The organism is Erythrobacter sp. (assembly GCF_036351135.1).
GTDB lineage: Bacteria > Pseudomonadota > Alphaproteobacteria > Sphingomonadales > Sphingomonadaceae > Erythrobacter.
On sequence record NZ_JAZBON010000025.1, the window covers coordinates 1 to 115343 of the forward strand.

At 64.9% G+C, this 115343-nt stretch carries 106 protein-coding genes and 1 tRNA gene (1 of these 107 running past the window's edge); 71 read left to right on the forward strand and 36 right to left on the reverse strand.

Translation table 11 applies throughout. From position 1 onward, the window contains the following. A partial coding sequence (locus tag V2I30_RS07000; RefSeq protein WP_330661398.1) for an outer membrane protein occupies positions 1-802 on the reverse strand: 802 nt, incomplete at its 3' end. Positions 803-995: 193 nt separating this feature from the next. On the opposite strand from V2I30_RS07000, the gene V2I30_RS07005 reads away from it, so the two are divergent. From V2I30_RS07005 to V2I30_RS07020, 4 genes are all read left to right on the forward strand, one after another. Beyond that, entirely contained in the window at positions 996-2606 is a 1611-nt protein-coding gene (locus tag V2I30_RS07005; protein ID WP_330661399.1) for a long-chain fatty acid--CoA ligase, read from the forward strand. 4 nt (positions 2607-2610) lie between these two features. Further along, positions 2611-3045 carry a DUF1330 domain-containing protein gene (locus V2I30_RS07010; protein WP_330661400.1) on the forward strand — a complete coding sequence of 145 codons (435 nt, stop codon included), beginning with the start codon at positions 2611-2613 and terminating at the stop codon, positions 3043-3045. A gap of 17 nt (positions 3046-3062) precedes the next feature. Next, positions 3063-3434 (forward strand): STAS/SEC14 domain-containing protein, encoded by a 372-nt coding sequence (locus V2I30_RS07015; protein ID WP_330661401.1) that lies wholly within the window; start codon positions 3063-3065, stop codon positions 3432-3434. A 111-nt stretch (positions 3435-3545) separates the two neighbouring features. Next, positions 3546-4379 (forward strand): universal stress protein, encoded by an 834-nt coding sequence (locus V2I30_RS07020; protein WP_330661403.1) that lies wholly within the window; start codon positions 3546-3548, stop codon positions 4377-4379. 7 nt (positions 4380-4386) lie between these two features. On the opposite strand, the gene V2I30_RS07025 is transcribed toward V2I30_RS07020, so the two are convergent. The 4 genes from V2I30_RS07025 to V2I30_RS07040 all read right to left on the reverse strand — a co-directional run bounded on the left by V2I30_RS07025 (position 4387) and on the right by V2I30_RS07040 (position 8648). After that, positions 4387-5475, reverse strand: coding sequence for a PA0069 family radical SAM protein (locus V2I30_RS07025; protein WP_330661404.1), 1089 nt, complete (start codon positions 5473-5475; stop codon positions 4387-4389). A gap of 296 nt (positions 5476-5771) precedes the next feature. Next, entirely contained in the window at positions 5772-6302 is a 531-nt protein-coding gene (gene moaB / locus V2I30_RS07030; RefSeq protein ID WP_330661405.1) for a molybdenum cofactor biosynthesis protein B, read from the reverse strand. Positions 6303-6312: 10 nt separating this feature from the next. Continuing rightward, complete coding sequence (locus V2I30_RS07035; RefSeq protein ID WP_330661406.1) at positions 6313-8043, reverse strand: lytic transglycosylase domain-containing protein; 1731 nt, start codon at positions 8041-8043, stop codon at positions 6313-6315. Between the two features lie 35 nt (positions 8044-8078). After that, positions 8079-8648, reverse strand: coding sequence for a hypothetical protein (locus tag V2I30_RS07040; RefSeq protein WP_330661407.1), 570 nt, complete (start codon positions 8646-8648; stop codon positions 8079-8081). Positions 8649-9026: 378 nt separating this feature from the next. Here V2I30_RS07040 and V2I30_RS07045 point away from each other — a divergent pair, with 378 nt between their 5' ends. The 7 genes from V2I30_RS07045 (at position 9027) to V2I30_RS07075 (ending at position 17025) form a co-directional block, all read left to right on the forward strand. After that, entirely contained in the window at positions 9027-10673 is a 1647-nt protein-coding gene (locus V2I30_RS07045) for an electron transfer flavoprotein-ubiquinone oxidoreductase (protein ID WP_330661408.1), read from the forward strand. Between the two features lie 123 nt (positions 10674-10796). Then, complete coding sequence (locus V2I30_RS07050) at positions 10797-11603, forward strand: 4-(cytidine 5'-diphospho)-2-C-methyl-D-erythritol kinase (protein ID WP_330661409.1); 807 nt, start codon at positions 10797-10799, stop codon at positions 11601-11603. Beyond that, the gene (locus tag V2I30_RS07055) at positions 11600-12322 is read left to right on the forward strand and encodes an N-formylglutamate amidohydrolase (RefSeq protein ID WP_330661410.1); all 723 of its coding nucleotides are present in this window, start codon (positions 11600-11602) and stop codon (positions 12320-12322) included. Before V2I30_RS07050 ends, V2I30_RS07055 begins: the two co-directional genes overlap by 4 nt. 45 nt (positions 12323-12367) lie before the next feature. Further along, positions 12368-14083, forward strand: a complete 1716-nt coding sequence (ilvD, locus tag V2I30_RS07060) for a dihydroxy-acid dehydratase (RefSeq protein WP_330661411.1) — start codon at positions 12368-12370, stop codon at positions 14081-14083. Further along, positions 14070-14417 carry a hypothetical protein gene (locus tag V2I30_RS07065; RefSeq protein WP_330661412.1) on the forward strand — a complete coding sequence of 116 codons (348 nt, stop codon included), beginning with the start codon at positions 14070-14072 and terminating at the stop codon, positions 14415-14417. Before ilvD ends, V2I30_RS07065 begins: the two co-directional genes overlap by 14 nt. Next, positions 14414-15805: an NAD(P)H-hydrate dehydratase gene (locus V2I30_RS07070; RefSeq protein WP_330661413.1), complete on the forward strand. Its 1392-nt coding sequence runs from the start codon at positions 14414-14416 to the stop codon at positions 15803-15805. The genes V2I30_RS07065 and V2I30_RS07070 overlap by 4 nt, the downstream gene beginning before the upstream one ends. Continuing rightward, positions 15802-17025 carry a class I SAM-dependent RNA methyltransferase gene (locus tag V2I30_RS07075; protein ID WP_330661637.1) on the forward strand — a complete coding sequence of 408 codons (1224 nt, stop codon included), beginning with the start codon at positions 15802-15804 and terminating at the stop codon, positions 17023-17025. The genes V2I30_RS07070 and V2I30_RS07075 overlap by 4 nt, the downstream gene beginning before the upstream one ends. A gap of 3 nt (positions 17026-17028) precedes the next feature. Here the strand turns inward: V2I30_RS07075 and V2I30_RS07080 are convergent, their stop codons facing one another. The 3 genes from V2I30_RS07080 to V2I30_RS07090 are packed head-to-tail and all read right to left on the reverse strand — an operon-like array spanning position 17029 to position 18873. Further along, entirely contained in the window at positions 17029-17826 is a 798-nt protein-coding gene (locus V2I30_RS07080; protein WP_330661414.1) for a hydrolase 1, exosortase A system-associated, read from the reverse strand. Beyond that, the gene (locus V2I30_RS07085; protein WP_330661415.1) at positions 17823-18503 is read right to left on the reverse strand and encodes a hypothetical protein; all 681 of its coding nucleotides are present in this window, start codon (positions 18501-18503) and stop codon (positions 17823-17825) included. Before V2I30_RS07085 ends, V2I30_RS07080 begins: the two co-directional genes overlap by 4 nt. 31 nt (positions 18504-18534) lie before the next feature. Continuing rightward, positions 18535-18873, reverse strand: a complete 339-nt coding sequence (locus tag V2I30_RS07090; RefSeq protein ID WP_330661416.1) for an acyl carrier protein — start codon at positions 18871-18873, stop codon at positions 18535-18537. A gap of 265 nt (positions 18874-19138) precedes the next feature. Here V2I30_RS07090 and V2I30_RS07095 point away from each other — a divergent pair, with 265 nt between their 5' ends. The 13 genes from V2I30_RS07095 to V2I30_RS07155 all read left to right on the forward strand — a co-directional run bounded on the left by V2I30_RS07095 (position 19139) and on the right by V2I30_RS07155 (position 35356). Beyond that, positions 19139-20683 (forward strand): acyl-CoA ligase (AMP-forming), exosortase A system-associated, encoded by a 1545-nt coding sequence (locus V2I30_RS07095; RefSeq protein WP_330661417.1) that lies wholly within the window; start codon positions 19139-19141, stop codon positions 20681-20683. After that, entirely contained in the window at positions 20683-21915 is a 1233-nt protein-coding gene (locus tag V2I30_RS07100) for a pyridoxal-dependent decarboxylase, exosortase A system-associated (RefSeq protein ID WP_330661638.1), read from the forward strand. Before V2I30_RS07095 ends, V2I30_RS07100 begins: the two co-directional genes overlap by 1 nt. A gap of 181 nt (positions 21916-22096) precedes the next feature. Further along, positions 22097-22738: an XrtA/PEP-CTERM system exopolysaccharide export protein gene (locus tag V2I30_RS07105; RefSeq protein ID WP_330661418.1), complete on the forward strand. Its 642-nt coding sequence runs from the start codon at positions 22097-22099 to the stop codon at positions 22736-22738. A 4-nt stretch (positions 22739-22742) separates the two neighbouring features. Then, positions 22743-24266 carry an XrtA system polysaccharide chain length determinant gene (locus V2I30_RS07110; protein WP_330661419.1) on the forward strand — a complete coding sequence of 508 codons (1524 nt, stop codon included), beginning with the start codon at positions 22743-22745 and terminating at the stop codon, positions 24264-24266. A gap of 10 nt (positions 24267-24276) precedes the next feature. Further along, the gene (locus V2I30_RS07115) at positions 24277-25215 is read left to right on the forward strand and encodes a P-loop NTPase (RefSeq protein ID WP_330661420.1); all 939 of its coding nucleotides are present in this window, start codon (positions 24277-24279) and stop codon (positions 25213-25215) included. After that, positions 25212-26849 carry a preprotein translocase subunit YajC gene (locus V2I30_RS07120; RefSeq protein WP_330661421.1) on the forward strand — a complete coding sequence of 546 codons (1638 nt, stop codon included), beginning with the start codon at positions 25212-25214 and terminating at the stop codon, positions 26847-26849. The genes V2I30_RS07115 and V2I30_RS07120 overlap by 4 nt, the downstream gene beginning before the upstream one ends. 24 nt (positions 26850-26873) lie before the next feature. Continuing rightward, the gene (locus V2I30_RS07125; RefSeq protein ID WP_330661422.1) at positions 26874-28040 is read left to right on the forward strand and encodes an XrtA/PEP-CTERM system-associated ATPase; all 1167 of its coding nucleotides are present in this window, start codon (positions 26874-26876) and stop codon (positions 28038-28040) included. Between the two features lie 2 nt (positions 28041-28042). Beyond that, entirely contained in the window at positions 28043-28981 is a 939-nt protein-coding gene (locus V2I30_RS07130; protein WP_330661423.1) for an XrtA system polysaccharide deacetylase, read from the forward strand. Then, positions 28978-30042: a FemAB family XrtA/PEP-CTERM system-associated protein gene (locus V2I30_RS07135; protein ID WP_330661424.1), complete on the forward strand. Its 1065-nt coding sequence runs from the start codon at positions 28978-28980 to the stop codon at positions 30040-30042. Before V2I30_RS07130 ends, V2I30_RS07135 begins: the two co-directional genes overlap by 4 nt. 18 nt (positions 30043-30060) lie before the next feature. Further along, on the forward strand, positions 30061-31305 hold the full coding sequence (locus tag V2I30_RS07140; protein WP_330661425.1) for a TIGR03087 family PEP-CTERM/XrtA system glycosyltransferase: 1245 nt from the start codon (positions 30061-30063) through the stop codon (positions 31303-31305). Further along, positions 31295-32317, forward strand: coding sequence for an exosortase A (gene xrtA / locus V2I30_RS07145; protein WP_330661426.1), 1023 nt, complete (start codon positions 31295-31297; stop codon positions 32315-32317). The genes V2I30_RS07140 and xrtA overlap by 11 nt, the downstream gene beginning before the upstream one ends. An 18-nt stretch (positions 32318-32335) precedes the next feature. Further along, positions 32336-34234, forward strand: coding sequence for an XrtA/PEP-CTERM system amidotransferase (locus V2I30_RS07150; RefSeq protein ID WP_330661427.1), 1899 nt, complete (start codon positions 32336-32338; stop codon positions 34232-34234). Between the two features lie 198 nt (positions 34235-34432). After that, the gene (locus tag V2I30_RS07155) at positions 34433-35356 is read left to right on the forward strand and encodes a crotonase/enoyl-CoA hydratase family protein (protein WP_330661428.1); all 924 of its coding nucleotides are present in this window, start codon (positions 34433-34435) and stop codon (positions 35354-35356) included. A 27-nt stretch (positions 35357-35383) separates the two neighbouring features. Here V2I30_RS07155 and zapE read toward each other — a convergent pair whose 3' ends face one another. The 3 genes from zapE to V2I30_RS07170 are packed head-to-tail and all read right to left on the reverse strand — an operon-like array spanning position 35384 to position 37831. Next, entirely contained in the window at positions 35384-36499 is a 1116-nt protein-coding gene (zapE, locus tag V2I30_RS07160) for a cell division protein ZapE (protein ID WP_330661429.1), read from the reverse strand. Continuing rightward, the gene (locus tag V2I30_RS07165) at positions 36496-37002 is read right to left on the reverse strand and encodes a PaaI family thioesterase (protein ID WP_330661430.1); all 507 of its coding nucleotides are present in this window, start codon (positions 37000-37002) and stop codon (positions 36496-36498) included. Before V2I30_RS07165 ends, zapE begins: the two co-directional genes overlap by 4 nt. A 46-nt stretch (positions 37003-37048) precedes the next feature. Further along, positions 37049-37831 carry a succinate dehydrogenase iron-sulfur subunit gene (locus V2I30_RS07170; protein ID WP_330661431.1) on the reverse strand — a complete coding sequence of 261 codons (783 nt, stop codon included), beginning with the start codon at positions 37829-37831 and terminating at the stop codon, positions 37049-37051. 235 nt (positions 37832-38066) lie between these two features. On the opposite strand from V2I30_RS07170, the gene V2I30_RS07175 reads away from it, so the two are divergent. Continuing rightward, positions 38067-38801 carry an SDR family NAD(P)-dependent oxidoreductase gene (locus V2I30_RS07175; protein WP_330661639.1) on the forward strand — a complete coding sequence of 245 codons (735 nt, stop codon included), beginning with the start codon at positions 38067-38069 and terminating at the stop codon, positions 38799-38801. Positions 38802-38968: 167 nt separating this feature from the next. Then, positions 38969-40573 (forward strand): hypothetical protein, encoded by a 1605-nt coding sequence (locus tag V2I30_RS07180; protein ID WP_330661432.1) that lies wholly within the window; start codon positions 38969-38971, stop codon positions 40571-40573. Positions 40574-40739: 166 nt separating this feature from the next. Here V2I30_RS07180 and V2I30_RS07185 read toward each other — a convergent pair whose 3' ends face one another. The 3 genes from V2I30_RS07185 to V2I30_RS07195 form a co-directional block, all read right to left on the reverse strand. Beyond that, positions 40740-41771 carry a phosphoribosylglycinamide synthetase gene (locus V2I30_RS07185; protein WP_330661433.1) on the reverse strand — a complete coding sequence of 344 codons (1032 nt, stop codon included), beginning with the start codon at positions 41769-41771 and terminating at the stop codon, positions 40740-40742. A 61-nt stretch (positions 41772-41832) separates the two neighbouring features. After that, entirely contained in the window at positions 41833-42663 is an 831-nt protein-coding gene (locus V2I30_RS07190; RefSeq protein WP_330661435.1) for an NTP transferase domain-containing protein, read from the reverse strand. Between the two features lie 174 nt (positions 42664-42837). Continuing rightward, the gene (locus V2I30_RS07195) at positions 42838-45582 is read right to left on the reverse strand and encodes an Rne/Rng family ribonuclease (protein WP_330661436.1); all 2745 of its coding nucleotides are present in this window, start codon (positions 45580-45582) and stop codon (positions 42838-42840) included. A gap of 452 nt (positions 45583-46034) precedes the next feature. Here V2I30_RS07195 and V2I30_RS07200 point away from each other — a divergent pair, with 452 nt between their 5' ends. The 9 genes from V2I30_RS07200 to V2I30_RS07240 all read left to right on the forward strand — a co-directional run bounded on the left by V2I30_RS07200 (position 46035) and on the right by V2I30_RS07240 (position 55157). Beyond that, positions 46035-46919 carry an N-acetylmuramoyl-L-alanine amidase family protein gene (locus V2I30_RS07200; RefSeq protein WP_330661437.1) on the forward strand — a complete coding sequence of 295 codons (885 nt, stop codon included), beginning with the start codon at positions 46035-46037 and terminating at the stop codon, positions 46917-46919. 48 nt (positions 46920-46967) lie between these two features. Beyond that, entirely contained in the window at positions 46968-49478 is a 2511-nt protein-coding gene (locus V2I30_RS07205) for a penicillin-binding protein 1A (protein ID WP_330661438.1), read from the forward strand. Next, the gene (locus V2I30_RS07210) at positions 49478-50014 is read left to right on the forward strand and encodes a peroxiredoxin (RefSeq protein WP_330661439.1); all 537 of its coding nucleotides are present in this window, start codon (positions 49478-49480) and stop codon (positions 50012-50014) included. The genes V2I30_RS07205 and V2I30_RS07210 overlap by 1 nt, the downstream gene beginning before the upstream one ends. A 118-nt stretch (positions 50015-50132) precedes the next feature. Continuing rightward, positions 50133-51260 (forward strand): peptide chain release factor 2, encoded by a 1128-nt coding sequence (gene prfB, locus V2I30_RS07215; protein ID WP_330661440.1) that lies wholly within the window; start codon positions 50133-50135, stop codon positions 51258-51260. A 59-nt stretch (positions 51261-51319) separates the two neighbouring features. Next, positions 51320-51976, forward strand: a complete 657-nt coding sequence (locus tag V2I30_RS07220) for a class I SAM-dependent methyltransferase (RefSeq protein WP_330661441.1) — start codon at positions 51320-51322, stop codon at positions 51974-51976. A 149-nt stretch (positions 51977-52125) separates the two neighbouring features. Beyond that, the gene (gene fabA, locus V2I30_RS07225; RefSeq protein WP_330661442.1) at positions 52126-52635 is read left to right on the forward strand and encodes a bifunctional 3-hydroxydecanoyl-ACP dehydratase/trans-2-decenoyl-ACP isomerase; all 510 of its coding nucleotides are present in this window, start codon (positions 52126-52128) and stop codon (positions 52633-52635) included. Positions 52636-52663: 28 nt separating this feature from the next. After that, positions 52664-53893, forward strand: a complete 1230-nt coding sequence (locus tag V2I30_RS07230) for a beta-ketoacyl synthase N-terminal-like domain-containing protein (protein ID WP_330661443.1) — start codon at positions 52664-52666, stop codon at positions 53891-53893. A 53-nt stretch (positions 53894-53946) separates the two neighbouring features. Further along, positions 53947-54702, forward strand: a complete 756-nt coding sequence (locus tag V2I30_RS07235; RefSeq protein WP_330661640.1) for an enoyl-ACP reductase FabI — start codon at positions 53947-53949, stop codon at positions 54700-54702. A 2-nt stretch (positions 54703-54704) separates the two neighbouring features. Then, positions 54705-55157 (forward strand): GNAT family N-acetyltransferase, encoded by a 453-nt coding sequence (locus tag V2I30_RS07240; RefSeq protein ID WP_330661444.1) that lies wholly within the window; start codon positions 54705-54707, stop codon positions 55155-55157. 129 nt (positions 55158-55286) lie between these two features. Here the strand turns inward: V2I30_RS07240 and V2I30_RS07245 are convergent, their stop codons facing one another. Beyond that, complete coding sequence (locus V2I30_RS07245; RefSeq protein WP_330661445.1) at positions 55287-56309, reverse strand: 2-hydroxyacid dehydrogenase; 1023 nt, start codon at positions 56307-56309, stop codon at positions 55287-55289. 121 nt (positions 56310-56430) lie between these two features. Here V2I30_RS07245 and V2I30_RS07250 point away from each other — a divergent pair, with 121 nt between their 5' ends. Then, positions 56431-56928, forward strand: coding sequence for an SH3 domain-containing protein (locus V2I30_RS07250; RefSeq protein WP_330661446.1), 498 nt, complete (start codon positions 56431-56433; stop codon positions 56926-56928). A gap of 3 nt (positions 56929-56931) precedes the next feature. On the opposite strand, the gene V2I30_RS07255 is transcribed toward V2I30_RS07250, so the two are convergent. Both V2I30_RS07255 and V2I30_RS07260 read right to left on the reverse strand, forming a co-directional pair. Further along, complete coding sequence (locus V2I30_RS07255) at positions 56932-57336, reverse strand: hypothetical protein (RefSeq protein WP_330661447.1); 405 nt, start codon at positions 57334-57336, stop codon at positions 56932-56934. Further along, a complete protein-coding gene (locus tag V2I30_RS07260; RefSeq protein ID WP_330661448.1) occupies positions 57333-58529 on the reverse strand; it encodes a thiolase family protein in 1197 nt (398 codons plus the stop codon). The genes V2I30_RS07255 and V2I30_RS07260 overlap by 4 nt, the downstream gene beginning before the upstream one ends. Positions 58530-58696: 167 nt before the next feature. Here V2I30_RS07260 and V2I30_RS07265 point away from each other — a divergent pair, with 167 nt between their 5' ends. The 23 genes from V2I30_RS07265 to V2I30_RS07375 all read left to right on the forward strand — a co-directional run bounded on the left by V2I30_RS07265 (position 58697) and on the right by V2I30_RS07375 (position 79500). Further along, a complete protein-coding gene (locus V2I30_RS07265) occupies positions 58697-60124 on the forward strand; it encodes a coniferyl aldehyde dehydrogenase (RefSeq protein WP_330661449.1) in 1428 nt (475 codons plus the stop codon). A 171-nt stretch (positions 60125-60295) separates the two neighbouring features. Continuing rightward, positions 60296-60670, forward strand: coding sequence for an NADH-quinone oxidoreductase subunit A (locus V2I30_RS07270; protein ID WP_330661450.1), 375 nt, complete (start codon positions 60296-60298; stop codon positions 60668-60670). Positions 60671-60729: 59 nt separating this feature from the next. Next, positions 60730-61275, forward strand: a complete 546-nt coding sequence (locus tag V2I30_RS07275; protein ID WP_330661641.1) for a NuoB/complex I 20 kDa subunit family protein — start codon at positions 60730-60732, stop codon at positions 61273-61275. A gap of 12 nt (positions 61276-61287) precedes the next feature. Further along, positions 61288-62142: an NADH-quinone oxidoreductase subunit C gene (locus tag V2I30_RS07280; protein ID WP_330661451.1), complete on the forward strand. Its 855-nt coding sequence runs from the start codon at positions 61288-61290 to the stop codon at positions 62140-62142. After that, positions 62142-63353: an NADH-quinone oxidoreductase subunit D gene (locus V2I30_RS07285; protein WP_330661452.1), complete on the forward strand. Its 1212-nt coding sequence runs from the start codon at positions 62142-62144 to the stop codon at positions 63351-63353. The genes V2I30_RS07280 and V2I30_RS07285 overlap by 1 nt, the downstream gene beginning before the upstream one ends. A gap of 120 nt (positions 63354-63473) precedes the next feature. Beyond that, positions 63474-64142: a complex I 24 kDa subunit family protein gene (locus V2I30_RS07290; protein WP_330661453.1), complete on the forward strand. Its 669-nt coding sequence runs from the start codon at positions 63474-63476 to the stop codon at positions 64140-64142. Further along, positions 64136-64291: a hypothetical protein gene (locus V2I30_RS07295; protein WP_330661454.1), complete on the forward strand. Its 156-nt coding sequence runs from the start codon at positions 64136-64138 to the stop codon at positions 64289-64291. The genes V2I30_RS07290 and V2I30_RS07295 overlap by 7 nt, the downstream gene beginning before the upstream one ends. Next, complete coding sequence (locus tag V2I30_RS07300; RefSeq protein WP_330661455.1) at positions 64288-64467, forward strand: hypothetical protein; 180 nt, start codon at positions 64288-64290, stop codon at positions 64465-64467. Before V2I30_RS07295 ends, V2I30_RS07300 begins: the two co-directional genes overlap by 4 nt. Further along, positions 64464-64652, forward strand: a complete 189-nt coding sequence (locus tag V2I30_RS07305; RefSeq protein ID WP_330661456.1) for a hypothetical protein — start codon at positions 64464-64466, stop codon at positions 64650-64652. The genes V2I30_RS07300 and V2I30_RS07305 overlap by 4 nt, the downstream gene beginning before the upstream one ends. Next, positions 64639-65943, forward strand: coding sequence for an NADH-quinone oxidoreductase subunit NuoF (gene nuoF, locus V2I30_RS07310; protein WP_330661457.1), 1305 nt, complete (start codon positions 64639-64641; stop codon positions 65941-65943). The genes V2I30_RS07305 and nuoF overlap by 14 nt, the downstream gene beginning before the upstream one ends. Then, positions 65940-66173 (forward strand): hypothetical protein, encoded by a 234-nt coding sequence (locus V2I30_RS07315; RefSeq protein WP_330661458.1) that lies wholly within the window; start codon positions 65940-65942, stop codon positions 66171-66173. Before nuoF ends, V2I30_RS07315 begins: the two co-directional genes overlap by 4 nt. Then, positions 66173-68191, forward strand: a complete 2019-nt coding sequence (gene nuoG, locus V2I30_RS07320) for an NADH-quinone oxidoreductase subunit NuoG (RefSeq protein ID WP_330661459.1) — start codon at positions 66173-66175, stop codon at positions 68189-68191. Before V2I30_RS07315 ends, nuoG begins: the two co-directional genes overlap by 1 nt. Next, positions 68188-69327, forward strand: coding sequence for an NADH-quinone oxidoreductase subunit NuoH (nuoH, locus tag V2I30_RS07325; protein WP_330661460.1), 1140 nt, complete (start codon positions 68188-68190; stop codon positions 69325-69327). The genes nuoG and nuoH overlap by 4 nt, the downstream gene beginning before the upstream one ends. Further along, positions 69324-69812, forward strand: coding sequence for an NADH-quinone oxidoreductase subunit NuoI (nuoI, locus tag V2I30_RS07330; RefSeq protein ID WP_330661461.1), 489 nt, complete (start codon positions 69324-69326; stop codon positions 69810-69812). Before nuoH ends, nuoI begins: the two co-directional genes overlap by 4 nt. A gap of 140 nt (positions 69813-69952) precedes the next feature. Next, positions 69953-70576 carry an NADH-quinone oxidoreductase subunit J gene (locus V2I30_RS07335; RefSeq protein ID WP_330661462.1) on the forward strand — a complete coding sequence of 208 codons (624 nt, stop codon included), beginning with the start codon at positions 69953-69955 and terminating at the stop codon, positions 70574-70576. Then, positions 70573-70878 carry an NADH-quinone oxidoreductase subunit NuoK gene (gene nuoK, locus V2I30_RS07340; RefSeq protein ID WP_330661463.1) on the forward strand — a complete coding sequence of 102 codons (306 nt, stop codon included), beginning with the start codon at positions 70573-70575 and terminating at the stop codon, positions 70876-70878. The genes V2I30_RS07335 and nuoK overlap by 4 nt, the downstream gene beginning before the upstream one ends. A gap of 6 nt (positions 70879-70884) precedes the next feature. Then, on the forward strand, positions 70885-72960 hold the full coding sequence (nuoL, locus tag V2I30_RS07345) for an NADH-quinone oxidoreductase subunit L (protein WP_330661464.1): 2076 nt from the start codon (positions 70885-70887) through the stop codon (positions 72958-72960). 16 nt (positions 72961-72976) lie between these two features. Further along, on the forward strand, positions 72977-74512 hold the full coding sequence (locus V2I30_RS07350; protein ID WP_330661465.1) for an NADH-quinone oxidoreductase subunit M: 1536 nt from the start codon (positions 72977-72979) through the stop codon (positions 74510-74512). Beyond that, positions 74512-75990 (forward strand): NADH-quinone oxidoreductase subunit NuoN, encoded by a 1479-nt coding sequence (gene nuoN / locus V2I30_RS07355; protein WP_330661466.1) that lies wholly within the window; start codon positions 74512-74514, stop codon positions 75988-75990. The genes V2I30_RS07350 and nuoN overlap by 1 nt, the downstream gene beginning before the upstream one ends. Beyond that, the gene (locus V2I30_RS07360; RefSeq protein ID WP_330661467.1) at positions 75987-76712 is read left to right on the forward strand and encodes a biotin--[acetyl-CoA-carboxylase] ligase; all 726 of its coding nucleotides are present in this window, start codon (positions 75987-75989) and stop codon (positions 76710-76712) included. The genes nuoN and V2I30_RS07360 overlap by 4 nt, the downstream gene beginning before the upstream one ends. A gap of 10 nt (positions 76713-76722) precedes the next feature. Further along, on the forward strand, positions 76723-77526 hold the full coding sequence (locus V2I30_RS07365; RefSeq protein ID WP_330661468.1) for a type III pantothenate kinase: 804 nt from the start codon (positions 76723-76725) through the stop codon (positions 77524-77526). A gap of 34 nt (positions 77527-77560) precedes the next feature. Beyond that, on the forward strand, positions 77561-79228 hold the full coding sequence (locus V2I30_RS07370) for a ribonuclease J (RefSeq protein ID WP_330661469.1): 1668 nt from the start codon (positions 77561-77563) through the stop codon (positions 79226-79228). Beyond that, entirely contained in the window at positions 79228-79500 is a 273-nt protein-coding gene (locus V2I30_RS07375) for a DUF1467 family protein (RefSeq protein ID WP_330661642.1), read from the forward strand. The genes V2I30_RS07370 and V2I30_RS07375 overlap by 1 nt, the downstream gene beginning before the upstream one ends. 43 nt (positions 79501-79543) lie before the next feature. Here the strand turns inward: V2I30_RS07375 and V2I30_RS07380 are convergent, their stop codons facing one another. Then, complete coding sequence (locus V2I30_RS07380; protein ID WP_330661470.1) at positions 79544-82135, reverse strand: ATPase; 2592 nt, start codon at positions 82133-82135, stop codon at positions 79544-79546. A 69-nt stretch (positions 82136-82204) separates the two neighbouring features. Here V2I30_RS07380 and V2I30_RS07385 point away from each other — a divergent pair, with 69 nt between their 5' ends. From V2I30_RS07385 to V2I30_RS07400, 4 genes are all read left to right on the forward strand, one after another. Continuing rightward, positions 82205-82543, forward strand: a complete 339-nt coding sequence (locus V2I30_RS07385; RefSeq protein ID WP_330661471.1) for an Hpt domain-containing protein — start codon at positions 82205-82207, stop codon at positions 82541-82543. A gap of 145 nt (positions 82544-82688) precedes the next feature. Beyond that, a complete protein-coding gene (locus tag V2I30_RS07390; RefSeq protein ID WP_330661472.1) occupies positions 82689-83879 on the forward strand; it encodes a hypothetical protein in 1191 nt (396 codons plus the stop codon). Between the two features lie 43 nt (positions 83880-83922). Further along, entirely contained in the window at positions 83923-84876 is a 954-nt protein-coding gene (locus tag V2I30_RS07395; RefSeq protein WP_330661473.1) for a hypothetical protein, read from the forward strand. Continuing rightward, positions 84873-86300 (forward strand): sensor histidine kinase, encoded by a 1428-nt coding sequence (locus tag V2I30_RS07400; RefSeq protein WP_330661474.1) that lies wholly within the window; start codon positions 84873-84875, stop codon positions 86298-86300. Before V2I30_RS07395 ends, V2I30_RS07400 begins: the two co-directional genes overlap by 4 nt. A gap of 116 nt (positions 86301-86416) precedes the next feature. On the opposite strand, the gene V2I30_RS07405 is transcribed toward V2I30_RS07400, so the two are convergent. Together V2I30_RS07405 and gltX are read right to left on the reverse strand one after the other, a co-directional pair. Beyond that, positions 86417-87703: a citrate synthase gene (locus V2I30_RS07405; protein WP_330661475.1), complete on the reverse strand. Its 1287-nt coding sequence runs from the start codon at positions 87701-87703 to the stop codon at positions 86417-86419. Between the two features lie 56 nt (positions 87704-87759). Continuing rightward, positions 87760-89214, reverse strand: a complete 1455-nt coding sequence (gene gltX / locus V2I30_RS07410) for a glutamate--tRNA ligase (protein WP_330661476.1) — start codon at positions 89212-89214, stop codon at positions 87760-87762. 96 nt (positions 89215-89310) lie between these two features. On the opposite strand from gltX, the gene V2I30_RS07415 reads away from it, so the two are divergent. Continuing rightward, positions 89311-91572 (forward strand): ComEC/Rec2 family competence protein, encoded by a 2262-nt coding sequence (locus V2I30_RS07415; protein WP_442896915.1) that lies wholly within the window; start codon positions 89311-89313, stop codon positions 91570-91572. An 84-nt stretch (positions 91573-91656) separates the two neighbouring features. On the opposite strand, the gene lexA is transcribed toward V2I30_RS07415, so the two are convergent. From lexA to V2I30_RS07465, 10 genes are all read right to left on the reverse strand, one after another. Then, positions 91657-92346: a transcriptional repressor LexA gene (gene lexA / locus V2I30_RS07420; protein ID WP_330661478.1), complete on the reverse strand. Its 690-nt coding sequence runs from the start codon at positions 92344-92346 to the stop codon at positions 91657-91659. 219 nt (positions 92347-92565) lie between these two features. Then, the gene (locus V2I30_RS07425; RefSeq protein WP_330661479.1) at positions 92566-93756 is read right to left on the reverse strand and encodes a molybdopterin molybdotransferase MoeA; all 1191 of its coding nucleotides are present in this window, start codon (positions 93754-93756) and stop codon (positions 92566-92568) included. Then, a complete protein-coding gene (moaC, locus tag V2I30_RS07430; RefSeq protein ID WP_330661480.1) occupies positions 93753-94232 on the reverse strand; it encodes a cyclic pyranopterin monophosphate synthase MoaC in 480 nt (159 codons plus the stop codon). Before moaC ends, V2I30_RS07425 begins: the two co-directional genes overlap by 4 nt. Positions 94233-94495: 263 nt before the next feature. After that, on the reverse strand, positions 94496-95284 hold the full coding sequence (trpC, locus tag V2I30_RS07435) for an indole-3-glycerol phosphate synthase TrpC (RefSeq protein WP_330661481.1): 789 nt from the start codon (positions 95282-95284) through the stop codon (positions 94496-94498). 104 nt (positions 95285-95388) lie between these two features. After that, on the reverse strand, positions 95389-96381 hold the full coding sequence (gene trpD / locus V2I30_RS07440) for an anthranilate phosphoribosyltransferase (protein ID WP_330661482.1): 993 nt from the start codon (positions 96379-96381) through the stop codon (positions 95389-95391). Further along, the gene (locus V2I30_RS07445) at positions 96378-96995 is read right to left on the reverse strand and encodes an anthranilate synthase component II (RefSeq protein ID WP_330661483.1); all 618 of its coding nucleotides are present in this window, start codon (positions 96993-96995) and stop codon (positions 96378-96380) included. Before V2I30_RS07445 ends, trpD begins: the two co-directional genes overlap by 4 nt. Beyond that, entirely contained in the window at positions 96992-97972 is a 981-nt protein-coding gene (gene pip / locus V2I30_RS07450) for a prolyl aminopeptidase (protein ID WP_330661484.1), read from the reverse strand. Before pip ends, V2I30_RS07445 begins: the two co-directional genes overlap by 4 nt. Next, a complete protein-coding gene (locus V2I30_RS07455) occupies positions 97969-98760 on the reverse strand; it encodes a phosphodiester glycosidase family protein (RefSeq protein WP_330661485.1) in 792 nt (263 codons plus the stop codon). Before V2I30_RS07455 ends, pip begins: the two co-directional genes overlap by 4 nt. Positions 98761-98780: 20 nt before the next feature. Beyond that, positions 98781-100313, reverse strand: a complete 1533-nt coding sequence (gene trpE / locus V2I30_RS07460) for an anthranilate synthase component I (RefSeq protein WP_330661486.1) — start codon at positions 100311-100313, stop codon at positions 98781-98783. Between the two features lie 52 nt (positions 100314-100365). Beyond that, the gene (locus V2I30_RS07465; protein WP_330661487.1) at positions 100366-102300 is read right to left on the reverse strand and encodes a peptidylprolyl isomerase; all 1935 of its coding nucleotides are present in this window, start codon (positions 102298-102300) and stop codon (positions 100366-100368) included. 223 nt (positions 102301-102523) lie between these two features. Here V2I30_RS07465 and tpiA point away from each other — a divergent pair, with 223 nt between their 5' ends. The 3 genes from tpiA (at position 102524) to V2I30_RS07480 (ending at position 105558) form a co-directional block, all read left to right on the forward strand. After that, positions 102524-103288, forward strand: coding sequence for a triose-phosphate isomerase (tpiA, locus tag V2I30_RS07470; RefSeq protein ID WP_330661488.1), 765 nt, complete (start codon positions 102524-102526; stop codon positions 103286-103288). A 118-nt stretch (positions 103289-103406) separates the two neighbouring features. Next, positions 103407-103817, forward strand: coding sequence for a preprotein translocase subunit SecG (gene secG, locus V2I30_RS07475; RefSeq protein ID WP_330661489.1), 411 nt, complete (start codon positions 103407-103409; stop codon positions 103815-103817). 103 nt (positions 103818-103920) lie between these two features. Continuing rightward, positions 103921-105558: a CTP synthase gene (locus V2I30_RS07480; RefSeq protein WP_330661490.1), complete on the forward strand. Its 1638-nt coding sequence runs from the start codon at positions 103921-103923 to the stop codon at positions 105556-105558. Positions 105559-106061: 503 nt separating this feature from the next. Here V2I30_RS07480 and V2I30_RS07485 read toward each other — a convergent pair. Continuing rightward, positions 106062-106565, reverse strand: a complete 504-nt coding sequence (locus tag V2I30_RS07485; RefSeq protein ID WP_330661491.1) for an Hsp20 family protein — start codon at positions 106563-106565, stop codon at positions 106062-106064. A gap of 211 nt (positions 106566-106776) precedes the next feature. On the opposite strand from V2I30_RS07485, the gene grxC reads away from it, so the two are divergent. The 3 genes from grxC to V2I30_RS07500 are packed head-to-tail and all read left to right on the forward strand — an operon-like array spanning position 106777 to position 108338. Next, positions 106777-107040, forward strand: coding sequence for a glutaredoxin 3 (gene grxC / locus V2I30_RS07490; RefSeq protein WP_330661492.1), 264 nt, complete (start codon positions 106777-106779; stop codon positions 107038-107040). Further along, positions 107041-107859 carry a carbon-nitrogen hydrolase family protein gene (locus V2I30_RS07495; protein WP_330661493.1) on the forward strand — a complete coding sequence of 273 codons (819 nt, stop codon included), beginning with the start codon at positions 107041-107043 and terminating at the stop codon, positions 107857-107859. 5 nt (positions 107860-107864) lie between these two features. Further along, positions 107865-108338, forward strand: a complete 474-nt coding sequence (locus V2I30_RS07500) for a DUF1178 family protein (protein WP_330661494.1) — start codon at positions 107865-107867, stop codon at positions 108336-108338. Here V2I30_RS07500 and V2I30_RS07505 read toward each other — a convergent pair. After that, positions 108335-108886: a DUF421 domain-containing protein gene (locus tag V2I30_RS07505; RefSeq protein ID WP_330661495.1), complete on the reverse strand. Its 552-nt coding sequence runs from the start codon at positions 108884-108886 to the stop codon at positions 108335-108337. The genes V2I30_RS07500 and V2I30_RS07505 overlap by 4 nt on opposite strands. A gap of 88 nt (positions 108887-108974) precedes the next feature. Between V2I30_RS07505 and V2I30_RS07510 the strand changes: the two genes are divergently transcribed. Beyond that, positions 108975-109051 (forward strand) — tRNA-Arg (locus V2I30_RS07510). Positions 109052-109176: 125 nt separating this feature from the next. Here the strand turns inward: V2I30_RS07510 and ggt are convergent. The 4 genes from ggt to V2I30_RS07530 form a co-directional block, all read right to left on the reverse strand. Then, the gene (gene ggt / locus V2I30_RS07515) at positions 109177-110958 is read right to left on the reverse strand and encodes a gamma-glutamyltransferase (RefSeq protein WP_330661496.1); all 1782 of its coding nucleotides are present in this window, start codon (positions 110956-110958) and stop codon (positions 109177-109179) included. A 14-nt stretch (positions 110959-110972) separates the two neighbouring features. Next, positions 110973-111500 carry a PepSY-associated TM helix domain-containing protein gene (locus V2I30_RS07520; protein ID WP_330661497.1) on the reverse strand — a complete coding sequence of 176 codons (528 nt, stop codon included), beginning with the start codon at positions 111498-111500 and terminating at the stop codon, positions 110973-110975. A gap of 52 nt (positions 111501-111552) precedes the next feature. Further along, a complete protein-coding gene (locus V2I30_RS07525; protein WP_330661498.1) occupies positions 111553-114828 on the reverse strand; it encodes a VPS10 domain-containing protein in 3276 nt (1091 codons plus the stop codon). Positions 114829-114920: 92 nt separating this feature from the next. Next, positions 114921-115343, reverse strand: the 3' end of a protein-coding gene (locus V2I30_RS07530; RefSeq protein ID WP_330661499.1) for an MFS transporter. The gene runs 786 nt beyond the window's last position; 423 of the gene's 1209 nt are visible here — the last part of the coding sequence; the start codon falls outside the window, past its right edge; the stop codon is at positions 114921-114923.

Here is a 115343-nt window from a genome sequence, read left to right on the forward strand (position 1 = left end):
AGACGATATACGGACCCGTGTTACACGCAGGCGCCGGCGGCGGAGGCGGCGGCGGTGCCGGAGGAGGAGGCGGCGGCGGCGGGGGAGCCGGCGGCGGGGGAGGCGGCGGCGGAGGCGGCGGCGCGGCGGCCGCGCCGAAATTGTAGAGCACGCTCGCCAGGATCGAATGGGTCTGAGCGTCGACTTCGAGCGGATCGCCGTTCGAGCCTTCGAATTCGAATTCGTCCACCACGAAATACCGGTATTTCAGCCCCAGATCGAGATTGTCGGTCACCGCGAAGCGCAGGCCGGCCAGGCCCTGATAGGCGAAGTCGGTCGCGCTGTCGTCGGCGAGCGAGCCGAGGCCAGGCACGTTCACGTCGAGATCGACCCGCGCAATGCCGACACCGCCGCCGACGAAGAACTGCACCCCGTCGTCGCTGCCGAATTCGAGCAGGCCGTTGACCATGCCGCTGATGCTGGAAAAATCGCTGTCGGGTTCGACCACGGTGCCGACCGGCACGCCTGCGCCGTTGTTCGGACTGACGATGGTGAGCGTGTCGTAGCCCTGCTGCTTGTAACCCGCTTCCGCTTCGAGCCGGAATGCGCCGAAATCGTAGCCGAAGACCGCATCGATATCGAAGCCGGTATCGGTGTCGCCGAAGGCGCCGTTTTCGGCGGGCGGGCCGACGCGGTCGATATCGACCTGGTCTTCGAGCACCACACCGCCATCGACGCCGGCGTAGAAGCGCCCCTTGCGCGCTTCGGCAGGAACGGCGACCAGCGCCGTGGTGGCGGCCAGTAGCAAAGCATATTTTGTCATGAACGGCTCTCTTCCCTCGGATGAACTTCGCGAAACGGGCTTTAAGACGGCTGAATGGCAATGGCGTGACAGACCGAAGCGCCGCGGGCAGCGGCGCCGATGCCGGTGCGAACCGGGGCTGGGAAAGCGCGATTGCCAAGGTCGGCCGCCCGCGCCATTATCGAGGGCAAACGACAACAGGAGAGAGATGAGCATGGTGACCCAGACCCTTGGAGCGATGCAGGACTGGAACATGCGGATCACGCGTGTCATCGATCACGCGGCGCGCGAGGCGGGCGGACGCGAGATCGTGACTCGCTGGGCCGATGGCAGCCAGACGCGCACCGACTGGGCCGGCATCCGGAGCGATGCGCTGAAAATGGCGCAGGCGCTGCAAGCGCTGGGCATCGAGCCGGGCGAGCGCGTGGCGAGCCTTGCGATGAACCATTCGCGCCACCTCGTCAGCTGGTATGGCGTCGCCGGCATGGGCGGGGTGCTCCACACGGTGAACCCGCGGCTGTTCGAGGACCAGCTGGAATATATCGTCAACCACGCCGAAGACCGCGTGCTCCTGTACGACGCCGCATTTCAGCCGATCGTCGACAAGATGAAGGATCGCTGGACGAGCGTTGAGCACTATATCTGCTACGATTCCGGTGAGCATGCGACCGCGTTCGAGGACTGGATCGGCGAGCAGGACGGCGATGCGCAGTGGTATGAGGGCGACGAGCGCGACCCCTGCATGATCTGCTACACCAGCGGCACCACCGGCAACCCCAAGGGTGTGCAATACGAGCACCGTTCGACGCTGATGCATGCGATCGCGGGGCTACAACCGGCGGCGTTCAACTTCTCCAGCGCCTCGGTCATGCTCCCGGTCGTCCCGATGTTCCATGCGGCAAGCTGGGGCCTCCCCTATGCGGGCGCGATGGCGGGGATCAAGTTCGTCTTTTCCGCGGTGAACGACCCCGCGGTGCTGCACGAATTGATGCTGAAGGAAGGCGTGACCGACAGCGCGGGCGTGCCGACCGTATGGCTCGCGCATTTCCAGTATTGCGACGCCGAAGGCATCGACCTGCCGCCGCTAAAGGCCGCGACCATCGGCGGATCGGCGGCGCCCAAATTCATGATCAAGCGGCTGCTCGAAAACGGCACCCGCGTCCAGCACGCCTGGGGCATGACCGAGACCAGCCCCATCGGCACGGTCGGGGGGCCGACCTGGGACTGGGATCTGCTTACCCTCGATGAGAAAGTCGAGAAATGCGCGATGCAGGGCCGCCCGATCTTCGGCGTCGAACTTCGCACCGTCGATCTCGACGACATGACCACCGAATTGCCGCGCGACGGCAAGACGAGCGGCGCGCTCCAGATCCGCGGGGCCTGGATCATCCAGCGCTATTTCAAGGCGGAAGAGGACGCGGTAAATGAGGACGGCTGGTTCGACACCGGCGATGTCGGCATCCTCCACCCCGACGGCACGTTGCAGCTTACCGACCGGACGAAGGACGTCATCAAGTCGGGCGGCGAATGGATCAGCTCGGTCGAGCTGGAGAACGCCGCTTGCGGGCACCCGGCGGTTGCCGAGGCGGCCTGCGTCGGGATGTATCATCCCAAATGGGACGAGCGCCCCGTCCTGTTCGTCATCAAGAAGGACGGCGCGGACTGTTCGAGCGAAGAGATCGTCGAATATCTGCGGCCCCAGGTCGCCAAATGGTGGCTGCCCGACGCGGTCGAATTCGTCGACGACATCCCGCACACCGCGACCGGCAAGATCAGCAAGAAGGACCTGCGCGACCGCTTCTCCGACTACAAGCTGGAGGCGTGAGGCCGTGAGCGAAACCTATATCGATCCCTCGCCCGCCAATTTCCAGGCGTTCAAGGATCTGCCGCGCGATCAGCCGATCCATATGCTCAACCTGCTGCGCTACCGCGACGATGCGCAATACCCGGATGGCCATGAGCATCACGGCAAGGGCTGGTCTGGCAGGCGGGCCTACGAGGAATACGGCAAGACCAGCGGACCGATCTTCCGGCGCGTGGGCGGCGCAATCGTGTGGCGCGGCGCGTTCCAGACGATGGTGACCGGACCGGAGGCGGAGAACTGGGACGACGGCTTCGTCGCGCAATATCCCAATGCGGGCGCGTTCTTCGAGATGATCAAGGAGCCCGACTATCAAAAGGCGGTCGTCAACCGAACCGCCGCGCTGATCGACAGCCGCCTGATGCGCTTCAAGCCAGGCGAGGGTGGTGCAGGCTTCGGATAGGCTCGAAGGAGCGACAGGTGCAATCGGACATCACTACGCGCGGCGACACCGCGCTTATCGACATTACTTTCGGCTCCAAGATCGATCGCGCCGAGGTCGGGGCGATGGCGGAGCTGGTCGAGGACGCGACGGAAACGCATGATGAACTGCGCCTGTTGCTCGATCTGACCGCGACGGATGAGATCGCGGTGGGCGCGATGGTTTCGCCCGAGGGCGCGCTGGTCAGCTTTAAATCGATCGATCCGGTCCAGCGATACGCTGTGGTCGGCGCCCCGGCAATTGCGGCGGGAGCCGTGGAGCTGTTCGGCAAGCTCCTGCCGCTGGAGTCGCGTGCTTTCGATCCGAACGCAAAAGAGGAAGCGCGCCGCTGGGCTTTCGCGCCCGATTGACCCAACCCGCGACGAATGCCGCGTCCGGCAGATGAGTTGCGCTATTGCAAATCAATTGCGTCCTCCGTGCCTTAGCTGTAACTATTGCCGCACAGATCGAAGGGACCCCCGATGAGTATCAAATCCATCGCCGTAGCAACCGATTTCAGCGCCCGCGCTGATCGCGCGATCGACCGGGCCAAGATACTGCGCGACCAGTTCGGCGCGCAATTGCACCTGATCCACGCGACCAATCTTGCCGACGACGATCCGCCCGACATGGCGGATATGGACCGGCGGATGTGCGCCGCGTCGGGATTGTCGTCGGACGAGAAGGGTGTAGAATTCGCCTTCCCATCCGGTTCGCCGCCAAAAGCGATCGCAAAGGCCTGCGCGAACTGCGATGCGGATGTCCTCGCGCTCGGCCCAGCACGGTACAACACGATCGGCGATTTCTTCCTCGGAACCGCGGTCGACCACATTCTGCGCAACGCCGACCTGCCCGTGCTCGTCGTAAAGTCCCGCGCCCATGCCCCCTATGACAGGATCATCGCGGGCACCGACTATTCGGATGCGTCGGCGCACGCGATCATTCGCGCCGCGCGCATGTTTCCCGACGCGAAGGTCCATATCGTCCACGCCTGGGAAGTGGCGTTCCAGGCGTTCAACAAGGACGCGCATGTCGCCGGACAGACGCAGGACGACGAGCAGCGCCAGATGAAGGACTTCCTCGCCAAGCTGCGGGAAAAGGAGCCGCGGCTCGCCGAAGCGACCTTTCAGCTCGTCCGCGGCAACACGATCAGCGCGCTGCGCGAAGCCCTGCAGAAAGACCCGAACGCGCTGGTCGTTCTCGGCAGCCACGGCGAGAGCGGGTTCAAACAGGCGACGATCGGCAGCGTGACCAGCGAACTGCTGCGCTATCTCGAAGGCGACACGCTGGTGATCAACACGAAGGATGCGGAATAGGCGCTCGTCACAGCAGCCGCATCTGACCGCCGATCTCGGGTGGGCGGAAGTGCGAGCAGTCCAGCTCGAACTGTCCTTTGCCGATGCCCGCCTTCTTGCAGGCGACGCGGAAACGGGCGCGCAGGAGGTCGGCCCAGACGCCTTGCGGGTTGAGGCGCGAGAAGAATTGCGGATCGTTGTCCTTGCCGTCGCGGATCGAGCGCACGATGCTCATCACCTTGCCCGCGCGCTCGGGGAAATGGACGTCGAGCCATTCGCGGAAGAGCGGCGCCACTTCGTGCGGAAGGCGCAGCGGGATCCAGCCGACGCTGCGTACGCTGAGTTCGCCCGCGCGCGCGACAATCTCCTCTAGAAATTGGTCGGTGATCGAGGGGATGATCGGCGAGATCGAGCAATGGACCGGCACGCCCGCCTCGACCAAGCGGCCGAGCGCGGCGAGCCGTTTGGCGGGGGCGGGGCAGCGAGGCTCGAGCTTGCTGGACAGCCTTGCGTCGAGGCTCGTTACCGAAATTGCCACCGCGATCAGCCGCTTGGCCGCCATCTCTGCGATCAGGTCGAGATCACGCAGCACGCGGTCCGACTTGGTCGTGATGGTCACCGGATGGCAGGCGTCGAGGCACACTTCGAGCACCTCGCGCGTGATGCGATAGCGCCCCTCGATCGGCTGATAGGGATCTGTGTTCGTGCCCATTGCGATCGGGCGGGCCGCATATTTGCGCTTCGCCAGCGTCTCGCGCAGCAGCCGCGCCGCGTCGGGTTTGGCGAAGAGCTGCGTTTCGAAATCGAGCCCGGGCGATAGGTCGTGATAGGCGTGGGTGGGCCGCGCGAAGCAATAGATGCAGCCATGTTCGCACCCGCGATAGGGGTTGATCGAACGGTCGAAGGCGATGTCGGGCGACTGGTTGAAGGAGAGGATCGTCTTGGGGCGCTCCTCGGTGACGGTGGTGCGCAGTTTCACCGGCGGCCCGTCCAGCGCCTCGACATGATCGCGCCAGTCGCCGTCGGTCTCACGCGTGGCGAGGCCGAAACGCGTCGAGACATGCCCGGAAGCAGCGCCGCGCCCGCGCTCGGCATCTGGGTGATCGGGACTCCGCATGAGCGGAACATATATAGAACAAAGAGGCCGGCGCCACCAAATTCGTCATTACGAGCGACCGAAGCGAGCGCGGCAATCCATGGACCCATGGGGATGTTCAGACGGATGGCCCATGGGTTGGTTCGTCGTTTCACTCCTGGCAATGACGAACAGGTGAAAACGCTTTCCTACGCACGGGTCGAAAGCGCATTACTCACTCCATGATCCGGCACCAGAGAGCCCCACAAACCGCAGCGCGGAAATCGAACGCCAGGACAGTGTTCCATGTGTTCCATCCTGTAGGAATGGCGCTTTGGTCAGCGCTCCCGAAGGCGGGGCATCAGGTCGACGAAGTTGCACGGGGCGTTGCGGCTGTCGAGCTGCTCGGCGAGGATGCCGTCCCAGCCATCCTTGACCGCGCCGTTGGAGCCGGGGAGCACGAAGATGTAGGTGCCGCGCGCGACGATTGCGCAGGCGCGCGACTGGACGGTGCTGGTGCCGATGCTCTTGTAGCTGAGCCAGCGGAACAGCTCGCCGAAGCCGGGGATGGGTCGCGCGCCCTCGATGCGTTCCAGCGCCTCGGGCGTGACGTCGCGGCCGGTGAGGCCGGTACCGCCGGTGCTGACGATAGCGTCTATCGCCGGGTCGTCGATCCAGCGGTCGAATTGCCGGACCAGCGATCCAGCATCGTCGGCGACAATCTCGCGCGCGACGAGGTTGTGTCCGGCGCGCTCGATCCGCTCGCACAGGATGTCGCCCGAACTGTCGGTTTCGGGCGTGCGGGTGTCGGAGACGGTGAGGACCGCGATACCGACGGGGATGAAGGTCTTGCTTTCGTCGATCGCCACGCTTGGAGCCCTATCGCGCCGCGGCCGAACGGCGCGCGTGGGCCTGCGGAAAGCGCGGCCATTCGCCGCGCACGAGCGCATGGCGGCTGGGCGAGGGCACGCCGGCGGCGCGCTCGTACATCCAGTAATTGCGCATCACGATCGCGACATAGCCGCGCGTCTCCCAATAGGGTATCGATTCCATCCAGAGCAGCGGGTCGCCCTGATCGTTGATCTCGTAGTTCCAGCGCTCGACCGGGGTGAGCCCGGCATTGTAGGCGGCCATGATCTTGGGCAGCAGGCCCTGAGTCGCGCTCGAATCGCGCAGCATTTCAAGATGTTGCTGGCCATAGGCTAGGTTCACTTCGGGATCGTTCAGATCGGCATAGCTCGCGCCCAGATTGAGCTGGCGGTTATGGTCGCGCGCCGTGCCCGGCATGATCTGCATGAGCCCGCGGGCATTGGCCGGGCTGACCGCGGCGGCGCGGAAATTGCTCTCCTGCAGGGCGTGGGCGAAGGCGAGCGAGGGGTCGACCCGCCAGCCAGTGCTCGGTTGCCAGCGGGCGACCGGGAAGCGCAGCGCCGGATCCGCGCTCTGGCCGTAGGGCGCGTTGCTCGCCATGAAGAGCTGCGTCGAAGGCAGGCCGAGCTCGCGCGCAAGCCGGGCGAGCGCCGGGTAGTTGCCCGACGGCCCGATGCGCACCTCGTGCCGCAGCACTTGGTCGGCGAGGCCCTGCCGCCCGATCTCCGCCAGCGCCGCCGCGGTGCGGATGTTGGAGCGATGCTGGAGCGCCGCCCAATCCTCGCCGTCGAAAGGCTCGGCGGGCGCGGCGGCGGGAGTTTCGATACCCTGCTGGTCGATGGCGAGCATGCCGTAAAGCGTCTCGTCGAACCGCGCGGCGCCAGCGAGATGCGGCTGCGCGGCGTCGGGCCGGCGGCAGCGAATGAGCGCGCGGTGCGCCCAGTAATGCGCGGCGGCGGTGAGCTCGATATTGGTCGATCCCTGCGCGGCTCGCGCGAAAGCGTCGCTTGCGAGGTCGCAATCGCCCAGGCGCCAAGCGGCCAGTCCCGCGACCCATTCGCCCTCAGCGACCCAGGGGCCGGTGCCTTCCCCAACCGTGCGCGCCATCGCGAGTGCGGCGCGGTCGTCATTCTCGATATAGAAGCTCCAGGCGACGCGCTGGCGCCATTCCGCGCGGGCGGCGGAGCTGAGGCCGTTTTCGGCTTCGGCGAGCAAGGCGCGCGCGGTATAGGGATCGTCGCCCCGGATCGCTTCAAGAATGGCGGCGCTGGTGGCATCGGAAATCGAACCGTCGCGCACCGGGCGGGGCCGCATCCGTTTGGAAGGACCGGGCTGGCGCGACAGGCGCTGGCTTTGCGGGAGCATCGGAAGCATCTCGAGCCCGCGATTGAGGCCGATGCGCCCGATCTGTTCGGCCTGCGGGAGCTCGACGCCGAGATCGAACCAGTCGGCGACCTGACCTGCGCTCACCTTCGGGCTGTTGGCGTGGGTGTAATATTCGGCAAGCGCCACCTGATAGAGCGGGCTGGCCGGATAGAGACCGAGCCCCTCGCGCACCGCGTCCCAGTTCTCGGCATCGATGGCCGCGAACAAGCGGCGATAATGCGCGCGTTCCTCTTCGTTCAGCACGGCCGGCACTGCGCTGTTGGCGAGCGCGTCTTCGTCCCAGTTGGCCACCATGCTCGAAGGCTGCGCCGCCGCTGGAGCAACGGCGACGACGGACGCTGTGAATACGATCATGGAAGCGCAAATTCGGCGAATGCGTACAGACTTCATCATCGCTGCACCGTGAAATCTTGCGACCATTCGATCCATCTCCGCCATAGACGCGCCTTCAACCGCGGCATCGCGATCAGGCTTTCGAGCCCCTCGCTCACCATCAGCGGAATGCTGCGCCCCTTGTGGTTAATATTGTCCAAACCGGAAATATCCTGCGCCGTGCTGTGCCCGATTAGCGGTGCAAGCCCTGTGCCGAGCGCTAGCACCCGTTGCGGCGCGGCGAGCGCGATATGATGCAGGGTAACCGCATCCATACCGCCCGCCGCCAGCCGGACCGTGTCGGCCATCGGCGTGTGGCGGGGAAGCGACGAGGCGAGATAGACTTCGCTTTCGGCAAGACCTGCGGCAGCGAGGAACGCGGCGAGGAGCCGGCCCTGCGGTCCATCCAGCAGCCGCTCGCGATCGCCCTCCTCGGGATCGGTCACCAGAACCATCAGCGCCGCCCCCAGCGTCCCGCGCGGCGGCACGCGCCCGCGAGGCCCGATCGCGTCGAGCCCCGGCGCCTCCAGCCACCAGCTCCGGAATGCGGCGAGATCGCGGGGCGGATCGTCGCCGAGCAGGTCCACCCGCTCTTGCGGTGCAGGGTTCGGGACCGGTCGCTCGGCGACCTTCGCAGTTTCGCGAGAGGGCGCGTTGCCGGCTTGCCCATCCGTTCGGCCGGATGATTTTGGGGCTTGGTCGTGCTCCGCTTCCGCAAGCCAATTCCTGGCTTGGTCGGCAAAATCGCAGTCCACTCCGGCCGCACGCCACCAACCCATCGTCGCGTCAAATTCGGCGGCAAGATCGGCGGCGGGCGGGGGGTTGGGCGCGTTCATGTTGTTTTCGCGGCAGGTCTTGACTGTCCACCCTGCGCTCCGCAAGTGCAATGCAACAGGATAGTCTCCATATTTTTCGCAGCGTCCCCATGTAGAAGGCGCTGACAGATCATCGGGATACAAAAGCTCATGAGCGAACGCGAATCAATGCCTTGCGACGTCGTGATTGTGGGTGGCGGGGTTGCCGGCCTCTCCGCCGCGATCCGGCTGAAGCAGATCAACGAGGAACTCGAGGTCGTCGTTCTCGAAAAAGGATCGGAGATCGGCGCGCACATCCTTTCGGGCGCTGTGGTCGACCCCAAGGCATTGGACGAGCTCCTGCCCGACTGGCGCGACATGGATTGCCCGATGGCCGAGACGCCGGTGACGGACAATTGGCACTGGGTGCTGAGCAAAAATGGCAAGACCTCGCTGCCCCACGCGATCATGCCCCCGCTGATGAGCAACAAAGGCTGCTACACCGGCTCGCTCGGCAATCTGACGCGCTGGCTTGGCGAACAAGCCGAGGGTTTGGGCGTCATGGTCTTTCCCGGGTTCCCCGCCGCCGCGCCGATTTTTGACGAGGATGGTCGTATCGGCGGGGTCGTTACGCAAGATATGGGCATCGCCGCCGATGGCAGCCAGAAGGCCGACTATCAGCCCGGAATGGAGATTCAGGCGAAATACACCTTCTTTGCCGAAGGCGCGCGCGGGAACCTCACCAAGGTGATGAAGGCGCGCTTCGATCTCGAAGCCGATTGCCAGCCGCAGATATACGGCCTCGGGGTCAAGGAATTGTGGGACATCGACCCTGAAAAGCACGTGCCGGGCCGCGTCATCCATACACAGGGCTGGCCGCTCACCGAAAGTGATAGCTGGGGCGGAGGCTTTCTCTACCATCAGGCGAATGGCCAGGTCGCTTTGGGCTTTGTCACTGCGCTCGATTACCGCAACCCCTGGGTCTCGCCCTATCATGAATTCCAGCGCTGGAAGCACCACCCGGCGATCCGCGAATATCTCGAAGGCGGCAAGCGCGTCTCCTATGGCGCGCGAGCGATCAACGAAGGCGGCTGGCAGTCGGTGCCCAAGCTCACCTTCCCCGGCGGCGCGCTGATCGGCTGTGCGGCGGGCTTCGTCAACGTGCCCCGGATCAAGGGGAGCCACACCGCGATGAAGAGCGGCATGCTTGCAGCCGAAAGCGCCGCCGCCGCTATCGCCGACGGCCACGAGAAGACCGAGCTTGCCGATTACGACGCGGCGGTGCGCTCGAGCTGGATCGCGGACGAATTGAAGAAGGTCCAGAACGCGCAGCCCGCGGTCGCCAAATATGGCGGCGATATCGGCACCGCGCTGGCCGGCGTCGACATGTGGATGCGCACGCTCAAGATCGGCCTGCCGATCAGCATGGGCCATCACCGCGACTACACCATGACCGGCCGCGCCGATCTCTATCCGAAGATCGACTACCCCAAGCCCGATGGCGAGATCAGCTTCGATAAGCTGACGAACGTCGCCTACAGCTACACCAACCATGCCGAAGACCAGCCGGTCCACCTGCAGGTCGGCGATCTCGAATTGCAGCGCGAGAGCGAGCTCGAAGTCTATGGTGGACCTTCGGCCCGCTACTGCCCGGCAGGGGTCTACGAATGGGTGATCGAAGAGGGGCAGGAGCCCAAATTCGTGATCAACTCGCAAAACTGCGTCCACTGCAAGACCTGCGACATCAAGGACCCGAACCAGAACATCAACTGGGTGACGCCCGAAGGCGGCGGCGGTCCGAACTATCCGAATATGTGATGGGTTCCGTCGCTTCGTTCGTCATTGCGAGGAGCGAAGCGACGCGGCAATCCCGAGCTGCCGCGCGCTTTGCACCGAAGTGCTTCGCTTCGCTCGCAATGACGAGAGAGGTTGGAAAACCCCTTGAAAGAAACCGCTTACGCCAAGATCAACCTCGCGCTGCATGTTCGCGCGCGGCGGGAGGATGGCTATCACGAGATCGAAACGCTGTTCGCCTTCGTCAATGCAGGGGATGTGCTCGTCGCAAGGGCGTCGCAGCAGGACCGCGTGACAGCAGTGGGCGCGTTTGCGAGCGGCATCGAAGACTCTTTCGACAATCTGGTCGCGAAAGCATTGTCCGTTCTCCCGCGTCCCCAGGGCCTCGATGTGACGCTCGAAAAGAACCTGCCGGTTGCCGCGGGCCTTGGCGGAGGATCGGCGGATGCAGCGGCGATGTTTCGCATCGTCGAGCAAATGCATGGCCTGCCCGATGACTGGCCCCGGCGAGCCGCCCAGCTTGGTGCCGACGTCCCTTGCTGTGTGCGCAGCGAGCTGGCGATTGGGCGCGGGACGGGCACGCAGCTCGAACCGATCGAAAACGACATGACGGGCATGGCGGTGCTGCTGGTCAATCCACGCACGGCGCTCGCCACCGGCCCGGTCTTTGGAGCATGGGACGGGCAGGATCGCGGCGGTCTTCCCGAAGGCTCCGCTCGCCAGATCGCCCGGGAAGGCCGCAACGACCTGCGTGCGCCCGCTATTGCCCGATGCCCGGCCATCGCCGACATATTGAGCGCGCTTGGGGAAACCGATCCCTGGATATGCGAGATGTCGGGTTCGGGCGCGACCTGCTTTGCACTTTACGAAAGCGACGAAGCGCGCGACCGGGCCGCCGAAGCGATCGCGCAGGCCGAGCAGAATTGGTGGATGATGATGGGGAAGCTGCGATGATCGATGGCCAGGTATACAAGCAGATCGGCGGATCGGTGCGCGGCGGGCTTGTCTGCGTCGCCGACCATGCCTCCAACTTCGTGCCGGACGAAGTGGTGCTCGGCATCGCGCCCGAACTGCTCGAGACGCATATCGCGCTCGACATCGGGGTCGCGGGCATCGCCGAGCGACTGGCGCGGCGACACGCGATCCCAGCCCATCTGGCGCAGATCAGCCGCCTCGTGGTCGATCTCCACCGCGAGGAGGACAACGAAGCCGTGGTGCCGACCAGCAGCGACGGGCACCTCATTCCCGGCAATATCGGCGCGAATGTCGAAGCGCGGTTGCAGCGTTACCATCGGCCCTACCATGAAGCGCTTGCCCGTTGGCTCGAAGCCGCTTCGCCCGACCTCATCCTCTCGCTGCACAGCTTCACCCCGCGTCTGGAAAGCGCCGGCGAGGACCGGCCCTGGGAAGTCGCGCTGCTCTACAACAATGACGACCGCGCGGCGCGCCATGCCATTCGCCTGTTCGGCGAACAGGGATTGAATGTCGGCGACAACGAACCCTATTCCGGCCGCGAGCTGAACGCGACCATGAACCGCCATGCCGAGGCGCATGGCCGCCATTATTGCGCGATCGAGATCCGGCAGGACCTGATCACTACTCGCGCCGACCAGTCGCGCTGGGCCGCGATGATCGCCGATGTCTGCGGCAGGGTTGCGCTGGCGCTGCTGTAACGGCAGGGCAGGCCTGACACACGGCGATCGGATCGGGGAACAGCCATGCCATTCGACAAGTCCAAACTGCCAAGCCGCCACGTTTCGGTCGGCCCGGAACGCGCGCCGCACCGTTCCTATTATTACGCGATGGGGATGAGCGAGGAGGAGATCGCGCGCCCCTTCGTCGCGGTCGCCAGCGCCGGCAACGATTCTGCACCCTGCAACACCATGCTCGACCGGCAGGCCGATATCTGCCGCGAAGGCGTGGTCGAAGGCGGAGGCACCCCGCGCCGGTTCAATACCATCACCGTTACTGATGGCATCGCGATGGGGCATCAGGGCATGAAAAGCTCGCTGGTCAGCCGCGAGGTGATAGCCGACAGCGTCGAGCTTTCTGTGCGAGGGCATTGCTACGATGCGCTGGTTGGCTTCGCCGGATGCGACAAGAGCCTGCCCGGCATGATGATGGCGATGCTGCGGCTGAACGTGCCCTCGATCTTCGTCTATGGCGGCTCGATCTTGCCCGGCACCTACAAGGGCGAGGACGTCACGGTCGTCGATGTGTTCGAGGCGGTCGGTCAGCATGCGGCGGGATCCTGCCCGTTGCAGGAGCTAATCGCGCTGGAGAAGGTCGCGTGCCCGGGCCATGGCGCATGCGGCGGTCAGTTTACCGCCAACACCATGGCCTGCGTCGGCGAAGCGATCGGATTGTCCCTGCCCAACAGCAACATGGCGCCTGCTCCTTATAAATCGCGCGAGGAGGTGGCGAGGGCCGCCGGCAAGCAGGTCATGGCGTTGCTCGAGCAAAATCTGCGCCCGCGCGACATCTGCACGCGCGCCGCTTTCGAGAACGCCGCCCGCGTTGTCGCGGCGACCGGTGGTTCGACCAATGCCGCGCTGCACCTGCCTGCCATGGCGAGTGAGGCGGGCATCGCGTTCGATCTGTTCGACGTTGCCGAGATTTTTAAGTCGACGCCCTATATCGCCGACCTCAAGCCGGGCGGGAGATATGTCGCCAAGGACATGCACGAGGCGGGCGGGGTCTATATGGGCATGAGGACACTGCTCGATGGCGGCTTCCTCGATCCCGAACCCATGACCGTCACCGGCAAGACACTGGGCGAGAATATCGAGGAGATCACCTGGAATCCGGACCAGAAGGTCTTCTACGAAGTCGCCAACCCGATCACCGCGACCGGCGGGGTCGTCGGGCTCAAGGGCTCGCTCGCGCCGGACGGGGCCATCGTGAAGGTCGCGGGGATGGAACGGCTCCAATTCGCCGGGCCGGCGCGGGTTTTCGAATGCGAGGAGGATGCCTTCGCCGCGGTGGAAGCGCGTGACATCGCCGAGGGCAGCGTCATCGTCATCCGCTACGAGGGTCCCAAGGGCGGCCCCGGTATGCGCGAAATGCTCGCCACCACCGCCGCGCTGTATGGTCAGGGCATGGGCGAGAAGGTTGCGCTCATCACCGACGGGCGGTTTTCCGGGGCCACGCGCGGTTTCTGCATCGGCCATGTCGGCCCCGAAGCCGCCGATGGCGGACCGATCGCGCTGGTCGAGGACGGCGACACTATCCGCATCGACGCCGAGGCCGGAACGATCGATCTGGACGTAGACGACAAGGTGCTCGAGGAGCGGCGCGGGCGCTGGCAACCGCGCACAAACGACTACCAGTCGGGCGCCTTGTGGCGCTATGCACAGAATGTGGGGCCTGCCTATCAGGGGGCACTGACCCATCCGGGCGCGGCATCGGAAACCCATGTCTTTGCGGATATCTAGCGCGGTCGGCTTTGCTCTTGCCGTCTCGGCTTGCGGCGATCCCGTCAGCCCTGCGCCCGAGGGCGAAATAGTCGAATGCGCTTTTGCCGGATCGAGCGAGCTCGCGCCGCAATGCGTGTTCGAGCGAACCGGCGCGGAAAGCTTCACAATCCACCACCCGGACGGAAGTTTCAGAAGGATGGGATTCGATGCCGCGGGCCGGATGCCGATGATAGTCGACGGCGCGGAAATGGTCTTCAGCACCGAACGGGTGAGCGAGCGTTCGATCGAATTCGAGATTGGTACAGCGCGCTATCGCATGCCGCGCGACCTGCTAGTGGCGCCGGATCGATGAGCGCAAACCAGATACTTACCGCCGAGCAGATGGGGGCTGCCGAACGGGCGCTGTTCGACGCGGGCACGAGCGAGTTCGAGCTGATGCAGGAGGCCGCGGGCGGCGCCGCTGAATGGATCAGACGCATCGCCTGCGGACGCAGCGTCACGGTGCTGTGCGGGCCGGGCAACAATGGCGGCGACGGCTATGTGATCGCGCAGTTGCTGCGCCGAGTGGGCAATGCGGTGCGCATTATCGCCCCCGTGCCGCCGTCGACCGAGACGGCGCGTCAGGCACGCGATCTGTGGGGCGCGGACGTGCAGACCTCGGATGGCGGTCGGCGCGGCGACGTCTTCGTCGACTGCCTGTTCGGATCGGGCCTTTCGCGACCTCTGAGCGGCGAGCACGCCTTGCTGCTGCGCGACCTTGCGCACCGTCACGATTACCGGGTTGCAATCGACGTACCATCGGGCATCGCCAGCGACACGGGCGAAGTGCTCAATGAAAGGGTGCCGCGCTTCGATTTGACGCTGGCGCTGGGCGCTTGGAAGTTCGCGCATCATTTGCTTCCCGGACGGCGACTTATGGGAGCGACGCGCCTCGTTCCTCTGGGGATTGCGGCACAGGATGATGCGTCTCGCCTCATCGAAAAGCCCGAGATCGCGCCGCCCCGCTTCGATGCGCATAAATACCGGCGCGGTCTCGCGGTCATCGTCGCCGGCGCAATGCCCGGTGCCCCGCAGCTCGCCGCCGCCGCTGCGATGCGGGCAGGCGCCGGCTATGTGAAGCTGTGGGACCGAAGCGAGGAGGCTGGCGCCGATCCCTCGCTGGTGGTCGAAAGCGGTGAACTGACCGAAGCACTGTCCGACGAGCGCATTTCAGCGGTGCTCATTGGGCCGGGCCTCGGCCGCGACGCCCGAGCCGAGGAGAGGCTGCAAACGGCGCTCGCCGCCGAGCGTGCGCTCGTCTGCGATGCCGATGCCTTGCACCTCCTCACGCCTGAAATACGCGGGGAAGCGGGGCCGATCATCGCCACGCCGCACGATGGCGAACTTGATGCGTTGTGTCGCCGCTTCCCCGTGATGGCGGGTACGCGGATGGAGAGAGTGCGCGCGCTCGCCCGCATTTCCGATATGGTGGTCGTCGCGAAGGGCCCAGACACCCTCATAGCCGCGCCCGACGGTCGCCAGGCGATTGCCCCGCCTGCGCCCACCTGGCTTTCCATCGCTGGAACGGGCGATGTCCTTGCCGGGATTATCGTGAGTCGCGCCGCGACCGGACGTCCGCCATTCGAAGCGGCCTGCGAGGCGGTGTGGCTGCATGGAGCGGCGGCGCGCCTGGCAAGTCCAGCGTTCACGCCGGACGAACTTGTGAGAACCATCCCGCAGGCGGTCGCCCGGTGCCTTTGAACGCGCGCGAACCCATCGTGCGGATCGCGGCGCGCGGCGACGGGGTCACTGCGAGCGGACGGCATGCTGCGCGCGGTCTGCCCGGCGATGTGCTGCGCGAAGACGGTTCGCTCGAAGAGGGGCCGCACCATGTCGAGCCCCCCTGTCGCCATTTTTCGGCTCGCGGCGGGGCGGGTTGCGGAGGATGCGAATTGCAGCATGCGGACGAAGCCGCCCTGCGCACCTTTGTCGAGCAGCGCGTGCGCGGCGCCGCCGAGGGACAGGCGATTGACGCGCGCGAGTGGCTCGATGCGCATCTCTCGCCCGCAAACTCCCGTCGCCGCGCAACTCTCCATGCCATGCGCACCGCCGGGGCCGCGGTCATCGGCTTTCGCGAGGCGGGATCGCACCGCATCGTCGACATGCGTGAATGCCACGTGCTCGAGCCCACGCTGACCGCGCTCGTCGCCCCCTTGCGCGACTTCGTTGCCGAACACGGACCGCGCGGGGGCGTCGATCTGACGCTGGCGACCTGCGACCAGGGAGTCGATGTCGGGCTCGTCCGTTTCCCGCTCGAGGGACTGGCAGCGACAGAGGCGGCGCTCGGATTCGCCCGAGAGCACGCGCTGGCCCGGCTGACATTCGATCAGGGTTACGGGCCGGAAACCGTATGGGAGCCCGAGCCTGTCACCATCAACCTATCCGGTCTTCCGGTTGCCCTGCCGCCGGGCGCTTTTCTTCAGGCGACCGCCGATGCCGAGGCGCGGCTTACCGCGGATGCGAGCGAATGGATCGACGATGCCGGTATCGTCGCGGATCTTTTCTCGGGGCTCGGCACCTTCGCCTTCGCACTGGCCCGGGCGGGCGGCACGGGGTGCAAGGTGCTGGCTGTGGAAGCCGACCGTGCGGCGCATCTCGCCTGCACGGCTGCAGCATCGCATAGTGGGGGCAGGGTCATCGCTCTCCACCGCGACCTCTTCCGCAACCCCTTGCAGGTCGATGAGCTCGACAGGTTCGACGCCGTGCTGCTCGATCCGCCGCGCGCCGGCGCCCGTGCACAGGTAGCCGAGATTGCGCAGAGCAAGGTGCCGCGCGTGGTCTATGTCAGCTGCAATCCCTCAAGCTGGGCGCGCGATGCGGCGCAGCTCACCCAGACTGGAATGCGGCTTGTCAAGGTGCGAACGGTCGGACAGTTCCGTTGGTCGACCCATGTCGAGCTGGTCAGCCTGTTCGAGCGCTGAGCCTCAGGCGCGCAAAGCCGCGAGGATCTGTTCTTCCAGCCATTGGCGATGCGCAGATTCGACATAGCTGTGCCCTGCATCGGGGCAGATTTGGAGGCGGGTGTCGTCCCCGTCCCACTGCTCAGCAAAAGCCTGTGCTGTACGGTCTGCTCCGGCGAGAAGGATGCGCGCCGGGCCGTCGAAATCGGCAAGCCCGTCCCGCATTTCCGCAGCGAGCGTCGAGGCAGGTGCCGCAGGGCGCACGGCGCGAAGCACACCCCGCGCTAGCTTGCCGACATCGACGCCGCCGCGCAGCAACCGCGCGATCTCGCGCGGGTCCTTGAGCTTGTTGGCATAGCGCGCGCGGATCGCGCCGGGAGCATGCTGTGGTTCGCCCTGATCCGCGTCGCCATCGGCCTCCTCGTCGAAGGTCCAGGGATTGGACAGCACCAGCCCGTCGAACCCCGCTCCGCCCGCCAGCATCAGCGCCGAGGCCGCGTCGCAATTGCCGAAACCGACGACGCGCTCCATCTGCGGTGCCATCGCGCGAAAGGCTTCGAGCGCGCAAGAAATGTCGCCTTTACTCGAGCGGAAACCGCGATTTTCGCCTTCGCTGTCGCCGATCCCGCGCCGGTCGAAACGCAAGGCCGGAAAGCCCCGCTGCGCGATCGCGGCGGCGAGATGCGACTGGGTGGAAAAGGCGCCCGCGCGGACTTCGTTACCCCCGCTTACGATCAGTAGGCCAGTGGTGCCCGGCGCCGTGTCGAGCGTGCCCGCGAGCTTCAGGCTGCCGCAACCGAAGGCGAAGTGCAGCCTTTTCATCCCCCAAGCCCCGCGGCCACGATGTTCGCCAGCTCTTGCGAGGCCGCTTCGTCCTCATCAGGCTCGGCGCGCAGCCAGAGCGGACGGCCGGGGATTTGCGCCTGCGCGATGCTGACGGTCTGCGGATCGTCCAGTGGTTCGGCCTGTTCTAGTTCGCGGAACATCGCCGCGCCGATCGGCCAGCCCGCAAGGCGCACCCCTTCGACCCGCCCTCGTTCTAACAACTGCTGCGAGCTTACCTCTTCCCCGGCCTCGCGCGCCGCGACCACGCCGGCGCGGACCATACCGCGCACGATCTTCCCACCGCTTACCGGCGCATAGAACCATGAGGGCAGTCCCGGAGGCGCTATCAACGCGCCCCCGCGAATGGCGAGGACATGGGTCGCCTCCGCATCGTGTACGGCTTCCTCGGCGGCCTTACGCCATGTCGCCAGGGTCTCCTCCGCAAGCGGAGCCAGGCTTTCGTTGCAACCCGGCAGGTCGGGCAGATAGCTTGCAATTCCCTGCTCGCTAAGAGCACGCATGGCCTGCACCGTGAAACGGCGCATCCGGTTGGCCTCGTCGAATAAAGCGGGCAGCATAAGCAGGCGCGGCTCGCTCGTCCCTTCGAAAGCCAGCAACATTTCCTCGCCAGTCCCGCCGCCGGCGAGCGGCGCATGCCAGGTGAGGTGCTTCATCACGCGCGCCCGATCCGCAGCCCGGCGCTGCCTAAGCGCCGATCAGCTTCGCCTCGGCAAAGGCGAGTAGGCCGCCATAGGTTTCGAGCATTTCGCCCTCGACATCCTCGTCCTCGATCACAATGCCGAGCCGGTCTTCCATCTCGGTGAGCAGGCTCGCCACGGCCATGGAATCGAGTTCGGGCAGGTGACCGAACAAACCGCTGTCCGCATCCATCGCATTCGCCTGCGCGGCGTCGATTCCCAGGATGTCGGCGATAATCGATTTGAGCGTGGTATCGAGTTCGGCGCGGCTCGTCTCCAGCGCAGTATCCGCGCTCGCCATTCTCGCATTCTCGCTCGTGTCGCCGGTCGCAGGTTGGGTGCTCATCGAACAGGCATCCTCGTAAACGCGGCGGCCTTGCGGCCGCCCGGGGCGGTTCTTCGCGTCAGACCGGCGCTGTTAACGGGGCGGGGGGCGGCGTGCAAGTCGAGGGGCTTCGGTGGCTCTTCGATAGCAAGGCAATTCATCAGTTCGCGCGGCCCGACCGTCGGGGGCCGCTCGCAGCGCGACAGCAGAGAGGCCTTGCATATCCTTAACGCTGCCGTGATACCGCGGCCCGATCATCTGCTCCCACTTCGATCGTATCGCCATAATGTCTGCCCAAACCGACCCCGCGCCGTGCCCGATCGACCATCTGGTCGAACGCTCGGGTGCTCGCGGTCTTGGCGGGTCGGATGCCCTCATCCTGCGCGATGAGGTGCTCAGCCATGATACGTTGAAGCGCCGGATCGAGCGGCTTTCCGGATGGTTGTCGCGCGAGATTCCAGGGAAGGGCGAGCGGATCGCGAGCTGGGCGGCGAAGGGCGAACTCACCTGCCTTCTGCCGCTTGCCGCCGCCCGGGCGGGGCATGTCCATGTGCCGATCAACCCGCTGCTGAAACGCACGCAGGCGGCGCATATTCTCGCCGACAGCGAGGCTGCGATGCTGATCGGCACGCCGTCGCGGCTCGCATCGCTCGAACCGGGCGATGCCCCTGCGAATTGCGCATTATGGGAAGAGGCCGACGCGCTCGAAGCTACGTGCGATGCCGACATCGCGCTCGGGCCGAGCCAAGCGAATACCGGCGAGCTTGCGGCCATCCTTTACACCAGCGGATCGACCGGGCGCCCCAAGGGCGTGATGCTCAGCCATGCCAATCTCTGGCTCGGCGCCGCCAGCGTTGCGCATTATTTGAAGCTGCAAGACGACGAGGTGACCCTGGCGGTCCTGCCGCTTTCCTTCGATTACGGGCAGAACCAGCTGTTATCGACCTGGTATGCAGGCGGCGCAGTGGTGCCGCTCGATTTCCTGTTCCCCCGCGACGTGATCAAGGCCTGCGCGCATCACGGCGTCACGACGCTCGCCGCAGTGCCGCCGCTCTGGGTGCAGCTTGCCGAGGTCGATTGGCCGGCAGAAGCGCGGGCGAGCCTGCGTCGGCTGACCAATAGCGGCGGCGCACTCACTGTCGATCTCGTGCGTCAGCTGCGCACGCTGTTTCCCGCAGGCGATCTTTATCCCATGTACGGCCTGACCGAAGCCTTCCGTTCGACATATCTCGAACCCGCGCTCGTCGATTTGCACCCGACTTCGATGGGGCGGGCCATCCCGTTCGCCGAAATATTGGTGATCGATGAGGAGGGCGCTGTCGCTGCCGATGGGGCGGAGGGCGAACTGGTCCATTGTGGACCGCTGGTGGCACATGGTTATTGGCGCGATGAAGAGCGCAGCGCGGAGCGTTTCCGCCCGGCCCCCGCGGCCTCGCATTATGGCGGCACGGCGGTGTGGTCGGGCGACAGGGTGCGGCGCGAGGCGGATGGCCTACTCTATTTCGTCGGACGGCGCGATGCGATGATCAAGAGCGCAGGGAACCGGATCAGTCCGCAAGAGATCGAGGAAGCGGCGCTGGCGACCGGCTTTGTGACGCAGGCGGTGGCGCTTGGCGTGCCCGACGAAAGGCTGGGGCAGGCGATCCATCTGGTCGTGCGTGGAGCGAACGATAACGACGAGAAGAATAGACTTATCAGTGCTGTAAAGCGAGAACTTCCGAATTTCATGCAGCCGCGAGAAGTTCATTGGCGCAGCGACATGCCGCTGAACCCCAATGGCAAGATCGACCGTGCCGCGCTTCTTCGCGAGCTTTCGGGAGACGCGCCGTGATCAAGGCGAAGCCGCTCGGACCGATCCCCGAAGGCTATGAATCCAAAGCTGGCGAGCTTGCAATCGGGGGGCGTACGTCGAGCGAGCTCGTAGAGATTGCCGGTCGCACGCCGCTCTTCGTCTATTCGAAGGCGCATCTGGACGCGCGCATCGCCGCGTTACGCGCCACTATGCCCCGTCGCATCGGCATCAATTACGCGGTCAAGGCCAATCCCCATCCGGATGTGATCGCACATATGGCACCGCTTGTGGACGGCTTTGACATCGCTTCGGCAGGCGAACTTGGCTTTCTTCAGGCGGCGGATATCGCGCCCGCGCGCATCAGCTTTGCCGGACCCGGCAAGCGCGACGAGGAGCTTGAGGCGGCGATCGCCGCAGGCGTGACTCTCAATTGCGAGTCTCGCGGCGAGGCGATGCGCGCAATCGATATCGGTCAGCGCCTAGGCACAGCGCCGCGCATCGCGATCCGGGTCAATCCTGATTTCGAGCTCAAGGGCTCGGGCATGAAGATGGGCGGCGGTGCCAAGCCGTTCGGTGTCGATGCGAACGAAGTGCCGGACCTTGCGCGCATGGTGATCGCCGGGGGGGCCGTGTGGCGCGGGCTGCATATCTTCACCGGCAGTCAGGCGCTTAGCGCAGAAGCGATCTTAGAAACGCAAGCCAACGTTCTGAATTTGGCCGATGAACTTGCACAGGATATCGGTGAGCCTTTGCCCAAGCTGAACCTTGGTGGGGGATTCGGCATCCCTTATTTCCCGGGCGACGAGCCGCTCAATCTTTCCGCGATAGGCGCCGGGCTCGCGCAGCTTTGCGACGATTTGCCGTCAAACCTTGCGGATACCGAATTGTGCCTCGAACTCGGGCGCTATCTCGTCGGCGAAGCGGGGGTCTATCTCGCCCGCATCGTCGATCGCAAGGTCAGCCACGGCGTCACCTATCTCGTGACCGACGGTGGGCTCCATCACCAACTTGCCGCGTCGGGCAATTTCGGAACCGTGGTGCGGCGCAATTATCCCCTGGCCATCGCCACCCGCTTCGCTGCCGATCCGGAGGAGGTGGTTAACGTCGTCGGGTGCCTGTGCACCCCGCTCGATCGGCTCGCCGATCAAGCCCTCCTGCCGCGCGCCGAAGTGGGCGATCTGGTCGCGGTGTTCTGCGCCGGCGCCTACGGCGCGACCGCCTCGCCGGCGGCTTTCCTCGGTCACGGACCGGCTGGCGAGCTGCTGATTTAGGAACCCGCCCGCCGCTGTCCCGCATCGGGATGGGCCTGCGATTTGCAGGTTATTCCTAACACAATGTTCACCAATATCGTCGAGGACGCCGGGCGTCGCTCGCGGCGAAACCCGGCTTGCAGGTCGCTCCTGCGAGAGAAGACCGGGCGGCGGCGCCAGTCATGACCCGAGGAACGTATCGATGCCCCAAAACTCGTCCTTCGCCCGCCTCGCAGCGGCCCTATGCGCGACCGGCGCGCTCACCGCCTGCGGAGCGGGCGGACCCGAACTACCGTCTGCCAGCTACGCCACGGCAAGCACGGCGCCGAGCGAGGAATATATCATCGGCCCGCTCGACGAGATCACGATCCATGTTTGGCGCAATCCGGAACTCAGCGCGGAGAAGATCCAGGTGCGGCCCGACGGGCGCATTACCATCCCGCTGGTGCGCGACATGCCCGCCGTTGGCAAGACCGCGACCCAGCTGCAGGACGATATTCGCGATGAGCTCGTCCAGTATATCGAACAGCCGATCGTCTCGGTCATCGTCAACGAATTTAACTCGACCTTCGACCAGCAAATCCGCGTCGTCGGCTCGACCGAACAGCCCGCCTCGCTCCCCTACCGTGCCAACATGACCGTGCTCGACGCGATGATCGCGGTCGGGGGCCTCGGCGAATTCGCCTCGGGCAACCGCGCCAAGCTGCTGCGGATCGATCGCGAGAAAGGCAACCAGACCGAATATCGCCTTCGCCTCGCCGATCTCCTCAAGCGCGGCGATGCGAGCGCCAATGTGATGCTGCGTCCGGGCGATACGATCATCATCCCGGAGAGCCGGTTCTAGGCCGATGAGCGAAGTCTTCGAGGAACTGCGCGCAGCGCTCCATTCGATCTGGCATCGGCGCTGGCTGGCGCTGGGCGTGGCGTGGGGTGTGTGTCTCGCGGGATGGCTGATCGTCGCGCTCATCCCCAACACCTACGAATCCAAGGCGCGCATCTATGTCGATGTCGACGATGTGCTTTCCGAACAGCTGGGTATTGCCGGTGATGGGCGGGAGGAAATCACGCGGGTGCGCCAGACGCTGCTCTCCTCGATCAACCTCGAAAAGGTGATCACGGCGACGAAGCTCGGCGAAGGCATTTCCGAGCGCGGCGATCTCGACAATGCGATCGCGCGGTTGGCCGAGGACGTGAAGGTCGAGAGCGAGGAGGACAATCTGTTCTCGATCACCGCCAAGGTCGGCAAGTCCGATCTGAGCGATGCGGAGAATGCGGTGCTCGTGCGCAATGTGGTGCAAAAGCTGCTGGATATCTTTCGCGAGGAACACATCTCGGGCAACCGCGCCGAGATCAGTGGCGCGATCGCCGACCTCAACGATCAGCTCGGCGAGCGCAAGCTGGAGCTTGAAGCGGCCGAGGAACGCCGGTTGTCCTTCGAGGCGCAATATCCTGACCTTATCGGCGGCTCCAACGCCCTGACGACGCGGGTGCAGCAGGCGCGGACCGAATTGCGCGACACCGAGGCCGATCTCGCCGCCGCGCAAAGCGCGCTCGCCGCCATCAGTAGCCAGGTCGCGAGCACGCCGCGGGTGCTGATGGGCGGCGCGGATGCGGTCGGCCCGCGTGCGGCGCTGCTCCAGGCGCAGGCCCAGCTTGCCGAACTGCGCGCGCGCGGTCTCACCGAACAGCATCCCGATGTCATCTCCACCAGTCGCCAGGTCGACATCCTGACGCGGCAGGTCGCCAGCATCGGTCCGGGCCAGGTGAGCGGAACGCCCAACCCGGCCTATTCCTCGCTTCTCGCCCTGCGCGCCGATCGCCAAGCGTCGATCGAGGCGCTGCAGGCCCGTCGTGCGGCGCTGCAATCGCAGCTCGCCTCGCTTGCGGCGAGCCAGGCATCGGAACCCGCCGTCGCCGCCGAAGCCAACCGAATCAGCCGCGACTACGACGTGCTGCGCAGCAATTACGAAAGACTGCTCGAAGACCGCGAGAAGCTGCGCACCCGCGGCGACGTGGTCGATGAGACGAGCCAATACAAGTTCGACCTCGTCGACCCGCCGGTGGTGCCGCAACAGCCGGTCGCGCCCAATCGCATCCTGCTGCTCCTCGCGGTGCTTGTGCTGGGCTGCGGAGCCGGGGCGGGCGTCACCTATGCAAGTGCGCAGCTGCGCTCGACCTTCGCAACGAGCCAGCGGCTCGAGCGCGCGACGGGCCTGCCGGTAATCGGTGCCATTTCGCTCACCTTGTCCGACGCGGCGAGGGCAGCGCGCCGCCGCCGCTCGAACCAGTTCGCCGGAGCCGCCGCTGCGCTGGTCGGCGTGCTCGCCATCCTGCTGGTGATCGAGGTCGTCTCGGTCGGAACGATCGCGTGAGGGCCGTGGCATGACGCAACATTCGAAGATCGACAGCACGCAGGTCAAGCCGGCATCGCTGTTCGAGCGCGCCGATGCGTTGCTCGGCGGCGGGGCGTTGAGCGGGAGACCGGTTCCGGCCGATTTGCCGCCCGCGCGCAAACCTGCCGCACCAGCACCTGCGCCGCAAAGCGAACGCCCATCGCCGATTGCCGTGTCCGAACAGGGCGAGTCGGTCGCCTTCACCGGACCGCATCTCGCGATCGACCGCGAGAAGCTGCGCGAGGAGGGGCTGATCATCCCCGAAGAGGCCGCAACCGCGCTGCTTGAGGAGTTCCGTATCGTGAAGCGCGAACTGCTCGCCGATGCGCGTGCGAGCGTGACTGGAACGGCGAACCGGGTGCTGGTCTCTTCTCCCCATGCCGGCGAGGGCAAGACTTATTGCGCCGTAAATTTGGCTATCGCACTGGCGGCGGAACGAGAGATCGAAGTCGTGCTGGTGGATGCCGACATGCTCGACCCGTCCATCCCGCGCCGCCTCGGCGTCGAAAGCGGACCGGGCCTGATGGACGTGCTGTCGGATGAGAGCATCGCGCCAGAGAGCCTTGTTTCGCCGACCGATATCGGAGGGCTCCACGTTCTTAGCGCCGGAAATGGTTCGGTGCGCGATACCGAATATCTGGCGGGCGGGCGGATCGAGGCGGTGCTGGAGCGGCTGACCCGCGGCGCGCCCAACCGCTTCCTAATCTTCGACACACCGCCCGCATTGGCCGCCTCGCCTGCGGCCGAGCTCGCCGCCCATGTCGGCCAGGCGCTGCTGGTGGTGCGTGCGGACGAGACCGCCCATGCGGCGCTCGACGATGCGCGCCAATTGCTGTCGGCCTGCCCCGATATCAAGCTGCTCCTCAACGCGGCGCGGTTCAGTCCTTCGGGTCGCCGCTTCGGCGATTATGGACATTCGGCCCGGTGATCTGGCTCCTACGCCTCCATGCCTTGGCTATCCTTATGGTCGCAGCCGCCCTGGCAGCCTTGCCTGCGCCCGCTGTGGCGCAAGACGGCGAAGAACGTCCGACCACCACCATTCAGCCCTATATCGAGGTTAGTCAGGTCCTCGCCGCGCAGCTATCGCCGGTCAGCGACACGCTCACTTTCACGCAGATCGCCGCGGGGGTCGATTGGAACACACAGGGGCGCAATAGCGGCGCGTCGGTCTCACTGCGCTACGAGCGCAATATCGGCTATGGCGATGCGGTCGACACCGATACGATCAGCGGTATCGCGCGCGGTTCGCTCGCGCTCGTTCCGCGCAATCTAACGCTCGAGGCCGGCGCGCTCGCCAGCCGCACGCGGGTCGATGCGGGCGGCGCGGTTTCGGCCAATCCGCTGGTCAGCGAGGACGCGGCGAGCCAGATCTATTCGCTCTATGCCGGCCCCACCTTCGCTGCGCGCACCGGCGCGGTCGAGGTGACGGGCAATGCCAGCGTCGGCTACAACCGGTTCGAGGCGCAGGACGCGGCTTTCGACGCAGATGGCGAACCGATCGACGTCTTCGACGACAGCGTCACCTATCGCGGCCAGGTGCGCGCTGCGACGCGCGTCGGCGATCCCTTCCCGGTCGGTCTTGCCGTCACTGCAGGCGGCTTTCAGGAGGACATCTCGAACCTCGATCAGCGCGTGCGCGACGTCTTCGTGCGCGCCGACGTGACGATCCCGATCGCGCCCACGATCGCCATCGTCGGCGGGGTGGGATACGAGAATGTCGAAGTTTCGAGCCGCGACGTGCTGCGCAATGCGAATGGCGATCCGGTGATCGGCCCCGACGGCCGCTTTCAGACCGATAGCAGCGCCCCGCGCGCCATCGCCTTCGACGTCGACGGTTTCCTGTGGGATGTGGGCGTCCTTTGGCGCCCCAGTTCGCGCACCTCGCTCTCCGCCTTTGTAGGCGAGCGCTATGACAGCGCGACCTATTACGGCAATTTCACCTACCAGCCCGATCGACGCAGCGCGCTTGCCATCAACGTCTATGACAGCGTCTCCGGTTTCGGCGGGGTGCTCGGCAATTCGCTCGCGCGCCTGTCGAGCGATTTCGTCGCACAGCGCAATCCGGTCAGCGGTGATTTCGGCGGCCTCGTGTCCGACGAGGACGGTGTTGGCTTGGTCAATGCGCTCGGCTCGGTGCGTTCGGCGGCCTTTCGCGGACGCGGCATGGCGGCGAGTTACCGCCGACAGATCGGCCGCCTCACCGCCGCACTGGGCGCCGGATACGATCGGCGCACCTTCCTCGCCGCCGAGGGCACCGTGCTCGAAGAGCTCGACGGTTTGACAGACGAAAGTTATTATATAACAGGCGCTTTGACCCGGCAGTTGGGACGCAATGCGAACCTCCAAGCTAATGCCTATGTCAACTGGTTCGATGCGGCCGCAGAGGGCGAGGGCGCCGGCGGCGATCTCACCGCGCTGGGCGCATCTGCCTCCTACAACCGTTCTCTGACCGAACGCCTGATCGCCCGCGCGGCGATCGCGATCGACTATTTCGACCCCGAGTTCACCTCCGACGATTTCGCGACGGCAAGCGCGCTGCTGGGCCTTCGCTACAACTTCTAACGCCTCTGAAAGCCGAGGATAGACATGCACGATCAATATTACGGCTTCACCGCCCGCCCGTTTCAATTGACGCCCGATCCTGCGTTCTATTTCGAGAGCGCGAGCCATCGCAAGGCGCTGAGCTATTTGGGCTACGGCATGAACCAGGCGGAAGGCTTTATCGTCATCACCGGCGAAGTAGGCGCGGGCAAGTCGACGCTGGTCGAGCTTCTGCTTAAGCGGCTCGATCCGGAGCATATTACGGCGGCGCAGATCGTTACTTCGGCGCTCGATGCGGGCGAGCTCGTCCACATCGTCGCCGATGCTTTCGGGCTCGAAGTCGCAGGTCATGACAAGGCGGCGGCGCTCGGTGCAATCGAACGCTTCCTGCAAGACGAGGCGCGCGCCGGGCGGCGCTGCCTACTGATCGTCGACGAATGCCAGAACCTCGATCTCGCCGCGCTCGAAGAATTGCGAATGCTCTCCAATTTCCAGCTCGGCGCGCACCCGCTCCTGCAGAGCCTGCTGCTCGGGCAGCCCGAATTCCGGCGGACTCTTGCACGCCATCCCGATCTCGAACAGCTGCGCCAGCGGATCATCGCCTCGCATCACCTGGAAGCGATGGAGGCGGACGAGGTTGCCGCCTATATCCGCCACCGTCTCGAACAGGCGGGCTGGGAGGGGCGCCCCGCGCTCGATGACAGTCTGCTTCCTGCAGTTCACGAAGCGGCTGCCGGCATTCCGCGCCGCGTCAACCAGATCATGAACCGGCTGCTGCTGCTGGGAACGGTCGAGGAACGCGACGCGCTGACCACCGACATGTTGGGGCGCGTTCTGGCCGAGATGGCCGACGACCAGACCCGCGGCGCGAGCCCCGAGCCGAGCCCGCTCAGCATCGAGCCGGCGGAGCATGCACAAACGCTAGCCGACGAAGTCCCCGCAATGGCGGGGCACGTCCCGGCGCGCGAAGTCGCCGCGCTTCTCGCACAGCGCGATAGCCGCACTGCGGAGCTCGAGGCGGCCATCAGCGAATTGCAGCGTGCCAGTGTGGACACATCGGGCGATCTGCCGGCGTCACCGCGAGACCTGTCATCCCATCCATCGCTCGAACGGATCGAGGGGCGGCTCGACGAACAGGAAGCCTCCCTACGCCATGTGCTGACGATGCTGATCGAGTGGCTCGAGGACGGTCTGGAGCGCGAGGCTGCCTAAGCATGAATGCCCCCGGTCCCTTTCCCGCGCTGAATGAAAGCGCAAACCGCGACCGTATCGTCAACGGCCTGTCGGTCGATGTCGAGGACTGGTTCCAGGTCGGCGCTTTCGAGGACGTCATCGAGCGCGACGAATGGGATGGGCTGAAGACCCGCGTGGTCGACAATCTGGAACGCATCCTCGATCTGTTTGCCGAGGCGGATGTCAGGGCGACTTTCTTTACGCTCGGATGGGTCGCGCGGCGTCATCCGGCTATCATCCGCCGGATTGCCGATGCGGGCCATGAGATCGCGAGCCATGGCTACGATCACGCCCGCGTCACCTCCTTCGATCGCGCATCTTTCGCCGAGGACATTCGCAAGGCGCGCGTGATCCTAGAGGATTGCTCGGGCCGGCCGGTCACCGGCTACCGCGCGCCCAGCTTCTCGATCGATGCGCGGGTGCAGTGGGCCTTCGCCGAACTGGCCGAGCAAGGCTACGCCTATTCCTCCAGCGTCGCGCCGATCGCGCACGACCATTACGGCTGGCCCGAAGCGCCGCGCTTCGCGTTCTACCCGTTGCCCGATGCCGACCTTGTCGAGCTGCCCGTTGCCAGCGCGATCCTTGGCGGACGCCGAGTGGCGGCGGGGGGAGGGGGCTTCTTTCGCGTGCTGCCCTATGCTTTTTCGCGCTGGGCGATCCGCCAGGTGAACCGCGACGAACAGCGTCCCGCGGTGTTCTACTTTCACCCATGGGAGATCGATCCCGATCAGCCGCGCGTCCCCGGCGCGCCGATCCGCTCGCGCCTGCGCCATTATACCGGGCTGGAAAAGATGGCGGGCAAGCTGCGCGGACTGGTGCACGAATTTCGGTGGGGGCGCATGGATGCACTGGCCCGGCGCGAGGAGCGCCGCGCGGTCGAGCTCGAACTGCTGCTCGACAGTGAAGAACCCGCGCAATGAACGCGCCGGTCCGTCTGGAAACGAGCGTGCATTTCACCACGCTTCGCGATTCGGCGGAAAGGTCAGCCATCGAAGGCTTCGTGCGCGAATGCGAGGCAAGCCTTTTCCACTTGCCGCAATGGCTTACCGCGGTGGAAGCTGGCACGGGTCAGCGGGCCAGCGGCTTCGTCGCATCGCGGGGCGGAACGATCGCCGGGTGGCTCCCGATAATCGAAGTGCGCTCGCGCCTGTTCGGCAGAGCGCTGGTCTCGTCGGGTTTCGGCGTTGGCGGCGGGATCTGCGCGGTGGATGAGGGCGTGGCCGCCGCGCTCGCGCAAGCGGCGCAGTCGCATGCCGTGCGCGACAATTTCGCCAGCATCGAATGCCGCGGTGGTCCCGTCCCCGAAGGTTGGGAGGCCGTTGCGGACAAGCATTGCGGCTTCGCGAAGGAGCTTGCCGAGGATGACGAGGCGCAGCTGCTTGCCAGCCCGCGAAAAGCCCGCGCTGAAATCCGCAAGGCGCTGAAGGATGAAAGTCTGAGCGTGCGAACGGGTCGCGAGGCGGACGATCTGGCAGCGCATTACGCGGTCTATTCCGAGAGCGTGCGCAATCTCGGCACGCCGGTTTTCCCGCGCCGCCTGTTCGCTGAAATGCTGCGCGCCTTTCCCGAGGCGAGCGATATCTTGACCGTCGAACGGCATGGGAAGCCGATCGCCAGTGTGTTCTCCTTCTACCATCGGGGCGCGGTCATGCCGTTCTGGGGCGGCGGAACGCTTGCCGCTCGCGGCGCGCGCGCGAACGAGCTGATGTATTACCGGCTGATGCTGCATGCGCGCCGCCGCGGTATGACGCGGTTCGATTTCGGGCGGTCGAAAATAAAAAGTGGGCCCTATCGGTTCAAGAAGAACTGGGGGTTCGAGCCGCAGCCGCTAACCTACGCGCATTGGCATGCACCGGGCGAGACGCCGCGCGATGTCGATCCGACCAGCCCCGCATATGCGCGCAGGATCGCGCTGTGGAAGAGGCTGCCGCTGTTCATCGCCAACCGGATCGGCCCGCCGATTGCACGCGGCCTGGCCTGATCGCGCGAAGGCTGACAAGTGGGCGACATCCTCTATCTCGCGCACCGCGTGCCGTTTCCGCCCAATCGCGGCGACACGATCCGCAGCGCGCATGTCCTGCGCAAGCTGGCGACGCTGGCGCCGGTTCACGTCGGTTGTTTCGCCGACCAAGGGACAAGCGCTGCTGGAATCGCAGAATTGCGCGACCTCGCGGCAAGCGATTGCATCGTGCGCCGCCGTACACCGCTCGCGCTTGCTGGCTTGCGAAGCCTCGTCGCCGGTATCCCCGTTAGCCTCGCGGCGTTCCGCTCTTCGCAGCTGGCGCGGTGGGTACACGAAACGATTGCGCGTTATGATATCGGAGCGATCGTCGTCTTTTCTGGTCAGATGGGGCAATATGTGCCGCCGGACTTCGATGGCCGGCTTGTCGTCGATCTGTGCGATGTCGATAGCGCAAAGTTCGAATCCTATGCCGCCGGGGCAGGGCTAATTGGCCTGGTTCACGCGCGCGAAGCTAGGTTGCTAGCATGCGAGGAACAGCGGCTTGCAACTCGCGCCGATGCCACCGTGCTTATCAGCGAGCCGGAAGCCGACCTTTTGCGCGAACGTCTGGACGACCCGGGCAAAGCGCGGATCGAGGTGATCGGCAATGGTATCGACACCGCCATCTTCGATCCAGCCCTGGTCAAGCCGCACCCCGACATCGCAGCGCGCCCCGGCCCGCAGTTCATCTTCACCGGACAGATGGACTACCCGCCCAATGTCGAGGCCGCGATCTGGACTGCCCGCCGGCTGATGCCCGCTATACGTGCCGCTTTCCCGGACGCCGAGTTCCACATCGTCGGACGCGAACCCACCCGCGCGGTGCGCGCGCTGAGCGAGGCGGCGGGAGTCGAGGTATGGGGCGAGGTGCCCGACATGCGGCCCTTCCTTGCCGCCGCCACCTGCGTGCTCGCGCCGCTCAGTCTCGCGCGCGGGGTGCAGAACAAGGTGCTCGAAGCGATGGCGATGGCGCGGCCCGTCCTGCTTTCGCCGGGAGCCGCCACGGGCATTGCCGCTCGCGATGGCCAACACTGGCTGGTGAGCGAACTGGACGTGGCCGCGATGGCGAAGCGGCTTGCCACGTTGCTCGAGGATTCAGAAAGAGCCCGCGTGATCGGCGCTGCGGCGCGGCAGTTCGTGCTCGATCGCTATGGCTGGAGCGCCATGCTGACGCCGCTCGAACGCCTCGTCGGCCTGAGAGCAGGCGCGCCCACCGCGAGTAAGGTGCGCCATGCCGCCTGACGCCGCCAGTCCTCCGGCGACCCGCGCGGACACGTTCTCGCCGGGCAGGGCGCAGGCGCTCGCAATCATGGCGGCGGGCGCTGCGATCCTGGCACTGCTGACCGCTCGGGAATGGGGCGAGATGCTGCATCAATGGTGGAACGTCGATACCTACTCGCACATCCTCCTCGTGCCCTTCATCATCGCCTGGCTCGTCGCCATCAAGGCGAGCGAGCTTGCAAAGCTGATACCGCGCGCCTGGCCCGCGGGGCTGTTCCTGCTCGCAGCCGCGCTCGGGCTATGGGTGATCGGACGGATGACCGGCATCAACCTTCTCGCCCATGCCGGCGCGGTCGGCGCGTTGCAGGCGCTGGTGGTGGCGGCGATAGGGCCGCGGGCAGCTTTTGTCGTCGCCTTGCCGATCGCTTTCGCAGCAGCCCTCGTGCCGTTCGGTGAGGAGATCGTCCCGCCTCTGCAGATGGTCACCGCCAAGATCGCCATCGCGCTCACGCAGGCAAGCGGCATTCCTGCCGCGGTCGACGGCACCCATATCGACACGCCGGCCGGGCTGTTCATCGTTGCCGAGGCGTGTTCGGGCGTGCGCTTCCTGATCGCGATGCTGACGCTTTCCGTGCTCGTCTGCGCGACGCGCTTTGTCAGCTGGCGCCGCCGGGCCCTGTTCCTGCTCGCGGCGTTCGCGGTGCCGATCATCGCCAACGGTATCCGCGCTTGGGCTACCATCCTCGTCGCGCAATATTACGGCGCGGAAGTGGCCGTCGGGTTCGATCACATCGTCTATGGCTGGATCTTCTTCGGCATCGTCGTCGCTCTGATCCTGTCCGTCGCCTGGCGCTATTTCGAGCGCGCGCCGGAGGCTTATGGCTGGAACGCGGATCAGGCTGCCGCGAACCCGCTCGTCCGCCGGCTGGAAAGCCCCGCGGCCAGCCCCGTTATCGTCCTCGCCGGTGTCGCCGCGCTCGTCCTATTCGCCTCCTCGGTCACGGGCATTGCCGCCCCGGCGGGGATCGGATAACGCCCCGGCACATTGCCAATGTGCGGTATTGCCGGAATCTTCCACGCCGAAACGCCCAAGCCGGTCGACCCCAAACGGGTCGAGCGGATGTGCGACGCGATGGTCCATCGCGGGCCGGACGGGGCGGGGGTGTGGACCGATCTCGGCGTCGGGCTGGGCCATCGCCGCCTCTCGATCATCGACCTTGCCGGTTCGCCTCAGCCGATGTTATCGGCGGACGAGCGCGCGGTCATAGTCTTCAACGGCGAGATCTACAATTTCCGGGAACTGCGTGCCGAGCTCGCACGCGGTGGCACCCGTTTCCGCACCAGCGGCGACACCGAAGTCATCCTCGCGGCCTGGCAGAAATGGGGCGCTGGGTGCCTCGAGCGGCTCGACGGAATGTTCGCCTTCGCGCTCTACGATCGGGCGAAGCGCCAGCTGTTCCTTGCGCGCGACCGGTTCGGGGTCAAACCGCTCTTCATGACGCGCCTTCCCGATGGCGGGCTCGCCTTCGCCAGCGAGTTGAAGGGGCTGATCGCGCACCCGCAGATGCGGCGCGCGCTCGATCCGCACGCGCTCGATGCCTATCTGACCTGGGGCTACGTCCCCGACAGCCATGCGATCCTTGCCGGCGTGACCAAGCTGCGCGCCGGCAATTACCTGCTGCTCGAACAGGGCAAGCCCATGCCGAAGCAGCGCCGCTGGTATGACATAAGCTTTGCCGAACGCGCACGGGGCAGCGAGGCGGAGCTGTCCGCCGAGCTAATCGGCCGGATGCGCAACGCGGTGCAGTCGCGTATGGTTTCCGACGTACCACTGGGCGCGTTCCTTTCGGGCGGGGTGGATTCCTCCTCGGTGGTCGCGCTGATGAGCGAGGCGAGCGCGCATTCGGTGGCGACCTGCTCGATCGGCTTCGATGTCGCCGCACATGACGAGACGACCTATGCCGAGCGGGTTGCGGCGCAGTTTGGCACAAAGCACGAGGCGCGCATCGTCGGCAAGGACGATTTCGGCGCGCTGGCGCAGATCGCGGCGATGTTTGACGAACCTTTCGCCGATGCGTCCGCCCTGCCGACCTGGCGGGTATGCCAACTGGCGCGCGAAAAGGTCACCGTGGCGCTGTCGGGCGACGGCGCGGACGAAGCCTTCGCCGGCTATCGCAGACAGGTGTTCCACCATCACGAAGAGCGGGTACGCGGAATGCTGCCTGAAGCCTTTCGCGAGTCCGTTTTCGGCGGGCTCGGCCGGGTCTGGCCCAAGGCCGACTGGGCCCCGCGGCCTCTACGCGCGAAGGCGACGCTGCTCGCGCTCGCCCAAGGGGGAGATGCGGGTTATGCGAGCGCCCTGGCGGTCATGGGTTCGCAGGTGAGACATGCTCTTTATTCGAGCGCTTTCAAACGCCAGCTTGCTGGTTTCCGCGCTGAGGATGAGCTTGTCGGGCTGATGCGCAAAGCCCCGGCACGCAGCGGGCTCGACCGGGCGCAATATGCCGATCTTACCTTCTGGCTCCCCGGTGACATCCTCACCAAGATCGATCGCACCAGTATGTCCGTCAGCCTCGAGGCACGCGAGCCGCTGCTCGACCATCGGCTTGTCGAGTTCGCGAGCAGCTTGCCCGAACGCATGCGGGTGCGCGGGACGACGGGCAAATATCTGCTTAAATCCGCCATGGGGCGCTACCTGCCGCGCGACATTCTTTACCGGTCCAAACAGGGTTTCGTCACTCCGATCGCGGAATGGATGCGCGGTCCCTTGCAAGGCGATGTGCGGGCGATTGCGGCGGGCTCTGCACTGGCGCGCTCTGGCCTGTTCGACACGTCGCGGATCGCGCAGATGGCGGAGGATCACATCGCGGGCCGCTCGGACCATTCGCGCGGCCTGTGGCAGATGCTGATGCTCGATGTCTCGCTGCGAAGGCTCGGCGTCTGGTCCTGACATCCGCGGTCGAGCATTTTGCGGGCCTGCTAGCAGGCCGAGGGGAGGGCCTCACCGACTCGCTTCGTCCCGTTTTGCCGACAAAGGATTTGCTATTGCGCCGCCCATCGGCCTAACAATTCTTGTGCAGTGCGGAACATACCGTGCGCACGGCCGCCTTTTCGGCGGACAAAACAGGGTCAGATGGAGAAGCGGACAATGGATAGCGGTGTCGCAAGGGCAATTCCGTTGGACGATGAGGAAGAACTGTTCTGCAAAAGCGCGCTGCAAAGCGCGGTGCCGGGAGCGCTGTTCGAACTCGAAGAACTCGATGTGCTTTACGAGGACGCCAGCGCGGCCTTGTGGACATTTATGCGGCCCGCCGATCGCCCGAGTTTCACTCCTGCGATGCTCCGCGATTTCGAAAGCTGGCAGGATCTGATCGCGGATGGCTTCGGCCCCGAGAAGGTGCCGCTGCGTTATCTCGTGCTCGGTTCGCGCGCGCCCAACGTCTTCTGCTTCGGCGGCGATCTCGAACTGTTTCAGCGCCTTATCCGCGAGCGCAACAGGGCTGGGCTGGTCGAGTACGGGCACCGCTGCTGTTCGATCCTTCATCGCAATATCGCGACGCTCGGTATTCCGATGCTGACGATCGGGCTCGTTCAGGGCGCAGCGCTGGGCGGCGGGTTCGAGGCATTGCTGTCCTTCGACTATATCGTGGCCGAGCGCGACGCGACCTTCGGCCTTCCCGAAATCATGTTCGGCCTGTTCCCCGGTATGGGCGCCCATGCCCTGCTGGCGCGCAAGCTCGGCAGCGCGATGGCCGACCGTATCATCGTCTCCAACGCGACCTACACCGCCGAAGAGCTTTACCAGCTGGGCATCGTTCACCACTTGGCCGAGCCGGGGGACGGGGTGAATGCAGTGCGCGACTTCATCAAGAAGTCCGAGCGTCGCCATGCCGGCCTCATCGGTTCGCGCCGGGCAATCAAGCGGGTGTGGCAGCTGGAGCTTGCCGAACTCAACGAGATCACCGAATTGTGGGCCGACACCGCGCTGCAGCTGAGCGAGACCGACCTCAAGGTGATGAACCGCCTCGTCGCCGCGCAGGGCCGTCTTGCGGAGCGCATTGCCGCCGCCTGATCGATCCGCCGTCCAGTACGGCGGCGCTCACATCTCCCCGCCATGGCCGAGCGCGAGATATGCGTCGCTCTGCATTTCGTTCAGCCGCGACACTGTGCGCTCGAATTCGAACGCGCCGTCGCCCGCCTGATAGAGCGCTTCGGGCGGGCCGGCGGCGGTGGCGAACAGCTTGACCCGGTGTTCGTAAAGCGCGTCGATCAGCGTCACGAAACGCGCGGCCTCGTTGCGGTTTTCCGGCCCCATAAGGGGGATGCCGACGATGATGACGGTGTGATAGGCGCGCGCGATGGCAAGGTAATCGGGCGCCCCGCGCGCTTCAACGCATAGCCTTTTGAAGCTGAAGACCGCGACGCCCTTCAGCGCCTTGGGCACATGCAACTCGCGCCTCGCGCCCACGGCAAGCTCGGCGGAGGGGACATGGGCGGCGTCTTCGGGATCGAAATCGGTCAGCCGGAAGAAGACCTCGCGGACCTGGGCCGTCGCCGCGTCGTCGGCCGGCGCATACCAGGTCTTCATGTCGCCGATCCGGTCGAGCCGGTAATCGACCGGACCGTTGAGGCCGACGACGTCGAGCTCGGCTTCGACCAGCGCGATGAAGGGCACGAAATGCTCGCGGTTCAGGCCGTCCTTGTAGAGGTCGCCCGGCGGCCGGTTGGAGGTTGTGACGATCGTCACTCCTTCGTTGCAGATCAGCTGCGTGAAGAGCCGGCTCATGATCATCGCATCGGCGGAGTTCGTCACGACCATTTCGTCGAAGGCGAGACAGCGGGCGTCTTGCGCGATGTCCTTCGCGACATGCGGGATCGGATCGCCCGGCTCCGCATCGCGCCAAGCCCGCATCATGGAGTGCACCTCCTGCATAAAGGCGTGAAAATGGACGCGGCGCTTTTCCTCGATGGCGAGCGTGTCGTGAAACAGATCCATCAGCATCGATTTGCCGCGCCCGACCCCGCCCCACATATAGACGCCCCGGGCGCGCTCTGGCTTTTTCGCGAAGAACTGGCTCAGAAGTCCGCCGGGCCGCTCCGCCTCCAGCTCCTTTTGCAAGGCATCGAGCCGCAGCGCCGCGCGGCGCTGGTCCCGGTCTTCGCGCAGCTCGCCATTGGCGATCAGCTGCTCGTAGCGGGCGATCATGCGGGTCATTCGCGGGGCCGCGCCTTCATCTTGCGCACGATGCCCGAATAGCTCGCGATAATGCGCTCATCTCGATAGAGGCCGCTTTGAACCGCCTGACCGCGCAGAAACAGCATCCGTCCGGTCTCCCGCACGATCTCGCTCACCGCATCGAGCGGCTGCGCCGGATCGCCCGCATCGACGAACTGGCTGGACAGCTCGACCGTCACCGAGGGGCCCGCTTCGCCCGAGCCGCAAACATGCATGGTGGCGAACAGCGCAATATCGACGAGGCCGAGCGTGACGGCGCCATGGATGTTGTCGCCGAGATTGGTGTGGCGCCGCTCGGGGAACATGCGCAGGCGGCAGCGATCGCCCTCGCGCCTTACCCACATCTCGCCCAGCACGGCGGTGTTGTACCGCGTGCGATCGGTGAGGTTCCAGCTGTACCAGCCTTCTTCTCCGCCCGCATCGGCCGGATCGATGGCGTGATAATCGAACGGGGCATTGATCGCGGTACTGGCGCTGTTCATGCCGGCCCCCATGGCATGGCCCATGCCGGTAGGAAAGGCGACAGCGTCAGATCGCGCGTTCGGCGATCATCTTCTTGGTCTCGGCGATCGCCTTGGCGGGCGACAGGCCCTTGGGGCAGACATTCGCGCAGTTCATGATCGTATGGCAGCGATAGAGCCGGAACGGGTCTTCAAGCTCATTCAGCCGTTCGCCGGTCATCTCGTCGCGGCTGTCGGCGAGCCAGCGATAGGCCTGCAGCAGGATCGCGGGGCCGAGGAACTTGTCGCTGTTCCACCAATAGGACGGGCAGGCGGTCGAACAGCAGGCGCACAGGATGCACTCGTACAGCCCGTCGAGCTTCTCGCGTTCCGCGGGCGATTGCAGGCGTTCCTTGCCCGAAGGCGTCGGGCTGACGGTTTGCAGCCACGGCTTGATCGAGGCGTATTGCGCGTAGAAGTGCGTGAAGTCGGGCACCAGATCCTTGATCACGTCCATATGCGGGAGCGGCGTGATGCGGATCTCGCCCTTCAGATCCTCGATCGCGGTGGTGCAGGCAAGGCCGTTCTTGCCGTTGAGGTTCATCGAGCACGACCCGCAGATCCCCTCGCGGCAGGAGCGGCGGAAGGTCAGCGTCGGGTCGATCTCGTTCTTGATCTTGAACAGCGCGTCGAGAACCATCGGGCCGCATTCGTCGAGGTCGATCTCGAACTTGTCGTAACGCGGATTGGCGCCGCTATCGGGATCATAGCGGTAGACCTTGAACGACTTGATCCGTTTGCCGCCCGAAGCCTTATGCACCTTGCCGCCGGACTTGATCTTCGAGTTCTTCGGAAGCGTGAAAGTCGCCATATCGTCACCGATCCCTGTTGGTTGCCGCCATGTTTAACGGCTTGATCGGCACAGGCAAGGCGCGAGGTGTTGCGATGTTCGCGCGCCGCCATGCGGATGCGGCAATCCTACAGGATGGAACACATGGAACACGGTCCTGGGAAGGAAAATTCGCAGCATATTCGCGGCCCGAACGAAAGCCCTGCCTGAGGGCGAAAGTGAGGAACTCGCAGGTCATCCGCTCGGTTTAGCAATGATGGATAAAGTAGGAAACGCGCCGCGCCGGGCGGCGATCTTCGGCAGCACCGGCGGGATCGGCAGCGCACTGTGCGACGTGCTCACCGCGCGCGGATGCGAGATAATCTATGCCGGCTCGCGCGCCGGGTCCGGGCCGGCGGGCGAGAACATCCGTCCTTTCGCCTTCGACCTGACCGATGAGGCCAGCATCGAAGCGGCTGCGAAGCTGATGAAGGACGCGCTGCCCGAATGGGTCATCGTCGCGAGCGGCGTGCTCACCCTTGCCGACGGGACGGGGCCGGAACGGACCTACAAACGGCTCGACTCCGGGGCGATGGCGCAGGCATTCGCGCTCAACACGATCGGCCCGGCGCTGATCGCCAAGCATGTCCTGCCGCTGATGCCGAGGGACCGGCGCTGCGTATTCGCTGCGCTCAGCGCGCGGGTCGGGTCGATCTCCGACAATGGCCTTGGCGGATGGCATTCCTACCGCGCGTCGAAGGCCGCGCTCAACATGCTGCTTCGCAATTTCGCGATCGAGATCCGCCGCACGCATGACGAGGCGATCGTCGTGGGACTGCATCCCGGCACGGTCGACACCGCTCTTTCCGAACCCTTCCAGTCGAACCTGCTCGAAGGCCAGCTGACCGCGCCGGACAAGGCCGCGCGCGACCTGATCGGCGTGCTTGAAGCGCTGTCGCCCGCCGATAGCGGCAAGGTGTTCGATTATGCTGGCGAAGCCGTTGCGCCGTAAGGCCGTCCGTATTGCAACGGCACTGGCCCTGTGGACTGGCGGCCGGGTTCATGAAAGCCGCGGAAATGGTGGGAGAATGCGGCGAACCGCGCTGGCCTTGGCCCATATCGATGGTATAGGTTCGAGGCAACGCAACCTAGGACGGCATGGCCGCAGGGAGATTTGAGATGGCTACTTTCGAGGCATTCGAGCGGTTCGACATCCGCAGCTTCGACTTCACCTTTTTCGGCGACAATTTCGTCCAGGAGTTTTTCCAGGACGATGAGGACTTCGTCATCCAGGGCGTCACCTACTCGGACGGCTACATCATCAACGCGTCGGATGGCACTGATGACCTCGATCTGGAACTCTATGGTAGCGACTTCGCGCTCAATGGATCGGGAGATCTCGTCGCCGGGACCGTAAACGCGATTGCCGGAAACGATTTTGCTGCTCAGGAGCTGATCTTCTTCATCGAAGACCTTTCTCTGGACGCCGCCGATCTGTTCGACGCCATCGTCTCGGCCAGCGCCGCCGACGATCGCGCCATCATCGAGGATGCCTTCTCCGGCGACGATACGTTCGTGTTTTCGGGTGCCGACGACTTCATTCAGGGCTTCGACGGCGACGACACGATCGACGGCGGTGCGGGCAGTGATACCGCGATTTTCTCGGGAACGCGCGCCCAGTCGACCATTACCGACAATAATGACGGCACCTTCACTATCGATGGTCCCGACGGCACCGACACGCTGACAGCTGTCGAATTCGCGCAATTCGACGATACGACCGTCACTCTCACCACCGTGACGCCGCCCTCAGATGCGCCCGATCTGCTGATTCTCAATGCCGATACATTGGTCGGCCTGATCGAGGGGAATGTTTCGGTCGTCGGAACCGCTACGGGCGAGGAAACCGTACGCCTGGAAAGCCCGGTCGCAGGCGATCTGACCACCAGCTTCGATGCCTCCTTCAACGCCGGCGGCGATGCGATTCAGTTCGATGGCGATGCCGACACGTTCACAGCGCAACGCAGCGGGTCGAGCGTCATTGTGACAGACGGCTTCATCACCGCAACGATCCCGGTGGGCACCACCGGCGCAATCCTCGTCTTCGATGACAGCGCGCGGACCTTGGTCTTCGACAGCGGGGCGGGCGAAGTGGCGATCGGCGATCAGGCTATCACCAGCACCGCCACAGCGCTCGATGCCACCACGACCACAACGCCTTTGCCGCTGCCGACACCTTCGGCGACTTCGGCCGATCTGCTGATTCTCAATCCGAACAGCTCGATAGGCTTGGTCGAGGGCGATATCTCCGTGGTCGGCACGACCTCCGGCGATGAAACGGTGCGTCTCTTTACCGCCGCGACAGGTGAGCTGGAGACGGCCTTCGATGCGTCCTTCAATGCCGGCGACGACACGATCCAGTTCGAAGGCAACGCCTCGGACTACACCGCCGAGCGCAGCGGTTCGAGCGTGATCATTACCGACGGCGTCATCACCGCGACCGTGCCCGTGGGCACCAGCGGCGCGACCATCCTGTTCGACGGCGGCGATGCGCGCACGCTGGTTTTCGACAGCGATGCCGGAGAGGTTCTTATCGGCGACCAGGTCATCACGAGCGATGCCGAAACGCTCGATGATGACAACACCGGAACGATCGGCCCCGCTACTCCGGGGACAGGAACCGAGGCGGGGGGCATCGACCTCGACGATGCGCAGGCCGCCATGGCGCCGCCGATCGATCCCGGCGCAATGATGATCGTGGACAGCTTCGCCGCTGGCGCCTGACACCCGGCTGACGGAAATGCGCCGGAAAGCGAGGGCGGCGTGCTTGGCGTCGCCCTCCCGTGCTTCCGACGATTGAATGTCGGAGGCGGCGGGGCCTGTCGCGTTTGCGCGCTATTCGCTGAGCGGTCCGGGCGTCATCCGGTTACCGATCCCTGCCGCGCCGAGCCTATAGCAGCCCGTGCCGCACCAGGCCCTCGGCAAGGATCGTCTCGATCAGCTGTTCGTGCGACCACCCGGCCATGCGCGCCGCCCGGCCGAAGACTTTTTGCGACCACAGATTGCAATTAAGATTGAGCTCGAGAAAGTTCATCTCGCCGGTCGCCTCGTTCACCCGGAACTCGAACCGGCCGTAATCGAACGGGCGATATTCCCCCCAGACCTTTGCAGTCAGTGCGGCGATCTGCCGGGATATCTCCGGGTCGGTGAAGGCCTCGAGCGAGTATTTCGTCTCGCGCTCCACCAGATCGCGCTTCTCGAAATAGGTTCGCAGATGCGAGGGGTCGGACTGGCGAAAGATGAGCAGCGGCAGGATCCGAGGCTCGCCGTCGATGGTCACGACGGGAACCTCGACATCCGAGCCTTCAAGGAAGGGCTCGACGATCGCGTCCTGACCGCCATTGGCAGAGTCCTCGTGGATCTCACGCACCGCCGCTGCGACCTCTTCGCGGCTCGACGCATCGCGCACGCCCCAGCTGGCGGAGGAATTGTTGGGCTTGACGACATAACGCTCCGCCGGCGGCAACGCATCCAGATCGAGCGGCGCGCCCTTGCGAAATACGGCCCAGGGCGCGGTCGGCGCCCCGGCAGCGGCGGCGGCGCGCTTGGCCAGATGCTTGTCGTCCGCCAGCCCGCGCAGGATCGGACTCGCGCCGAGATAGGCGAGGCCCGCCCGCTCGCACAGAAGCGGGACGAGCATTTCGGAATTGAAATAGCCCGCGCGGTTGAGCAGCGGGAAAACGAAGTCGATATCGCCTGGCGGATCGAACAGAATCTCGGGTGTCTGCGCGACCATGAGGTCAAGCCCGATCGCCTCGAGCGTCTCGCGCGTCTCGCGATGATAGATCGCGTGGTTCCCGTCCTGCGGGTGAAGATCGCCGGTCCACCCGGCATTCTTGGCGATGAAGAGAACGCGCAGCCGGTCTTTCGCGGTTTGCGGGATGGTGCGCGGGGACAGGAAGTTCGGGGAGGAGTCGTGCATGGGGCAGGTGCTCTTCGAGCAAAGGGGCGAAGGAAGGGGGCGGTGAAAGCGTCGGAGCGGGTCAGGCGTCTTGCGCCGTTCGCGCGCGATCGGCGCGGCGTTCGAGAATGGTTTCGCAGCACTCGTACGTCCGCGCATTGTCGACGTCGATGGCCAGAGACCCGTCGCGCATGACGACGCGTGCGCATTGTGCGCCAAAACGCGTACCGATCCGCCGCGCCGCACCTGCACTGGTGAAGCGGCGGAGCGCCAGGCCGATAATGTTGAAGAGCCCGAAAGCGCGCACCATCCGCATCTTGCTTTTCATGAACTGGCCGCCCTCGCTGAAGACGCCGATGCAGGCGAGCGCGGCCTCGTTCTTCAGCGCATAGATGTTGCAATTGGCGAACTCGCCATCGCGGAAGCGGTAGAAATTGCGCTGGCCGTCCGGATGGGCGGCAAGGACGTCCTCGCGACGAGCGAGTGCGAAGACAACTTCCGCCTCGCCCAGCGCGCCGCGCATCGCGTCGAACCCCTCGGCTGTCAGCAGCACATTGTCCGCGGTGGTGATGACGACCGGCAGCCGGGCGCCCTCAACTGCCGCAAGGATGGAATCGACCAACGCCTCGCGCGCGGGAACGAAGCGCATCTGCGTCCCGCCCATAACGGCCCGCGCGGCAATCTCGGCAACCGCGTCGTGCGCGTCTTCCTCGAGAGACACGACGATCTCGTGAATTGCGGAAAGCTCGGCAACCGCCGCAAAGACATGCTCGATCAGTGGCTTGCCGGCGATCGGGACCAGGCATTTATGGCTCACCCCGGCGGCGGCGGCGAGGGGATTGCGGATCCCGGCGCGCTGCCCGGCGAGAATGATCACGGTCACGGGAGTGGTAACGGGTACGCTCGGGGTCATGGCAGAGGCCCTGTGCAGTAATGGGCGGGCATGTGTCGCCGTGGATTGTGTAACGATTGTGGCGGGCCGGAGAGTTCGCGGCAATTGCGCGACTGGGTCGTCACTCTGTCTTCCCGAGATGCGGCGGGCCTGCCATTGCCTTCGCCAGAGGGCGATGGCAGGCCCGTTGCGCGATCACTCGCCGAATGTGCGCTGCCACCAGCCGCGCTTGCGCGAGCCGGTCTTCGTCGCCGGGGCGCTGTCCTCGTCAGCGGAATTGTCGTTGCCGCTGGCGTTCTGGGCGGCGGGGGCCGGCTCGGCGACCAGCGTGTCTTCGCTTTGGGCCGCCTGGGGATCCTTCGCCGATACGTCCGTGGCTTTCGCCTTGCTATTCGCAGCTTCCCCGTCCTTCGCCTCTGAGTCCTTCTTCTTGCGGGGCGCGCGCTTGCGCTTTGGCTTTTCCGGTTCGGCGTCGGACCCGTCGGCCTGCGCATCGGAAGCCTTGGCCTCGGCATCCTCGGTTTTCTTCTTGCGAGGGGCGCGCTTGCGCTTGGGCTTTTCCGCCGCGGCGCCATCATCGCTCTCGGCGGCTTTCCCGGCGGTTTCCGGCGCATCGTCAGGGCCGGCCACCACGAGCATGTCGTCCTTCACCTGTTCCGACACCTCTTCGAGGTTTTCCGCCGGGAGTTCGCCATCCGCGTCGCTGTCGCTCGACGCATCGTCGCCGGTATCGTCCTGCTTGCGCTTGCGGCCACGCCCGCCGCGGCGGCGGCGACGCTTGGGCTTATCGTCATCGTCCTCTGCATTGGACGCATCGCCATCCGCATCGTCCTCGTCGCCGTCTTCGTTATCGTCGTCGCTTCCATTGTTATCCTGGGAGCGCTTCTTGTTGCGGCCGCGACCGCCGCGCCGGCGGCGGCGCTTCTTTTTGCGCGGTGCATCGTCGTCGTCTTCCTCGTCCGCTTCGTCGAGCGCAAGGTCGTCCTCGTCCTCGTCATCGTCATCGACGATCGGTTCGAACTTGGGCGCCTCGGCCGGACGCGGGCCGTGGCTGGAGACATCCATCTTCGCGCCTTCGTCCTCGCCTTCGGGCTTGACCTCGACGCTGACGCCGTAGCGCTGCTCAATCTCGATCAGCTCGCCGCGCTTTTCATTGAGGAGATAGATCGCCGCCTCGGTGCTGGCCTCCAGACAGATGCGGATGCCCTTGCCCTTGGCCGCCTCGTCCTCGATCAGGCGCAGCGCCGAAAGGCCGGCGGAAGAGGCGGTGCGAACAAGGCCGGTGCCGTCGCAATGCGGACATTCGCGCGTGGTCGCCTCGAGCACGCCGGTGCGCAGGCGCTGGCGGCTCATTTCCATAAGGCCGAAGCCCGAAATGCGGCCCACCTGAATGCGCGCGCGGTCGGTCTTCAAGGCTTCCTTCATCGCCTTTTCGACCTTCCGGACGTTGGAATTGTATTCCATGTCGATGAAGTCGATGACGATCAGGCCGGCCATGTCGCGGAGGCGCAGCTGGCGGGCGATTTCGCGCGCCGCTTCGAGATTGGTGTGAAGCGCGGTCTGCTCGATCCCGTGCTCCTTGGTCGAGCGGCCTGAGTTGATGTCGATCGACACCAGCGCTTCGGTCGGATTGATGATGAGATAGCCGCCCGATTTGAGCTGCACCATCGGATCGTACATCGCGCGCAGCTGATCTTCCGCGCCGTAGCGCTGGAACAGCGGCACGGGGTCCGAATAGGCTTTTACCCGGCGCGCATGGCTGGGCATCAGCATTTTCATGAACGCCTTGGCGCTCTTGTAGCCTTCCGCACCCTCGACGATCACTTCCTCGATCTCGCGATTGTAGATGTCGCGGATCGCGCGCTTGATAAGGTCGCTGTCCGAATGGATCAGCGAAGGCGCGGTGGACTTGAGCGTGGTCTGGCGGATTTCGTCCCACAGCCGCGCGAGATAGTCGAAATCGCGCTTGATCTCGGTCTTGGTGCGGCTGAGACCGGCGGTGCGCACGATCAGGCCCATGCTCTTTGGCAGCGACAGGTCGGAAACGATTTCCTTCAGCCGCTTGCGGTCGCTCGTCGAGTTGATCTTGCGGCTGATACCGCCGCCATGCGACGAATTGGGCATCAGCACGGTGTAGCGGCCTGCGAGGCTGAGATAGGTGGTGAGTGCGGCGCCCTTATTGCCGCGCTCTTCCTTCACGACCTGGACGAGCAGCACCTGGCGGCGCTGGATGACGTCCTGGATCTTGTAGCGGCGGCGCAGCGCCATGCGCTTGGCCCGCACGGCATCGACCTGCTTGGCGCGGCTGCGGCCCTTCTGCTGGTCGCCCTTGTTACCGCGAGCGCCCTGACGGCGGCGACCGCGCCCGCGGCGTCCGCGGCGGGGCTTGGTCTCTTCGTCGTCGCTATCGTCGGACGAATCTTCCTCGTCGGAGTCGTCGTCGTCGTCATCTTCATCGTCGTCGCTGTCGTCGGCGGCGCCGTCTTCGATGGTGGCGACCTTGTCCTTTTCGGACGTGTCGATTTCTTCCAGACCGTCTTCGGCGAGGTCTTCGGCGAGCGCTTCGGCGCTTTCGTCGTCGGCGTCGTATTCGTCGCCGGGGGTGACGCCCTCTTCCTCTTCCTCGGCGCGCAGGCGGGCCTCTTCCTCGGCGGCCTCGGCCTCCTCGGCGAGCAGCTTTTCGCGGTCGTCCTGCGGAATCTGGTAATAGTCGGGGTGGATCTCGCTGAAGGCGAGGAAGCCGTGCCGGTTGCCGCCGAAATCGACGAAGGCGGCTTGCAAGGAGGGTTCGACCCTCGTGACTTTCGCTAGATAGATATTGCCTTTGATCTGCTTGTGTTCGGCAGATTCGAAATCGAATTCCTCAATCCGGTTGCCTTTGAGCACCGCCACCCGGGTTTCTTCCGAGTGGCGCGCATCGATAAGCATGCGCGTTGCCATTCAATAGTCTCCATACGCCCGGTCCGCCTGCCCGATGGGGGCGGGAGGGGCGCGTCATGTGTTGGAAAACGGCTCGCAAGGTTCGTTTCGCGTCTTGCGGGCCGATATCTAAGAAAGCGCGCCGTGCAGTATCTGCAAGGGGCGCCATGATCGTGTCTGCTGGGGCGAGAGAGCGGCAGGGTGCCGCCCGGCTGCCCGCAGGACCTGCAGCAACGCTCGCGCGCTGGGCATGGTCTTGCGAGGCAAAGCGTCTCGTCACTGCATCAACCTGTTATTGGCCGGCTTGGGTGGGCGCTGCGATGCGCCAGCCGGGCCTTGGTGAACGAAGCGGTGGATCGACGCGCCCAGATGCGCCTGTCGCCATCGCTTCTGGCCGATGCGCTAGCACCGTGGGTTTCGCGCTGCAACTCTATTGCACATAGGTTACGCAACAATCTAAGCGTCGAAGGGCCATGAGTGTGCGCACGCTCCTGCTTCTCCTATTTGCCGTACCCTTGCTTGTCCTGGGCGGGGCGGCGGCATTGGGAAAAGAGCTGCCGGTGCCGCAATGGGGCCGCGACTATGTCCAGCGCTTCGTCCTTGAGCCTGCGCTCGAACCGCTCGAATTGCCGGACGTTGCCGGGCCGGACGATCCCTCCCGCCCGCTGGTGGTGCTCGATGCGGGGCATGGCGGGCGCGATCCGGGATCGGTGGGCGAGGGCGAAGATGGCGAACGCATGCGCGAGAAGGATATCGTTCTTGCGATCGCATTGCTCATGCGCGAGGAATTGCTCGAGGCGGGCGGTATCAGAGTGGCGCTGACCCGCGAGGACGACCGGCTCGTGCCGCTAGGGCGGCGACCCGAAATCGCGCGGTTGCTGGGCGCCGACCTGTTCGTTTCGATCCATGCCGATTCCGCCGGGCGGCGCGAGGATGTCGGCGGGGCGAGCATCTACACCTTGTCGAACGAGGCCTCGAGCGAGGCCGCCGCCCGCTTCGCCGCGCGCGAGAATGCCGCGGACCGGCTGAACGGCGTGCGTGTCGCGGACCAGAGCGAGGAAGTGAGCGCGATCCTGGTCGAATTGTCGCAGGCGCGCGTGCAGGAAGACGCAGCGCAACTGGCGTCCCTGATCGTGCGGGAGGGCGAGGGCCGCATCCGCTTTCACCCGCAGCGCCGCCGCTCCGCCGCGCTCGCGGTATTGCGCGCGCCCGACGTGCCGGGTGTGCTCGTGGAAACCGGCTTCGTCACCAACGAGGCGGACCGGGCGCGGCTGATGACGCGCGAGGGCCGCGAGGAACTCGCCGCGGTGCTGGCGCGCGCGATCCGCATCTATCTCGCCCGCCGGGCCGAGGTCTGACGCGCCGCTGGCATTCGGCGGCAGGGCGCATTAGATAGCGAACCTGAAATGACACGCGATCAAGACACGCCCCTGCCGCCGCTCGATTACTGGCGCTACCGCCTATCCCGCGACCTGTCGGGGGCAACGCAATGGTTCGCCGAAAAATGGCGTTCGAGCACGCTCTTCAGACTGGCGGCGGCGCTGGCAGTGCTCGCCGTCGCGGTGTGGATGGCGGCGTGGCTGTGGCTGGCGAGCGACCTTCCCGAAACCGATCGCCTGGTCGAATACGAAACGCCGCTGCCGACGGTCGTGCGCGGCGCCGATGGCGAGATCGTCCATTCCTATGCGCGCGAGCGGCGGGTGCAGCTGCAATATGGCGATTTCCCCGATTTGCTGGTCGAAGCCTATCTTTCCGCCGAGGACAAGACATTCTTCAGCCATGGCGGCGTCGATTTTACCGGCACGGCCAATGCCGTGATCGACTATCTCAACCCTGCGCGCGAAGGCCGCGCCGTGGGCGGGTCGACCATCACGCAGCAGCTCGCCAAGATCCTGTTGCTGGGCGACGAATATTCGGTCACGCGCAAGCTCAAGGAGATGATCCTTGCCAGCCGGATCGAGAACGTCCTGTCCAAGGAGGAAATCCTCGAGCTCTACCTAAATGAAATCCCGCTCGGCCGCCGCTCCTTCGGCGTGCAGGCGGCCTCGCGCGCCTATTTCGACAAGGATGTCGGCGACCTCGATCTGCACGAAGCCGCCTTCCTCGCGATCCTGCCCAAGGCGCCCGAGCGCTATGGCCGAAAGGGGCAGGAGGAGGCCGCGATCGCACGGCGCGATTTCGTGCTCGAACAGATGGAAGAGAACGGCTTCATCACGGAAGAGCAGCGCCGCGCCGCGGCCGCCGAGCCGCTCGGGCTTGTCCGTCAGCGCAATCAGCAGAGCGCGGATGCGGGCTATTTCCTCGAAGAGGTGCGCCGCCAGCTGATCGAGCAATTCGGCGAAACCGCCGAGGACGGCGAGAACAGTGTCTATGCCGGCGGGCTGTGGGTGCGCACTTCGCTCGACACCCAGATGCAGGACGCCGCGCGCGAAGCGCTGCGCCGGGGCCTCGTGCGCTATCATGGCGGGCGCGGGTGGTCCGGCCCGATCGCGACGATCGATTTGAGCGAAGGAAATTGGGCAAGCCAGCTCGCCAGCTCGTTCATCTCGGTCAATTACGAGGATTGGCGCGTCGGCGTTGTGACCGGGCGCGAGGGCGGCTCGGCGACGGTCGGCTTTTCGGATGGCGAGGAAGCGCCTCTGTCCAATCTGCCCAATGCGCTGAAGGCCGGCGACGTTATCGCGGTCTCCCCGCAAGGCAATGGCTTCCGCGTCGAAACCGTGCCCGAAGCACAGGGCGCGCTCGTCCTGCAGGATGCGCAGACGGGCCGTGTGCTCGCCATGCAGGGCGGGTTCGACCACCGATTGTCCGACTTCAACCGCGCGACGCAGGCGATGCGCCAGCCCGGTTCGACCATCAAGCCCTTCGTCTACGCCACCGGCCTCGACAACGGCATGACCCCCTCGACCCAGATCGATAACACGCAATATTGCTATTATCAGGGGCGGCAGCTCGGGCAGAAATGCATTCGCGGTGGACGCGCGGGCCAGTTCCCGATGCGCTACGGCCTCGAACAGTCGCAGAATATCATGACCGTGCAGATCGGAATGCAGGCGGGCATGGACAATGTCGTCGAAACGATCGAGACGCTAGGCATCAGCGACGATCCCGATCCCTATGCCGCGACTTCGCTCGGTTCGGAGGAGACCACCGTCGCGCGCATGGTTTCGGCCTATTCCGCGCTCGCCAATCACGGGCGGCTGAACGATCCGACGGTCATCGACTTCGTCCAAGATCGCCGCGGCAAGGTGATCTGGCGTGCGGACCAGCGGCCCTGCAACGGCTGCAACATGGCTGAATATGATGGCTCGCCGATGCCGCGCTTCGGCATCAAGGGCGTCCAGGCGATGGATGCGCGCACCGCGTTCCAGGTGATGCATATGCTCGAAGGCGCGGTTTCGCGCGGGACGGCAACCGTGCTCAACCCGCTCGAACTGCCGCTGTTCGGCAAGACCGGGACCACCACCGGGCCCAAGGACGTTTGGTTCGTGGGCGGCACGCAGAGGCTGGTCGCGGGCGCCTATGTCGGGTTCGACAATCCGCGCAATATGGGCGGCTATGCCTATGGCGGAACGATCGCGGCGCCGATCATCAAGGATTTCATCGAACAGACGCGCGAGCGCTGGTCCGACACTCCGCCGATCGCGCCCGAGGGCATTCGCATGGTCCGGGTCGATCGCCGCTCGGGCAAGCGCGTGCTTGATGGCTGGCCAGACGGCGATCCTCGCGGCGCGATCATCTGGGAGGCGTTCAAACCCGACACCGAGCCCGACCGCGCGACCCGGCAGGACGCGATCGCCGCCAAGCGCGACGAGATTCTCACGCTGATCCGGGCGGGCCGCGAAGGGCCACGCGCCAATGCCGGCGGGGAGGGCGAGGTCATCAATTTTGCCGAGGAACAGGGAGGCATCTACTGATGATCGCCCGCACAATCCTCAACGCCGCCTTGGGAATGGTTGCTGCGTTCGGCCTCGCCGCGCCCGTGCTGGCCGAACTGCCCGAAGGCAGCAAGGCGCCGCTCTTCACGACCAAAGCCGCGCTGGCGGGCACCGAGATGGGCTTCTCGCTCGCGGCGGCTTTGCGGCAGGGTCCGGTCGTGCTCTATTTCTACCCCAAGGCGTTCACCCAGGGTTGCACTCTCGAGGCCAATGCCTTTGCCGAGGCGATGGACGATTTCCGCGCCGCCGGCGCGAGCGTCATCGGCATGTCGAACGACGACATCGCCACGCTCAAACGCTTTAGCCGCGAGGAATGCCGCGATGCCTTTCCGGTTGGCGTCGCCGCGTCCGAACTGATCGAAGCCTACGATGTGGCGATGGGCAATTCCGGGCTCGCGAGCCGCACCTCTTACGTCATCGCGCCCGATAGCCGGATCGCCTTCGTCCATGCGGACAGCGATTATCGCGGCCATGTCGCCAAGACGCTGGCTGCGGTCCGCGCGCTCTCCCGCTAACAAGCAACTCCCGAAGCCAGGCCGCTCCGCCCAAGGGGCGTTTACAATGTCGCGCGCCGCGTTAAGCGATGCGGGGCATAATCAGCCAATTTAAGACCAGCGAATTTAAGGATTTCCCATGCGCGCCGAGGCCCAGGCACATATCGACCGGATCGAAGCGGCGCTCGCGCTCGTGCGCCAGTCGCTCGACTGGGAGCGCGCGCTGCGACGGCTCGAAGAGCTCAACGCGCGCGTGCAGGATCCCACGCTCTGGGACGATCCCAAGGAAGCGCAGAAGATCAGCCGCGAGCAGAAACAGCTCGAGGACGCGATTAACACTGTCAACGAGATCAGCGCCGAGATGGGCGATGCGATCGAGTTCATCGAGATGGGCGAGGCCGAGGGCGAGGAAAGCGTCGTCAACGATGGTCTCAAGAGCCTCGAGCGCCTCGCGAAGCGCGCCGATGCCGACAAGGTGCAGGCGCTTCTCTCCGGCGAGGCGGATGGGAACGACACCTATCTCGAAATCCATGCAGGGGCTGGCGGGACCGAATCGCAGGACTGGGCCGAGATGCTGTTCCGCATGTATGGCCGCTGGGCCGAGCGGCGCGGATTCAAGGTCGAAACGGTCGAATATCAGGCGGGCGATCAGGCGGGGATCAAGTCGGCGACCCTGCTGCTGAAAGGTGAGAACGCCTATGGCTATGCCAAGACCGAGAGCGGCGTCCACCGCCTCGTCCGTATCAGCCCCTATGACAGCGCGGCCAAGCGCCATACGAGCTTCTCTAGCGTCTGGGTCTACCCGGTGATCGACGACGATATCGAGATCGAGATCGACCCGTCCGACCTCAAGATCGACACCTACCGCGCATCGGGCGCCGGCGGGCAGCACGTCAACACCACCGACAGCGCCGTTCGCATCACCCACCAGCCCACCGGCATCGTTGTCGCGAGCCAGAATGATCGCAGCCAGCACAAGAACCGCGCCACCGCGATGAATATGCTCAAGGCGCGCCTGTTCGAACGCGAAATGGCCGAACGCGAGGCGGCGGCATCGGGCGAATATCAGGAAAAGAGCGACATCGGGTGGGGCCACCAGATCCGCTCCTATGTGCTCCAGCCATACCAGATGGTCAAAGACCTTCGCACCGGCGTAACTTCGTCCTCGCCGGACCGGGTGCTCGATGGCGATCTCGACGAATATATCTCGGCCGCGCTGGCCCAGCGCGTGACCGGCGAAACGCTCGAGGTGGAGGACGTCGAGTGAGGTTTTGCCGGCGGCTGAGCGTAGCGTTGGCGCCGCTCGTTTTATGCGCTTGCGATGGCTTGACGGGTGATAGCGACCGGCCCGAAACCGCTCTCGACTTTCCGCGGCCCGACCGGACCATTCTTCAGGGGGAGGACGATACCTTTCCCGACGAAGATACGCGCGAAGAGCGCAGCGAAGCGCAGGAAGTGATGGATCTAGCCGATATCGCCAGCGGGATGACGGTGGCCGATATCGGTGCGGGCGAAGGCTATTACACCGTGCGGCTGGCCACCCGCGTGGGCGAGGCGGGCCGGGTGCTGGCGCAGGATATCGACCGCGAGGCGCTGCAACGGCTCGGTCGCCGGGTCGAGCGCGAGCGGCTCGAGAATATCTCGATCAAGCTGGGCGAAGCGGACGACCCGCAGCTTCCGGTCGACAGTTTCGACCGCATCTTCCTGGTCCATGTCTACAGCGAGGTGACCGAACCCTACGCCTTCCTGTGGCGCATGTGGCCCTCGCTGGTTCAGGGCGGGCAGATCATCGTCGTCGAGTATGATCGCCCCGCCGGCAAACACGGCATCCCGCCCAAACTGCTTTTCTGCGAATTCGATGCGGTCGGTTACAAGCTCGTCGAATTCGTCGAGCGGCCCGATCTGAACAGCTATTTCGTACGCTTCGAACGCGGCGGCGATCGCCCGAAGCCCGAGCAGATCGATCCCTGCGTGCAAGGGTAGGGCGGGGGCGGGCCGGACGCTAAGCTAGCCTTTGCTGAAGGCGCCGCGAGGCCCCTTTCCACTGGCATGGGAGGGTGCTAGGCGCGGGTCCTTCGATCGTAGGGCACCTCCAGCAGGGAGGGATCGCGCCAAGGGGACAGTTCGACACGATGAGCGACATGCCAACCAGTTTCGACCGCGACGATTTGCTCAAATGCGCGCGCGGCGATTTGTTCGGGCCGGGCAATGCGCAGCTGCCACTGCCGCCGATGCTGATGATGGATCGCATCACCAATATTTCCGCCGATGGCGGCGAGCATGGCAAGGGGCATGTGGTCGCTGAGTTCGACATCGCGCCCGACCTCTGGTTCTTCGAATGCCACTTTCCCGGCAATCCGATCATGCCCGGCTGTCTCGGGCTCGACGGGCTCTGGCAGCTGACCGGCTTCAACCTCGGCTGGCGCGGATGGCAGGGGCGCGGCTATGCGCTTGGCGTGGGCGAAGTGAAGCTCACCGGCATGGTCCGCCCCGACCGCAAGATGCTGACCTATTACGTCGATTTCACGAAGGCGGTGCAAAGCCGCCGGCTGACCATGGGGGTCGCCGATGGCCGGGTCGAGGCCGATGGCGAAACGATCTACCAGGTCAAGGACATGAAGGTCGCGCTTTCCGAAGCGTGACGCACCGGGTTCGAAAACAGGAAATGCTATGCGCCGCGTCGTCATAACAGGGCTGGGGATTGTCTCCTCGATCGGCAACAACCCGCAAGAAGTGCTCGCCGCGCTGAAGGCGGGGCGATCGGGCATCACCTTCAACGAGGAAATGGCCGAGCACGGCTTCCGCTCGCAAGTGGCCGGCGCAATCGACCTCGACGTTTCCGACCATGTCGACAAGCGGACGCTCCGCTTCATGGGCCCGGGCGCGGCCTACGCCCATATCGCCATGGGTCAGGCGATCGCCGATGCCGGGCTCGAAGAGAAGGACGTGGTGAATCCCATGACCGGCGTGATCGCGGGTTCGGGCGGCCCGTCGACCTCGGCGATGCTTGCCGCGCATCAGACCGTTCTCAAAACCGGCGCGACAAAGCGGATCGGTCCGTTTGCGGTGCCCAAGACGATGTCCTCGACGGTGAGCGCCAACTTGGCGACGGCCTACCAGATTAAGGGCATGAACTTCTCGATCACCTCGGCCTGTTCGACCTCGCTGCATTGCATCGGTATGGCCGCGCAGCAGATCGCGCTGGGCCTGCAGGACACGATGTTTGCGGGCGGCGGGGAGGAACTGGATTGGACGCTCTCCTGCCTGTTTGACGCGATGGGCGCGATGTCGAGCAAGTACAATGACACACCGGAGCGGGCAAGCCGCGCTTTCGATGCCGACCGCGACGGCTTCGTCATCAGCGGTGGCGGCGCCATCGTGGTGCTCGAAGCGCTCGAACATGCGCAGGCGCGCGGCGCAAAGATTTTTGCCGAGGTGACGGGATTTGCCGCCACTTCGGACGGTGCCGATATGGTCGCGCCTTCGGGCGAGGGCGGCGAACGCGCCATGCGCGGGGCGCTGAAGACGATCCCGGAAGGCCGTCAGGTCAGCTATATCAACGCCCACGGCACCTCGACCCCGGTCGGCGATGTCGGCGAGATCGAGGCGGTACGGCGTGTTTTTAGAGAAGGCTCGACCCCGCCGGTCAGCTCGACCAAATCGATGACCGGGCACAGCCAGGGCGCCACCGGCGCGCAGGAGGCGGTTTATTGCCTGCTCGCGCTGGAGCACGACTTCATCATCCCCTCGATCAATGTCGAGACGCTCGATCCCGCGCTGAAGGTAGAGGAAATCGCCACCGAGCTGGTCGAGAATGCCGGCCTCGACACGGTGATGACCAACAGTTTCGGGTTCGGCGGCACCAACGGATCGATGCTGCTGTCGCGCTTCGAGGATTGAGGGCGAACGAGGAGAACAAGATGGGCGTGCTGGACGGGAAACGCGGTCTCATCATGGGCGTCGCCAACGAGCGCTCGATCGCCTGGGGCATTGCCAAAGCCTGCCACGAGGCGGGCGCCGAGCTCGCCTTCACCTATCAGGGCGAGGCGTTCGGCAAGCGTCTCGAACCGCTCGCCGCCAGCATCGGCTCGGACTTCATGGTCGATGTCGATGTCACCGACGATGCCTCGCTCGACGCCGCCTTCGCCGAGCTGAAGGAGCGCTGGAACAGCATCGATTTCCTGGTCCACGCGGTCGCCTTTTCGGACAAGTCGGAGCTGACCGGGCGCATCCTCAATACCAGCCGCGCCAACTTCAAGAACTCGATGGACATCTCCGCCTACAGCTTCATCGAGGTCGCGCGCCGCGCGCATCCGCTGATGGAAGAGGCGGGCGGGACGCTGCTGACACTGAGCTATATGGGCTCGAACCGGGTGACGCCGAATTACAACGTGATGGGCGTCGCCAAGGCCGCGCTCGAAGCGGCGGTGCGCTATCTCGCCAACGATCTCGGGCCGGAGGGCATTCGCGTCAACGCGATCAGCCCCGGCCCGATGAAGACACTTGCAGGCTCTGCGATCGGCGGCGCGCGCAAGACCTACAAGCACACCGAAGCCAACGCGCCGCTGCGCGCCAATGCTTCGCTCGAAGCGGTCGGCGGCACGGCGGTCTATCTCATCAGCGATGCGGGCGCCTGCACCACGGGCGAGATCCTGCGCGTCGATGGTGGGTTCCACGTGCTGGGCATGCCGCAGCACGAGAACCTCTAGCGGTGGAAATCCGGCGCACCGACCTCAATGAGCCGGAGGTGGTGGCGCTGATCGAGTTGCACACGCGCGAGATGTTCGAGGGTTCGCCGCTCGGAACCAATCACGCACTCGACCTCTCCGGCCTCCGCTCACCGGACGTGGAGGTTTTCGCCGCTCGGGATGGCAAGCGACTCCTGTCGATCGGCGCACTTCGCAGGCATGACAATTTCGCAGAGATAAAGTCGATGCGCGCGCATCCGGAGGCTCGCGGCACCGGTGCCGGCAAGGCCATCCTGACCGCATTGATCGAGCGGGCGCGTGAACTGGGCTATCCGTCGATCAAGCTGGAGACCGGATCGGGCGGATTGTTCGAACCGGCGACGCGCCTTTATCGCAGCTTCGGCTTCAAACCTTGCGACGCCTTCGCAGACTACGTGCCTGGCGACTTCAACAAGCTGTATTCCTTGCGGCTTTGAGGCCACCTTTGTTACGTAAACGTCTTTTCGTCACCCCCGGCGAACGCGGGGGCCCGCTACTTGCAACGGTCCAGCTGGGTCCCCGCCTTCGCGGGGATGACAAAAGGGGGCCGGGATAAGGGCCGCGCACTACCCCACCAATGCCGTCAGCACCTGGTCGGGCGGGCGGTGGCCGTCGGCCCAGAAGCGGATATTGGCGATCACCTTCTCGCCCGAAGCCTCGCGCCCTTCGACCGTCGCGCTGCCGATATGGGGGAGGGTGATGGTATTGGGGTGCTCCAGCAGGCGTTTGTCGACATGGGGTTCGTCCGGATAGACATCGAGCCCGGCGCCCGCCAGCTGTCCCGAATTCAGCGCCTCGATCAGGGCCTCGGTGTCGATTAGCTCGCCGCGCGCGGTGTTGACGATGCTGCCACCCGGGATCATCAGCGCGATCCGCCGCGCGTCGATCATGTGGCGCGTTTCCTCGGTCAGCGGGCAATGCAGCGTCAGTATATCCGCCGCGCGAACCAGATCGTCGAGCCGCGCGATATAGCGCACGCCGAGCATCCGCTCGACCGCGCTCGGCAGCGGCTTGCGGTTGTGATAGGCGACCTCGAGCCCGAAGGCGCGCGCCCGGTGGGCGACCGCCTGGCCGATGCGGCCCATCCCTACGATGCCCAGAACCTTGCCGCCGAGCTTGCGCCCGAGCAGGCCGGTCGGCGCCCAGCCGGTCCACTCACCGCGCCGGACGAGCTGGGTGCCCTCGCGGATCCGCCGCGGCACACCGATGATCGCGGCCATCGCGAGATCGGCGGTGTCCTCGGTGAAGACGCTTGGCGTGTTGGTGACGATGATCCGCCGCTTCGCCGCCGCGGCGAGGTCGATATGCTCGGTGCCCGCACCGAAATTGGCGATCAGGCGCAGACGCTCTCCTGCGCCCTCGATCATTTCGGCGTCGATCCGGTCGGTGACGGTGGGCACCAGCACGTCGCAATCCGCCATGGCTGCGACCAATTCCTCTCGCGACATCGGGGTGTCGGCGGTGTTGAGCTCGGCCTCGAACAGCTCGCCCATCCGCGCCTCGACACTGGGCGGAAGGTGCCGCGTGACGACAACCCGCGGCGTACCGGACGGCGGGGCAGGGGAAGTTGCGGTCTCGCTCGCGGCCATGCCCGTGCGCTAGGAGCATTGGCCCTCACCGGTCAAGGCAGCGCGGTCGAGACGATATGTATGGGGCGATATGTTCACGGCGACTTGAACCGAACGCACCTGCGGCGGTATTCGACGGCGGATGCAGGGTTTCAGATTCTTCGCCGTTCTCGTGCTCGTGATTGTCCTCGCGATTTCAATTTTCGCCCCCGCGGCCCAGGCTCAGGTGCGTGAGGCGCCCTATTGGGCGACATTGCGATGGGAAGAGGTCAATATGCGGGTGGGCCCGAGCGCGGAATACCGCATCGATTGGGTCTACAAGCGCAAGGGTCTGCCGGTCAGGGTGGTGCGCCTGCGCGAAGGATGGCGCCTGATCCAGGACCACGAGGGCACGCAGGGCTGGGTGGCGTCCAGCCAGCTCGCGGCCACACGCGGTGCGATCATTGTCGGAGAAGGGCTGGTGGAGCTGCGCGAAAAGCCGCGCGCCACCTCGCCGATGCGCTGGCGCGCGGAGGCGGGCGTGGTCGGAGCACTCCTCGGTTGCGAAGATGGCTTTTGCGAAATCGACGTGCGCGGACGCACCGGGTGGGTTAGCGCAGGCCGGCTTTGGGGCGTCGACAACCTCGCTTCCGCCGACTGAACCCTAATTTTCGAGAGGGGTGACGCGGTAGCTCTCATCCGCATCGACGCGCGTCGATAGGAAACTGCCGTCGGGATCCGGCGGGCCGTTGGTCCAGCAGCGTTCCGTTTTGTCCTCGCCGTCGCCTACGGGATCGAAGCAGATCATGTCGCTTCGGGTGGTCCAAGTGCCGCCGCCGACTTCCTCGCCCTCGGCGGTCATATCGATGTACGTGCCATCGGCGCTAAGGCGCGTACGGGCATATGTCGCATTCTCGTCGCCCACCGCATAAAGGCCCGGCCCCATCTGGAACGTCGCTTCACCGGCCTGGGGAACCTCCGGTATATCGCTCGGCTGATCTGCCGGAGCATCGCATGCGGCAAGCACGGCGACGAGGGCCAGGGCGCTGCTCCTGAGCGCCATCATCATACCACCTCCACCGCCACTGCCGTGGCTTCCCCGCCGCCGATACACAGACTGGCAACACCCTTCGTCTTGCCCTGTTGCTTGAGCGCATTGAGCAGCGTCACGATGATCCGCGTGCCGCTCGCACCGATCGGGTGGCCGAGCGCGGTGCCGCCTCCGTTAACGTTGATCTTGTCGTGCGGGATGCCGATGTCGCGCATCGCGAACATGGCGACGCAGGCGAAGGCCTCGTTGACCTCCCACAGCTCGACCTCGTCCGCGGTCCAGCCGGCCTTCTCCAGCACCTTCTCGATCGCGCCGATCGGAGCGACGGTGAACTTGGCGGGCTCCTGCGCATGCGCGGCCATCGCGACGATCTTCGCGACCGGCTGCTGTCCGTTCTCCTTCGCCACACTTTCGCGCGTCAGCACCACGGCGGCGGCCCCGTCCGAGATCGAGCTGGAGGTCGCAGCGGTGATCGTGCCGTCCTTGGCGAAGGCGGGGCGCAACTGCGGGATCTTGTCCGGGCGGCCCTTGCCGGGCTGTTCGTCCTGTTCGACCGCCACCTCGCCCTTGCGGGTCGAAAAGGTGACGGGAACGACTTCGCCATCGAAGGCGCCGCTCTCTATTGCGTTGTTCGCGCGTTCGAGCGAGGCGATTGAATAATCGTCCATTTCCTCGCGGGTCAGCTGATATTCGTTCGCCGTCTCCTGCGCGAAAGTGCCCATAGCGCGGCCTTCCTCGTAAGCGTCTTCGAGCCCGTCGAGGAACATGTGGTCATAGGTCGTGTCGTGGCCCAGACGTGCGCCCGAACGGTGCTTCTTGAGCAGGTAAGGCGCATTGGTCATGCTCTCCATCCCCCCCGCAACAACGTAGTCCACCGTGCCGCTGGCCAGCGCTTCAGCGCCCATGATGACGGTTTGCATGCCGCTGCCACATACCTTGTTGACGGTGGTCGCCTGCACCGATTTGGGCAGCCCGGCCTTCACCATCGCCTGACGCGCGGGGGCCTGACCAAGCCCCGCGGGAAGGACGCAGCCCATATAGGCGCGGTCAAACTTCTCACCGGCGACCCCCGAACGCTCGACCGCCGCCTTGACCGCGGTCGCGCCGAGATCGGTCGCCGAGACATCGGCCAGCGCGCCCTGCATGCCGCCCATCGGCGTGCGGGCATAGGAGAGGATGACGATCGGGTCCTGCGCGGCGAATTGGGTCATGGGGAAGTGTCCTTGATCGTAGGGAGAGTTCGCTTGCGCGATCTAGAGCGCGGCGCCCGCTATGGCAACGCGGGCGCACTCAACAACTGGTATTAGCTTGCGGGGCAAAGGGGTTTCCCGCAATATTGGTCGCAAATCGAAACCCTTGATCCTATGGAGAGACCGAAATGGCCGACGATCGCCGCGACGAACTGGAAGCGATCCTGAAACTGCAACGCGATGCCTTTACCGCGTCGCGGCCCGAAACGCTCGGCATGCGCAAGGATCGGATCAAGCGCGCTATGGCGCTCTTGAAGGATCATGGCGAGAACCTGTGCAAGGCGATGAGCGCGGATTTCGGCAACCGCGCAATGGAACAGAGTATGTTGACCGACATCTCCGGGACGGTGGGCGCGGGCAAGCATACGCTCAAGCATATCGACAAATGGGCGAAACCCGAAAAGCGCTCGGTCCAGTTCCCACTGAACCTGCTCGGCGCGAAGGCGGAAATTCGTTACGAGCCCAAGGGGGTGATCGGTATCCTCTCGCCCTGGAACTTCCCGGTCAATCTCGCCTTCGCGCCGCTGATGCAGGTCTTGGGAGCGGGCAACCGCGCGATGATCAAGCCGAGCGAATTCACCGAGCGCACCAGCGCCCTGATGGCCGAACTGGTCGAGGAATATTTCACCCGCGACGAGGTCGCCGTCATCACCGGCGGGCCGGAAGTCGCTCAGGCGTTCTCCTCGCTGCCCTTCGATCACCTGGTCTTCACCGGATCGACCGCGACGGGTCGCAAGGTGATGCAGGCGGCGGCGGAGAACCTCGTGCCGGTCACGCTCGAACTGGGCGGTAAGTCGCCGGTGATTATGGGCCGCAGCGCCGATTTCGCCAAGGCGGGCGAGCGGATCGCGCTTGGCAAGATGATGAATGCCGGCCAGATCTGCCTCGCGCCCGATTATATGGTCGTGCCCGATGACAAGGAGGCCGAAGCGATCGCCGGCGTGTCGGAGGGGGTAGCGAACATGTATCCCAAATTGCTCGAAAACGACGACTACGCCTCGATCGTGTCCGACCGCCATTTCGAACGGCTTCAGAGCCTGGTCGAGGATGCGCGCGACAAGGGCGCCGAGGTGATCGAGGTCAATCCCGGCAACGAGGACTTCGCGAATGCCAATCAGCGCAAAATGCCGCTTACCATCCTCAGACACGTGAATGACGAGATGGAAGCGATGCAGGAGGAAATCTTCGGCCCCGTCCTGCCGGTCAAGACATATCGCGCGATCGACGAGGCGGTCGATTACGTCAACGAGAACGACCGTCCGCTCGGCCTCTATTATTTCGGCGAGGATACGGACGAGCAGGATCGGGTGTTGAACCGCACGATCTCGGGCGGGGTGACGACGAACGACGTGATCTTTCATGTCTCGATGGATGATTTGCCGTTCGGCGGGGTCGGACCGTCGGGTATGGGAAGCTATCACGCGATTGAGGGCTTCAAGGAATTCAGCCACGCGCGCAGCGTCTATCACCAGCCGAAGATCGACATTGCCAAGCTCGGCGGCTTCAAGCCGCCCTACGGCAAAGCGACCCGCAAGGCGGCGGCAAACATGATGTAGCCGGGCTACGTACCGCCCATCGCCGCCTGCTGCGGCGAGGCGCGGCGGCCGCTCCGCCGGTTCGCTTTTGTGCAACAGATATGATGCGAATTGGCCGAGTCGTGCCCTTGCGTGGGACCGGCGGGGGGCCTAGATGCGCAAGGCACTGGGATAGCTAGCTTGGAAATCGTCGTGATCGACCTCTCACAGTATCTGCCGATACTGCTGTTCATCATTATCGCCTTCGGTCTGTCGGTGCTCTTCGTCTTTCTGCCGATGGGCGTCTCGCGGTTGACCGGCGCGCACAATCCCGATGCCGAAAAGCTTTCCGAATACGAATGTGGCTTTCCCGCTTTCGAGGATGCGCGCAGCCAGTTCGACGTGCGTTTCTATCTCGTCGCGATCAGCTTCATCATTTTCGATCTCGAGGCCGCCTTCCTCTTCCCCTGGGCCGTCAGCCTGGGCGAAACGGGTTGGGTCGGCTGGATCGGCATGATGACCTTCCTCGGCATTCTCGCGATCGGGCTGGCCTATGAATGGAAGAAGGGAGCTCTGGACTGGGAATGAGCACCGACCCCGCCTTTACCGGAACCGCCTCGCTGAACCCCGCGCTCGACGGTCAGCGCATGCGCGATGCCGCGCTGCCGACCGCGCGCGAAGGCGAGGTGCGCGCACCCGATGCCGATTATTACAAGGCTCTCCAGACCGAGGTGAACGACAAGGGTTTCCTCGTCACCTCGACCGAAGAGGTGTTCCAGTGGGCGCGCACCGGCAGCCTGTGGTGGATGACCTTCGGCCTCGCCTGCTGCGCGGTCGAGATGATCCACGTCAACATGCCGCGCTACGACATGGAGCGTTTCGGCGCCGCCCCGCGCGCCTCTCCGCGCCAGTCGGACCTGATGATCGTCGCGGGCACGCTGTGCAACAAGATGGCGCCGGCATTGCGCAAGGTCTACGACCAGATGTCCGATCCCAAATATGTGATCAGCATGGGCTCGTGCGCCAATGGCGGGGGCTATTATCACTACTCGTATAGCGTCGTGCGCGGCTGCGACCGGATCGTGCCGGTCGACATTTACGTGCCCGGGTGCCCGCCGACGGCCGAGGCGCTGCTCTACGGGGTGATGCAGTTGCAGCGCAAGATCCGCCGCGCCGGTACGATCGAGCGGTAGACACGCAGCACTATGACGGTTTTTCATTCCGCCCCCCGCTACGCCTCGAATGACGGCGTGCTCGATGCGCTTTCGGAAAGCGTCAGCGTCTGGCTCGACGGTGCGCGCGAGGAGCATGGCGAGATCATCCTGAACGCCAAGCGCGGCGACATCGTCACCGTCCTTCGCACTTTGCGCGACGATCACGACTATCAGCAGCTTATGGAAATCGCCGGCGCCGACTATCCCGACCGGCCCGAACGGTTCGAAGTGGTCTACATGCTGCTCTCGCTGACCAAGAACCACCGCGTGATAGTCAAGTGCTCGACCGACGAGCCGACCCCGGTGCCCAGCGTGACGGGGCTGTGGCCCAATGCCGGCTGGCTCGAGCGCGAAGTGTTCGACCTCTTCGGCGTCGTCTTCGACGGCAATCAGGATTTGCGTCGCATTCTCACCGATTACGGCTTCGAAGGTCATCCTTTCCGCAAGGATTTCCCGATGACGGGTTATGTCGAGCTGCGTTATTCCGAGGACGAAAAGCGCGTGGTCTACGAGCCGGTCGAATTGGCGCAGGACATGCGGACCTTCGACTTTCTCTCGCCCTGGGAGGGCGCGGACTACGAGCTTCCGGGCGACGAAAAGGCGCGCGGCGCGCCGCAGGTGGACGACCCCAAAGTCACCGAAAGCCCCGCCGACACCGGTGCGGGCCCCGCCGCCGAGGAGCTTGCCGAGGAGGGCACCCTCGCCGTGCCCCCCGATATGATCGAGGTCTCCGTCACCGACCAGGAAATCGCTCCCGATCCGACCGAGGACCGCCCCGATCGCGCGGCGCGCAAGGGCGACGTTCCCGATACGAAGGCCGCGACCCGGCCCGAGGACGACGAATAATGGGTATGCAAGTCGAAGAGTCCCCGACCACCGACGGGAACGTCATCAGCAATTACACGATCAATTTCGGGCCTCAGCACCCGGCGGCGCACGGCGTGCTGCGCATGGTGATGGAGCTCGACGGCGAGGTCATCGAGCGGGTTGATCCGCATGTCGGCCTGCTCCACCGCGGCACCGAAAAGCTGATCGAAAGCAAGACCTACCTGCAGGCGCTGCCCTATTTCGATCGTCTCGATTACTGTTCGCCGCTCTGTCAGGAACATTCCTACGTCCTGGCAATCGAAAAGCTGCTCAATCTCGAAGTGCCGATCCGCGCGCAATATCTGCGCGTCATGTTCGCCGAGCTGACCCGCATCTGCAACCACATGCTCAATATGGGCGCGCATGTGCTCGATGTTGGCGCCTTCACGCCGAACCTGTGGATCATGGATCTGCGCGAAGATTGCATGAACTTCTTCGAGCGGGCGTCCGGCGCGCGCATGCATGCGGCATGGTTCCGTCCGGGCGGAGTGCATCAGGACGTGCCGGAAAAGCTGCTCGTCGATATCGGCGACTGGCTCGACAACCGGTTCTTCCAACTGTTCGACGACGCGATGAGCCTCGTGCTCGACAACCGCATCTTCAAACAGCGCAACGTCGATATCGCCGTGGTCAGCCGCGACGATGCGGTCGCCTGGGGCTTTTCCGGCCCGATGATCCGTGCGGCCGGGATTCCCTGGGACCTCAGAAAATCGCAGCCTTACGACGTCTATGACCGGATGGAATTCGATATTCCGGTCGGGACGAACAGCGATTGCTACGATCGCTTCATGGTGCGTGTGAAGGAAGTGCACGAGAGCGCCAAGATCATCAGGCAGTGCCTGCGCGACATGCCGTCGGGCCCCGTCGCGAGCACCGATGCCAAGGTGGTTCCGCCCAAGCGCGGCGAGATGAAGCAATCGATGGAAAGCCTGATCCACCACTTCAAGCTCTACACTGAAGGCTTCCACGTACCCGCGGGCGAAGTCTATGTCGCGACCGAAAGCCCCAAGGGCGAGTTCGGCGTCTATCTCGTCAGCGATGGCACCAACAAGCCCTATCGCTGCAAGATCCGCCCGACCGCCTTCAGCCACCTCCAGGCGATGGACATGATGTGCAAGGGTCACATGCTCCCCGACGCAACCGCCATCCTCGGCGCGATCGACGTGGTGTTCGGGGAGTGCGACCGGTGAGTTTTACATCCATCACGTCCGTCATCCCGGGCTTGACCCGGGACCCCGCTTTTTCGGCGCTGTCTCTCAAGGCAGCGGGACCCCGGATCAAGTCCGGGGCGACGATCTGGAGGGATCGCCGTGGCTGACCGCACTCCCGCACCCGATACGCCCGAACTGCGCGCGCGCTGGGGGTCCTTCGAATGGACCGCGCAGAACAAGATCAAGGCTGATTACCACATCGCCAAATACCCGGAAGGGCGGCAGAAATCGGCAGTGATGCCGCTGCTCGACCTGGCGCAGCGGCAGGTCGGTGAGGAAACCGATACGCAAGGCTGGCTGCCCATGCCGGTGATCGAATATGTCGCCGACTATCTCGATATGCCCGCGATCCGTGTGCTCGAAGTTGCGACGTTCTATTTCATGTACAATATGAAGCCGGTCGGGAAATATCACGTCCAGGTTTGCGGCACGACGCCGTGCATGCTGCGCGGTTCCGACGAGATCATCGAGGCTTGCCAGGCGCGCGGCATGGCGTTCGGCATGGTCTCCGAGGACGGGTTGTGGACCCTTACCGAAGTCGAATGCATGGGTTCATGCGCGACCGCGCCGATGGTCCAGATCAATGACGACAATTACGAAGACCTGACACCCGAGCGGCTCGACACGGTGCTCGATGCGCTGGCTGCCGGAAAGCAGCCCAAGGCGGGCACGCAGGAGCCCGGCCGTCATACATCGGAGCCCTCGGATGGGCCGAGCACGCTCAAGGAAATGGTCGACGCCAATCACGATTATCGGGGTGAGTGGTAGGCGGCCCCATGGAAATCGTCGCCATCCTCGCTGCACTGCTGCTCGCTTTCATCGCCTACAAGGTGCTGATGGGATTGCTGCGTGTGGCGGTGATCGTGCTGATCATCGGGGTCCTGGCCGGTCTGTGGCAATGGGGTCTGGTGGGATGAGCGCCGCGACGATCGTCTATCTCGTGCTCGGCCTTGCGGGTTTCGGCCTCGGGGCCTATCTCGCCGCCACTGGCGATCGCACCACCGGCATCGTCCTGATGGCGGCGGGGCTCGCGTTCCAGCTGCTGACCCTGCGCCAGCTCAAGCTCGCCAAGCGCGGAGGAGGGCGGCCGTGAGCAAGTGGCATCTGGCCCTGTTCGCAGCTGGCGTGGCAATCGCGCTCTACGGCCTGTATGCGACGCTCGTCACCGACGAGGGTCCAGGCTTTATCTTCATTTTCGGCGGCATCACCATCACCGCCATAGCTGCCGGGATCATCGGCAAGAAGCACACAGAGGGACCAGGCGATGCTCGCCGATAAGGATCGCATCTTCACCAATGTCTACGGCTTCCAGGATTGGGGGCTCGAGGCGGCGCGAAAGCGCGGCGATTGGGACAACACCATGGCGCTGATTGCGCGTGGGCAAGATTCGATCATCGAGGAGATCAAGGCATCGGGCCTGCGCGGTCGCGGCGGCGCGGGCTTTCCCACCGGCCTCAAATGGTCCTTCATGCCCAAGTCCAGCAAGGACGGGCGCCCAAGCTTTCTCGTCATCAACGCCGACGAGAGCGAACCGGGTTCTTGCAAGGACCGCGAGATCATCCGTCACGATCCGCACAAGCTGATCGAAGGCGCGCTGTGTGCCGGTTTCGCGATGCGCGCGCGAGCGGCCTATATCTACATTCGCGGGGAGTATATCCGCGAGGCCGAGACGCTGCAGAAGGCGATCGACGAAGCCTATGACGCTGGCCTGATCGGGAAGAATGCAAGCGGATCGGGCTACGATTTCGACGTGTTCATGCATCGCGGCGCGGGCGCTTACATCTGCGGCGAAGAGACCGCGATGATCGAGAGCCTCGAAGGCAAGAAAGGCCAACCACGCCTCAAGCCGCCTTTCCCGGCGGGTGCCGGCCTCTATGGCTGTCCGACCACGGTCAATAATGTCGAGAGCATCGCTGTGGTGCCCACAATCCTGCGGCGCGGCGGCAGCTGGTTTGCCAGCTTCGGTCGTGAAAACAATCACGGCACCAAGCTCTTCCAGATCAGTGGGCATGTCGAAAAGCCCTGCGTCGTCGAAGAGGAGATGAGCGTCCCCTTCCGTGAGCTGATCGAAAAGCATTGCGGCGGGATTACAGGGGGTTGGGACAATCTCCTCGCAGTGATTCCAGGTGGTTCCTCGGTTCCGTTGGTGCCTGCCGAGCAGATCATGGACGCGCCGATGGACTTCGACGGGCTCAAGGAACTTGGCTCGGGTCTCGGCACTGCGGCGGTCATCGTCATGGACAAGTCGACCGACATTGTCCGCGCGATCAGTCGCATCTCCTATTTCTACAAGCACGAGTCCTGCGGCCAGTGCACCCCCTGCCGCGAGGGCACGGGCTGGATGTGGCGCGTGATGGAGCGTCTGCGCACCGGCGATGCGGCGATCGAGGAAATCGACATGCTGCACGAAGTGACAAAGCAAGTCGAAGGTCACACAATCTGTGCGCTTGGCGATGCGGCGGCGTGGCCAATCCAGGGCCTTATCCGCCACTTCCGTCCCGAGCTAGAGCAGCGCATTGCCGAACACAATGCCCGCTTCGCACCCGAAGTCATGGAGGCTGCGGAATGAGCAGCGAACTTGACGACATAATGCTTGCGATCCTGAAAGGCATTCAGTCCGATGTTGGCTCGATCAAGCGCGAGATCACCTCTCTCGATGCGCGCATGTCTTCCATGGAGGACCATATGCGCGGCTTGATGACGTCGGTCTACTCGATGCAGGCGGATATGTCCGACCTCAAACGACGCGTTGATCGTATCGAAGGCCGGCTTGGTCTGCTCGATCCGGAGGAGGCATAATGCCAAACGTAACCGTGGACGGCGAGGAAATCGAAGTCCCCGCGGGCGCGACGGTCCTGCAGGCGTGCGAGCTTGCGGGGAAGGAAATCCCGCGTTTCTGCTATCACGAGCGCCTGAGCATCGCGGGCAATTGCCGTATGTGCCTGGTCGAAGTGAAGCCGGGGCCGCCCAAGCCGCAGGCGTCCTGCGCGCTGCCCGCCGCCGACAACCAGGAAATCCGCACCGACACGCCGATGGTCAAGAAGGCGCGCGAGGGGGTGATGGAGTTTCTCCTCATCAACCATCCGCTCGATTGCCCGATCTGCGACCAGGGTGGCGAATGCGACCTGCAGGATCAGGCGATGATGTATGGTCGCGGCGGCTCGCGTTACGACCGCGAGAACAAGCGCGCGGTCACCGAGAAATATATGGGCCCGCTGATCAAGACGATCATGACCCGCTGCATTCACTGCACCCGCTGCGTGCGCTTCTCCGAGGAGATTGCGGGCGTCGACGAGATCGGCGCGCTCTATCGCGGCGAGGACATGCAGATCACGACCTATCTTGAACAGGCGGCGAAGCACGAATTGTCAGCCAACGTGATCGATCTGTGCCCGGTCGGCGCTTTGACGTCACGCCCTTACGCCTTCGAGGCGCGCCCGTGGGAGCTGAAGCGCACGCTCAGCATCGATGTATCCGACGCGGTGGGCGCGAACATCTCGCTGCATTCCAAGGGCCGCGAAGTCATGCGCGCGCTTCCGCGGATCAACGATGACGTCAACGAGGAATGGCTTTCGGACAAGGGCCGCTACCAGGTCGACGGGCTGATGAAGCGGCGTCTGGACAAGGTCTATATCCGCAAGGGCGGCAAGCTCGCCGTCTCGGACTGGTCCGAAGCGTTTCAGACGATTGCCGGCCATCTCGGCGATGACACATCGTCCATCGCCGCGGTTGCGGGCGACATGGTCGATTGCGAGACGATGTTTGCGGCCAAGGCGCTGCTAAAGGCGAGCGGCTCGACGCTGCTCGAAGGTCGCCAGACTGGCATGACCTACGATGTCTCGAACCTCGCGGCGGTGAATTTCAATTCGACGCTCGCCGGGATCGAGACCGCAGATGCGATCCTCATCATCGGCAGCCACATTCGCTGGGAAGCCGCGCTGGTGAATGCGCGCCTGCGCAAGGCGGTGAAGCACGGCGCGAAGGTCTTCGTCATCGGCCCGGAATGGGAAACGACCTTCCCGACCGAGTTCCTGGGCGAAGACCTGAAAGTCCTGAACCGGGTTCCCAAAGCGCTGGGCGATGCGATGAAGGCGGCGGAGCGTCCAGCGGTGATCCTCGGTGGCGCGGCTCTGGCTGAGGGGGCGCTGGCACCGGCGCTCAAGCTGGTCGACAAGTTCGGGCTCGTTAAAGACGATTGGAATGGCTTGAACGTCCTTCACATGAGCGCGGCGCGCATGGGCTCGCTGATGCTTGGCTACGCGCAAGACGGCGGCATGGCCGATATCGCCGCGGCGAAACCCAAGGTACTGCTGAGCCTCGGCGCGGACGAGATGAATTACGAACCGTTCGCGGACAGCCTCAAGGTCTATATCGGACACCACGGTGATAAAGGCGCGCATGCAGCCGACATCATCCTCCCCGCGGCAAGCTATGCCGAGAAGGACGGGACCTACGTCAACACAGAGGGCCGGGTGCAGTTTGCCGAGAAAGCCGTGTTCGCGCCGGGCGACGCGCGCGAGGACTGGACGATCCTGCGCGCGCTGGCCGATGCGCTGAGTGTGTCGGTCGGGTTCGACAGCTTCGCTGAATTGCAGGCCGCGATGATCGCCGAAGTGCCTGCTTTGGGCGAAGAGGGGCTCGCGGATTACGGCGCGCTTCCGAAAGCCGACAGCAGCGCCAAGGCGGAAGGCTCGATTGGCGCCTATCCGATCAAGGACTTCTACCTCACCAACCCGATCGCCCGCGCGAGCGCCGTCATGCAGCAATGCTCGGCCGAACTGCTCCACGCGGACGAGATGAGGGAGGCGGCGGAGTGACCAAGTTCTTCCAAGGTTTCGGCATGCCCTATGAATGGGCGTGGACCGTCGCGACGCTTGTCGGCATTCTCGCGATCTCGCTGATCGTGATGTTCGCGGTGGCGATGGTGATCTATGTCGATCGCAAGGTGCTGGGCGCGATCATGCTGCGGCGCGGGCCTAATGTGGTCGGGCCGTTCGGCCTGCTTCAGTCGTTCGCCGACGGGCTCAAGGTGTTCCTGCAGGAAACCATCATCCCATCGGCTGCGAACAAGGGCATCTTCCTCCTCGCACCGATCATCACCTTTACCGTTGCACTCGCCGCCTGGGCGGTGATCCCGTTCGATGCGGGCATGGTGCTGGCGGACATCAATGTCGGGCTGCTCTACATCCTCGCGATCTCTTCGCTCGGCGTTTACGGCGTGGTGATGAGCGGGTGGGCATCGAACTCCAAATACCCGTTCTTCTCCGCCATGCGCGCAGCCGCGCAAATGATCTCTTACGAAGTCTCGATCGGCTTCATCCTCGTCTGCGTCGTATTGTGGGCCGGCACGTTCAATATGAGCGGTATCGTCGAAGCGCAGCGCGGCCACGGGCTTGGCTTCCTGAACGGTTTTGCCTTCAACCTGCTGCTGTTTCCGATGTTCGTCGTGTTCTTCATCTCGGCGCTGGCCGAAACAGCCCGCGCACCCTTCGACCTGACCGAGGCGGAATCGGAGCTCGTCGCAGGCTATCAGACCGAATATTCCAGCATGAGCTTCGCGCTTTTTTGGCTCGGCGAATATGCCAACATCCTGCTGATGTGCTCGCTATGCACGCTGCTGTTCTTCGGCGGATGGCTGCCCCCGATCGAGCTCGAGATTCTTTATATCGTCCCCGGCATCGTCTGGTTCCTGCTGAAGACCTTCGTGTTCTTCTTCATGTTCAGCTGGATCTGGGCGACCGTGCCGCGCTACCGCTACGACCAGCTGATGCGGCTCGGATGGAAGGTCTTCCTGCCGATGAGCCTGTTCTTCGTCGCAGCGATCAGCGGCTACCTGATGGCCACCGGCCATTTCGACCGCCCCGCGCCGCTGGTCGATCCGGACAGCGTGCCGCCTTCCGAATTCGTCGAGACCACCCCCGCGCAGCCCCTAGCTGTGAGTGAAGCATCATGAGCACCGCAACCCAACTCCTCAAATCCTTCACCCTATACGAGTTCGTGAAGGCGCATGCGCTGACCTTGAAGTATTTCTTCAAGCCAAAGGTGACAATCAACTATCCGTTCGAAAAATCGCCGCTTTCCCCGCGTTTTCGCGGTGAGCATGCGCTGCGCCGGTACCCCAATGGCGAGGAGCGCTGCATTGCGTGTAAATTGTGCGAGGCGGTGTGTCCGGCGCAGGCGATCACGATTGAGAGCGAACCGCGCGAGGATGGGAGCCGCCGCACGACGCGCTACGACATCGACATGACGAAGTGCATCTATTGCGGCTTCTGCCAGGAAGCCTGCCCGGTCGATGCCATCGTCGAGGGTCCGAACTTCGAATATGCCACCGAAACCCGCGAGGAGCTGCTTTACGACAAGGCCAAACTGCTTGCGAATGGTGACAAATGGGAACGGGCCATCGCGGCCAATCTTGAAGCCGACGCGCCCTATCGCTAGTGCGCTGCACGAAACGCAACAGGGGCAGCCGAATCCAATTCGTCATTCCCGCGAAGGCGGGAACCCAGCCTTTGAAAAAGGATCGATAGGCTCCTCTGGGTCCCCGCTTTCGCAGGGATGACAAAGGCGCGAAAACGGACATGATACAGGCGATCGCCTTCTATCTTTTTGCGACCATCGTTATCGCCAGCGCGGTGATGGTAATCATGTCGCGCAACCCGGTGCATTCCGTGCTGTGGCTGATCCTCGCCTTTTTCAACGCGGCGGGGCTGATGGTGCTGGTGGGCGCGGAGTTCATCGCGATGCTGCTTGTCATCGTCTATGTCGGCGCGGTCGCGGTGCTGTTCCTGTTCGTCGTGATGATGCTCGACATCGACTTCGCCGCGATGCGGGCAGGGTTCATCAAGAACTTTCCGCTGGGGATCGCGATCGCGCTGATCCTGCTGGCGGAGCTGGGCCTGGCGATCGGCGCCTATGGCGCGGGCGGGCTTGAGCTTGGCACGCCCGACGGGGTGGCTGCGGCGCGGACCGATGTCTCGAACATCGCCGCTATCGGTGCGCTTCTCTATGGGCCGTATATCGTGCTCTTCGAGATCGCCGGCATCATACTGCTGGTCGCGATGATCGGCGCCATCGTCCTCACCCATCGCGAGGCCAAGCCGGGTGCGCGCGGGCGTCAGGATATCGGCAAGCAGATTCGCCGACGCCCCGAAGAGGCCACCGTTATGAAGAGCCCGGAATATGGGCAGGGGGTCGAGCTGTGATCGGCGTCGAACACTATTTGGTCGTGGGCGCGATCCTGTTCGTGCTGGGCGTCCTGGGTATCTTTCTCAATCGCAAGAACGTGATCGTCATCCTGATGGCGGTAGAGCTTATCCTGCTCTCGGTGAATATCAACCTTGTCGCCTTCAGCGCGTTCATGAACGATCTCGTTGGCCAGGTATTCGCGATGATGGTGCTCACCGTTGCGGCGGCCGAGGCGGCCATCGGGCTTGCCATTCTCGTCATCTATTTCCGAAGCCGCGGCACGATTGCGGTCGACGATGTCAACCGGATGAAGGGATAAGCGCCGGTGGACCCGATCCTCATCATCGTCTTCGCGCCGTTGCTTGCTGCGATCATCGCGGGGCTGGGCAACCGTGCGCTGGGCAATACCGTCACCAAGTCCATTACGACGGGCGCGCTGTTCCTGTCCGCCGCTCTCAGCTGGCCGATCTTTCTCGGGTTTTTGAGCGGCACGCAGACCGAACAGGTCGTCCGCGTGCTGCAATGGGTGCAGTCGGGCGACATGAGCTTCGATTGGGCCTTGCGCGTCGATGCGCTGACCGCCGTCATGCTGGTGGTCATCAACAGCGTCTCCGCGCTCGTGCACCTGTATTCGTGGGGGTACATGGAGGAAGACCCGGACCAGCCGCGCTTCTTCGCCTATCTCTCGCTGTTCACCTTCGCGATGCTGATGCTCGTGACCGCCGACAATCTCGTCCAGATGTTCTTCGGATGGGAAGGGGTGGGGCTTGCGAGCTACCTGCTGATCGGTTTCTGGTTCAAGAAGCCGTCTGCCAACGCCGCTGCGATCAAGGCATTCGTCGTCAACCGCGTGGGCGATCTCGGCTTCATGCTCGGAATTTTCGGGACGTTTCTGGTGTTCGGCACCACATCGATCCCCGAAATTCTCGCCGCCGCGCCCGCGATGAGTGGATCGAGCATCACCTTCCTCGGAATGCGGCTGTTCACGATGGATATCTTGTGCATCCTTCTGTTCATCGGCGCGATGGGCAAGTCGGCGCAGCTGGGCCTGCACACCTGGCTGCCCGATGCGATGGAAGGACCGACGCCGGTTTCCGCGCTGATCCACGCCGCGACCATGGTGACCGCGGGCGTGTTCATGGTCTGCCGCCTCTCGCCGATGTTCGAAACCGCGCCGACTGCTCTGGCGATCGTTACCGTGATCGGTGCCGCGACCTGCTTCTTCGCCGCGACGATCGGGACGACACAGTGGGATATCAAGCGTGTCATCGCCTATTCGACCTGCTCGCAGCTGGGCTACATGTTCTTCGCTGCGGGTGTCGGAGCGTACGGCGTTGCGATGTTCCACCTCTTCACCCACGCCTTCTTCAAGGCGCTGCTGTTCCTCGGCGCAGGCTCGGTCATCCACGCGATGCATCACGAGCAAGACATGCGCTATTATGGCGCGCTGCGTAAGGAAATCCCGATCACCTTCTGGGCGATGATGGCGGGCACGCTCGCGATTACCGGGGTCGGCATTCTCGGCGTGTTCGGCTTCGCAGGCTTCTACTCCAAGGACGCGATCCTGGAGGCGGCCTGGGCGCGTGGGACCGGCCTGTCGCAATTCGCCTTCTGGGCGGGCGCCATCGCGGCGCTGCTGACGAGCTTCTACTCCTGGCGGCTCATGTTCCTTACCTTCTGGGGTAAGCCGCGCTGGATCGAGAGCGAGCATATTCAGCACGCGGTCCACACCGATCATCATCATGAGGGCGACACTGCGGTGCCGAAGCTCGAGGATGCGAGCCAGAAGGGTCCGCATGACGTCCCGCATCCCGATAAAGGCGAAGGCACGGGTGGCTATCACCCGCATGAAAGCCCGTGGTCGATGCTCGTGCCGCTGATCGCGCTCACCATCGGCGCGGTATTAGCCGGCTACGTCTTCAAATATCCATTGATCGACGGATCGTCCGATGCCGTGAACGGCGCGTTCTGGGGCACCTCGATCTACTTCAACAAAGACCTCGTCCATGCACTCCATGCCGTGCCGCTATGGGTCAAACTGACCGCGACTTTCGTCATGATCCTCGGCTTTATCGGGGCTTACGTCGCCTACATCGCGAAGCCCGAGATACCGGGCAAGTTCGTCGCCAACTTCGGCGCGCTGCACGATTTCGTCTACCGCAAGTGGTATTTCGACGAGCTCTACGATCGCATTTTCGTAAAGCCCGCCTTCTGGTTCGGGCGCCAATTCTGGAAGCTCGGCGATATCGGAACAATCGACCGGTTCGGCCCCAATGGCGTCGCCTGGGCGGTGCAGCGCGGCTCTGTCGCGGCCAAGAGCATCCAGTCGGGCTACCTCTACACCTACGCTCTGATCATGCTTCTCGGCCTGATTGCCGCCACCACATTCGTGCTGCTCTAGGAACGACAAGCGCGCCATGGACTTCCCGATCCTCACCACCATGATGCTGGTGCCGCTTGTCGGCGCGGTGCTTTGCCTGTTCGCAGGGTCGGCTGCGCGCATGATCGCTCTCGTCGCCACTTTGGCCACCTTTGCGCTCGGCGTGCTGTTGTGGGCGAATTACGAGATTGGTGGGCCGCAATGGCAGTTCACCGAGCGCTACGACTTCGTCGCGGGCTTCTCCTATGCGCTCGGGATCGACGGCATCGCGCTGATGCTTATCATGCTCAGCGTCTTCCTGATGCCGATCTGCATCCTTGCGAGCTGGGACGCGATCTCCAAGCGTGTGGGCGAATTCATGAGCGCCTTCCTGTTCATGGAAGTGCTGATGATCGGCACCTTCGCTGCGCAGGACATCTTCCTGTTCTATATCATGTTCGAGGCGGGCCTCATTCCGATGTATCTCATCATCGGCGTTTGGGGCGGCGATAACCGCATCTATGCGAGCTATAAATTCTTCCTCTACACGCTGCTCGGATCGGTGCTGATGCTGGTCGCGATGTTCTGGATGGTGGCAGAGGCGGGCACATCCGACATCCCGACGTTGATGCAATATCCGTTCCCGGAAGGGGCGCAAACATGGCTCTGGCTGGCCTTCTTCGCGAGCTTCGCGGTGAAGGTGCCGATGTGGCCGTTCCATACCTGGCTACCCGATGCGCACGTGCAAGCGCCGACCGCGGGCTCGGTTATCCTTGCCGGCGTGCTGCTGAAGCTCGGCGGCTACGGCTTCATCCGCTTCAGCCTGCCGATGTTTCCCGATGCAAGCGCGGATTTCGCCTGGTTCGTCTTTATCCTCTCGATGGTGGCGGTGATCTATACCTCGCTCGTCGCGCTGGTGCAGGCCGACATGAAGAAGCTGATCGCCTATTCGTCAGTAGCGCATATGGCCATCGTCACCGTGGGCCTATTCGCCTTCAACGTGCAGGGGCTAGAAGGCGCGGTCATCGTCATGCTCAGCCACGGTCTCGTCTCGGGCGCGCTGTTCCTGTGCGTGGGCGTGATCTACGATCGCCTGCATACCCGCGAGATCGAGCGGTATGGCGGGCTCAGCGTCAACATGCCCTATTACGCAATCTTCTTCCTGCTGTTCACGATGGCCTCGATCGGCCTGCCTGGGACTAGCGGCTTCGTCGGCGAGTTCCTCTCGCTTGCCGGCATCTACCAGACCTCCAGCCTCGTGGCGCTGATCTGCACCACCGGGATCATCCTTGGCGCTGCCTACATGCTCTACCTTTATCGCCGCGTCGCCTTCGGCCAGCAGAACAATTCCGACGCCGCGGCGATGAAGGACATTACGGCACGCGAATGGGCCATGATGGCGCCGATCGCCGCGGTTGTCTTGTGGATGGGCGTCTACCCCGAGAGCTTCCTCGCCCCGATGCGCGCCGACATTGCCGCGCTCGATGCGCGGATCGCCGTGGCCGCGCCTGACAGCGACGCCGATCTTGCCGCCGGGCTGCCGCGCGCCGAAGCGGCTAACGCGGTCGAATATGCGGGCGGGGGGGACCACTGATGGATTTCTCCGCTTCCTTCGCGCTCGTCATCCCTGAGCTTATCCTGACCGTCGCCGGCCTTGCCCTGCTGCTCGTCGCGGCCTGGGGCGGGGACAAGCTGGTGCGGCCCGTCGCAATTCTTGCCGCCGCCGCCCTGTTCGCCGCCGGCATCATGACCGTTCCGGGCCTGCATTCGGGTGTCGACGGCGTCGGAACCTACGCTTTCGGCACACTCATGAAGGTCGACAGTTTCGCGCTGTTCTCCAAGGCGCTGCTCTACCTTGCGGCGATCGGGGCCCTCATGGTCGCACCCGCCTTCTTCAACAGCGTGGCGGCGGGCGCCGAGCGGGGCCTTCGCGCCGAATATCCCGTCCTCATCCTGTTCGCGTGTCTCGGTATGAGCATCATGGTTTCGGCCAGCGACTTTATGACGCTCTATCTTGGGCTCGAGCTGAACAGCCTTGCCGCCTACGTTCTCGCCTCGATCCTCAGGCAGGATCAGCGCTCGGCCGAGGCAGGTCTTAAATATTTCGTCCTCGGGGCGCTCGCCTCCGGCATCCTGCTCTACGGTATGAGCCTGCTTTACGGGTTCACCGGCGGGACCGATTTTGTCGCGGTACGGGCGGGGCTGGCCGGCGAGCTTTCGACCGGGCAGCTGTTCGGCCTGACCTTCGTTCTCGCCGGGCTCGCGTTCAAGATCGCCGCGGTGCCGTTCCATATGTGGACGCCCGACGTATACGAGGGCGCGCCGACGCCCGTAACGCTGTTCTTCGCCACCGCGCCCAAGGTCGCCGCCGTCGCGCTAACCGCGCGGGTCGTGTTCGAAGTGTTCGGCGGACAGGTTGATGCGTGGCGCCAGATCGTCATGTTCATCGCGCTCGCCTCTATCATCTTCGGCGCATTGGGCGCGATCGGACAGGACAATCTGAAGCGTCTGCTCGCCTATTCCTCGATCAACAATATCGGCTTCATCCTGCTGGGGCTTGCCGTCGCGCTGCCTGCCGGGGCGAGCGCGATGCTGATCTATCTCTTCATCTATGTCGCGATGAGCCTTGGCAGTTTCGCCGCGCTGCTCATGCTGCGGGGCGACGATGGCGGACTCTACGAGACTTTCGGCGACATCGCCGGCCTCGCGGTGACGCGTCCGGCCATCGCCTGGTGTCTGCTGATTTTGATGTTCAGTCTCGCCGGTATCCCCCCGCTGCTCGGCTTCTACTCGAAATTTGTCGTGTTTCAGGCGACGGTCGAGGCGGGGCTCGTCTTCTTCGCCGCCATCGCCATCGCCGCGAGCGTCATCGGTGCGTTCTACTACATCAAGTTCGTAAAGGTGATGTTCTTCGACGAACCCGCGGGCGTCGTCGCCGGCAAGAGCGGGACGGCGCACTGGGTGCTGCTCGGGCTCACCACATTGATCGTTTCGCCGCTGGGTTACCTCCTCACCCCCTCGCTTGCCGATCTGACGGACAAGGCGGCAGCCGCGCTGTTCCTGGTTCCTTGAGCGGCGATCCCAGCTTCCGCTTCGTCGAGCGGACCGGTTCGACCAATGCCGATCTCGCCGAGACCGTTCGCAGCGGGCGTCCCCCGGCAGAGGGTTACTGGCTCGTCGCGCGGCGTCAGGAGGCGGGGCGCGGGCGCCAGGGTCGCGAATGGTTCGACGGCAAAGGCAATTTCATGGGCTCGACGCTCGTCCGCCTGCGCCCCGACGATCCACCACCCTCGACGCTATCGTTCGCCGCGGCGCTCGCAGTCTATCGCGCCGTGCGCTACGCGATCGAAGAGCGCGGGGACATCCGCCTCAAATGGCCCAACGACGTGCTGCTGGACGGCGGCAAGGTGAGCGGCATATTGCTCGAACTGGTCGAACGATGCGTAGTGGTGGGCATCGGGGTCAATATCGCGAAAGCGCCCCAGATCGCCGATCGCAAGACTGCCGCGCTCGCCGATTATGCAGAGGGTTGCACGCCCGAGGGCCTTCTCACCTCACTTGCGCCAGAGTTCGCAAGCGCGCTCGCAATCTGGCGTTCGCAGCCACTCGCGAGCCTTCTGGCAACCTTCGAGCGCGCCTCGCTCCACGAGCCCGGCTCGGAGGTCACGGTCCACGATGGCGACGGCAGCCGGGTAACGGGCACCTATAACGGGCTCGATCACGCGGACGGCGCATTGCGGCTGCGCTTGGCGGATGGCGGCGAACGTGTCATTCGCGCTGGCGATGTAAGTTAGGAGAGCGCCCGTGCTGCTGGCCGCCGATATCGGAAACACAAATGTCGTTTTCGCGCTGTTCGAAGAGGATGGCGAAGGCGGCTATGTCTCTCCTCCCCGCGCGCGCTGGCGCATCGCCACCGATCCGCGCCGGACGGGCGATGAATATGCGGTCTGGGTTCTGCAATTGCTGGCGATCGAAGGGGTGAAGCGCGAGGAGATCGACCGGCTCGTCTACGCCTCGGTCGTGCCCCGCGCCGATCACAATCTGACCGTCCTCGCGCAGAAATATTTTGGCATCGCGCCGATCAAGGCGGGCGAGGGCGCCGCCGCCTGGCCCTTCGAGATCGACGTCGATCAGCCGAGCACGCTGGGCGCCGACCGCGCGCTCAACATTCTTGCCGCGCACCACAAATATGGCGGCGACCTGATCGTCATCGATTTCGGCACCGCCACCAAGTTCGAGGCGATCGATTTCACCGGCGCCTACAAAGGCGGGTCGATCGCGCCGGGCATCAATCTGTCACTGGATGCGCTAGTCGGCAAGACCGCCAAGCTCCCGCGCATCGCGATCCGCGCGCCGCAAAGCGCCAGCGTCATCGGACGCAACACCGAAGACCAAATGCTCATTGGCGTCTTCTGGGGCTATGTCGCTATGATGGAGGGGATCGTCGCGCGGATGAAGACGGAGATCGGCCGCCCGGCCCGCGTGGTCGCGACCGGTGGGCTAGCGATCCTGTTCGACGAGGCGACCGACATTTTCGACGAGGTCTATGCCGACCTGACGATCGAGGGCCTGGCGCTCATCGCGCAGCAGGCCGGGCAAGACAGCTGACATTTCCTCTGGACAGACAAGGCGATCCGCCAACGTGAAAAAGAACCACACACCCGAAGACGAATTGCTGTTCCTGGCCCTCGGCGGTTCGGGCGAGATCGGCATGAATGTCAATCTCTATGGCTGCAACGGGAAGTGGCTGATGGTCGATCTCGGCATGACCTTTTCAGGCGGAGAATATCCGGGCGTCGACTTGGTCTTCGCCGATCTCGAATTCATCGAGGACCGCCGCCGCGACCTGTTGGGCATTGTGCTCACCCATGCGCATGAGGACCATATCGGCGCGGTGCCCTATTTCGCGGGCGATCTTGGTGTGCCGCTCTACGCGACGCCTTTCACGGCGGACCTGGTCGCGCGCAAGCTCGAGGAAGCGGGACTAACCGGCAGGGTCGAGCTGAACATCATCGAGGACGATCACGGCAGCTTCGACATCGGCGCCTTCAACGTCACCTATCTGCCGCTCGCGCACTCGATTGCCGAAGGCAACGCGCTGCTGATCGATACGCCTTATGGCCGGGTCTTCCACACCGGCGACTGGAAGCTCGACGAGGATCCGATCATCGGCGAGCCGACGACCGAGGAGGAATTGCGCGAGATCGGCGAGGAAGGGGTACTCGCGCTCGTGTGCGACAGCACCAATGTCTTCAATCCCAATCCTTCGGGCTCGGAAGGGGCGGTGCACAAGGGGCTCATGGAGGAGATCGCCAGCCATGCGGGCAAGCGTGTCCTCGTCACCACCTTCGCCAGCAATGTCGCGCGGCTGCAGACGCTGGGCGAGGTCGCGCGCGAGACCGGACGGCAGGTCTGCATTGCCGGACGTTCGCTCGACCGTATCCTCGAGGTTGCGCAGGACAATGGCTATCTCGAGGACTTTCCCACTCCGATCGACTTCGACACCGCCATGCGCCTGCCGCGCGGCGAGGTGCTGATCCTTGCGACCGGCGGGCAGGGCGAGCCGCGCGCCGCGCTCGCCCGGATTGCCGACGACAATCACCCGATCGAACTGGTGGCGGGCGACGTCGTCCTGTTCTCCTCGCGTCAGATCCCGGGCAACGAGATTGCCATCGGCAAGATGCAGAACCAACTGGCGAAGCGCGGGATCACCATGATCACAGACCGTCAGAGCATGATCCACGTTTCGGGCCATCCCGGACGTCCCGAGCTCGAAGCGCTCTACGAATGGCTCGAGCCGCAGGTGCTTATCCCCGTCCATGGCGAAATGCGGCATATGGCCGAGCAAGCGCGGCTAGGGCGCGCGAATGGCATTCCCGACAATGTCGTTCAGTCCAATGGCGACATCGTGCGGCTCGCACCGGGAAAGCCGGGCAAGATCGCCGAGGTGCGCAGCGGGCGGCTCGTGCTCGACGGCGACATCATCGCGCCCGCCGATGGCGAAGCGGTGACCGAACGACGGAGGCTTTCGAACGAAGGTCTGGTCGTGGTGGTGCTGGCGCGCGGGGAGAACCCGGCGATCGAGGCGATCGGCCTGCCGCTCGACGAGGATATGGACGAATTCGTAGAGGAAACGCAGCGCGACATTCTTAAGGCCATCGGCAAACTGAAGGGCCGCGATGCGAAGGATCCCGCCGCGGTGCATGAGGCAACGCGGCTTGCGGCGCGGCGTGCGGTGCGGCGCTGGTCTGGCAAGAACCCGCAGGTCCGCGTGATGATGCCAGGGCTGGGCGAGACCGGGCGCGATTGATGCAGTGGACCTCGATCCTCGCGATTTACTTCCTGATCTGGGTGATGAGCGCCTTTGTGATGCTGCCTTTCGGCGTGCGCACGTCGGAGGAGGCGGGGATCGAACATGTGCCGGGCCAGGCGGAAAGCGCCCCGGCCGAGTTTCGCCCCGCGCGCCTCGTCATACGCGCAACGCTGATTGCGGCGGTGCTGACCAGCCTCTTCGTGCTCAATTACGAATATGGCTGGATCACGCCGGTCGATATCAATCCATTCCCCGAACCGCCCTCGTAGAGCGGACCAACCAGGGAAGACTGAGGGGCGGGCGGACGGCCCCTTACTGCCGCAGCCGCTCGATCGACTGCGCTAGCACGACGTAGAGCTTGCCCGCATCCGATCCGAGCAGCGTGACGCCCAGCGCGTTGCCATCGCGCGTCGAGAGCATTTGGCGCAGCATTGCCTCGAAATCGTGAATGTAGCGGGTGACGTTGCCCTTGAAGGTGTCGTCGTGCTGGTAGAGCTCGGCGATCGTGCGGGCATCGCCATTGTCGACGAGGCGCACGGCGCGGCGGGTGAAAATGCCGCGATCGCCCTTCAAGTAAGCGTCCCAGGCGGTGTCCGAAACCTCGCTCGAAAGCACACTGGCGATATCGATCGCGTTCGAATTGAGGCTGTCGGTGATGAGTGCCATCCGGCGCGCGAAATCGTTGCCAACCTGTTCCTGTGCAACTTCGCGGGCGCGCGCGATCCGCTGTTCGAGATTGCGGGTCAGTTCGTTGACCTTGGCAAGCTGATCGCGCAGCTGGACCGTCGCCTCGCGCCCGGCGCCCGTCGCGCCGGCAGCGGCCTTTTCCAGATCGCCGAGCGCGCGGGTCGCATGGTTCTCGAGCGCGCGTTCGAGCTCTCCGGCGGCCTTGCCGCTGATCGCGCCGGCTATCGCACTAACCCGCTCACGGCTGCCATTTTCGAGCGTGTCGAAAGTCGCTCGCGCCGCATCCTCCAGCTCGCCCAGCGCCGCGCGCAGCGCGTCCTGCGTCTCGCCGGCATAGGTTTCCCCGTCGGCGGTAAGCCTCGCAAAGCCGCCGCGCAGACCCTCGATCCGGGCGAGCGCATCGTCGCTTTGTTCGCGTAGCCGCGTGTGCAGATCGGCGATTTCGCGGTCGGCCATTTCGATATCGCCGCGCGCAATGGCCAGCACGTCGGTCAGCCCTTCGGCGCCCTCTCGGGTCGAAAGCATGAAATTCGAAACGGCTTCAGCGCGTTCCTCGACACTGCCGAGCTTGGCGAGCGCTTCCTCCATCGCCGAGGGCAATTCCTCGCGACTGGTGCGGGCGCCCGACTGTATGATTTCGAGCAGACGCACGCCCGCTTCGGTCAGTTCGCCAATCTGCGCCTCGGTATCCTTCAATTGCGCGCGCTTGGCCGCCAGCTGTTCGCCAAGCCCATCGAAGCCCGCCGTCAGCCCGGCCCGCGTCGCCTCGCCTTGGCTGTCGATTTCGCCCATGAGCGCCGAAAGCCGGTCGAGCTCGCCCGAGATCGCGTCGGTGTGATCGACCAGCTTGCGCGTTTCTTCGATCTGCGCCTCGCGCCGCGTTGCAAGCGCGTCGTCGAGATCGGCCAGCCGCTGCGCCAGCACTTCGCTCGCCTGGGCCTCGCGCGTTTCGAACTCTTCCTGGCGCTGCGCGATCAGATCGATGAATTGCCGGTCGCGCGCGATCAGCTCGTCACCGAACCGATTGACCTCGGCATTGAGCTTCTTGATCCGCTCCTGCGACGCGGTGATCGCCTGCGCGTCGAGCTTGTCGAGCGTATCGATCGTCCCGCCGATCTCCGCTTCGAAGCGCTTTTTCGATTGCACGAGCTGCTCGATTGCGCCCGCCTCGGCCTCGCGGAGCGACCCGGCGATGGCCTTGGTCTCGGTCTGAAGCATCGCCATGCGATCGCTGAGAGCCTCGATCGCCGCACCCTCGGCATCCTCGACGGTGCTGCGATAATCGCGCGTCTGGCGGGTGATCGCGGCCAAGCGATTGCCTGCGACTTCCTCGATCCGCGCCAGTTGACCACCCATATCCTCGAGCGCAGCGGCAATCTGTTTTTCGAGCGCGGCGACCTCTTTGCCGGTCTCCGTGTTGAAATTGTTGAGCCGTTCGAACCCGCCGACGAGGCTTGTCAGTTGCTCGTCCGCCGTGCGCCCCGCCGCGCCCACCTGATTGGTCACGTCGCGAGCGGAGTTGGCGATGACCGGCAGATCGTCGCGCAGCCGCGTCATATTGGCGAGCGCGCTTTCGCTGGCGCTGCCGATCGCCTCGACCTGGGCGCCATTGTCCCGAATGAGGTCCTGCAGATGGTCGGCATGGGTGGAGATCCGCTCGCCCGCAATGCGGCCCAGCGTCTCTAGCTCGCGCGACTGTGCACCGAGAAATTCGCGTGCGAGGCTGAGTTCGCGGTTGACCACTTTGAGCCGGCTCTCGAGTTCGCGGCTTTCGCGCGACAGCATCGCGGCGGTGTCGCCGAACCGGCGGGCCTCGCTGTGCGAATGGCGCATGGCAAGCAGCCAGACGACGCCGACGAGCAGCGCCGGTACCGACCAGTCGATAAGCCAGCGTGCCCATTCGCTCGGCGCCGCGCCACCTGCGACAAGCAATTCGCCGCGGATCGCGTAGCCGTAGAATGCCGTCCAGGCGACGATTGCCGCGATGGCGAGGGCAGGGGCGATCCAACCGCGCCGATGATCGGCCACGGGCTCATCCTCGTATATGTCCTCAGCCTCGTAGTCGCCGAGATCGAGCGCTGCCGCGGCATCCTCGATGCCGGGGCCTTCATCGCCAGGCACCTCAGGCGCTTCGATATTTGCCGGTTCCGCCGCTTCTGCCGAAGAAGTACGCGATGCCTCGCGCCCAACGGCGCGGATATGCTTGGGGCCTGCCATTTCGCCTAGATACCACAGCGCGCCTCATGTTAAACCCCGCATTAACCCCGCGGCGCTATGGCAGTTCACATGGCTTATGAAAGCGGAGCTCTCGATGCGACCCTTGCTGCGGCAGCCGGCGACAATGCCGCTTTGCTGGGCGAATTGCGGTCGGCCTTTATCGACAGTGCGGCGAAGCAGCTCGATCTGCTCAAGCGCTCGCGCTGCGATGGCAACTGGAACGTCGCAGCAATGCGGCTGAAGGGGCTCGCGGCGAGCTTTCATGCAGGCGAATTGCTGTTGGCGGCGGAGAATGCGCTGCACTGCGCGCCGGGAGAACCCGCCGCGATCCGGGAGATCGAGACGATCCTCGCCCGGTTCGCGTCGGGTTCCGATCCAGCGAACAATCCAGAGCGTCTGTCGGCCTGATTGACGCAAAACGGCGGGTGGCGGCGCCACATCCGCTTGAATTCGCGGGCCTTACAGGCTTAGCAAGCTTGCACACCGCGCATGCCTTTGGCGAGCGGGGTTCGAATGCGACTTTCTCCCGCCCCAACCTCCGAGCCGCCCCCTCTTGCGCACCGCCCTCCTTTCCGCTCTCGAGCCTGCCGATGGCGGAGGGCTGCGCGCCGAGCTGAGCCTGGCGGGCAGGAGCGTCCTGTCGTGGCAAGCATCGCTCGCGCTCGAACTGGGTTGCGAACGCATTCTGTGCCTGTGTGACGCCCCCAATCCCGCGATCCTTGCATGTCAGCGCGAGATCGAAGCCGGCGCACAATTCCACGCGGTGCGGAGTTTGCACCAGCTCGTCGCCCTGTGCCGCGCGGGCGACATGGCTCTGGTGCTGGCGGACGGTTTATTGCCCGAGCCGAGCGTGGTCGCAGTGCTGGTCGAGGCGGAGGATCGCTGGCGGCGCGGCATCTGGACCGTGCCCGTCGAGCATCCCGCCATCGCGGACCGCGCCGATACGTTCGAGCGGATCGATGCAAGCCGGCGCTGGGCGGGGCTCAGCGTCGTCGGGGCGGAGATCGTCGCGCGCATTGCCGATGGACCAGCAGACGGAGACGCGCTGGCAATCTTGCTCCGTCTGGGCTTGCAAGCAAAAATCGCCTGCCGACCTCTCCCCGAAGAGGTGTTATCGCAGGGGCAATGGCAGGTGGCAGCGAGAGCCGCCAATATCGAGGCGCGCGAGGTGCAGCTGGTGCGCACCGCCTTGCCGATGCCGCCATTTGCAGCCCCTCTGCGCGCCTTGGCAACGCTTGCGGCGCGCTCGATCGGCGCCGCGAATGCCGCGCGGGGGCGGGTGCTCGCCAGCTTGGTCGGCATAGCGGCGCTGGTCCTTGGCGCGGTGCTGATCGCCTGGCAGCAGACTGCCGCCGGCCTGGCGTTCGCCGCCGCCAAACTTTTCGCTGCCGATATTGCGGAAGCCTGCGAGCGGCTGCAGGCGAGGATTTGGAGCGCTGGGGAGGCCGTGCGCTGGACGCGGGTTCGAATGCTGGGCGGGGCAAGTGTAGCGGCAGCTTTATTGTGCTTCGCCCTGGTGCAGGAAGGCGCGCTCGACGCGCGGCTTGCGCTGCCGCTGCTCATGCTCGGACTGGCTCACCTCGCCAGCGTAAAAGCGGGTAGCGCCGCCGCCTTCTGGAACGACCGGGCCACGCATTTCCTTCTGTTCGCGCTGGCCGCTTCATTCGGCGCGCTTGCCGAGGCGCTCGCCTTGCTTGGGCTCGGCGCGCTGACATCGATCTTGCTCAAGGGCTACCGGCGGTGAGATAACCCGGGCTTAACCATGGCGCGGCTATACGGAGGCGGACATGGGCCAGACGTCGATCGAAAGGAGCGACACCCGCAAGGTGGACGCCGTCCTGCGGGACCAGCTCGCGCGCGAGACGCGCGCGCTCGTCGGTGTCGCGCCCGTCGTCGCCCATATGCTCGACGCCGAGGGATCGGCGCTGGTCAGCGAGGAGATCGTCGCTCGCCTGCGCGGCATGATCGACGATATTGCTCGCCAGTGCGTCGCGGCGACCGGCAGTGAGGCGGACGAACCCTGCGAGGTCCTCGCCGCGGTGCTTGCCGCGGACGAGGCGCTGCTCGGCCATCTCTTCGCCGCCGCGCTCGAAGGACAGCTGACGTCGGCGCTCGAGGCGCGCAGCAACATCGACCCGGTGCTGAGCCCGCTGCTCCAGGAATTGATCGCCTCGCAGCATCCAAGTACCGCCGACCTCGCGATGACCACCCTCGCTGCCCAGTCGCGTTTTTGCCAAAGCCAACGCCGCATGGACCTGGCGCTGGGCGAGCTGCCGCACGAGGCGTTTCTGCGCGTTCTTTCCTGTTTCGAGAACGCGCCGACCGGCCTCGAGCTCGAGATGTTTGCGCGCGCGATCGCTCGGCTCAAGCGCGATTACGACGAGGCCCAGTCGCGGATCGGCCTGTGCGCGCGCCTGATCCTGGCGATGCGCGAAGGCGCGGTTGCCGCGCTTGATCTGGACCATGCGGGGCTGGCGCTGTTCACCACCGCACTGGCCTCCTATTCCAAACAACCGCGGGATCTCGCCGTGGTCAGCTGCCACCCCGGCCAATCGGCGCGGCTTGCACTCGCCTTGCGCATGGCAGGCCGCGACGGCGAAGAGATCGAGCGGCAGTTCCTTGCATTGGGCATGGATGCGAGCGTTTCCGGTGCGATAGAGACGCTTTCTCCCGCACGGGCCGGCGTGCTCCTTTCCGGCCGCACGGATACGGCCGAGGCGGGCGGGGCGCGGCCGGGATGAACCGCCAGCAATCCATCCTCGCAGCGCATGGGCGGACCGATGGCGAGAACCGTCTCGTCAGTGCGGACGAACCGCTCGCCCAGCTGCAGGAGAATTGCGGTGGCCGGTTGCCCGGGGCCCTGGCGATCCCCGAATTGCTTGAACTGGTCGAACAGGCGCGCGCGGCCGGTCTTCGGATCGCGCGGCAATTCACCGCATTCGATGGCGAGGAGACCGTGGGCGGTTATGCCCGAATCCGCCCGCTCGATGCCGAGGAAGGCGAGGGCTGCGAGCTGTTGATCGAAAACTGGCACCAGGCCGCAGCGAGTGACATCGATACGCGCGAGACGGCCGAGCTGCTCGATGCGGTCGACCTGGCGAGCGCGGAAATAGCGGGGCGCCTCGATGCGCGCCAACACGTTCAGGCGCTGACCACGGTGAGCGCCGATGCGGGCGAACTTGCGCAGGCGATCGAGCGACAGCCGGGACGAGCGTGGAGCGAATATGTGACGCTGCAGGGAATCGCGCATCAGCAACCGCTGCATTGGCGCTTGCTCGACGGCGTGTCGGCACAGGTACCAGGGTCCGAGCGCAGCTGGCGAGTGCGGCTGATCCCGGTGGGCCAGTCGAGCGGCGCGCCGCGGGGTTTTGAATGGCTGCTCGTTGCCGACGAACCGCTACCCGACCGCGATCCTGCCGCCGAAGAGGAGGCAGCACGCATTCATTCGCGGCTCGTCGGCGGCGCGCTTACCCCCGTCCTGCGCCAGCCGATCGCCCGCATCATCGCCAATGCAGAGACCATTCGCGCCCGGCTCGCCGGGCCTTTGCGCGACGAATATTCGGAATATGCGAGCACGATCGCGGCGGCGGGCCAGCATCTTTCCGCCATGCTCGACGATCTCGCCGATCTCGAAGTGGTCGAGGCGCCCGGCTTCACGACGGCGAAGGACCGCGTCGATCTCGCCGACGTCGCGCAGCGCGCCGCCGGCATCCTGGGCGTGCGGGCGGCGGCGCGCGATATCGAAGTCATCGTCGAACCGCAGGCCGAACGCGTGGTTGCAATCGCCGAATTCCGGCGGCTGCTGCAAATCCTTATCAACCTGATCGGCAACGCGATCGCCTACTCGCCCGAGCACAGCACCGTGACGATCACGACCCATTCGCGAGAGGATGACGCGGTCGCTATCCGGGTGACGGATCAGGGCCCGGGCATCACCGCCGACCAGGCCGCGCGCATCTTCGACAAGTTCGAACGGCTCGGGCGCGACGGCAACGATGGCCATGGCGATGGCGGCGGGGAGGGAGGATCGGGTCTCGGCCTCTATATCTCGCACCGACTCGCCGCCGCGATGGACGGCGAGCTTGATGTGCTGCCGCCCGATTTGATGAGCGAGTTCGCCGGCGCGGTTTTCGAATTGCGCCTGCCCGCCGCGGATGATGGGTAGGGCGCTGGTTTAAGCCCCCACTGTCATCCCCGCGAATGCGGGGACCCAGGGCGGTTAGAGCGCTGACCTGCCCCGGGGTCCCACATGCGCGGAAACGACAACAGGATGAGCGAGCCTCAGCGCTTGTCGAGCGGCACGTAGTCACGCTGCACCGGGCCGGTATAAAGCTGGCGCGGGCGACCGATGACTTGGCCGGGATCGGAAATCATCTCGTTCCACTGCGCGACCCAGCCCACGGTGCGGGCGAGCGCGAAAAGCGCAGTGAACATCGTCGTCGGAAAGCCGATCGCCGAGAGGATGATGCCCGAATAGAAATCGACATTCGGAAACAGCTTCTTCTCGCGGAAATAGTCGTCGTTGAGCGCGATTTCCTCGAGTTGAAGCGCGGTCTCGAACACCGGATCCTTGACGTTGAGCGCGTCGAACACTTCACGCACCGTCTTTTGCATGACAGTCGCGCGCGGGTCGTAATTCTTGTAGACGCGGTGGCCGAAGCCCATCAGGCGGAACGGGTCGTTCTTGTCCTTCGCGCGCTCGATATAATGCGGGATCTTGTCGGGCGTGCCGATCTCGCGCAGCATGTTCAGCGCCGCTTCGTTGGCGCCGCCATGCGCCGGGCCCCACAGACAGGCGATACCCGCGGCGGTGCAGGCGAACGGATTTGCGCCGGATGAGCCCGCCAGCCTCACGGTAGAGGTCGAAGCGTTCTGCTCGTGGTCGGCATGAAGGATGAAAATCCGGTCCATCGCCTTTTCAACCTCGGGCACCACCTCATATTCTTCGGCCGGAACGCCGAAGGTCATGCGCAGGAAATTGCCCGTATAGCTCAAATTGTTGTCGGGCTGCATAAAGGGTTGGCCGATCGCATATTTGTACGCCCAGGCGGCGATCGTCGGCATCTTCGCGATCAGGCGGTGCGAGCTGATTTTGCGGTGCTCGGGATCGGAGATATCGGTGCTGTCGTGATAGAAGGCCGAAAGCGCGCCGACCACGCCGCACATGATTGCCATCGGGTGCGCATCGCGGCGAAAACCCTGGTAGAACTGGCGCAGCTGATCGTGCAGCATCGTGTGCCGTGTGATCGTGTACGTGAAATCGTCGAGCTCCTCGCCGCCCGGCAATTCGCCATTGAGCAGCAGGTAGGCGACTTCCATGAAGCTGGAATGTTCAGCCAGCTGGCCGATCGGATAGCCGCGATGGAGCAGCACCCCTTCCTGGCCGTCGATATAGGTGAGCGCGCTTTCGCAGCTCGCGGTCGACTTGTAGCCGGGATCGAAGGTGAACGCGCCGGTGCCGCCGTAAAGCTTGCGAATGTCGACGACGTCGGGGCCGCAACTACCCTCGAGCACCGGGAATTCCTGCGTCGTCCCGCCCAGTTCGAGTTTCGCCTGCTTGTCTGCCAAGTGTGGTCTCCTGCGTCTGTCGTGTTGTGTCGTATCTTGCCTAGTCGCGCCGGCTCTTACGCAGCCTGCGCGTCGATCCGTGCCAGGGATTCGTCGCGTCCCAGTAGGACCAGAACATCGAAAATGCCGGGCGAGGTTGTGGTGCCCGTCAGCGCCGCGCGCATCGGCTGCGCAAGCTTGCCAAGCCCTAACCCCAGCTCCTCGGCGAGCGCTTTGGTAGTGGCTTCGAGCGCCGCCAATGTCCAGTCATTTTCCTGTGCCAATGCGCCCGAAACGGCGGAAAGCCGCGCTCTGCCATCGGCATCCAGCAAACCTGCCGCCTTCTCGGTCAGCGTGAGTGGCCGTTTAGCGAACAGGAAGGCGGCGCCTTGCGCGATTTCGTCGAGGTTCTTTGCGCGCACCTTGAGCACGGGCATCGCCTGCACCAGAAGATCCTCGTCGACCGGCCCCTCCATCCGCTGCGCTACGAGAGCGGCGAGCCGATTATCCTCGGCCTCGCGGATATAGTGACCGTTGAGGTTTTCGAGTTTCTTCAGATCGAAGCGCGAGGGGCTCTTGCCGACGCCGTCGAGGTCGAACAGTTCGATCGCTTCCTTGCGCGTAATCTCCTCCCGGTCGCCATGCGCCCAGCCAAGCCTCAGGAGATAGTTGAACAGCGCCTCGGGCAGAATGCCGAATTCATCGCGATAGGTCTCCGCGCCGAGCGCCCCATGCCGCTTCGACAATTTCGCGCCGTCCGATCCGTGGATCAGCGGGACGTGGGCGTAGACCGGATCGGGCCAGCCGCCTTCGATTGCGTCCATTGCGCGGTATATCGGCAGCTGGCGGAACGCGTTGTTCAAATGATCGTCGCCGCGAATGACGTGGGTTACGCCCATATCGTGATCGTCGACCACCACCGCGAGCATGTAGGTTGGCGTGCCGTCGGCGCGCAGGATGATGTAATCGTCGAGCTCCGCATTAGCGACCGAAACCGTGCCCTGAACCTCGTCCTCGATGGTGGTCTCGCCGTCCTGCGGCGTCTTCAGCCGAACGGTAAACGGCGCGCCTTCGGGCGCTTGCGAGGGATCGCGGTCGCGCCAGCGCCCATCATAACGCATCGGTTGCTTCGCGGCGCGTTGTTCGGCGCGCATCGCCTTGAGCTCTTCGGGCGTCGCGAAGCATTTATATGCATGGCCCGCCTCCAGCAGCTGGTTCGCCACCTCGGCATGGCGCTCTGCACGGTCGGATTGAAAGACGGGCGGTTCGTCGTAATCGAGCCCGAGCCATTCGAGCCCGTCCATGATCGCGTTAATCGCCTCCCTCGTCGAGCGTTTCTTGTCGGTATCCTCGATCCGCAGCAAGGCTTTACCGCCGTGGTGGCGGGCATAGAGCCAGTTGAACAGCGCAGTACGCGCGCCGCCGATATGCAGGAAGCCGGTGGGCGAAGGGGCGAAGCGGGTCAAGACCTCGCCCGCGGCCGGCTTATTCGTCGTTCCGGTTTGACCGGGGGCGGCCTCGGGGCTTGCCATGGACGATACTTTCCTTTTCATTTGCGACAGGGGAAGCGCCGGCGTTCGCGCGGGGCTTCGTGAGGGGGGCGTTTGGCCGACAGACCGATCATTCCGATGGGAGATGCGCGCGAGCACGCCGATGCGCCCGCCGCGCCGTACCCCGGGCAATCCGCAGAGGCCGAAAGGTCCCGAAAGACTGCAGCGCGCCTCTGGCAAAGCGGCGGCGGATTGTCCAGCACAGGTGTGTCCGGTTTGGGCGGGGCGATCGCGGCGAAATGCGAGCATTTTCTCAGAGAGGCCGGATTCGACCGGGCGCCCTGGCTCGCCGTGCTTTTCGCCAGCGGCATCCTGACGTGGTTCGCCCTCGACACGCCCTGGCAATGGGCGGGCACCATCGGGCTCTGCCTTGTCGTCGCCGCCTTCGCGCTCGCGATCTGGCGCGAGCGACCCGAGCGAGACCAGTTGCGCAGCGCGCTCGTCGCTGCGGCACTCGTCTTCGCCGCCGGGATCAGCGTGATTTGGGTCCGCTCTGAAGTGGTCGGAGCCGAGGCGATCGAGCGACCGGTGGTCGAGCGCGTCGAAGGCTACGTTCTGGCGCGCGAGGACCAGCCGGCGGAAGAGCGAATCCGGTTAACGCTTGCCGTGCGCGATGCGGCGAGCGGGGAGGGGCGCAAAATCAGGGTTAACGTGCCGGACGCCGCGCTTGCGGATTTGCGCGAAGCGAGCGGTGAAGGGATGCTTGCGGAGGGCGCGGTCGTGCGCATGAGGGTGCGCCTGATGCCGCCGGCAAGCCCGATGCTACCGGGCGCCTACGACTTCGCGCGCGCCGCCTGGTTCATGGGTCTGGCGGCGACCGGCAGCGTGATCGGCGATGTCGAACTGATCGAACCCGCGCCCGGCGCGAGCGGGCTCGCCGGTATTCAACGCTCGCTTTCCAGCCATGCCCGCGCGCGGGTCGAAGGTTCGCCGGGCACCATCGCGGCGGCCTTTGCGAGCGGCGATCGCGGCTCCATTCCCGAGGCGGATGCGGACGCGATGCGCGATGCCGGACTGACCCACCTGCTCGCAATCAGCGGGCTTCACGTCAGCGCCGTCATCGCCGCCGCTTATCTCGTCGCGCTCAAGCTGCTCGCTCTCTTTCCGACGCTTGCGCTGCGGGTCAGACTGCCGGTGCTGGCGGCTGCGGCGGGGGCAATGGCGGGCATTTTCTACACCCTGCTGACCGGCGCCGAAGTGCCGACCGTGCGCAGCTGCGCGGCGGCGATGCTGGTGCTTATCGCCCTTGCGCTCGGCCGCGATGCCCTATCGCTGCGGATGGTTGCGGTGGCGGCGGTGTTCGTGCTGCTGCTGTGGCCCGAAAGTGTCGTGGGGCCGAGCTTCCAGATGAGCTTTTCCGCGGTCATCGCGATCGTCGCGTTGCATTCGAGCGGGCCGGTGCGCGCCTTCCTCGCCCCGCGCGAGGAGAGCTGGCTGCGCCGGGCGGGGCGGGGCACGCTCATGCTCTTTGTCACCGGGCTGGTGATCGAGATCGCGCTCATGCCGATCGTCCTTTTCCATTTCCATCGTGCCGGGCTCTACGGCGCCTTTGCCAACGTCATCGCCATCCCGCTCGTCACCTTCATCTCGATGCCGCTGATCGCGATCGCGCTCTTCTTCGACCTCTTGGGGCTCGGCGCCCCCTTCTGGTGGCTCGTCGAGACATCGCTCGAGGCCCTTCTCGCGCTCGCCCATTTCACCGCGTCGCGGCCCGGCGCGGTCAAGCTGATGCCGCAGATGAGCGCACTTACCATCGCCCTGTTCGTGATCGGCGGGCTGTGGCTAGCGCTCTGGAGCGGGCGCGCGCGGCTCCTGGGGTTCCTCCCCGCCGCCGCAGCCACATTCATGCTGGTAGCGACTCCCATTCCCGATGTACTGGTCGGGCGCGAGGGGCGCCATGTCGGCATCACGGTGGAGGACCGGGAGGGCGGACGGCGGCTGCTTTCGCTGCGCGACAGCCGTTCCTCCTATTCGCGCGACAATCTCCTCGAACTGGCCGGCGTCACCAGCGAGCCGATCCCCCTTGGCGACTGGAGGGGGGCGCGGTGCTCGCGCGAATTCTGCACCATCGTGCTCGAGCGCGGCGGGCGCGAATGGAGCCTGCTGCTGGCGCGCAACCGCGACCAGATCGAGGAACGCGCGCTCGCCGCCGCCTGCGCCCGCGCCGATATCGTGGTCGCGGACCGCTTCCTGCCGCGCTCCTGCATGCCGCGTTGGCTGAAGGCTGATCGCCGATTGCTCGGCGAACGCGGCGGGTTGGCGCTGGACCTCGAAAGCGGCGAGATCATCGATGTCGCCGCTGGGCAGGGCGAGCATGGCTGGTGGCGCGGCTTCGATTGAGCGGCGTCCGCGCCAGCCTCGCCGAAGAAGCGCCACCGCGCCTCGTCCAATGCCGAGCGAATGCGAACAGCGGCAAGCTGCGCCCTAGTGATAGCGGCGCAGCAGCCCCGCAAGCTTGCCCTGGACCTCGACCTCGTCGGGACCGTAGACCTGCGCCTCATAGGCCATATTGGCCGGGTCGAGCCGGACCTTGCCACCGTCCTTGTGGAGGTATTTGAGCGTTGCCTCCTCGCCGCGCACAAGCGCCACCACAATCTCGCCGTCGCGGGCTGAATTGGTGCGGCGCACGAGCGCAAAATCGCCGTCGAAGATACCGGCCTCGATCATCGAGTCGCCCGAAACCTCGAGCGCGTAATGCTCGCCCGGGCCGAGCAGCGCGGCGGGAACGGGAAGCGAGCTTTGACCTTCGAGCGCCTCGATCGGGGCGCCGGCGGCGATCCGGCCGTGCAGCGGGATCTCGATCACATCGTTCGCAGGTTCGGGTGCGTTCGCCATCGTCTTGGAAACGGAGGCGACCATGTCGTTCGCCGCGACGCTCTGCCGCGAGGCGGGCGTTGCATCTTCGGGCATGCGGATGACTTCGAGTGCGCGCGCCCGATTGGGCAGGCGGCGGATGAAACCACGTTCCTCTAGAGCCGAGATCAAGCGGTGGACGCCAGACTTGCTTTTGAGGTCGAGCGCCTCCTTCATCTCTTCGAAACTGGGCGAAATGCCCGTTTCCCCGAGACGGGTCTGGATGAAACGGATCAGTTCATGCTGTTTTGCCGTTAACATGGGCAAACTCCATCAAGGCGCACCCATCGCGCCGACGCGAGCATACGCCGGCCCCGAGTGCCGAATTCGCGCAGCCCCAGAGGCACCTGCGCCGGCCTGGGCGCATCCATGTGCGGTTCGGGCCGCTCCTCGTCGCACCGATATGGTGAACGAATACGGAACGAATAGGCAACCCGTTCCCCCAAGTCAAGCGGGCGATCGCGCGGTCTTCCCCACGTTTCAGCCATTTCGGAGGGAAAGGATGCGCACTTGCTCTCCCGCGCTCGCCGCGGGCGCATCGGCGGGCCGAACGATCAGGCAGTCCGCCGCCGCCAGCGCACGCAGCGCCGAGCTGTCCTGCGAACCGGCGCGCCGCACCTCGCCGCCCGAACGGATGCCGCGCAGGAACTCGCGCCGGCTGCCTCCAGCGGGCAGGCCTTCCGCGAGGCGCGCGGTGCGCAGCTCCGGCAGCACCCGGCTCGCCCCGAGCGAGGCGCGTACCAGCGGGACGGCGAAGAGCAGGGTCGTCACGAAGCTCGACACCGGGTTGCCCGGCAGGCCGAGGATGACCTGGCGGCGTCCTGCGACCGCGCGCTCCGCCACCATCAGCGGCTTGCCTGGCCGGATCGCGACCTTCCAGAAGGCGAGCTGTGCGCCCCATTCGCGCAATGCCGCCTGGACGAGATCGTGATCGCCGACCGAGGCGCCGCCCGAGGTGACGAGGATGTCGCATTCCTCCGCCTCGGCCAGCGCGCGGACGAGCGCGTCCATGTCGTCGGCGACCGGTCCGATGCGGCGGCTTTCGCCCACATGCGGCGCGAGCAGGGCGGCGATCATGGCGCCGTTGCTTGCCGGTATCTGGCCGCGGCCGAGCGCTTCGGGATCGGCGGCGAGTTCGTCGCCGCTGTCGAGCACCGCGACGGTAGGCGGCACTGCGACGCTCAGCGAACCGTGCCCTCCCGCCATGGCGAGCGCGATCTGCGCTGCGCCGATCTCGCAGCCTGCCTCCAGCAGCGTGTCGCCTTCGCCGAAGTCGAAGCCGCGCCGGCGGATGTGGCGCCCGGAGGAGAGGGGTTCGGCGGCGTGCAACGTGTCGCCATCGCGCGTTGCCTCCTCCTGGATCAACACGCTTTCGCCCCCTTCGGGCATCGCCGCGCCGGTCGAGATGCGAACCGCTTCGCTGGAGGCCAAAGCGCCTGCAAATGGCGATCCCGCGCGGCTTTCGCCCACCACCTGCCACGGCCCCTCGCCGCGCACCGCGTAGCCGTCCATGGCCGAGAGGTCGGCGGGCGGTTGCGTCCGGCGGGCGCGGATGTCGCGGGCGAGGATGCGGCCGAGCGCGGACTGTGTCGGCACCTCTTCGCTGCGCGGCGCGGGCGCGAGGGCGAGCAGGCGTTCCTGCGCGTCTTCGAGTGGGAGCCAGTCGTTCATCTGGCTCCAGGTGCTTTCCAATGCCCCGACTTGCCGCCTTTCTTCTCGATCAGGCAGACCTCGCCGATCACCATCGCCTTGTCGATCGCCTTGGCCATGTCGTAGATCGTCAGCAGCGCGGTGGAGACCGCGACCATCGCCTCCATCTCGACCCCGGTTTTGCCGGTCAGCGAGGCGGTGGCCGTCGTGTGGATCGCTCCTTCCTCGAAAGCGAAGTCGAGCGTTACCGCATCGAGCGCCAGCGGGTGACACATCGGGATCAGTTCACCGGTGCGCTTGGCTGCCATGATCCCGGCAATGCGCGCCGCCCCCAGCACGTCGCCCTTTGGCACATCGCCGGCGCGAATTGCATCCAGCGCCTCGCCGCTCATGGTGATCCGACCGGAGGCGATTGCGACGCGGCGGGTCTCCGGTTTGCCGCCGACATCGACCATCCGCGCCGCGCCATCCGCGTCCAGATGCGTGAGCTTGCTCATGCCGGATCTCCTACAGGATGGAACAAGTGGAACACGGTCCAGGGGAAAAACATCCGGGACCGCCATGTCGAGGCACCGGCACGGCTGTCGTTCGCAAGGAAAGAAGGCGTCGTCATGGCCGGAATTCTGCCAGTTTCGGTCGCTGTAGGACAGCGCAAAATGGTGGAACACGAACTGTCACCCGGACGGCACGAAGTGTCACCCATCGCCGCAAAGCGTCACTCTGCGCAGTCCGAAGTGTCAATCTGGCGACTGCCTCGGTGTCACCCTTCGATAAGGGTCCGCGTGGCCGCGGGCAAATCGTCGGCGCGCATCAGGCTTTCGCCGACGAGGAAGGCGCACACGCCCGATTTCGCCAAGCGTTCGCAATCGGCGTGACTGTTGATCCCGCTCTCACCGACGATCAACGCGTCGGCAGGCGCGAGCGGAGCCAGGCGTTCGGTCGTGGCGAGCGAAGTGGTGAAGGTTTTCAAATCGCGGTTGTTGACGCCGATCAGGCGGCTTTCGAGGTGTTTTGCGGCGCGCTCGAGCTCGGCTTCGTCATGGACTTCGACCAGAACGTCCATGCGATGTTCGCGCGCGGCGGCTTCGATTTCGGCCATTGCCGCGTCGCCCAGCGCGGCGACGATGATGAGGATTGCGTCCGCCCCGATCGCGCGCGCTTCGAGGCACTGCCACGGATCGATCATGAAGTCCTTGCGCAGAACAGGCAGTGCACAGGCTGCGCGTGCGGCGATGAGATAGTCCTCGTGCCCCTGGAAATAGGGCGCGTCGGTGAGGACCGAAAGGCAGGTCGCGCCGCCCGCTTCGTAGTCCTTGGCATGCTGCGCGGGTTGGAAGTCTTCGCGGATGAGGCCCTTTGAGGGGCTGGCTTTCTTGATTTCGGCAATCAGCGCGAAGCCGGTTTCGGCGCGTTTGCGAAGAGCGGCCTCGAAGCCGCGTGGAGCTGTCTGGATCGCGGCGGCGCGTTCGAGCTCGCTGGCCGGCACCGCCTTCTTGCGGGCGGCGACCACTTCGCGTTTGGCGGCGCAGATTTCTTCGAGCTTGTTCATTCTGTTCTCAAAAACTTGTCATTCTCGCGAAAGCGGGAACCCAGGGAGATGTTGCGCTTCGACCGCTCTGGGTCCCCGCTTTCGCGGGGATGACCACAAGTTCCTTATTTCGCCATCTCGATCCAGTCCGCCAGCAGCTTGGCCGCTTCACCGCTATCCAGCGCCTCCGCCGCCATCGCCACGCCCTCTTCGAGGTTCCCGGCCCTGCCAGCCACCATCAACGTCGCCGCCGCGTTGAGCAGCACCGCATCTCGGTATGGCCCCGGTGTGCCCTTTAGCAGCGCTTTTAGCGCCTTCGCGTTATGCTCAGCATCGCCGCCGCGGATCGCTTCGACTGGGGCGTTTTCCAGTCCCGCATCGCTCGCCTCGACCCGGTGCATAAAAACCTCGCTGCCTGTCACATCAGCCAGCTCGTTTCCGCCCGCAAGGCTCAGTTCGTCGAGCCCCTCGTCGCCCGAGACGATAAAGGTCCGCTGCGTCCCTAACCGTGCCTTGGCCTCGGCATAGATCGGGACATAGGCAGGTCGCGCGATGCCGATCAGCTGGCGCTGGACGCCGGCAGGGTTGGACAGCGGGCCCATCAGGTTGAAGATCGTGCGTTTGCCCAATCGCTGCCGAATGGGCTGAATGCGGCCCATCGCGGGGTGGTGGTTCTTGGCGAAGAGGAAGCAGATGCCGAGCTCTGCCAACGTTTTTTCCGCTGTTCGCCCCGCCGCGTCCATATCGAGCCCGAGCGCTTCCAAGGTGTCCGCAGCGCCCGATTTCGACGAGGCGGCGCGGTTGCCGTGCTTGGCGACCGGCACGCCGCACGCCGCGACAACCAGCGATACGGCGGTCGAGACGTTGAGCGTGTGATGCCCATCGCCCCCTGTGCCGCAGCAATCGACCGCGCTTTCTGGTGCTTCGATCGGGATCAGCCGTGCTCGCAGCGCCCGCGCGGCGCCGGCGATTTCCTCGGCGGTTTCGCTGCGTTCGGTCATGGCGAGCAGGAAGCGCGCAATCTCCTCGTCCGATGCCTGGCCATCAAGGATCCAGCCGAAGACTTCCTCGGCCTCGACTTCGTTCATATGCGGAACGGCAAGGGGGAGGGTCTTCATGCGGGCGCCCCTTCTCGCATTTGGGCTTCGATGCCGCAAAGCTGGAGAAAGTTCGCGAGCAGGTCGTGGCCGTGCTCGGTCGCGATGCTTTCCGGGTGGAATTGCACGCCGTGGATGGGGAGTGTCTTGTGGCGGAAACCCATGACGCTTACGTGATCGCCGCCGGGTGTCTCGGCATGGGCGTTGGCGATGAGTGTTTCGGGCACGTCGACCACTTCGAGGCTGTGATAGCGGGTCGCAGTGAAGGGCGAGGGCAGGCCGGCAAACACGCCCGTTGCGTCATGCGTGACAGGCGAGGTCTTGCCATGCATCAACCCGCCGCGCGTAACCGTGCCGCCGAAATGCTGCCCGATCGCCTGATGGCCGAGGCACACGCCCAGTAGCGGTTTCTCGCCATCCGCACATGCGGCGACGAGATCGAGGCTGATACCCGCTTGGTTGGGCGTGCAGGGGCCGGGGGAGATAAGGAAACCGGTAGCGTTGGTCGCCAGCGCCTCGCTTGCGCTCATCGCGTCGTTGCGCTCCACCCGCACATCGGCGCCCAGCTCCATAAGGTAGTGTACGAGGTTGAAGGTGAAGCTGTCGTAATTGTCGATGACGAGAATCTGGCTCATGCGGTGTTGCCTGCGAAGTGATCGGTTGCGCGCACGAGGCCGTCGATGATCCCCGGCTCGCCCGCCGAATGGCCCGCGTCATGGATCATCCAGAGCTCGGCTTTCCGATGCGCTTTTTTGACCGCCCAGGCGGCGCCGGGCGGTGTGCAGATGTCGTGGCGGCCCTGCACGATGATTGTGGGGATGTGTGCGATCTTGTCCATGTCGCGCAGTAGCTGGCCTTCTTCGAGGTAGAAGTTTTCGAGGAAGAACTTTGCGCAGATGCGGGCGAAGGGGACGGCTTTTGCCGGGTCCTCGAAATCGGCGAGCAGGTCCGCATTAGGAAGCAGGGTCGCGACGGTGCCTTCCCAAAGCGACCATTCCTTCGCCGCCGCAAGCCGCGTCGCCTCGTCTTCGCTGGTCAGGCGGTCGTAATAGGCTTGGACAAGATCGCCGCGTTCGCCTTGCGGAATGTGGCCGGAAAAGGCGTCCCATTGCTCGGCCATGATCTCGCTCGCGCCGTAGCCGTAGAGCCAGCTTTTTTCGCGCTCGCGGGCGAGGAAGACGCCGCGCAGGATGATCTCGGTCGCGCGATCCGGATGCGCCTGCGCATAGGCGAGCGCGAGCGTCGCGCCCCAGCTGCCGCCGAAGACCTGCCATGCATCGTGCCCGCATATGTCGCGCAGACGCTCGATATCGGCGATGATGCGCCAAGTGTCGTTGTGCTTGAGTCCCGCGAAGGGCTCCGACTTGCCGCAACCGCGCTGGTCGAAGAGGAGGACGTCGTAGCGCTCCGGATCCCACTGGCGGCGATGCGAAGGCGCCATCCCGCCGCCCGGGCCGCCATGGAGAAACACCGCAGGCTTCGCGCCGGGCGTGCCGACACGCTCGTAATAGAGCCGATGCCCTTCGCCCACGTCGAGCATGCCGGTCTCGTAGGGCTCGATCTCGGGATAGAGCGTGCGTTCGTAGCTTTGCATGTTGCCGGGATATGTCATTTCGTCTCCACCACGATCAGCGGCCCGACCCGGCCCCCATCCTGCCGGCCGCTCGCCGGGTTCCAGAGCGACGAGACGTTGCCGTCGAGATAAAGCGCGTTGGGCACCTCGAGCTCGTCGCGGTAGAAGCGTGCTAGCTGGCCGAAGCTGAGCGCTTCGTCCGAGATCACGAAATGGGCGCGGCCCTGCGCATCGACGCCGACCCCGTTGCGGACCGCGCGCGAGGGGCCGTTTTCCTGAAACCGGGGGTGCATTTCGCCCTCGACGACCAACATCGGCCCCGATTGCGTGCCGAACTCAGGCCGCGTGCCGATAGTGCGGACAAAAGTCTCGGTTTCGAGCACGCGCCATTCGCCGGAGCTGCCGAAGAAAACGCCGTTGGGCTTCATGTAGAAATTGCCCGAAGCCTCGCTGCGGTCGATCTCGGCCAGACGCTCGGAGCCTTCCACGAAGTAGCCGACGGGGCGCAGATCGTCGCCATACATCCCGCCATTCACGACGAAGACGATGCTGTCCGTCTGGCGACCTTCTGCCCAGCCGGCGATCGTGCCGGCCCGCTCGCCGCTCGCCGGAGCAAGCGCCGTTGAGATCGCGTGCCGCGCCGGATCGGCGATGCAGTGGGTGAGCGAGACGCCCTCGAACCTGGCGGGTTGGCAAACGCCGGTTTCGGCGGCTTTCGTCGGGGTGGGAACGGGAGTGTCCGGGGCAACGGCTCCATCCAGCGGAGCGCGCACGACCGGTTCGCCGGCGGGCTGCTCGCTGCAGGCGGCGAGGGCGAGCGCGCCCAAACCAAGAAGACCCGCGCGCCTCACTGCCCGTATCCCGGCTCGCTGGCGAGCGCCGTCGCCTCGCGCGCGGCGGCGATCAGGGCGCCGGCCTTGGCGCGGCATTCGGCCAACTCGTACTCGGGATCGCTGTCGGCGACGATCCCCGCGCCCGCCTGCACGTGCATTACGTCGTCCTTCACCACCGCGGTGCGCAACACGATGCAGCTGTCGACCGAGCCGTCGGGCGCGAAATAGCCCACTCCGCCGGCATAAGCTCCTCGCGTTTCGGGTTCCAATTCGGCAATGATCTCGCAGGCGCGCAGCTTGGGCGCGCCCGACACGGTGCCCGCCGGGAAGCCCGCAAAGACCGCATCGAGCGCGTCTTTGTCCGACGCGAGCCGGCCGACGACATTGCTGACAATGTGCATGACATGGCTGTAGCGTTCGACCTGGAAGCTGTCAGTCACGCTGACGCTCCCGTGTGCGGCCACCCGGCCGACATCGTTGCGCCCCAGATCGAGGAGCATCAGATGTTCGGCGCATTCCTTGGGATCGGCGAGCAGCGAAGCCTCGTTCGCCTCGTCCTCCGCGCGCGTTGCCCCGCGGGGCCGCGTGCCGGCGATCGGTCGAATCGTCACCTCGCGTTTCCCCTCGTCGCCCGCCCTCACGCGCACCAATATTTCGGGGCTCGATCCCACGATCGCGAAGCCGGGCAGGTCGAGGAAATAGAGGAAGGGCGAAGGGTTCACCCGCCTGAGCGCGCGGTAGAGCGCCAACGGCGGCAGTGTGAAGGAGCAGGTAAAGCGCTGCGCCAGCACGACTTGGAAGATGTCGCCCGCCGCAATGTAGTCCTTCGCGCGCCTGACCATCGCCTTGTAGTCCTCGCCGGCGATAACGGGTGCGAGTTCGGGTTCGCTTCTGCCCGGTTCGCCACGCGGTTCGGGCGGGCGGGGCCGGGCGAGCGCGCGCAAGGCTTCCTCGATTCGCTCCCCGGCGCGGGCGATTGCGGCCCCGGCATCGAGCGCTTCCCACAGGGGCGCGACACAGAACAGCGTGTCGGTGAGCGAATCGAACACCAGGATCAGTGTCGGGCGCACGAACAGCATGTCGGGCAGGCCGAGCGGGCTTTCGGGCGCGCGCGGCAGGGTCTCGACGAGGCCGATCGTCTCGTAGCCGAAATAGCCGACGAGGCAGGCGAGTGCGGGGGGCAGAGCGTTTTCGGCCCCCTCGGGCACATCGATGCGGCAGCTTTCCGCCAGCGCTCGCAATTCCGAAAGCGCGTGCCCGTCGCGCGAGACGAAACTGTCGCGGTCCTGCTGCCAGGCGGCATTGATCTCGGCCCGACCTTCGCGCGCGCGGAACACCAGATCGGGGTCGAGCCCGAGCAGGCTGTAGCGGCCGCGCACTTCGCCGCCTTCGACCGATTCGAGCAGGAAATCGCCGCGCCCCGGCTCGATCAGCCGCCGCGCCGCGCCCACTGGCGTATCGCAATCGGCGACCACGCGGCGCCAGACCAGCGCCGACTCGCCCCGCGCGAGCGCCGCGGCTGCGGCTTCGGCGTTTTCCAGCGGCACCGGGCCGCTCAACCGGCGGCGATGGAGGGGCCGAGGTCGAACGAGGCGCGCATCAGCTCTCGCCCGCAAGCGTCCGGCGCAGCGCCTCGATCGCCTCGGCATTGCGCTCAGCGCCCACTTCCTCGCGGATCGCGGCGGAAAGCTGGCTCGCATATTCGCCCGTCATCGCGCCGCCGATCTGTTCGCGCGTCTGTGCCAGCAGCGGATCGTCGTCGGCGATCGGATCGGTCGCAATCGTGTCGAGATCGACCAGGAACCAACCCACGTTGCCTTCGCCTTCGAGTAGCTTGGTCGAACCCTGTGCCATCGAGAACATCAGCACGAGCGGCGCGGGAATGCGCTGCCCCCCTTCGATCAGCGCACGGCGCGAGAGGCTGATCTGATCGACCTCGTCCAGCTGTGCGTTTTCGCTGCGCATCGCTTCGGCAAGGGGCGTGCCCGCGCGGACCTGTTCGAGCACGCGGTTCGCGACCTCGCGCGCCTCTTCGCTGCCCTGTTCCAGGCGCCAGGCCTCGATCACCTCATCGCGTATCTCGGCGAGCGGCGGAGCGGCGCTGGCGACAATGTCGGCGACGTCGAAGACGAGGAATTGCTCGCCCGGCACGATTTCGGCGAGCTGGGGCTCGCTTTCTTCCATCTGGAAGGCGACGTCGACCACCGGTTGCAGCGTCGGGCTGAGCGCCGATCCCGGAACGCCGAAGCGGCGGCCATCGGCGGTAAGGCCGGTAATGGTTTCGACCTCGAGCCCGTATGCTTCGGCCACGTCGCCGAGCGAGCTGCCGGTGTCCACCAGCTCTTCGATCTCGCTGCTCAGCTGCGCCAATGCGGCGGCGCGCGCTTCGTCCTCCAATTGCTGCACGATCTCGCTGCGCACCGCGGAAAGTTCGCGCGCAGGGGTGCGCTCGATTTCGTCCACCCGCGCGACGTAGAAGCCGAGCGTGCTGCGCGCTGGGTCGAGGATATCGCCTTCTTCGGCTGCGAACACCGCTTCGGCAAGCGCGGCGCTGGTCGCCGAGGCCAGTTCCTCGCGCCCGCGCGGCTCGCCCGAGGAGACGTTGAAGCCCGCCTCGCGCGCTGCGGCTTCGAGCGACATTCCCCCGCGCACCCGCTGAACAAGCGCCTGCGCAGCCTCACGGGTCGGGACGACGAAGCTGGTGATCGCGCGCCGATCCTGCGCTGCATATTGCGCGGCATCGCGCCGGTAGCGCGCGGCGATCTGCGCCTCGCTGGGCGCGGGGACGGGCGGCACCGCATCGACGCCGAAGCGCGCGAAGCGCAAGGCTCGCCGTTCGGGCAGGATGTAGCGCGCGCGGTTCTCGTCATAGAACCCTTGGAGCTGTGCCCGGGTGGGGTCGCCTTCGGGCGCGTAGAGCGCGCTGGGCACCACGCCGATCGCGCCTTCGCGCCGCTCCGTTACGAGCGCCGCATATTGCCGCGCCGCCGCCCGGGGCAGGGACAGCGCGGCGAGCGCCGGCCGCAGGATCTGCTGCGCGAGCAACCCGTCGGCGATATCCCGGCGCAGCATCGCATCGGTGATTCCCTGCTGCTGCAAGGCCGCCTGGTAGGTCGCCTGATCGAACTCGCCCGTCAGATTGCGAAAGGCGCCGATCTGCAGGATCTCGCTATTGATTAGATTATCGCCCGCGCGAAGGCCGTATTTCTGCGCGAACAAACCCACCGCATAGCGGTCGATCAGCAGGTCGAGCTCCCTTTCCAGCCCGCCGGCGGCGACGAATTGCGGCATGGTGATGGTCGGGTTCTGCTGGCGCGCGCGATCGAGCGCATTGTTCATCGCCGCGTTCATCTCGTTGCTGGTGATCGCCTGGTCGCCGACCACCGCGACCTTGTCGTCGCCGCTCAGCCCCCCGAAGGTCGCCGAGCCGGAAATGTCGCTGGCGGCGAAGGCGAGGGCGACGATGATGAGAAAGCCGATGAAGATCGGCAGCCCGATCTTCGACTGGAAGAAATTGCGGAACAGCGAAATCATGTGGGTTAGCGATCCTGCTTGGGTGGCCGGCGAGCGCGCGACGTGCCGCCGTAGCAGCGCCTTATCCACCCTGCGACCTCGCGGCAACAGGTGCGCGGCGGTTTTGACTAAACTTGCAAGCCCGTCTAGCGGACGTCGCCCCCCGAACCTAAATAGCCGTTCCTTCGCGAAGATTCGTCTTCGCCAGGATTCGCAGTCGCCCGTCAGCCCTTCAGGAAGAGATATGTCCCAGCGGCCCTACATCGTTGGAAACTGGAAGATGCACGGCACCAGGGCCATGCTGTCGGAAGCGCGCGCGATCGACCGCGCAGCGCAGCGGCACATGAAGGTCGAGGTCGCGATCGCGCCGCCCTATACGCTGATTCACCCGGTCCACCGCGAGGCCGATCAGATCATCGTCGGCGCGCAGGACTGCCATGACGAGGATAGCGGCGCGCATACCGGCGACATTTCCGCGAGCATGATTGCCGATGCGGGCGCGAAATTCGTGATCCTCGGCCATTCGGAGCGGCGTGGCGGCCACGGAGAAAGCGACGCGGTGGTGCGCGCCAAAGCGCTGGCGGCGTTCGAGGCGGGTCTGAGGATCATCATGTGCTGCGGCGAAAGCGCCGATATCCGCGAGGGCGGTGGCGCGCTCGATTTCGTGCGCGAACAGCTCGAAGCCTCGCTGCCGCCCGAAATCGAAGACGCGTCGCAGCGCCTGACCGTCGCCTACGAACCGATCTGGGCGATCGGGACTGGCAATGTCGCGAAGCCCGCCGATATCGGCGAGATGCACGCCGCGATCCGCGCGCTGCTGGTCGAGCTCTACGGCAAGGAAGAGGGCGGCGCCGTGCGCATTCTCTATGGCGGTTCGGTGAAGCCCGACAACGCCGCCGATATCTTCGCCGTCCCCGAAGTAGGCGGCGCGCTGGTGGGCGGTGCGAGCCTGACCGCCGACAGCTTCATGGGCATCGCGCTCGCCGCCGCCGAAGCCGACGATAGCTGAGGATCACTAGCTGCCGGCCCCCGTTTTCCCCGCTCCGCCCCGCCGCACCTTGTCCGCGAAGCCGCCGCGCCTTAGATGCAGGCGGCACATCCCATCATTCATTCTGTGAAGCCGAACCATGTCGTTGTTTCTCATCCTGACCGTCATCCAGGCCCTGATCGCCGCGGCGCTCGTCGGCGTCGTGCTTATGCAGCGCAGCGAGGGCGGCGGCCTTGGCATCGGCGGCAATCCGTCCGGCGCTCTGGGCGCGCGCGGGGCGGCGGACTTCCTGACCCGCTCGACCAAGTGGCTCGCGGTCGCCTTCGTCGTCATGTCGATCCTGCTCGCGGCCATGGCCGTCAGCGAATCGCGCATCGCCGATGTCAGTTCGACGCTCGAACGCGACGTGCCTGCGCCCGCCTCCGACGATCTGCTCGGTGAACCTGGCGCCGCGGCTCCCGCGACCGGCGGGGCGGCAACCAGCGACGACCTGCTGGCAGAGCCCGAGGACGGCGTCGTTTCCCCGATTCCCTCGACCGCCGACCAGTAAAAGCGCGCCGCCGGAAATCCTTCGAAAATTGTGGATGGCGCGCGGCAATGCCTGCGCATTTCCCTTGCTCCGAATCCCACGAGGGGCCTAAGGCTCGCCTCCCATGGCGCGGTTCATTTTCATCACCGGCGGCGTGGTTTCCTCGCTTGGCAAGGGCCTCATGGCGGCATCGCTCGCAAGCCTCCTTCAGGCGCGCGGATACAAGGTGCGCATCCGCAAGTTCGACCCCTACTTGAACGTCGATCCGGGCACGATGAGCCCGTATCAGCACGGCGAGGTCTACGTCACCGACGACGGTGCGGAGACCGATCTCGACCTTGGCCATTACGAACGCTTCACCGGCGTTTCCGCGCGCCAGAGCGACAATATCACGTCGGGGCGCGTCTATCGCGATATCATCGCGCGCGAACGCCGCGGCGATTATTTGGGCGCGACAGTCCAGGTCATCCCGCACGTCACCGACGCGATCAAGCAATTCGCGCTCGCCGACAGCGAGGACCACGATTTCATCCTGTGCGAGATCGGCGGGACGGTGGGCGACATCGAATCGCTGCCCTTCATGGAAGCGATCCGGCAGCTTCGAAACGAGCTCGAACCGCTCCAGACGCTTAGCGTCCACGTCACGCTCGTCCCTTATATCGCCGCGGCGGGAGAGCTGAAAACCAAGCCGACGCAGCATTCGGTGCGCGAGCTGGCCAGCCTGGGGATCAAGCCCGACGTGCTGCTGTGCCGCGCCGAACATCCCATTCCCGAGGCCGAGCTGCAGAAGATCGCCAATTTCTGCAATGTCCGGCGCGAGGCCGTCATCCCCGCGCTCGATGCGCCCTCGATCTATTCGGTGCCCGAGCAATATCACCGCGAGGGGCTCGATGCCGAAGTGCTGCGCGGCTTCGGCATCACCGATGCGCCCGAGCCCGATCTGTCGGCCTGGGAAGATGTGACGGATCGCTATTTCCATCCAGAAGGCGAGGTGACGATCGGCGTGGTCGGCAAATATGTCGGCCTGCCCGACGCCTATAAGAGCCTGAACGAAGCTTTGGTCCACGGCGGGCTGGCGAACCGGGTGAAGGTCAATATCCGCTGGATCGACGCCGAAGTGTTCGAAGGGGAGGACGAAAGCGAGGTCGTTTCCGCGCTCGAACCGCTGCACGGCATTCTCGTGCCCGGAGGCTTCGGCGAGCGCGGCAGCGAAGGGAAAATCGCCAGCGTACGCTTCGCGCGGCAACGCAAGGTGCCGTTCTTCGGCATCTGCCTCGGCATGCAGATGGCCTGTATCGAGGCGGCGCGCACTGCCGGTTTCGATGCGGCTTCCTCGACCGAGTTCGGCGAAACGCACGAGCCGGTGGTGGGCATCATCACCGAATGGATGAGCGAAGAGGGCATTCAGGAGCGCGAGGAGGGCGGCGACCTTGGCGGGACGATGCGCCTCGGCGCCTACGAAGCCAAGCTGGCCGGCAATAGCCACACCTCGGCGATGTATGGCGGGGCGACGACGATTTCGGAGCGTCACCGCCACCGCTACGAGGTCAATTCACGCTATATAGATCCGCTCGAACGGCAGGGACTGGTCTTTGCCGGAATGTCGCCCGACGGTCTGCTGCCCGAAATCGTCGAGCGTCCCGACCATCCCTGGTTCGTTGGCGTGCAATTTCATCCCGAACTGAAATCCAAGCCCTTCGATCCGCATCCGCTGTTCGCCGGCTTCATCGCCGCCGCACTGGAACAGTCGCGCCTGGTCTAAGAACGGGGCGTTAGCTGACGGGTAAGCCGCGAGGTTCGGTGCCGCAGAACGCCGATTTTCCAACCGTTTCTCACAGAGCGTCCGATCCTTGCGCGGATGCAACTGCGCAGGAACGCTTGTGTCGCGTCCTTACAAGCCGGTGAAATTAATCCTTGCGCCCAGCGCTCCGCTTCGCTTTACGGCGGAGGGTGCCCTTCAGGTTTTCGTAAGGCGGGCGGGGGGATTACGTTATCAGCGCTTTCCGCAACCGATCCCTTTCGAGTGGCTGGGAGGAGCAAGAGTTTGCGATCTCTTCGGCGTGCTATGGGCTGAAAATGATCGCTTCGAACTCGCACTGGGGTTGACCGTCTTCTGCGACCCGGACGGTCAGGTTTGGTCGAGGCGGCCTTTACGGTCGCGGGGGCGGCGTCTTGCGACGACCGCCCCCATACTTTCCTAACATATGTAAGTTTTTGATACCGCGCGGTTTTCATCGACGCCCGCGCCGCATCGCAAGCAGCGCGTCAAGCAGCGTCGGCTTCGCGCGCTTCGCCTGCATCCGTATCGTCCGCATCCTGCCCGGTCGGAACCGAGGTCAGCGTCGGCGCGGTCGAGACGGCGATCTTCTTTGGCTTCATCGCCTCGGGCACTTCGCGCACGAGATCGATCACCAACAGGCCGTCGGCGAGCGTCGCATTGTCGACGCGGACATAGTCGGCGAGTTCGAAACGCCGCTCGAAACCGCGATTCGCGATCCCGACGTGCAGCAATTCGCCGTCACCCTCTGCGTCTTCGCGCTTGCGTCCCTGGACCACCAGCAGGTTTGCCTGCGCGGTGATGTCGAGATCCTGCGAGCGGAAGCCGGCCACGGCCAGCGTGATCCGGTAATTGTCATCGCCGCTCTTGGCGATATTGAACGGGGGGTAATTGTCGCCGGAACTGGCCCGCGCCTGGCCTTCGAGCATGTCGAACAGGCGATCGAAGCCGACGGTGCTGCGGCGATAGGGGGTAAAATCGAGACGTGACATATTTCCAAATCCTCCGTGTTGAGCAATTCGATATGTGAACGGGCCTGCTTTTCGCGCAGCACCCGTGTGTGTCTGCCGCCATCATGCGTTCCCCAAGGGCTGGCAGAACGCGGCGACACGTTCTAGTTAGGGCGCGCATATCGGCTTTCAAGAGGGCGGGGTGGGCACGTTCTTGCCGCAAGGTTCACACTATATTACCGGGACTTAGACCATGACCCAGCCTCAGATCGACATCTACACGAAGTTCGCCTGTCCCTTCTGCACGCGGGCCAAGCGCCTCCTGCAGGAAAAGGGCGCTCAGTTTGAAGAGCACGACATCACGATGGGCGGTGCGAAGCGCGACGAGATGCTGGCGCGCGCCCCGCAGGCGCGCACGGTGCCGCAAATATTCATCGGCGAGACCCATGTCGGCGGATCCGACGATCTCGCCGCGCTCGAGGAAGCGGGCGAGCTCGACGCGCTGCTGGCGAGCTGAATGACCCGCATCGCCCTGTTGCAGATGACCTCCGGAATCGAGCCGGAGGGTAATGGCACCGCGATCGAGGCCGCGATGGCCGAAGCCGCCGAGGGCGGGGCGCGCATCCTCTTCACGCCGGAGATGGCGCTGCTGCTCGACCGCGACCGGCGGCGGGCGGCCGAATGGATCGGGGGCGAGGGGCCGGCGGCGATGATCGCGCGGCTCGGCGAGCGAGCGCGCGATCTTGGGATCGACCTGGCGCTGGGCTCGCTCCCGGTCGCGGTCTCATCCGGCAAGTTCGCCAATCGCAGCGTCTATCTCGCCGCAGACGAAGGATCGCCGGTCACCTACGATAAAATCCACATGTTCGACGTCGAGCTTTCGACCGGCGAAAGCTGGCGCGAGAGCAATGCCTACGAGGCCGGGCGCGAGGTCATCACCGTCGAGGACACGCCTTTCGGACGGCTCGGCCTGGCGGTCTGCTACGACCTTCGCTTTCCCGCTTTGTTCGGCGCACTCGGCGACCGGCGATGCGACGCGATCGCGGTGCCCGCCGCCTTCACCGTACCGACCGGCGAGGCGCACTGGCATGTCCTGCTGCGCGCCCGCGCGATCGAGGCGAGCGCCTTTGTCATCGCCGCCGCACAGGTCGGCGCACACGAGGATGGACGCGACACATATGGCCATTCGCTCGTGGTCGATCCATGGGGCGAGGTGCTGCTCGATATGGGAGATAAGGGGCCGAGCCTCGGCTTTTGCGACATCGACCTCGCGAGCATCGACGAGGTCCGCGCGCAGGTGCCGAGCCTTGCGAACCGGCGCGAAATCGCCAAATAGAGCGTATGATCGTTTACGACCTTCGCTGCACGCACGGCCACCGTTTCGAGGGCTGGTTCGGCTCGTCCACCGATTTCGAAGACCAGAAGGCTCGTGGGCTCGTCGAGTGCCCCCAATGCGGCACTGGCGACATTGGCAAGGCCCCGATGGCTCCGGCGGTTTCGGCGAAGGGCAATACGGTTGCAGATGTGGCACCGGCCGCAGTCGACGATGGGCAACCGGTCAGCAACATGCCGCCTTCGCCCGAAGTGCAAAAGGCGATGGAGGCGCTCGCCAGCGCGCAGGCGAAGGCGCTCGAAAAGAGCACCTGGGTCGGCAAGGATTTCGCCAAGCAATCGCGCGAAATGCACTATGGCGAGCGCGACGAGACCGCGATCCACGGTCAGACAACGATGGAAGAGGCCAGGGCACTGGTGGATGAAGGCGTGCCGGTTGCGCCGCTGCCTTTCCCGGTCGCGCCGCCGGACGAACTGAATTAGTCGAGCTTGTCGGGCTTCGATACGCCTTCGAGGACGCAGGCATCACTCGCTGCGATATCCTCTCTCGGGATGACGCTGAATTCGCCGTTGGTCTCCAGGATGACCCAATTGGCGTCTTCGACATTGAAAAGACCCTCGGCGCGCAGCGCGCCCATCACCTCCTCTTCTGACACGCGCGTGCGCTTCATCGCGTCGCGCAGGAAATCGCCCTTGTGAGTGAGCATGGTCGGCTCCTCCTTGACGAGCTTGGAGGCGAGGTCGCTCTTGAGCACCAGTTTCGTCGTCAGCCATTGCGCGGCGGCCAGGATCGCGATCGCGGCTGCCGCTTCAGCGATGGCCACGTTGCGCAGGAGGACGCCGCTCGCCGCGAGGCTGCCGACCGCGATGGTGATGATCCAGTCGAAATTGTTCATCTGACTGGTCGTGCGCTTGCCCAGAATCCGCACCAGCAGGACGATATATACGTAAAAGAAAACGGCTCCGATGGCGACGTTGGAAAGCCGATCCATTCCGCCGAACCATCCCATTATTTCGTTGGTCTGTTCCATGACGAACCAATGCGCGGGCAATCTCGCCGTTTCAAGATTCACAAGTGTTTGCAAGCCGAGAGCCGGCGCAGTACGGCGAAGCCTCGGGGACCCCGTAGCTCAGCCGGATAGAGCATCAGATTCCTAATCTGAGGGCCGCGCGTTCGAATCGCGCCGGGGTCACCATTCTTGTTTTTCGATCGCCCATCCGGGCGATCGTCCTCGCTGCTATTCCCTTCGCTCCGCTCCGGGGCAGCTGCGGGCGGCCGGTCGGTCTTGCGGACCCTTGGTGGGTCCGTTTTCCATTCAAGCTAGTACCCGCTGGCCTGGCCGTCTTTGCGCATTTCGGTGGCGCCGGCATAGACGCCGGTTTCGGGGTTGCGGGCGATGGCCTGGTAGCCGCCGAACATGATACCGTTCTCGACCACGCGGACATTGTGGCCCATTGCCTCCAATGCCTCGATGGTCGCCTGTGGGATGCCGGGTTCGACATTGAGCGTGCCGAGCGGATCGGCGGCGGGGCCGGTGAGTGCTTCGGTAGGCTGCCGCCCGCCATCGTGGTTGATGCGCGCGGCATCGCCCGCTTCCTGAATGTTCATGCCATAATCGACCATGTTGATGAGGATCTGGACATGCCCCTGTGGCTGCATACCGCCGCCCATCAGGCCAAGCGTCATATAGGCCTCACCGTCCTTCTTCACGAAAGCCGGGATGATCGTGTGGAAGGGGCGCTTGCCCGGTTCGTAGGCATTGGGGTGCGCTGCATCGAGGCTGAAGAGCTCGCCGCGATCCTGAAACATGAAGCCGAGGCCATCGGGCACCAACCCGCCGCCCATGCCGCGATAGTTGGACTGGATGAGGCTCACCATCATGCCGTCCTTGTCGGTGACGGTGAGATAGGTGGTGTCGCCTTCACCCTCCAATTTGGGTTCGCCGGGACCTAATTCGGGCGTGGCACGGTCGGGATCGATCAGCGCGAAGCGTTCCCGGCCATATTCCTCGCTCAGCAGCTCTTCGGGGAAGCGGGTGAAGTCGGGATCGGCGTAGAACCGCGCGACATCGGCATAGGCGAGGCGCTTGGCTTCGGTGATGTAGTGGATAACCTCGGGGCTCCCGCGCTCCCATTGCGAGAGGTCAATATTCTTCAGGATATTGACCATTTGCAGCGCGGCGAAGCCCTGCGTGTTGGGCGGCAGTTCGCACAGTTCGAAGCCGTCCCTATACTCGGTGCAGGCGGGCTCGACCCAGTCGCTTTTGTGGGCGGCGAAATCTTCCATCGTGTAGGCCGAGCCTTGCTCCCGAAGGTAATCGACCATCGTCCGGGCAAGCTCGCCTTCGTAGAATGCATCGCGCCCTTCGCGCCCTATCGTCTCCAGCGTATTCGCAAGGTCCGGGTTCTTGAAAATCTCGCCCGCTTCAGGCGCCGTGCCGTCGGCAAACCAGGTGGCGCGGGCATTGTCGAATTCGAAATCGAAGCTTTCGAGCCGGCGTGTGTAAGCGCGCAAGCTGCGGTCGAGATACATCGCGATCACCGGCGCGACCGGGTGTCCTTCGCGGGCATACTCCACAGTCGGTGCAAGGATATCGCTCATTGGCATCCTGCCGAAGCGTTCATGCATGGCGAACCAGCCATCGACCGTGCCGGGAATCGTGACGGCCAGGGGGCCGACCGGGGGCAACGCTTCCGCGCCGTCGAGCTTCTCGTTCAACTCATCGAGCGTCTGCCCCATAGGCGAGCGGCCCGAACCGTTGAGGCCGTAGAGCTTGTCGGTTGCGGGGTCATAGATGATGGCGAAGATATCGCCGCCGATCCCGTTGCCCGTCGGCTCCATCAGGCCGAGCGCTGCGTTGGCCGCAATCGCCGCATCGACTGCGGTGCCGCCCTCGCGCAGGATTTGAAGCGCGATTTGCGTCGCCAGCGGATGCGCGGTCGCGACCATGCCGTTCTCGCCATAGACCGGACTGCGCGACCAGTTCGCGCCCACCGGTCTGCCGCCTGCGCCGATCTGTTCCTCGACCGGCTTCATCGCATCCTGTGCTCCTCCCGGGGTGGCGATAAGAGCGAGGGCGGCGGCGGCGAGCGATAAGCGCATCGGAATTCCTTGGATCAGGCGGGTTTCTTGGCCCGTTGCTTCTTCGATTTCGCGATGCGGGGCAAGAGGAAGAGATACGCGCCCGTTCCCCACATGATGATGAGGAGCACGCCGGTGGGCAGGAAAATGTAGAGCTTCACCCAGTCGGCGAAGAACGAACCGTCATGGATCTGCTCGATCACGTCCGAGCGGCGGTAGGCGACTTTGAGAACCTCGCTCGTCTGCGTATCGACCTGCACTTCCCATCCTGAATTGGCGCGCAATTTGGCGATGCCGCGATCGACGCGCAGGTCGATGCGGTCGATGTCGGACCATTCTTCGATCCCGGCCTCGGGGTGCGCACGTGCGGCATCCAGCATCTGCTCGAAGCTGACCTCTGGCAATTGCGCTTCGGCCACGCCCCGCTCGGTGCCAGGCTGGATCCACTCGATCTCCTTCTTGAGCATCAGGAAACCGCCCGCGACGAACATGATCGCGGCGGGAACGAAGATGGCGAGCGACAGCCAGTAATGGACCTGACGAAACAGGCGTTTGGGATTCATTGGAGTATCCTGAGGCGGGGCCTGTGATCGGACAAGCCCCGCGCGGTTTTGATTACTGCGGGATAGCCGCTCCCGGCACCCAGGGCGCACCGGCCGCTTCGAGCTCGGCCTCGAACGCCGGGATCGTCTGCTCGCGCAGGGTCCGCAAGCGGTCGCGCACCGCGTCGAATTCGGCCTTGGCATAGCCAAGCTGATCGCGGTGGTTCTGCGTCGGGCCGTATGTCGAGCGGCTCGTCCCGAACATCACGAAGCCAAGCCGGCTGCGAACCGTAGGCTGCGTGCGCTCGTAGATCGCGTTGCGCGCCTGGTTGCCATTGAGCATGGCGTCGAGCGTCTGTGCTTCGCTCCGGATTGCGGAGAGGCGGTTGTCGAGCGCGGTAGGATCGCCGCCGGGCGTCCGCGCAACGGCGATATCGAGGAACTCGATCTTCTTCTCCACCTCGTCGAGCGACTGCGCCACCGCGGTCACCTTGCGATCGAAAGCGGCGACGTCCTGCCAGAAGGCCTGCGTATCGGGCTGCGCGGGCAGCGCGCCATCGCGCAGACGTTCGACCATGAAGGGCTGCGGACCGACAAGCTCGGTCGTCTGCCCCCGCACCCGCTTCGACAGCGAGACGGTGTACTGGCCCGGCGCGGCGAGATAGCCGTTGGGCTCGTCCTGCCCCGGTCGCAGCGGATTGGCCGCCCCGGTGTCGGGATAGCGCAGGTTCCAGTTGACGCGGTGGAAGCCTTTCTTTGCGGGGCCCTTCAAGCGCCGCACGACATTGCCATCGCTATCGCGCACGGTGAGATAGACCGCCGGGTCCTGCTCGAGGATTTCCGCCGTCATCGCATCGAAGCCGGGGAAGGGCGTGTCGCGCATCGCCTCGTTTGCCGGCTTCTCGCGCTCCTGCCGCATCTCTTCGAGGCTCTGGATGTCCTCGGCAAGATAATAGGTGAAGTTCGCGCCGAATGGTGGGTTCTCCGCGCGGAAATAGCCGTGGCCTTGTGATCCGCCGGGCGAGAAAGCGAGGTCGGGCTGTTCGACATACCACCACGCCTTGCGGCCCGGGAAAAGCATCGCCTCGCGGTTCAGATCCGCTTCGGAAAGCGAGCGCAGCGGGGAGATGTCGTCCACGATATAGAAGCCGCGCCCGAAGGTTGCCGCCACCAGATCGTCCTCGCGCCGCTGGATCGTCACATCGCGGAATCCGATGGTCGGCGCTTCGCCCGACAGCCTGGTCCATTTCTGCCCGCCATCGAGGCTGAACATCAGCGCAAACTCGGTCGCGGTGAAGAGCAGGTTGGGGTCCTCGTGATCCTGTACGATCCTCCAGACCAGATGCCGCTCAGGGATATCGCCCGCGATCGAGCGCCAGCTGCGCCCGCGATCGGTGCTCTTGAGAAGATACGGCTTGAAGTCGCCATATTTGTGATTGTCGAGCGCGACATAGACCGTGTCGGGATCGTGTAGATCGGCGCGGATGTCATTGACGAAAGCGCGTTCGGGAACGCCGGGCAGCGAGCCGACTTCGATGCGGCGCCAGTTCGCCCCGCCATCCTCTGTCACCTGGATGAGGCCATCGTCGGTGCCGACATAGAGCACGCGTTCATCGAAGGGCGATTCCCCGATGGAGGTGATCGTGTTGTACTGGCTCATCGCGTAGATGTCCCAGCCCGCATCCCAGCTCCACTGGCGGCCCATCACGGGCAGGCGCATGCGATCTTCGTTGCGCGTGAGATCGCCCGAAATCGCCCTCCAGCTGTCGCCGCGATCGTTCGAACGCCACAGGCGCTGCGAAGCGAAATAGACGCGGGTTGGCTCGTGCTGGCTGATCCAGATCGGCGAATCCCAGTTCCAGCGCGCAATCGGGTCGCCGGGCGCGGGCTGAGGCTGGATCAGGACGACCTCGCCATTGGTGCGATCGACGCGGGCAAGGTTCCCCTGCTGCGCCTGCGCATACATGATGTCGGGATTGCCGGGTTCGGTCGCGGATTGGTGCCCGTCGCCGAACAGGGTCACGAACCAGTCGGAGTTGCGGATGCCCTGAACGTTATCGGTGCGCGAGGGGCCGCCTTGCGAATTATTGTCCTGCGTGCCGCCGAAGACATTGTAGAACGGCTCGGCATCGTCGACCGCAACCTTGTAGAACTGCGTGATCGGCAGGTTGTCGATAAAGCGCCAAGTCTCGGCGTGATCCCAGCTTTCGTAAAGTCCACCGTCAGAGCCGAACATGATGTAGTCGGGATCGGTCGGGTGGAAGGCGATCGCGTGATCGTCGACATGCTTCAGATCGTTGTTGAGATCGCTGAAGGTCTTCCCGCCATCGTTCGAGATCTGCGAAGTGTTGGAGACGAGGTAGATGCGGTCGAAATAGTGGGGGCTAGCATAAAGCTCCTGATAGTAATGCGGGCCGGTGCCGCCGCTGACCGTATCGGACATCTTGGTCCAGCTCGACCCGCGATTGTTCGAACGCCAAACGCCGCCTTCGCGCCGGTCGAGCTCGATGGCTGCGTAGACGACATCGGGCTGCATGGGAGAGACGGCGATGCCGGTCTTGCCCATATTGCCTTCGGGGAGGCCGGTCTCGAGCTCGGTCCAGTTCTCCCCGCCATCTTCGCTGCGCCACAACCCGCTTTCCGGACCGCCGCCGACATAGGCCGCGACGGTGCGATGGCGTTGCCACAGCGCGGCGTAGAGCCGGTCGGGATTGCTGGGGTCGATGATGAGATCGCCCGCGCCGGTATAGGGCCCGGCAGAGAGGACATTCTCCCACGTCTCGCCGCCATCGGTGGTCTTGTAGATCCCGCGCTCGCCGCCCGGCGACCAGAGCGGACCTTGGGCTGCGACCCAGATCGTGTCGGAATCTTCCGGGTGGACGATGATGTTGCCGATGCGCTCGGTGCCTTCGAGGCCCTTCTTGGTCCAGGTTTTGCCGCCATCTTCGGAGAGGTAGAGACCATCGCCGAAGGCAAGATGGCGCCCGCCGTGGTTCTCGCCGGTGCCGACCCAGATGCGGCTTGGATCATTGGGATCGAGCGCGAGTGAGCCAATCGAGTAGGAGCCTTGCCCGTCGAACAGGCTCTTCCACGTCGTGCCGGCATTCTCGGTCTTCCAGACACCGCCGGAGCCGACCGCGACATACCAGGTGGAGGGGTGGTCGGGGACGATGGCGATGTCGGCAATGCGCCCGGACATGAAGGCTGGGCCGATGCTGCGCAGCTTGAAGGCCTCGAAGGTCTTTTCGGAGAGCTTGGGGGCGTCTTCGTCGCCAGCATCTTGCGCGAAAGCGGCCTGCCACAGCCCGAAAGCGGCCAGCAGGCCGACCAGCATGCGAAGGATCGTCATGAAGTTCCCCGTCTCGATTCTCGTGTCGTCCGCCGCCGAGGCTACGACTTTTTGCCATGGCGAGACAAGGTCTCACGGGTTGGCAGCAGTCGCTACGGCCGATCGAGCCGCGCATAGAGCGACAGCAGCACCACGCCAAGCGACATCGCGGTCAGCATCGCGCAGGTGCCGGCCCAGCCAGCGACATCGTAGACCGCGGTTCCCGCAATGCTGCCGAGCGCGCCGCCCAGGAACATCAGCACGATGTAGCTGGTGGTCAGCCGCGTGCGGATGGCGGGTTCCAGCGCGAGGAAGGTCATGCGCCCGGTGACGTCGATCGTCGGCCCGACGAGGTTCGAGATGAACAGCGGCACGATCACCGTCCACACATTCCAGCCCAGTGGGTAAAGCAGCGCGATCCCGGCGAGCTGGACAACGGCGGCGGCAATGCGCGCGCGGCGCGGCCCGACAGTGTCCGCCCAGCGTCCCAGCCGCGGCGTAGCAAGAATGCTGACGATGGCGATCGCGGCGAGCGT

Excerpts from the sequence above, each read along its gene's own strand:
- V2I30_RS07400 (WP_330661474.1), top strand. The coding sequence starts at position 84,873 with ATGAACCGCCAGCAATCCATCCTCGCAGCGCATGGGCGGACCGATGGC.
- V2I30_RS07380 (WP_330661470.1), bottom strand. The coding sequence starts at position 82,135 with ATGGCAGGCCCCAAGCATATCCGCGCCGTTGGGCGCGAGGCATCGCGT.
- V2I30_RS07385 (WP_330661471.1), top strand. The coding sequence starts at position 82,205 with ATGGCTTATGAAAGCGGAGCTCTCGATGCGACCCTTGCTGCGGCAGCC.
- moaC (WP_330661480.1), bottom strand. The coding sequence starts at position 94,232 with ATGAGCAAGCTCACGCATCTGGACGCGGATGGCGCGGCGCGGATGGTC.
- fabA (WP_330661442.1), top strand. The coding sequence starts at position 52,126 with ATGAGCGACATGCCAACCAGTTTCGACCGCGACGATTTGCTCAAATGC.
- V2I30_RS07110 (WP_330661419.1), top strand. The coding sequence starts at position 22,743 with ATGAGCGAAGTCTTCGAGGAACTGCGCGCAGCGCTCCATTCGATCTGG.
- ggt (WP_330661496.1), bottom strand. The coding sequence starts at position 110,958 with ATGCGCTTATCGCTCGCCGCCGCCGCCCTCGCTCTTATCGCCACCCCG.
- V2I30_RS07255 (WP_330661447.1), bottom strand. The coding sequence starts at position 57,336 with ATGATGATGGCGCTCAGGAGCAGCGCCCTGGCCCTCGTCGCCGTGCTT.
- V2I30_RS07300 (WP_330661455.1), top strand. The coding sequence starts at position 64,288 with ATGAGCGCCGCGACGATCGTCTATCTCGTGCTCGGCCTTGCGGGTTTC.
- V2I30_RS07250 (WP_330661446.1), top strand. The coding sequence starts at position 56,431 with ATGCAGGGTTTCAGATTCTTCGCCGTTCTCGTGCTCGTGATTGTCCTC.
- V2I30_RS07115 (WP_330661420.1), top strand. The coding sequence starts at position 24,277 with ATGACGCAACATTCGAAGATCGACAGCACGCAGGTCAAGCCGGCATCG.
- V2I30_RS07520 (WP_330661497.1), bottom strand. The coding sequence starts at position 111,500 with ATGAATCCCAAACGCCTGTTTCGTCAGGTCCATTACTGGCTGTCGCTC.
- pip (WP_330661484.1), bottom strand. The coding sequence starts at position 97,972 with ATGACATATCCCGGCAACATGCAAAGCTACGAACGCACGCTCTATCCC.
- V2I30_RS07125 (WP_330661422.1), top strand. The coding sequence starts at position 26,874 with ATGCACGATCAATATTACGGCTTCACCGCCCGCCCGTTTCAATTGACG.
- V2I30_RS07245 (WP_330661445.1), bottom strand. The coding sequence starts at position 56,309 with ATGGCCGCGAGCGAGACCGCAACTTCCCCTGCCCCGCCGTCCGGTACG.
- V2I30_RS07200 (WP_330661437.1), top strand. The coding sequence starts at position 46,035 with ATGAGTGTGCGCACGCTCCTGCTTCTCCTATTTGCCGTACCCTTGCTT.
- V2I30_RS07480 (WP_330661490.1), top strand. The coding sequence starts at position 103,921 with ATGGCGCGGTTCATTTTCATCACCGGCGGCGTGGTTTCCTCGCTTGGC.
- secG (WP_330661489.1), top strand. The coding sequence starts at position 103,407 with ATGTCGTTGTTTCTCATCCTGACCGTCATCCAGGCCCTGATCGCCGCG.
- V2I30_RS07185 (WP_330661433.1), bottom strand. The coding sequence starts at position 41,771 with ATGCACGACTCCTCCCCGAACTTCCTGTCCCCGCGCACCATCCCGCAA.
- V2I30_RS07025 (WP_330661404.1), bottom strand. The coding sequence starts at position 5,475 with ATGCGGAGTCCCGATCACCCAGATGCCGAGCGCGGGCGCGGCGCTGCT.
- prfB (WP_330661440.1), top strand. The coding sequence starts at position 50,133 with ATGCGCGCCGAGGCCCAGGCACATATCGACCGGATCGAAGCGGCGCTC.
- V2I30_RS07150 (WP_330661427.1), top strand. The coding sequence starts at position 32,336 with ATGTGCGGTATTGCCGGAATCTTCCACGCCGAAACGCCCAAGCCGGTC.
- V2I30_RS07045 (WP_330661408.1), top strand. The coding sequence starts at position 9,027 with ATGAGCGAACGCGAATCAATGCCTTGCGACGTCGTGATTGTGGGTGGC.
- V2I30_RS07495 (WP_330661493.1), top strand. The coding sequence starts at position 107,041 with ATGACCCGCATCGCCCTGTTGCAGATGACCTCCGGAATCGAGCCGGAG.
- V2I30_RS07465 (WP_330661487.1), bottom strand. The coding sequence starts at position 102,300 with ATGATTTCGCTGTTCCGCAATTTCTTCCAGTCGAAGATCGGGCTGCCG.
- grxC (WP_330661492.1), top strand. The coding sequence starts at position 106,777 with ATGACCCAGCCTCAGATCGACATCTACACGAAGTTCGCCTGTCCCTTC.
- V2I30_RS07095 (WP_330661417.1), top strand. The coding sequence starts at position 19,139 with ATGTCTGCCCAAACCGACCCCGCGCCGTGCCCGATCGACCATCTGGTC.
- V2I30_RS07070 (WP_330661413.1), top strand. The coding sequence starts at position 14,414 with ATGAGCGCAAACCAGATACTTACCGCCGAGCAGATGGGGGCTGCCGAA.
- V2I30_RS07105 (WP_330661418.1), top strand. The coding sequence starts at position 22,097 with ATGCCCCAAAACTCGTCCTTCGCCCGCCTCGCAGCGGCCCTATGCGCG.
- nuoF (WP_330661457.1), top strand. The coding sequence starts at position 64,639 with ATGCTCGCCGATAAGGATCGCATCTTCACCAATGTCTACGGCTTCCAG.
- V2I30_RS07135 (WP_330661424.1), top strand. The coding sequence starts at position 28,978 with ATGAACGCGCCGGTCCGTCTGGAAACGAGCGTGCATTTCACCACGCTT.
- V2I30_RS07130 (WP_330661423.1), top strand. The coding sequence starts at position 28,043 with ATGAATGCCCCCGGTCCCTTTCCCGCGCTGAATGAAAGCGCAAACCGC.
- V2I30_RS07525 (WP_330661498.1), bottom strand. The coding sequence starts at position 114,828 with ATGACGATCCTTCGCATGCTGGTCGGCCTGCTGGCCGCTTTCGGGCTG.
- ilvD (WP_330661411.1), top strand. The coding sequence starts at position 12,368 with ATGCCATTCGACAAGTCCAAACTGCCAAGCCGCCACGTTTCGGTCGGC.
- nuoG (WP_330661459.1), top strand. The coding sequence starts at position 66,173 with ATGCCAAACGTAACCGTGGACGGCGAGGAAATCGAAGTCCCCGCGGGC.
- V2I30_RS07415 (WP_442896915.1), top strand. The coding sequence starts at position 89,311 with ATGGGAGATGCGCGCGAGCACGCCGATGCGCCCGCCGCGCCGTACCCC.
- V2I30_RS07195 (WP_330661436.1), bottom strand. The coding sequence starts at position 45,582 with ATGGCAACGCGCATGCTTATCGATGCGCGCCACTCGGAAGAAACCCGG.
- V2I30_RS07260 (WP_330661448.1), bottom strand. The coding sequence starts at position 58,529 with ATGACCCAATTCGCCGCGCAGGACCCGATCGTCATCCTCTCCTATGCC.
- zapE (WP_330661429.1), bottom strand. The coding sequence starts at position 36,499 with ATGACCCGCATGATCGCCCGCTACGAGCAGCTGATCGCCAATGGCGAG.
- nuoN (WP_330661466.1), top strand. The coding sequence starts at position 74,512 with ATGGATTTCTCCGCTTCCTTCGCGCTCGTCATCCCTGAGCTTATCCTG.
- V2I30_RS07005 (WP_330661399.1), top strand. The coding sequence starts at position 996 with ATGGTGACCCAGACCCTTGGAGCGATGCAGGACTGGAACATGCGGATC.
- V2I30_RS07235 (WP_330661640.1), top strand. The coding sequence starts at position 53,947 with ATGGGCGTCGCCAACGAGCGCTCGATCGCCTGGGGCATTGCCAAAGCC.
- V2I30_RS07280 (WP_330661451.1), top strand. The coding sequence starts at position 61,288 with ATGACGGTTTTTCATTCCGCCCCCCGCTACGCCTCGAATGACGGCGTG.
- V2I30_RS07080 (WP_330661414.1), bottom strand. The coding sequence starts at position 17,826 with ATGAAAAGGCTGCACTTCGCCTTCGGTTGCGGCAGCCTGAAGCTCGCG.
- xrtA (WP_330661426.1), top strand. The coding sequence starts at position 31,295 with ATGCCGCCTGACGCCGCCAGTCCTCCGGCGACCCGCGCGGACACGTTC.
- tpiA (WP_330661488.1), top strand. The coding sequence starts at position 102,524 with ATGTCCCAGCGGCCCTACATCGTTGGAAACTGGAAGATGCACGGCACC.
- V2I30_RS07085 (WP_330661415.1), bottom strand. The coding sequence starts at position 18,503 with ATGAAGCACCTCACCTGGCATGCGCCGCTCGCCGGCGGCGGGACTGGC.
- V2I30_RS07230 (WP_330661443.1), top strand. The coding sequence starts at position 52,664 with ATGCGCCGCGTCGTCATAACAGGGCTGGGGATTGTCTCCTCGATCGGC.
- V2I30_RS07350 (WP_330661465.1), top strand. The coding sequence starts at position 72,977 with ATGGACTTCCCGATCCTCACCACCATGATGCTGGTGCCGCTTGTCGGC.
- V2I30_RS07485 (WP_330661491.1), bottom strand. The coding sequence starts at position 106,565 with ATGTCACGTCTCGATTTTACCCCCTATCGCCGCAGCACCGTCGGCTTC.
- V2I30_RS07335 (WP_330661462.1), top strand. The coding sequence starts at position 69,953 with ATGATACAGGCGATCGCCTTCTATCTTTTTGCGACCATCGTTATCGCC.
- V2I30_RS07090 (WP_330661416.1), bottom strand. The coding sequence starts at position 18,873 with ATGAGCACCCAACCTGCGACCGGCGACACGAGCGAGAATGCGAGAATG.
- V2I30_RS07175 (WP_330661639.1), top strand. The coding sequence starts at position 38,067 with ATGGATAAAGTAGGAAACGCGCCGCGCCGGGCGGCGATCTTCGGCAGC.
- nuoI (WP_330661461.1), top strand. The coding sequence starts at position 69,324 with ATGAGCACCGCAACCCAACTCCTCAAATCCTTCACCCTATACGAGTTC.
- V2I30_RS07275 (WP_330661641.1), top strand. The coding sequence starts at position 60,730 with ATGCGCGATGCCGCGCTGCCGACCGCGCGCGAAGGCGAGGTGCGCGCA.
- V2I30_RS07155 (WP_330661428.1), top strand. The coding sequence starts at position 34,433 with ATGGATAGCGGTGTCGCAAGGGCAATTCCGTTGGACGATGAGGAAGAA.
- trpD (WP_330661482.1), bottom strand. The coding sequence starts at position 96,381 with ATGAAGACCCTCCCCCTTGCCGTTCCGCATATGAACGAAGTCGAGGCC.
- V2I30_RS07315 (WP_330661458.1), top strand. The coding sequence starts at position 65,940 with ATGAGCAGCGAACTTGACGACATAATGCTTGCGATCCTGAAAGGCATT.
- V2I30_RS07395 (WP_330661473.1), top strand. The coding sequence starts at position 83,923 with ATGGGCCAGACGTCGATCGAAAGGAGCGACACCCGCAAGGTGGACGCC.
- V2I30_RS07375 (WP_330661642.1), top strand. The coding sequence starts at position 79,228 with ATGCAGTGGACCTCGATCCTCGCGATTTACTTCCTGATCTGGGTGATG.
- V2I30_RS07500 (WP_330661494.1), top strand. The coding sequence starts at position 107,865 with ATGATCGTTTACGACCTTCGCTGCACGCACGGCCACCGTTTCGAGGGC.
- lexA (WP_330661478.1), bottom strand. The coding sequence starts at position 92,346 with ATGTTAACGGCAAAACAGCATGAACTGATCCGTTTCATCCAGACCCGT.
- gltX (WP_330661476.1), bottom strand. The coding sequence starts at position 89,214 with ATGGCAAGCCCCGAGGCCGCCCCCGGTCAAACCGGAACGACGAATAAG.
- V2I30_RS07285 (WP_330661452.1), top strand. The coding sequence starts at position 62,142 with ATGGGTATGCAAGTCGAAGAGTCCCCGACCACCGACGGGAACGTCATC.
- V2I30_RS07020 (WP_330661403.1), top strand. The coding sequence starts at position 3,546 with ATGAGTATCAAATCCATCGCCGTAGCAACCGATTTCAGCGCCCGCGCT.
- V2I30_RS07505 (WP_330661495.1), bottom strand. The coding sequence starts at position 108,886 with ATGGAACAGACCAACGAAATAATGGGATGGTTCGGCGGAATGGATCGG.
- V2I30_RS07425 (WP_330661479.1), bottom strand. The coding sequence starts at position 93,756 with ATGAACGACTGGCTCCCACTCGAAGACGCGCAGGAACGCCTGCTCGCC.
- V2I30_RS07205 (WP_330661438.1), top strand. The coding sequence starts at position 46,968 with ATGACACGCGATCAAGACACGCCCCTGCCGCCGCTCGATTACTGGCGC.
- V2I30_RS07180 (WP_330661432.1), top strand. The coding sequence starts at position 38,969 with ATGGCTACTTTCGAGGCATTCGAGCGGTTCGACATCCGCAGCTTCGAC.
- V2I30_RS07165 (WP_330661430.1), bottom strand. The coding sequence starts at position 37,002 with ATGAACAGCGCCAGTACCGCGATCAATGCCCCGTTCGATTATCACGCC.
- V2I30_RS07055 (WP_330661410.1), top strand. The coding sequence starts at position 11,600 with ATGATCGATGGCCAGGTATACAAGCAGATCGGCGGATCGGTGCGCGGC.
- trpC (WP_330661481.1), bottom strand. The coding sequence starts at position 95,284 with ATGAACAAGCTCGAAGAAATCTGCGCCGCCAAACGCGAAGTGGTCGCC.
- V2I30_RS07445 (WP_330661483.1), bottom strand. The coding sequence starts at position 96,995 with ATGAGCCAGATTCTCGTCATCGACAATTACGACAGCTTCACCTTCAAC.
- V2I30_RS07170 (WP_330661431.1), bottom strand. The coding sequence starts at position 37,831 with ATGGCGACTTTCACGCTTCCGAAGAACTCGAAGATCAAGTCCGGCGGC.
- V2I30_RS07190 (WP_330661435.1), bottom strand. The coding sequence starts at position 42,663 with ATGACCCCGAGCGTACCCGTTACCACTCCCGTGACCGTGATCATTCTC.
- V2I30_RS07035 (WP_330661406.1), bottom strand. The coding sequence starts at position 8,043 with ATGATCGTATTCACAGCGTCCGTCGTCGCCGTTGCTCCAGCGGCGGCG.
- V2I30_RS07210 (WP_330661439.1), top strand. The coding sequence starts at position 49,478 with ATGATCGCCCGCACAATCCTCAACGCCGCCTTGGGAATGGTTGCTGCG.
- V2I30_RS07265 (WP_330661449.1), top strand. The coding sequence starts at position 58,697 with ATGGCCGACGATCGCCGCGACGAACTGGAAGCGATCCTGAAACTGCAA.